At 53.8% G+C, this 115,343-nt stretch carries 101 protein-coding genes and 3 pseudogenes (1 of these 104 only partly in view); 30 read left to right on the top strand and 74 right to left on the bottom strand.

What is annotated here, in order from left to right; genetic code table 11:
* Window positions 1-86: 86 nt before the first annotated feature.
* The 10 genes from cysM to OGY19_RS03655 form a co-directional block, all read right to left on the bottom strand.
* Complete coding sequence (gene cysM / locus OGY19_RS03700) at window positions 87-998, bottom strand: cysteine synthase CysM (protein WP_115601696.1); 912 nt, start codon at window positions 996-998, stop codon at window positions 87-89.
* 119 nt (window positions 999-1,117) lie between these two features.
* A complete protein-coding gene (gene cysA, locus OGY19_RS03695) occupies window positions 1,118-2,215 on the bottom strand; it encodes a sulfate/thiosulfate ABC transporter ATP-binding protein CysA (RefSeq protein ID WP_115601695.1) in 1,098 nt (365 codons plus the stop codon).
* Entirely contained in the window at window positions 2,205-3,080 is an 876-nt protein-coding gene (cysW, locus tag OGY19_RS03690; protein WP_115601694.1) for a sulfate/thiosulfate ABC transporter permease CysW, read from the bottom strand. Before cysW ends, cysA begins: the two co-directional genes overlap by 11 nt.
* Window positions 3,080-3,913, bottom strand: coding sequence for a sulfate/thiosulfate ABC transporter permease CysT (cysT, locus tag OGY19_RS03685; RefSeq protein ID WP_003038061.1), 834 nt, complete (start codon window positions 3,911-3,913; stop codon window positions 3,080-3,082). Before cysT ends, cysW begins: the two co-directional genes overlap by 1 nt.
* Window positions 3,914-4,930, bottom strand: a complete 1,017-nt coding sequence (gene cysP, locus OGY19_RS03680; RefSeq protein ID WP_061068304.1) for a thiosulfate/sulfate ABC transporter substrate-binding protein CysP — start codon at window positions 4,928-4,930, stop codon at window positions 3,914-3,916.
* A 159-nt stretch (window positions 4,931-5,089) separates the two neighbouring features.
* Window positions 5,090-5,881: an SDR family oxidoreductase UcpA gene (ucpA, locus tag OGY19_RS03675; protein WP_048210976.1), complete on the bottom strand. Its 792-nt coding sequence runs from the start codon at window positions 5,879-5,881 to the stop codon at window positions 5,090-5,092.
* A 205-nt stretch (window positions 5,882-6,086) separates the two neighbouring features.
* Entirely contained in the window at window positions 6,087-6,986 is a 900-nt protein-coding gene (gene yfeX / locus OGY19_RS03670) for a porphyrinogen peroxidase (protein ID WP_286596231.1), read from the bottom strand.
* A 92-nt stretch (window positions 6,987-7,078) separates the two neighbouring features.
* Window positions 7,079-7,654: an RpoE-regulated lipoprotein gene (locus OGY19_RS03665; protein WP_061068305.1), complete on the bottom strand. Its 576-nt coding sequence runs from the start codon at window positions 7,652-7,654 to the stop codon at window positions 7,079-7,081.
* A 59-nt stretch (window positions 7,655-7,713) separates the two neighbouring features.
* Window positions 7,714-8,163 (bottom strand): DUF2919 domain-containing protein, encoded by a 450-nt coding sequence (locus tag OGY19_RS03660; protein ID WP_048210973.1) that lies wholly within the window; start codon window positions 8,161-8,163, stop codon window positions 7,714-7,716.
* Complete coding sequence (locus OGY19_RS03655) at window positions 8,150-8,575, bottom strand: GNAT family acetyltransferase (RefSeq protein WP_048210972.1); 426 nt, start codon at window positions 8,573-8,575, stop codon at window positions 8,150-8,152. The genes OGY19_RS03660 and OGY19_RS03655 overlap by 14 nt, the downstream gene beginning before the upstream one ends.
* Window positions 8,576-8,787: 212 nt before the next feature.
* Between OGY19_RS03655 and amiA the strand changes: the two genes are divergently transcribed.
* Together amiA and hemF are read left to right on the top strand one after the other, a co-directional pair.
* Window positions 8,788-9,657 carry an N-acetylmuramoyl-L-alanine amidase AmiA gene (amiA, locus tag OGY19_RS03650; RefSeq protein ID WP_005121924.1) on the top strand — a complete coding sequence of 290 codons (870 nt, stop codon included), beginning with the start codon at window positions 8,788-8,790 and terminating at the stop codon, window positions 9,655-9,657.
* A gap of 2 nt (window positions 9,658-9,659) precedes the next feature.
* Window positions 9,660-10,559, top strand: a complete 900-nt coding sequence (gene hemF / locus OGY19_RS03645; protein WP_115601693.1) for an oxygen-dependent coproporphyrinogen oxidase — start codon at window positions 9,660-9,662, stop codon at window positions 10,557-10,559.
* A 74-nt stretch (window positions 10,560-10,633) separates the two neighbouring features.
* Here the strand turns inward: hemF and eutR are convergent, their stop codons facing one another.
* The 18 genes from eutR to maeB all read right to left on the bottom strand — a co-directional run bounded on the left by eutR (window position 10,634) and on the right by maeB (window position 27,852).
* Window positions 10,634-11,686, bottom strand: coding sequence for an HTH-type transcriptional regulator EutR (eutR, locus tag OGY19_RS03640; protein ID WP_061068308.1), 1,053 nt, complete (start codon window positions 11,684-11,686; stop codon window positions 10,634-10,636).
* Between the two features lie 48 nt (window positions 11,687-11,734).
* Complete coding sequence (gene eutK, locus OGY19_RS03635; RefSeq protein ID WP_048210969.1) at window positions 11,735-12,265, bottom strand: ethanolamine utilization microcompartment protein EutK; 531 nt, start codon at window positions 12,263-12,265, stop codon at window positions 11,735-11,737.
* 11 nt (window positions 12,266-12,276) lie between these two features.
* A complete protein-coding gene (eutL, locus tag OGY19_RS03630) occupies window positions 12,277-12,936 on the bottom strand; it encodes an ethanolamine utilization microcompartment protein EutL (RefSeq protein ID WP_040233508.1) in 660 nt (219 codons plus the stop codon).
* Window positions 12,937-12,945: 9 nt separating this feature from the next.
* Window positions 12,946-13,842, bottom strand: coding sequence for an ethanolamine ammonia-lyase subunit EutC (eutC, locus tag OGY19_RS03625; protein WP_048210968.1), 897 nt, complete (start codon window positions 13,840-13,842; stop codon window positions 12,946-12,948).
* Between the two features lie 20 nt (window positions 13,843-13,862).
* The gene (eutB, locus tag OGY19_RS03620; protein WP_003038029.1) at window positions 13,863-15,224 is read right to left on the bottom strand and encodes an ethanolamine ammonia-lyase subunit alpha; all 1,362 of its coding nucleotides are present in this window, start codon (window positions 15,222-15,224) and stop codon (window positions 13,863-13,865) included.
* 11 nt (window positions 15,225-15,235) lie between these two features.
* A complete protein-coding gene (eutA, locus tag OGY19_RS03615) occupies window positions 15,236-16,639 on the bottom strand; it encodes an ethanolamine ammonia-lyase reactivating factor EutA (RefSeq protein ID WP_115601691.1) in 1,404 nt (467 codons plus the stop codon).
* Complete coding sequence (gene eutH, locus OGY19_RS03610) at window positions 16,636-17,868, bottom strand: ethanolamine utilization protein EutH (RefSeq protein WP_115601690.1); 1,233 nt, start codon at window positions 17,866-17,868, stop codon at window positions 16,636-16,638. Before eutH ends, eutA begins: the two co-directional genes overlap by 4 nt.
* A 27-nt stretch (window positions 17,869-17,895) precedes the next feature.
* On the bottom strand, window positions 17,896-19,083 hold the full coding sequence (gene eutG, locus OGY19_RS03605) for an ethanolamine utilization ethanol dehydrogenase EutG (protein ID WP_121584878.1): 1,188 nt from the start codon (window positions 19,081-19,083) through the stop codon (window positions 17,896-17,898).
* Entirely contained in the window at window positions 19,073-19,912 is an 840-nt protein-coding gene (gene eutJ / locus OGY19_RS03600) for an ethanolamine utilization protein EutJ (protein WP_115601688.1), read from the bottom strand. The genes eutG and eutJ overlap by 11 nt, the downstream gene beginning before the upstream one ends.
* A gap of 12 nt (window positions 19,913-19,924) precedes the next feature.
* Window positions 19,925-21,328 carry an aldehyde dehydrogenase family protein gene (locus tag OGY19_RS03595; RefSeq protein WP_115601687.1) on the bottom strand — a complete coding sequence of 468 codons (1,404 nt, stop codon included), beginning with the start codon at window positions 21,326-21,328 and terminating at the stop codon, window positions 19,925-19,927.
* Between the two features lie 11 nt (window positions 21,329-21,339).
* Entirely contained in the window at window positions 21,340-21,627 is a 288-nt protein-coding gene (gene eutN, locus OGY19_RS03590) for an ethanolamine utilization microcompartment protein EutN (RefSeq protein ID WP_005121909.1), read from the bottom strand.
* Between the two features lie 121 nt (window positions 21,628-21,748).
* A complete protein-coding gene (eutM, locus tag OGY19_RS03585; protein WP_005121908.1) occupies window positions 21,749-22,042 on the bottom strand; it encodes an ethanolamine utilization microcompartment protein EutM in 294 nt (97 codons plus the stop codon).
* A 41-nt stretch (window positions 22,043-22,083) separates the two neighbouring features.
* Complete coding sequence (gene pta / locus OGY19_RS03580; RefSeq protein ID WP_048210962.1) at window positions 22,084-23,100, bottom strand: phosphate acetyltransferase; 1,017 nt, start codon at window positions 23,098-23,100, stop codon at window positions 22,084-22,086.
* Window positions 23,097-23,900: an ethanolamine utilization cob(I)yrinic acid a,c-diamide adenosyltransferase EutT gene (gene eutT / locus OGY19_RS03575; RefSeq protein WP_115601686.1), complete on the bottom strand. Its 804-nt coding sequence runs from the start codon at window positions 23,898-23,900 to the stop codon at window positions 23,097-23,099. The genes pta and eutT overlap by 4 nt, the downstream gene beginning before the upstream one ends.
* Window positions 23,901-23,909: 9 nt before the next feature.
* Window positions 23,910-24,608, bottom strand: coding sequence for an ethanolamine utilization acetate kinase EutQ (gene eutQ, locus OGY19_RS03570; RefSeq protein ID WP_115601685.1), 699 nt, complete (start codon window positions 24,606-24,608; stop codon window positions 23,910-23,912).
* Window positions 24,586-25,065 carry an ethanolamine utilization acetate kinase EutP gene (gene eutP / locus OGY19_RS03565; RefSeq protein ID WP_048210959.1) on the bottom strand — a complete coding sequence of 160 codons (480 nt, stop codon included), beginning with the start codon at window positions 25,063-25,065 and terminating at the stop codon, window positions 24,586-24,588. The genes eutQ and eutP overlap by 23 nt, the downstream gene beginning before the upstream one ends.
* A 12-nt stretch (window positions 25,066-25,077) precedes the next feature.
* The gene (gene eutS, locus OGY19_RS03560; RefSeq protein ID WP_003037995.1) at window positions 25,078-25,413 is read right to left on the bottom strand and encodes an ethanolamine utilization microcompartment protein EutS; all 336 of its coding nucleotides are present in this window, start codon (window positions 25,411-25,413) and stop codon (window positions 25,078-25,080) included.
* 159 nt (window positions 25,414-25,572) lie between these two features.
* Window positions 25,573-27,852, bottom strand: a complete 2,280-nt coding sequence (maeB, locus tag OGY19_RS03555) for an NADP-dependent oxaloacetate-decarboxylating malate dehydrogenase (protein WP_115601684.1) — start codon at window positions 27,850-27,852, stop codon at window positions 25,573-25,575.
* A 279-nt stretch (window positions 27,853-28,131) separates the two neighbouring features.
* Between maeB and tkt the strand changes: the two genes are divergently transcribed.
* A complete protein-coding gene (gene tkt, locus OGY19_RS03550) occupies window positions 28,132-30,126 on the top strand; it encodes a transketolase (protein ID WP_115601683.1) in 1,995 nt (664 codons plus the stop codon).
* A gap of 82 nt (window positions 30,127-30,208) precedes the next feature.
* Here tkt and OGY19_RS03545 read toward each other — a convergent pair whose 3' ends face one another.
* From OGY19_RS03545 to aegA, 3 genes are all read right to left on the bottom strand, one after another.
* Window positions 30,209-31,252 carry a DUF1176 domain-containing protein gene (locus OGY19_RS03545; RefSeq protein ID WP_048212548.1) on the bottom strand — a complete coding sequence of 348 codons (1,044 nt, stop codon included), beginning with the start codon at window positions 31,250-31,252 and terminating at the stop codon, window positions 30,209-30,211.
* Between the two features lie 124 nt (window positions 31,253-31,376).
* Window positions 31,377-31,952 carry a GDP-mannose pyrophosphatase NudK gene (nudK, locus tag OGY19_RS03540; RefSeq protein WP_061068315.1) on the bottom strand — a complete coding sequence of 192 codons (576 nt, stop codon included), beginning with the start codon at window positions 31,950-31,952 and terminating at the stop codon, window positions 31,377-31,379.
* Between the two features lie 156 nt (window positions 31,953-32,108).
* Window positions 32,109-34,088 carry a formate-dependent uric acid utilization protein AegA gene (aegA, locus tag OGY19_RS03535; RefSeq protein ID WP_115601682.1) on the bottom strand — a complete coding sequence of 660 codons (1,980 nt, stop codon included), beginning with the start codon at window positions 34,086-34,088 and terminating at the stop codon, window positions 32,109-32,111.
* A 265-nt stretch (window positions 34,089-34,353) separates the two neighbouring features.
* Here aegA and narQ point away from each other — a divergent pair, with 265 nt between their 5' ends.
* Window positions 34,354-36,051, top strand: coding sequence for a nitrate/nitrite two-component system sensor histidine kinase NarQ (narQ, locus tag OGY19_RS03530; RefSeq protein ID WP_286596230.1), 1,698 nt, complete (start codon window positions 34,354-34,356; stop codon window positions 36,049-36,051).
* A 184-nt stretch (window positions 36,052-36,235) separates the two neighbouring features.
* Window positions 36,236-39,349, top strand: a complete 3,114-nt coding sequence (gene acrD, locus OGY19_RS03525) for a multidrug efflux RND transporter permease AcrD (RefSeq protein WP_286596229.1) — start codon at window positions 36,236-36,238, stop codon at window positions 39,347-39,349.
* Window positions 39,350-39,423: 74 nt separating this feature from the next.
* Here the strand turns inward: acrD and ypfM are convergent, their stop codons facing one another.
* A complete protein-coding gene (ypfM, locus tag OGY19_RS03520; RefSeq protein WP_001386977.1) occupies window positions 39,424-39,483 on the bottom strand; it encodes a protein YpfM in 60 nt (19 codons plus the stop codon).
* Between the two features lie 388 nt (window positions 39,484-39,871).
* Here ypfM and OGY19_RS03515 point away from each other — a divergent pair, with 388 nt between their 5' ends.
* The 3 genes from OGY19_RS03515 to OGY19_RS03505 are packed head-to-tail and all read left to right on the top strand — an operon-like array spanning window position 39,872 to window position 41,587.
* On the top strand, window positions 39,872-40,228 hold the full coding sequence (locus OGY19_RS03515; RefSeq protein ID WP_115601680.1) for an ArsC family reductase: 357 nt from the start codon (window positions 39,872-39,874) through the stop codon (window positions 40,226-40,228).
* A gap of 3 nt (window positions 40,229-40,231) precedes the next feature.
* On the top strand, window positions 40,232-41,359 hold the full coding sequence (gene dapE, locus OGY19_RS03510) for a succinyl-diaminopimelate desuccinylase (RefSeq protein ID WP_061068318.1): 1,128 nt from the start codon (window positions 40,232-40,234) through the stop codon (window positions 41,357-41,359).
* 27 nt (window positions 41,360-41,386) lie between these two features.
* Window positions 41,387-41,587, top strand: a complete 201-nt coding sequence (locus tag OGY19_RS03505) for a YpfN family protein (protein WP_003835080.1) — start codon at window positions 41,387-41,389, stop codon at window positions 41,585-41,587.
* A gap of 92 nt (window positions 41,588-41,679) precedes the next feature.
* On the opposite strand, the gene ypfH is transcribed toward OGY19_RS03505, so the two are convergent.
* The 6 genes from ypfH to dapA all read right to left on the bottom strand — a co-directional run bounded on the left by ypfH (window position 41,680) and on the right by dapA (window position 48,232).
* The gene (gene ypfH / locus OGY19_RS03500) at window positions 41,680-42,378 is read right to left on the bottom strand and encodes an esterase (RefSeq protein ID WP_048210950.1); all 699 of its coding nucleotides are present in this window, start codon (window positions 42,376-42,378) and stop codon (window positions 41,680-41,682) included.
* Window positions 42,379-42,451: 73 nt separating this feature from the next.
* Complete coding sequence (locus OGY19_RS03495) at window positions 42,452-44,467, bottom strand: tRNA(Met) cytidine acetyltransferase TmcA (protein ID WP_115601679.1); 2,016 nt, start codon at window positions 44,465-44,467, stop codon at window positions 42,452-42,454.
* Window positions 44,468-44,482: 15 nt separating this feature from the next.
* Complete coding sequence (gene ypfJ / locus OGY19_RS03490; RefSeq protein ID WP_048210948.1) at window positions 44,483-45,349, bottom strand: KPN_02809 family neutral zinc metallopeptidase; 867 nt, start codon at window positions 45,347-45,349, stop codon at window positions 44,483-44,485.
* A 128-nt stretch (window positions 45,350-45,477) separates the two neighbouring features.
* Window positions 45,478-46,191, bottom strand: coding sequence for a phosphoribosylaminoimidazolesuccinocarboxamide synthase (gene purC / locus OGY19_RS03485; RefSeq protein ID WP_003835086.1), 714 nt, complete (start codon window positions 46,189-46,191; stop codon window positions 45,478-45,480).
* Window positions 46,192-46,302: 111 nt separating this feature from the next.
* Window positions 46,303-47,337, bottom strand: a complete 1,035-nt coding sequence (bamC, locus tag OGY19_RS03480) for an outer membrane protein assembly factor BamC (RefSeq protein ID WP_048210947.1) — start codon at window positions 47,335-47,337, stop codon at window positions 46,303-46,305.
* 16 nt (window positions 47,338-47,353) lie between these two features.
* Window positions 47,354-48,232, bottom strand: a complete 879-nt coding sequence (gene dapA / locus OGY19_RS03475) for a 4-hydroxy-tetrahydrodipicolinate synthase (RefSeq protein WP_005121885.1) — start codon at window positions 48,230-48,232, stop codon at window positions 47,354-47,356.
* Window positions 48,233-48,377: 145 nt separating this feature from the next.
* Between dapA and OGY19_RS03470 the strand changes: the two genes are divergently transcribed.
* Together OGY19_RS03470 and bcp are read left to right on the top strand one after the other, a co-directional pair.
* Window positions 48,378-48,950, top strand: a complete 573-nt coding sequence (locus tag OGY19_RS03470) for a glycine cleavage system transcriptional repressor (RefSeq protein ID WP_197081302.1) — start codon at window positions 48,378-48,380, stop codon at window positions 48,948-48,950.
* Window positions 48,950-49,420 (top strand): thioredoxin-dependent thiol peroxidase, encoded by a 471-nt coding sequence (gene bcp / locus OGY19_RS03465; protein ID WP_048210945.1) that lies wholly within the window; start codon window positions 48,950-48,952, stop codon window positions 49,418-49,420. Before OGY19_RS03470 ends, bcp begins: the two co-directional genes overlap by 1 nt.
* A gap of 118 nt (window positions 49,421-49,538) precedes the next feature.
* Here bcp and iadA read toward each other — a convergent pair whose 3' ends face one another.
* The 3 genes and pseudogenes from iadA to OGY19_RS03450 form a co-directional block, all read right to left on the bottom strand.
* On the bottom strand, window positions 49,539-50,702 hold the full coding sequence (iadA, locus tag OGY19_RS03460; protein ID WP_115601678.1) for a beta-aspartyl-peptidase: 1,164 nt from the start codon (window positions 50,700-50,702) through the stop codon (window positions 49,539-49,541).
* Between the two features lie 11 nt (window positions 50,703-50,713).
* A pseudogene (locus tag OGY19_RS03455) lies at window positions 50,714-50,935 on the bottom strand (hypothetical protein); the annotation flags it as partial.
* 206 nt (window positions 50,936-51,141) lie between these two features.
* Window positions 51,142-52,206, bottom strand: coding sequence for an AI-2E family transporter (locus tag OGY19_RS03450; protein ID WP_005121878.1), 1,065 nt, complete (start codon window positions 52,204-52,206; stop codon window positions 51,142-51,144).
* A gap of 226 nt (window positions 52,207-52,432) precedes the next feature.
* On the opposite strand from OGY19_RS03450, the gene bepA reads away from it, so the two are divergent.
* Window positions 52,433-53,896: a beta-barrel assembly-enhancing protease gene (gene bepA / locus OGY19_RS03445; RefSeq protein ID WP_115601677.1), complete on the top strand. Its 1,464-nt coding sequence runs from the start codon at window positions 52,433-52,435 to the stop codon at window positions 53,894-53,896.
* 12 nt (window positions 53,897-53,908) lie between these two features.
* The gene (gene arsC / locus OGY19_RS03440) at window positions 53,909-54,268 is read left to right on the top strand and encodes an arsenate reductase (glutaredoxin) (protein ID WP_003037937.1); all 360 of its coding nucleotides are present in this window, start codon (window positions 53,909-53,911) and stop codon (window positions 54,266-54,268) included.
* 34 nt (window positions 54,269-54,302) lie between these two features.
* Here arsC and OGY19_RS03435 read toward each other — a convergent pair whose 3' ends face one another.
* From OGY19_RS03435 to OGY19_RS03420, 4 genes are all read right to left on the bottom strand, one after another.
* Complete coding sequence (locus tag OGY19_RS03435; protein WP_211924219.1) at window positions 54,303-55,004, bottom strand: DnaA inactivator Hda; 702 nt, start codon at window positions 55,002-55,004, stop codon at window positions 54,303-54,305.
* A gap of 95 nt (window positions 55,005-55,099) precedes the next feature.
* Window positions 55,100-56,389, bottom strand: coding sequence for a uracil permease (uraA, locus tag OGY19_RS03430; protein ID WP_003037932.1), 1,290 nt, complete (start codon window positions 56,387-56,389; stop codon window positions 55,100-55,102).
* 96 nt (window positions 56,390-56,485) lie between these two features.
* On the bottom strand, window positions 56,486-57,112 hold the full coding sequence (upp, locus tag OGY19_RS03425; protein WP_003037929.1) for a uracil phosphoribosyltransferase: 627 nt from the start codon (window positions 57,110-57,112) through the stop codon (window positions 56,486-56,488).
* A 183-nt stretch (window positions 57,113-57,295) separates the two neighbouring features.
* Window positions 57,296-58,726, bottom strand: a complete 1,431-nt coding sequence (locus OGY19_RS03420) for a 6-phospho-beta-glucosidase (RefSeq protein ID WP_115601676.1) — start codon at window positions 58,724-58,726, stop codon at window positions 57,296-57,298.
* Window positions 58,727-59,146: 420 nt separating this feature from the next.
* Between OGY19_RS03420 and purM the strand changes: the two genes are divergently transcribed.
* The 4 genes from purM (at window position 59,147) to ppx (ending at window position 64,649) form a co-directional block, all read left to right on the top strand.
* Entirely contained in the window at window positions 59,147-60,184 is a 1,038-nt protein-coding gene (gene purM / locus OGY19_RS03415; protein WP_003838485.1) for a phosphoribosylformylglycinamidine cyclo-ligase, read from the top strand.
* Complete coding sequence (purN, locus tag OGY19_RS03410) at window positions 60,181-60,822, top strand: phosphoribosylglycinamide formyltransferase (RefSeq protein ID WP_101741993.1); 642 nt, start codon at window positions 60,181-60,183, stop codon at window positions 60,820-60,822. The genes purM and purN overlap by 4 nt, the downstream gene beginning before the upstream one ends.
* 214 nt (window positions 60,823-61,036) lie before the next feature.
* Complete coding sequence (ppk1, locus tag OGY19_RS03405) at window positions 61,037-63,103, top strand: polyphosphate kinase 1 (RefSeq protein WP_048210939.1); 2,067 nt, start codon at window positions 61,037-61,039, stop codon at window positions 63,101-63,103.
* A gap of 4 nt (window positions 63,104-63,107) precedes the next feature.
* Window positions 63,108-64,649, top strand: coding sequence for an exopolyphosphatase (gene ppx, locus OGY19_RS03400; RefSeq protein WP_048210938.1), 1,542 nt, complete (start codon window positions 63,108-63,110; stop codon window positions 64,647-64,649).
* Here the strand turns inward: ppx and OGY19_RS03395 are convergent.
* Window positions 64,629-66,898, bottom strand: a pseudogene (locus OGY19_RS03395) (sensor domain-containing phosphodiesterase). The gene ppx and the pseudogene OGY19_RS03395 sit on opposite strands and share 21 nt — an antisense overlap.
* A gap of 366 nt (window positions 66,899-67,264) precedes the next feature.
* Here OGY19_RS03395 and OGY19_RS03390 point away from each other — a divergent pair.
* From OGY19_RS03390 to OGY19_RS03375, 4 genes and pseudogenes are all read left to right on the top strand, one after another.
* Window positions 67,265-67,468, top strand: coding sequence for a YfgG family protein (locus OGY19_RS03390; RefSeq protein WP_071887371.1), 204 nt, complete (start codon window positions 67,265-67,267; stop codon window positions 67,466-67,468).
* A 387-nt stretch (window positions 67,469-67,855) separates the two neighbouring features.
* Window positions 67,856-68,191: pseudogene (locus OGY19_RS03385) on the top strand (mechanosensitive ion channel protein MscS); the annotation flags it as partial.
* Between the two features lie 235 nt (window positions 68,192-68,426).
* Window positions 68,427-69,095, top strand: a complete 669-nt coding sequence (locus OGY19_RS03380) for a YaaW family protein (RefSeq protein ID WP_115601673.1) — start codon at window positions 68,427-68,429, stop codon at window positions 69,093-69,095.
* A gap of 33 nt (window positions 69,096-69,128) precedes the next feature.
* Window positions 69,129-70,283, top strand: a complete 1,155-nt coding sequence (locus OGY19_RS03375) for a hypothetical protein (protein WP_061068328.1) — start codon at window positions 69,129-69,131, stop codon at window positions 70,281-70,283.
* 950 nt (window positions 70,284-71,233) lie between these two features.
* On the opposite strand, the gene guaA is transcribed toward OGY19_RS03375, so the two are convergent.
* Entirely contained in the window at window positions 71,234-72,811 is a 1,578-nt protein-coding gene (guaA, locus tag OGY19_RS03370) for a glutamine-hydrolyzing GMP synthase (RefSeq protein WP_048224996.1), read from the bottom strand.
* 63 nt (window positions 72,812-72,874) lie between these two features.
* Window positions 72,875-74,341, bottom strand: coding sequence for an IMP dehydrogenase (gene guaB / locus OGY19_RS03365; RefSeq protein ID WP_048210934.1), 1,467 nt, complete (start codon window positions 74,339-74,341; stop codon window positions 72,875-72,877).
* Between the two features lie 160 nt (window positions 74,342-74,501).
* Here guaB and xseA point away from each other — a divergent pair, with 160 nt between their 5' ends.
* Window positions 74,502-75,875 (top strand): exodeoxyribonuclease VII large subunit, encoded by a 1,374-nt coding sequence (gene xseA / locus OGY19_RS03360; protein ID WP_115601671.1) that lies wholly within the window; start codon window positions 74,502-74,504, stop codon window positions 75,873-75,875.
* Here xseA and OGY19_RS03355 read toward each other — a convergent pair.
* The 13 genes from OGY19_RS03355 to OGY19_RS03295 form a co-directional block, all read right to left on the bottom strand.
* On the bottom strand, window positions 75,872-76,087 hold the full coding sequence (locus OGY19_RS03355; RefSeq protein ID WP_115601670.1) for a zinc ribbon domain-containing protein: 216 nt from the start codon (window positions 76,085-76,087) through the stop codon (window positions 75,872-75,874). The two genes, xseA and OGY19_RS03355, sit on opposite strands and share 4 nt — an antisense overlap.
* 52 nt (window positions 76,088-76,139) lie before the next feature.
* Entirely contained in the window at window positions 76,140-77,174 is a 1,035-nt protein-coding gene (locus OGY19_RS03350) for a Gfo/Idh/MocA family oxidoreductase (protein ID WP_286596228.1), read from the bottom strand.
* 63 nt (window positions 77,175-77,237) lie between these two features.
* Window positions 77,238-78,779: a peptide MFS transporter gene (locus OGY19_RS03345; protein ID WP_115601669.1), complete on the bottom strand. Its 1,542-nt coding sequence runs from the start codon at window positions 78,777-78,779 to the stop codon at window positions 77,238-77,240.
* Between the two features lie 289 nt (window positions 78,780-79,068).
* Window positions 79,069-80,541, bottom strand: a complete 1,473-nt coding sequence (gene der / locus OGY19_RS03340) for a ribosome biogenesis GTPase Der (RefSeq protein ID WP_048210929.1) — start codon at window positions 80,539-80,541, stop codon at window positions 79,069-79,071.
* A gap of 118 nt (window positions 80,542-80,659) precedes the next feature.
* The gene (gene bamB / locus OGY19_RS03335) at window positions 80,660-81,838 is read right to left on the bottom strand and encodes an outer membrane protein assembly factor BamB (RefSeq protein ID WP_048210928.1); all 1,179 of its coding nucleotides are present in this window, start codon (window positions 81,836-81,838) and stop codon (window positions 80,660-80,662) included.
* 10 nt (window positions 81,839-81,848) lie between these two features.
* Window positions 81,849-82,469 carry a YfgM family protein gene (locus tag OGY19_RS03330; RefSeq protein WP_005120429.1) on the bottom strand — a complete coding sequence of 207 codons (621 nt, stop codon included), beginning with the start codon at window positions 82,467-82,469 and terminating at the stop codon, window positions 81,849-81,851.
* 13 nt (window positions 82,470-82,482) lie between these two features.
* Window positions 82,483-83,757 carry a histidine--tRNA ligase gene (hisS, locus tag OGY19_RS03325; protein ID WP_061068334.1) on the bottom strand — a complete coding sequence of 425 codons (1,275 nt, stop codon included), beginning with the start codon at window positions 83,755-83,757 and terminating at the stop codon, window positions 82,483-82,485.
* A 110-nt stretch (window positions 83,758-83,867) separates the two neighbouring features.
* The gene (ispG, locus tag OGY19_RS03320; RefSeq protein ID WP_003037720.1) at window positions 83,868-84,986 is read right to left on the bottom strand and encodes a flavodoxin-dependent (E)-4-hydroxy-3-methylbut-2-enyl-diphosphate synthase; all 1,119 of its coding nucleotides are present in this window, start codon (window positions 84,984-84,986) and stop codon (window positions 83,868-83,870) included.
* Between the two features lie 26 nt (window positions 84,987-85,012).
* Window positions 85,013-85,990, bottom strand: coding sequence for a cytoskeleton protein RodZ (rodZ, locus tag OGY19_RS03315; RefSeq protein WP_115601667.1), 978 nt, complete (start codon window positions 85,988-85,990; stop codon window positions 85,013-85,015).
* A gap of 285 nt (window positions 85,991-86,275) precedes the next feature.
* Window positions 86,276-87,442: a dual-specificity RNA methyltransferase RlmN gene (gene rlmN, locus OGY19_RS03310; RefSeq protein WP_003037713.1), complete on the bottom strand. Its 1,167-nt coding sequence runs from the start codon at window positions 87,440-87,442 to the stop codon at window positions 86,276-86,278.
* A 290-nt stretch (window positions 87,443-87,732) separates the two neighbouring features.
* Window positions 87,733-88,164: a nucleoside-diphosphate kinase gene (gene ndk, locus OGY19_RS03305; protein ID WP_003037710.1), complete on the bottom strand. Its 432-nt coding sequence runs from the start codon at window positions 88,162-88,164 to the stop codon at window positions 87,733-87,735.
* 137 nt (window positions 88,165-88,301) lie between these two features.
* Window positions 88,302-90,614, bottom strand: a complete 2,313-nt coding sequence (gene pbpC, locus OGY19_RS03300; RefSeq protein ID WP_115601666.1) for a peptidoglycan glycosyltransferase PbpC — start codon at window positions 90,612-90,614, stop codon at window positions 88,302-88,304.
* Entirely contained in the window at window positions 90,615-95,546 is a 4,932-nt protein-coding gene (locus tag OGY19_RS03295; RefSeq protein WP_286596227.1) for an alpha-2-macroglobulin family protein, read from the bottom strand.
* Window positions 95,547-95,752: 206 nt separating this feature from the next.
* Between OGY19_RS03295 and sseA the strand changes: the two genes are divergently transcribed.
* Both sseA and timP read left to right on the top strand, forming a co-directional pair.
* Window positions 95,753-96,604: a 3-mercaptopyruvate sulfurtransferase gene (gene sseA / locus OGY19_RS03290; RefSeq protein WP_115601664.1), complete on the top strand. Its 852-nt coding sequence runs from the start codon at window positions 95,753-95,755 to the stop codon at window positions 96,602-96,604.
* Window positions 96,605-96,943: 339 nt separating this feature from the next.
* Complete coding sequence (gene timP, locus OGY19_RS03285) at window positions 96,944-97,072, top strand: small toxic inner membrane protein TimP (RefSeq protein WP_306308094.1); 129 nt, start codon at window positions 96,944-96,946, stop codon at window positions 97,070-97,072.
* 36 nt (window positions 97,073-97,108) lie between these two features.
* Here the strand turns inward: timP and sseB are convergent, their stop codons facing one another.
* From sseB to trmJ, 11 genes are all read right to left on the bottom strand, one after another.
* The gene (gene sseB, locus OGY19_RS03280) at window positions 97,109-97,885 is read right to left on the bottom strand and encodes an enhanced serine sensitivity protein SseB (protein ID WP_115601663.1); all 777 of its coding nucleotides are present in this window, start codon (window positions 97,883-97,885) and stop codon (window positions 97,109-97,111) included.
* 70 nt (window positions 97,886-97,955) lie between these two features.
* Window positions 97,956-99,239 (bottom strand): aminopeptidase PepB, encoded by a 1,284-nt coding sequence (pepB, locus tag OGY19_RS03275; RefSeq protein ID WP_061068340.1) that lies wholly within the window; start codon window positions 99,237-99,239, stop codon window positions 97,956-97,958.
* 61 nt (window positions 99,240-99,300) lie between these two features.
* Entirely contained in the window at window positions 99,301-99,501 is a 201-nt protein-coding gene (gene iscX, locus OGY19_RS03270) for a Fe-S cluster assembly protein IscX (RefSeq protein WP_003037694.1), read from the bottom strand.
* A gap of 11 nt (window positions 99,502-99,512) precedes the next feature.
* Window positions 99,513-99,848, bottom strand: a complete 336-nt coding sequence (gene fdx, locus OGY19_RS03265) for an ISC system 2Fe-2S type ferredoxin (protein ID WP_003037690.1) — start codon at window positions 99,846-99,848, stop codon at window positions 99,513-99,515.
* A 1-nt stretch (window position 99,849) separates the two neighbouring features.
* A complete protein-coding gene (gene hscA, locus OGY19_RS03260) occupies window positions 99,850-101,700 on the bottom strand; it encodes a Fe-S protein assembly chaperone HscA (RefSeq protein WP_115601662.1) in 1,851 nt (616 codons plus the stop codon).
* Between the two features lie 15 nt (window positions 101,701-101,715).
* Window positions 101,716-102,231, bottom strand: coding sequence for a co-chaperone HscB (hscB, locus tag OGY19_RS03255; protein WP_003838436.1), 516 nt, complete (start codon window positions 102,229-102,231; stop codon window positions 101,716-101,718).
* A gap of 108 nt (window positions 102,232-102,339) precedes the next feature.
* The gene (iscA, locus tag OGY19_RS03250) at window positions 102,340-102,663 is read right to left on the bottom strand and encodes an iron-sulfur cluster assembly protein IscA (protein ID WP_003037681.1); all 324 of its coding nucleotides are present in this window, start codon (window positions 102,661-102,663) and stop codon (window positions 102,340-102,342) included.
* A gap of 20 nt (window positions 102,664-102,683) precedes the next feature.
* The gene (gene iscU, locus OGY19_RS03245; protein WP_002913991.1) at window positions 102,684-103,070 is read right to left on the bottom strand and encodes a Fe-S cluster assembly scaffold IscU; all 387 of its coding nucleotides are present in this window, start codon (window positions 103,068-103,070) and stop codon (window positions 102,684-102,686) included.
* A gap of 25 nt (window positions 103,071-103,095) precedes the next feature.
* Window positions 103,096-104,310, bottom strand: a complete 1,215-nt coding sequence (gene iscS / locus OGY19_RS03240) for a cysteine desulfurase (protein WP_038642631.1) — start codon at window positions 104,308-104,310, stop codon at window positions 103,096-103,098.
* Between the two features lie 112 nt (window positions 104,311-104,422).
* On the bottom strand, window positions 104,423-104,914 hold the full coding sequence (iscR, locus tag OGY19_RS03235) for a Fe-S cluster assembly transcriptional regulator IscR (RefSeq protein ID WP_286596226.1): 492 nt from the start codon (window positions 104,912-104,914) through the stop codon (window positions 104,423-104,425).
* Between the two features lie 173 nt (window positions 104,915-105,087).
* On the bottom strand, window positions 105,088-105,819 hold the full coding sequence (gene trmJ / locus OGY19_RS03230; protein ID WP_003838431.1) for a tRNA (cytosine(32)/uridine(32)-2'-O)-methyltransferase TrmJ: 732 nt from the start codon (window positions 105,817-105,819) through the stop codon (window positions 105,088-105,090).
* Window positions 105,820-105,937: 118 nt separating this feature from the next.
* Between trmJ and suhB the strand changes: the two genes are divergently transcribed.
* The gene (suhB, locus tag OGY19_RS03225) at window positions 105,938-106,741 is read left to right on the top strand and encodes an inositol-1-monophosphatase (protein WP_003037670.1); all 804 of its coding nucleotides are present in this window, start codon (window positions 105,938-105,940) and stop codon (window positions 106,739-106,741) included.
* A gap of 104 nt (window positions 106,742-106,845) precedes the next feature.
* On the opposite strand, the gene OGY19_RS03220 is transcribed toward suhB, so the two are convergent.
* Together OGY19_RS03220 and OGY19_RS03215 are read right to left on the bottom strand one after the other, a co-directional pair.
* Complete coding sequence (locus OGY19_RS03220; RefSeq protein WP_115601661.1) at window positions 106,846-107,826, bottom strand: nickel/cobalt transporter; 981 nt, start codon at window positions 107,824-107,826, stop codon at window positions 106,846-106,848.
* A complete protein-coding gene (locus OGY19_RS03215) occupies window positions 107,817-108,455 on the bottom strand; it encodes a DUF1007 family protein (RefSeq protein WP_048210918.1) in 639 nt (212 codons plus the stop codon). The genes OGY19_RS03220 and OGY19_RS03215 overlap by 10 nt, the downstream gene beginning before the upstream one ends.
* Window positions 108,456-108,875: 420 nt before the next feature.
* On the opposite strand from OGY19_RS03215, the gene OGY19_RS03210 reads away from it, so the two are divergent.
* From OGY19_RS03210 to OGY19_RS03185, 6 genes are all read left to right on the top strand, one after another.
* Entirely contained in the window at window positions 108,876-109,859 is a 984-nt protein-coding gene (locus OGY19_RS03210; protein WP_032949791.1) for an autoinducer 2 ABC transporter substrate-binding protein, read from the top strand.
* A gap of 105 nt (window positions 109,860-109,964) precedes the next feature.
* On the top strand, window positions 109,965-111,473 hold the full coding sequence (locus OGY19_RS03205) for a sugar ABC transporter ATP-binding protein (RefSeq protein WP_286596225.1): 1,509 nt from the start codon (window positions 109,965-109,967) through the stop codon (window positions 111,471-111,473).
* Window positions 111,466-112,455 carry an ABC transporter permease gene (locus OGY19_RS03200; RefSeq protein ID WP_115601659.1) on the top strand — a complete coding sequence of 330 codons (990 nt, stop codon included), beginning with the start codon at window positions 111,466-111,468 and terminating at the stop codon, window positions 112,453-112,455. Before OGY19_RS03205 ends, OGY19_RS03200 begins: the two co-directional genes overlap by 8 nt.
* 1 nt (window position 112,456) lies before the next feature.
* On the top strand, window positions 112,457-113,410 hold the full coding sequence (locus OGY19_RS03195) for an ABC transporter permease (protein ID WP_061068342.1): 954 nt from the start codon (window positions 112,457-112,459) through the stop codon (window positions 113,408-113,410).
* A 17-nt stretch (window positions 113,411-113,427) separates the two neighbouring features.
* Window positions 113,428-115,065, top strand: a complete 1,638-nt coding sequence (locus tag OGY19_RS03190; RefSeq protein WP_003847100.1) for an FGGY-family carbohydrate kinase — start codon at window positions 113,428-113,430, stop codon at window positions 115,063-115,065.
* Window positions 115,062-115,343 carry the 5' end (the start) of a KpsF/GutQ family sugar-phosphate isomerase gene (locus tag OGY19_RS03185; RefSeq protein WP_115601658.1) on the top strand. 318 nt of this gene lie beyond the right edge of the window, so only the first 282 of its 600 coding nucleotides appear in the window; it begins with the start codon at window positions 115,062-115,064; the stop codon falls past the right edge of the window. The genes OGY19_RS03190 and OGY19_RS03185 overlap by 4 nt, the downstream gene beginning before the upstream one ends.

Here is a 115,343-nt window from a genome sequence, read left to right as displayed (position 1 = left end):
GCAGGCCGGATAAGACGCTTTACGTCGTCATCCGGCGATCGTGCCGTACGTTTGCCTGATGGCGCTATGCTTATCAGGCCTACAAACTAAATCCCTGATCCCTGGTTAAAGTGCTCTTCGCCAAACACGCCGGTCGAAAGGTAGCGATCGCCGCGATCGCAGATGATCGCCACCACCACAGATCCGGGTGTCGCACGCGCCACGCGTAACGCCCCCGCTACCGCGCCGCCAGAGCTAACACCGCAGAAAATGCCTTCACGAACAGCCAGTTCACGCATGGTGTTTTCTGCATCATTCTGATGAATATCCAGCACCTCATCCACCAGCGAGGCGTTAAAAATGCCCGGCATATACTCCGCAGGCCAACGACGAATCCCCGGAATACTGCTGCCCTCTTCCGGCTGCAGGCCAACGATGGTAACCGCTTTTTCCTGCTCGCGCAGAAAACGAGATACGCCGGTAATGGTGCCGGTCGTGCCCATGCTGGAGACAAAATGGGTAATACGACCCGACGTCTGCTGCCAGATTTCCGGTCCGGTGGTGGTGTAATGCGCGTACGGGTTATCCGGATTATTAAATTGGTCGAGAAGTTTACCTTCTCCGCGCTGCGCCATTTCCAGCGCTAAATCGCGCGCGCCTTCCATTCCCTGCTCTTTGGTCACCAGTATCAGTTCAGCCCCGTAAGCCCGCATCGCCGCACGGCGTTCCTGACTCATGTTGTCTGGCATCAGCAGCTTCATGTGATAGCCTTTCAGCGCGGCGATCATCGCCAGCGCAATCCCGGTATTACCGCTGGTTGCCTCGATCAACACATCACCAGGCTTAATTTCTCCACGTTTTTCCGCTTCGACAATCATCGACAGCGCGGCCCGGTCTTTCACCGAACCCGCGGGATTATTGCCTTCCAGCTTAACCCAAATTTCACTACCGTTATCCGGCGTCAGACGTTGTAATTTCACCAGAGGCGTATTGCCAATTGTTTGTTCTAATGTGTTCATGAGTGCTGTCCAATAAAAAGCCGGGTGGCGCTGCGCTTACCCGGCCTACAAAATCACGGCATATGCGGTAGGCCCGGTAAGCATAGCGCCACCGGGCGATAAACCTGCAAATTAACCTATCAGGCAGATTCCGCCAGAGCAAGTTCCTCTTCACGCGTTTCAATACGCTGGTCGCCATTATACAGACGCGCATTTTGCAGCCCGACAAACAGCCGTTCGCCGCGGCTTGGGGAATCATCGCCCTGCATGATGACCGTCAGCGGTTCGTTATACCACCCCAGCGGTTGCACAACTAATTGGGTGTAGTGACCTTTCGGGCTGGCTTCCAGTACCTGTACCGGCAACGGGGAATCCAGGCTGGTACGACGGCTCACATCCACTTCCCACGGACGCAGGAACAGGTCGACCGGCCCTTGATACGCTGGCGTATAACCCAGCGGCCAGCGGTGTGCGCCGACGTGGAATTGGCCGCCGCGAATCGTCCCCTGCAGACGGTTAACCTCACCCATAAACTCCAGCACAAAGCGGGTAGCCGGTTCACGCCAGACCTGGTCCGGCGCATCGGCTTGTTCAATATGTCCCTGGCTCATTACCACCACGCGGTCTGCGACTTCTGTCGCTTCTTCCTGATCGTGGGTCACAAACACGCTGGTGAACTTCAACTCTTCATGCAACTGACGCAGCCAGCGACGCAGCTCTTTACGCACCTGAGCATCGAGCGCGCCAAATGGCTCATCGAGCAGCAGGATCTGCGGCTCTACCGCCAGCGCACGCGCCAACGCCACACGCTGTTTTTGCCCACCAGAAAGCTGCGCCGGGAAGCGATCCGCCAGATGGGCAAGCTGCACCATCTCCAGCAATTTGGTGACTTTCGCTTTGATGGCCGCCGCATTCGGACGCTCACGCCGTGGCAAAACCGTCAGGCCAAAGGCGATATTGTCGAAAACGGTCATATGGCGAAACAGCGCATAGTGTTGAAAGACGAAGCCAACTTTACGGTCACGCGCATGTAAGCGACTGACATCGGTGCCATGAAAACGGATATGCCCGCTGGACTGATGCTCCAGCCCGGCAATAATTCGCAGCAGCGTGGTTTTGCCCGAGCCGGATGGCCCCAGCAGCGCGACCATCTGACCTGAAGGAATATCCAGCGAGATATCGTTCAGCACCTGGGTGCGACCAAAAGACTTCTTAATATTGGCAATCTCAATGCTCATGATTTTCCTCCTGCTGCGCGCGTTTCTCCTGGTTCTCCAGACGCCATTGCAACATGCTCTTCAAAAACAGGGTAATAATCGCCATCAGCGTTAACAGCGCTGCAGCGGTAAAGGAGCCGACCGTGTTGTAGTCCTGCTCCAGTAATTCAATTTGTAGCGGTAGCGATAGGGTTTCGCCGCGAATCGAGCCGGAAACCACCGACACCGCGCCAAACTCGCCAATCGCACGGGCGTTGGTCAGCACCACGCCGTACAGCAACGCCCAACGGATATTCGGCAGCGTAACGCGCCGGAACATCTGCCAGCCGGACGCGCCAAGCAGAACCGCCGCTTCATCTTCATTGCTTCCCTGGCTTAACATCACTGGCACCAGCTCACGCACCACAAACGGACAGGTGACGAATACCGTCACCAGCACCATCCCCGGCCAGGCAAACATAATTTGCAGGTTATGCTCATCCAGCCATCCACCCAGCGGACCGTTAGAGCCGTAAAACAGCAGATAAACCAGGCCGGCGACCACCGGCGAGACGGCAAACGGAATGTCCAGTAAGGTCAGCAACAGCTGGCGTCCTGGGAAGTTAAAGCGGGTCACCAGCCAGGCCAGCAATACGCCAAACACCAGGTTCACCGGTACTGCAATCAGCGCAATCAGCACCGTCAGCCAGATAGCGTGCAGCATGTCCGGGTCGGCCAGGTTCTGTAATACCGGCATTAATCCCTTGCTGAACGCCTGCACGAAGATGTAAATCATCGGCACCAGCAAAATAAATGCGGACACCAGCATGCCAGTGCCGATCAGAAACCATTTACCCCAGTTAATTCGGGGCGCCCCATAGTGTTTCAATTGGGTAATCTCTGCCATCAGTGACCTACCACGCGTCGACCAAAGCGACTCTGCAGGGTGTTAATCGAAAACAGCAGCAACAACGAAGCCCCAAGGATTACTGACGCAATCGCACTGGCGGCCGGGTAGTCAAACTCCTGCAAGCGAACGAAAATCATCAGCGAGGTGACTTCCGTTTTCCACGCGATATTCCCGGCGATAAAAATAACCGCGCCAAACTCACCGAGGCTTCGGGTAAACGAGAGCGCAACGCCCGCCACCAGCGCGGGAGACAACTCCGGCAGCACCACTTTACGAAAACTCTGCCAACGCGTAGCCCCCAGCGTTTCCGCCGCTTCTTCATACTCCGGACCTAACTCTTCCAGCACCGGCTGTACGGTACGTACCACAAACGGAATGCTGGTAAACGCCATCGCCACCGCGATACCAAGCCAGGTGTAGGTCACCTTGATATCCAGCTTCGCCAGCCACTCGCCGTAGAAGCCATTAACCGAAAACAGCGACGCCAGCGTCAGACCCGCTACCGCCGTAGGCAGCGCAAATGGCAGGTCCATCAGCGCATCCAGCAGCGTGCGGCCCGGAAAACGATAGCGGGTTAAGATCCACGCCATTAACAGACCAAACACGCCGTTAAAAATCGATGCCACAAACGCCGACAGCAGCGTGACTTTATAGGCCGCCACGACCTGCGGGTTAGTAATCACATCCCAGTATTGCGCCCAGCTCATCTGCGCCAGTTGCATCACCAGCGCGCTCAGCGGCAGAAGCAATATCAGGCACACAAACAGTAAGCTGGTGCCCAGGCTTAAGGTGAAGCCGGGCAGCACGCGTCGGGAAGAAACAGCAAACATTTACTTGCGCCCCGCCGCCAGCAGTTTGTCCAGCTCTCCACCGCTGACAAAGTGTGTTTTCATCACTTCAGGCCAGGAGCCGAACTTGTCTTCTACGCGGAACAATTCAGTCTGCGGGAATTTATCTTGCAGCTTGTCCATCACCTGGGGGTTATTCACACGGTAGTAATAGTCGGTGATGATGGTTTGCGCCTGCGGGCTGTACAGCCAGTTCAGATACGCTTTAGCCGCTTTCTCTGTCCCGTTGGCCTGCACATTCTTATCTACCCAGGCAACCGGGAACTCGGCAAGAATATTGGTTTTCGGAATAACAACCTCAAAACCCTGCGCTTCATACTGCTTGCGAATGTTATTCACTTCTGACTCGAAGCTGATCAATACGTCACCGAGCCCACGCTCGGCAAAAGTGGTGGTTGCGCCGCGGCCGCCGGTATCAAACACTTCGACGTTTTTCAGAAACTGGGTCATGAACTGTTCGGTTTTGGTTTTATCACCACCGTCAGCTTTATCCGCAGCACCCCACGCCGCCAGATAGGTATATCGCGCGTTACCGGAGGTTTTTGGATTCGGGAAAATCAGTTTCACATCAGAACGCACAAGGTCATTCCAGTCATGAATGTTTTTCGGGTTCCCCTTACGCACCAGGAAGCCCATGGTGGAATAGAATGGCGAACTGTTATTCGGCAGACGGCTTTGCCAGTCGGCGGGGATCAACTTGCCTTTGTCGTGCAGGATCTGTACATCGGTCACCTGGTTATAGGTCACCACATCGGCTTTCAGCCCCTGCAGAATCGCCAGCGCCTGTTTTGATGACCCGGCATGAGATTGTTTTATCGTCAGTTTGTCACCGCCGTTATCCTTCGCCCATTGCTGTTCAAACGGGGGATTAAGGGCGGCAAACAGCTCGCGAGACACATCGTATGAACTGTTCAACAGTTCTGTTGCCTGCGCCTGACCCACCAGCAACAGCAGCGCCGCCAGCGTCAGAGTTCTTTTTTTCAGTAAGTTAACGGCCATTGCGCACCCTTATAAATTTAATGACTTTCTTATGGTCATCATATTTATAACCGGCACTAAAGGAGTAACGGTTTTATATACCGTTTGATGATTTGAAAGTTGAAAAGAGAATAAGGGGAAACCCCTCCCCAGGTTCACCGGGGAGGAGACTGGCATCAATCAGATGCCGACGCTGACGCTTTCAGGCAGGGTGCTGCCGCCATCAATCACGTTTTGCGTGCCAGTTAAGTAGCTGGATTCATCCGACGCCAGGAACGCCGCCAGTTCACCCACTTCAAGCGGACAGGCCAGACGGCGCATCGGGATCGCTTTCGCCATGTCGACTAATACCGATTCAGGATCGTCCGGGTTAGACTGACGTGCAATATTTTCCGCCATTGGCGTACGAACGTAGCCCGGGCAAATGGCATTTACACGAATCCCCGATTGCGCGTACTCAACCGCCAGGGACTTGGTTAAGCCGATAATAGCGGCTTTCGACAACGCATACGCCGTTTCACCCGGGTCGGCCACCAGATCGCCAGTTACCGATGACATCATCACGATGCGCCCGTCTTTGCGCGCAATCATCTCCGGCAGAACGGCCTTCGTCACGTTCCAGACGCCTTTAATGTTGACATCAATGTGGAAGTCGCGATCTTCATCGCTCATTTCAAGGAAGTTGCCAAGGCGACATACGCCTGCATTGTTGACCAGAATGTCGATTTTGCCTTCAATTTTCTTCGCGCGTTTTACCGCTTCCGTAACCGACGCAAAATCTCTGACGTCTGCGTGAACCGCTGTGCAGCGATGCCCGCGCCCTGCCAGTTCATCCGCCAGCTTTTCAATCTCATCGGAGATATCCAGCAGGATTAAGTTCGCGCCATGGCGGGCAAATGTTCTGGCGATCCCCTCGCCAATACCCTGAGATGCGCCCGTAATCAATGCTGTTTTGCCCGTGAGTTTTCCCATTTCAATATTCTCCTTTTGAATATGAAGCCTTCACTTCATTCACGCAGAAGATACAGCATTAACAAATTCATGCTGAGGAATAGCTCACTAAATCAGGTTAATGTCAGGTAAAAAAAATCCCCGTCGGGGCGGGGATTTTCAATTTCATGACAGATAAGAACGCGGTAGGTCTGGTAAGCGTGAGCGCAACCAGGCAACACCGGGGTTACAGCGCCATCAGTCGATCCAGCGACGGTGCAAAGTAATAGCCACCGGTGACCGGTTTGGTGAAGCGCAGCATCGCGTCACGTTTACCGTCGGTATCACCAAACATGCTCAGCAGTTGCTGCTCAATATTGTGCAGACGCGCGCAGTACGCGCAGAAATAGAGACCATGCGTACCGCTGGCTGTACCGTATGGCAGGCTCTGACGCACAATTTTCAGCCCCTTGCCATCTTCTTTCAGATCCACACGGCTCAGGTGAGAGGTGACCGGGCGGTCGTCACCGTCGATCTCTTCGTTGGCTTCCTTGGTACGGCCAATCATCATTTCCTGGTCATGGATGCTCATGCGGTTAAGCTGCTTCAGGTTATGTTCCCAACGCTGCACGAATACATAGCTGCCACCGGCATCGACGCCATCTTTAATAACAGCGACTTCACGGCGCGTTTCTTCGCCTGCCGGGTTTTCAGTGCCATCAACAAAGCCGCTGAGGTCACGCTCTTCCACCCAGCGGAAACCGTGGATCTCTTCTTTAACCTCAATGCAATCGCCAAATGCTTCCATTGCCGCCTGCGCAACGGAGAAGTTCACGTCATGGCGCAGCGAGAGAATATGGATCAGTACGTCATACTGGGTCGCCGGAGCCAGACCTTTACCGTAGGGGATGAAGTCCTTCAGCTCTTCCGCGCCCACGCCGCCGCTCAGTGTGCGCCAGGTGTTGTTGCCAAAAGCGACTACCGCGCCCAGATGCGCATCCGGAAATTTCGCTTCAAAGGTCGCCAGCTTATCGGCAAACGTTTTGCTGGCCGTTCGCAGGGCCTCAACATCACCTTTTACATTGGCTTCAATCCAAATCGCCGCACGGCAATGTTCTGGCAAAATGCCACTCTGAACCTGAGACATTGTTCCTCCTGAAAAAAGCTGCCACGACATCGTGGCATTGCTGGGCGTTATTCTACCTGTTTTTTTAGTAAGTCGATTTGTTCAGACGCAAATTAACGCCGCCAGATAATTTTGCTTACTTTCCACTCTTGTAGCGTATCGTCAGACGGCATTATGCCTTCAGGGCCGCTCCAGTCACCGGAAAAAATATAGCTAATATGCTGACTTCCTTCGGCTTTACACTCAACGCCCGCGCTATCATCACCGGTTGCTTTCTGGCAATGACCAAAAGCTTTAGTGTAAAGGTCGCTAAACGGTGTACCGATTTCGACACCCGCGGCTGATGCGATGTCGCTGTCCAATACATCAATGCGATTGATCGTTCCCTGGTCGCCATTGATCACCATTGCCAGCTTGTCACCTTTCATTGCCTCAAAAAAGCGCACGACAGTGCCGTTATTGGTTTTCATGCCACTACGCAGGCGATAATCGCCATCCAGCGCATCAGCAATGGTCTTTTCATCCAATGTCGTCGCACCCGTGAGTTTTCCCACGCCTTGCTCAGTGACCTCGGTCGAAGAACCAAACCAGTTCCACGGATTAGCGGCGGACCAGTTCACCGATGAGAGGGTTGAACACCCGGTCAGCACAAGCGGTATCGCGCATAACGTCAAACGCAGTGATTTCATTTCACTTCCTTCCATATTTATCAACGCTGCTTTGAGTCCGGTTTCACTAAAAAGTGCCGTTATTCTTTCTCGGGGGAAAAACAGGCGCGCAAACGTTGATTGGTTAACAGCCAGACCAGCGCGACAATATCCGCCACCAGCAGCGCCAGACCAACGCCGTTGACCGGATCGCCCCCCAACCACAGCATCGGCTGCCAGCAGAGCAGCGCCAGTTGAGCCAGAATCAGTAATCCGCGCAGCCTGTGCCACAAAACGGGGAACGCAAAACGCCGCCCGCTGAGTAAAAACGCCAGCACGGCCGGAACACCGGGAAGTAACCCCAGCCAGAATGCGTCATGATCGGGATAAAACAGATTCAGCAACGTGTTGCCCTGCTCACGAGAAGAACCGGCAATCACAAACAAAACCCAGGTGCGTGCCTGCAACAACAGTACGCACCAGAAGAGAAAAGGCAGGCGCAGATGCCCATGACCGTCATAGTCGGCCGGATGAAACTCAGTACTCTTCATCTTCAATCAAACGCTTGCCCAGATGGAGTACATCGGTATGTTCATAGCCCAGACGCTCATACATACCCAGCACAACGTCATTATCGTCACGCACCATGATTTGAATCTTTGGACAACCGCGGGCAATGAGCTTTTTCTCCAGTCGGTTCAGCAGCGCATTAGCAATACCGCGCCCCCTGAACTCAGGATGCACGCCAAGGTAATAGGCGGAGCCACGATGACCGTCATAGCCCCCCATCACTGTGCCGACCACCTCGCCGTTCACTTCTGCGACCAGAAACAAGCTGACGTCATGATTGACCTTGCGTTCAATGTCCATTTCCGGGTCATTCCATGGACGCAGCAGATCACAGCGCTCCCAGAGGGTGATCACCTCTTCGAAATCTTCCTGGCGAAATACGCGTATTTCCATGGTATTAGTTTCCTTTTCAGGACGTTAAAAAGCGATTATGGCGCGAACCACTGATTTAGCCAATATCTGACGCGAAGCGACGGAAAAAATGGCATAATACGGAATTGTCACGTATTGAAATGAAAAGTAAAACAATTCTTATCCCGATCCGTCGCAACGGACAACGCGATACGATATAACGTTTAGAACCTTTTTTTTACAACTCAGGCCGTATGAGCACTTTTAAACCACTAAAAACACTCACATCGCGCCGCCAGGTGTTGAAAGCCGGGCTGGCCGCCCTGACGCTGTCAGGCATGTCGCAAGCCATCGCTAAAGAAGAAGCGCTTAAGACCAGCAATGGTCACAGCAAACCGAAAGCGAAAAAAGCCGGCGCTAAGCGCGTAGTTGTCCTCGATCCGGGTCACGGCGGGATTGATACCGGCGCCATTGGTCGCAACGGTTCAAAGGAGAAGCACGTGGTGCTGGCGATTGCCAAAAACGTGCGCTCGATTCTACGCAACCAGGGGATTGATGCACGCCTGACCCGCTCCGGCGATACGTTTATTCCACTGTACGATCGCGTCGAGATAGCCCATAAGCATGGCGCCGATCTGTTCATGTCGATTCACGCCGACGGTTTCACCAATCCGAGCGCCGCAGGTGCGTCGGTCTTTGCGCTGTCTAACCGCGGTGCCAGTAGCGCCATGGCGAAATATCTGTCCGACCGTGAAAACCGGGCCGATGAAGTCGCCGGGAAGAAAACCACCGATAAAGACCATTTGCTGCAGCAGGTATTGTTCGATCTGGTGCAAACCGACACCATTAAAAACAGCCTGACCTTAGGCTCGCATATTCTCAAGAAGATCAAGCCAGTACATCGTCTGCACAGTCGTAGCACGGAACAGGCCGCCTTCGTGGTGCTAAAATCACCGTCAATTCCGTCGGTACTGGTCGAAACCTCGTTCATTACCAACCCGGAAGAAGAGCGACTGCTGGGCACGACGGCGTTTCGTCAAAAAATCGCTACCGCTATCGCCAATGGCATCATTAGCTATTTCCACTGGTTTGATAACCAGAAAGCACACTCGAAGAAACGTTAATCATGAAGCCCGATGCACAGCGCGTAAAACAGTTCCTGCTTAGTCTGCAGGATAATATTTGCCAGCAGTTATCCGCCGTCGATGGCGCAGAGTTTATTGAAGATAACTGGCAGCGTGAAGCGGGCGGCGGCGGTCGTAGCCGGGTGCTGCGTAACGGTGGTATTTTCGAGCAAGCGGGCGTCAACTTCTCCCACGTCCACGGCGATGCAATGCCAGCATCGGCTACTGCACATCGCCCGGAGCTTGCCGGGCGCAGCTTTGAGGCGATGGGTGTCTCGCTGGTGGTGCATCCGCAGAATCCTTACATTCCGACCAGCCATGCCAACGTACGGTTTTTTATCGCGGAAAAACCGGGCGCCGACCCGGTGTGGTGGTTTGGCGGCGGCTTTGATTTAACGCCCTACTACGGCTTTGATGAGGATGCGATTCACTGGCACCGCACAGCGCGTGATCTGTGCCAGCCGTTCGGCAATGACGTTTATCCACGTTACAAGAAGTGGTGCGATGACTACTTCTTTCTCAAGCACCGTAACGAGCAGCGCGGCATCGGCGGACTGTTTTTCGATGATTTAAATACGCCAGATTTCGACCACTGCTTCGCCTTTATGCAGGCGGTCGGGCAAGGTTACACCGAAGCGTATCTGCCAATCGTCGAACGCCGCAAAGCGATGAGCTGGGGCGAGCGCGAGCGAAACTTCCAGCTTTATCGTCGCGGACGCTATGTGGAATTTAATCTGGTGTGGGATCGCGGCACGTTATTCGGTTTACAGACCGGCGGGCGCACGGAATCGATTTTGATGTCGATGCCGCCGCTGGTACGCTGGGAATATGACTGGCAGCCGGAAGCGAACAGCCCGGAAGCCGCCCTTAGCGAATTTATTCAGGTCCACGACTGGGTGTAATGGCCGGATAAGCAACGGCAAAACCCGTAGGCCGGATAAGACGTGTTAGCGTCGCATCCGGCACAATAATCTCATCACGCCCACTGACGCATGCGCTGATGCAGCGTCAGCGACGGTTTCTCCGCAAACAACTGCTGGTAATCGGTAGCAAACTGCCCTAAATGCCAGAATCCCCACTGCATCGCAGCGTCTTTCACCGTCGCACTTTGCGACCACGGGCTAATAAGCTCCCGGCGCACGGCATTCAGACGAATACGTTTTAACCAGGCATTCGGTCCGATACCGAGGATTGCGTGAAACGCGTTTTGCAGCGTGCGACGACTCACATGTAGCTGGTTGCACAAGTCGAGTACGGTCAGCGGCTCTGACATATTTTCCAGCACATATTCGCGCGCCCGCGACAGCAGGCGGCGATAGCTCTGATGGCTGATGCTTTCAGCGGTCATAATCGGCTGAGCGTCTTCCAGCATGGTGCCCATCGCCAGCAGCAGGTTATCACCCAACACTTTGCGCACCGCCGGCTGATGAAGGTTCTCAGGATTCTCGCTAAACGTCGCCAGCGCCTGTTGCACAAAGCCCCATAGCGCGGCTTTATGCTGTTCTTTTACCTCCAGCGCCGACTGGTTGCGCAGCATATGCAGCACCCTTTCCGGGTTATGCAGGAAGTTCGCCTGACGCGCAATGGTGTCTTCAGAGATAACGACCCCAAGAATGGTGTAATCATCGGGTGTGCTCAGCTCAAACTCCGTTCCGCCTGGGCGGGTCGCAATTTCAGCACTGCCAAGGCATTGCGTACCAATAAATCCCTGCTCGCCGCGGGTGGCCGGAATACCAAACCAGAACGAGTTCGGCCAGACCAGGCATGACTGGCGCAGCGCAAGACCGGTGTATTCACGGAACACCTGAATATCATCAAGCAGGATTTCCGTGAACTCGCCATGAAATTTTCCCGGATGCAGTTGATCGTAAATCTGCTGCCAGGCGGTAATCGTCAGGGCATGCTCATACACATCTGTTGTTCGCCGTTGGTGAACGTTGTCCACCTCGACCTTCGGCGTAAGTTTAACGTCTTCGGGTAATGCTTCATGATAAAGATGGTGCAGGTTTGCAGTACGGGTCTTTTTCATGATCTTTTAAGCCGGAAGCTTCAACGAAGCCCCCGGCCCTCCGACAGGTTAATTTTTTAAGCGATAGCGACTACTGCGTTTACGCAACGCTCCGTCAGAAAAGAGCTGTTCCAGCGCCTTTCTGGCTTCATCAAGTGACCAGCCAAAGTGCGCGGCCACTTCCCCTGCCGTCATTCCTTGACGGGTTGATGCCAACAACGCCAGGAGTTCATCAGAAGATTCAGATGTCACAGGCGTGTCCTGCGTCTTTTCCGCTTTGTCTTCTGGCATCATTTCTGGCTTCGGTGCGGGTTTCTTCGGCTGGCGCGTAAAACCGCCGATCAGCCACTGGGTGTCATCATCCGGCCGCCCTATCTCCTTGCGGCTGACAACACGTCCTGTACGCGCTGCAGCAGCGCTTCCGGCATCCAGCGCTGCACGACACGCGGCCAGATCGCCTTCCACCACCAGAGTCAGCCTGCCAGGATCCAGCACCTGGTGACTGAGCAGACGCACGTTCGCGGCTTTCAGCATGGCATCTGCCGCGTCTACGGCAGCCACCATGCCATCCACTTCCAGTAATCCCAGTGCATTGATCATCACAACCTCTCTTACGCGCGTTGTACCGGATTCCGGGCAATATCCAGAACAGCATCAGCGAAAGCATTACAGGCAGCTTTACAGGCAGCCTGGCTACCAGTTAAAAACGCCGCTGAGTAGTTGGTTTCTGACGGCGGCGGCACGTAGGTGACAATCTGTACATCGGCAGATTTGAGCGCAGCATCAATACCAAACGTTGCTTCCAGCGGCGGAGCCACCAGATACGCCATCGGATCGCCAAGTCGGCATCCTGCGGTCGCCGAGAGATACGAACCGGTACGCGAAACCACGTGCGCAAGGAAGGCGGTATCTTCTGCGTCATTGGCCCACTGGAACGCCGCGCCGCTTTCGATATTGGCGACCATCGCGTCCAGGCCGGCGCGAACTTCGGCCGGGTTAGGTCCACCGAGCATGATCAGCACTTCGCCCGAGGTTGGAGAGGGACTGTGCGCCGCGCCGGCATACAGCGAGCGGCCATAAACCACTTCCACCATCGCCTGTTTTGTCGCTTCGTCTGCAGCAATATACGCCACGTCATCAGAATCTGCTGTGATGAGTCCGAGACTACGTATATGTGGCGGTAATTTAAGTTCACGGGCAAAACCGTCATTTACCGAGGCAATCACGCGCATTGCGGTGACTGAAGGTCTAATCAAATCTAATGCTGGCATGATGCCTCCTTAACGGGTCATATTGATGCCGGATGCTTTTTGCTCCAGCATGCGCTTGGCCAAATCCACAATCACCGCCGCCGCTTCAACCGGTGGCGTACCGCCCTGGTGAATATTCGAGATACAGGTACGGTCAGCTTCAACGGTTGTCGCCACGCGTGGCGAATAGACGGCATAGCAAGAAAGACTTTCCGACTGGCCGAGGCCCGGACGTTCCCCAACCAGCAGGATCACCGCTTTCGCGCCGAGCAGTTCACCGATCTGATCTTCGATTTTCACACGGCCATAGCGAACAAAGAACGGTGTCCCGACTTTTAATCCGGCCTGTTTTAAGCCTGACAACAGCGGCGGCAGGATCTCTTCGTAGTTAGCGGTGATGGCGTCGGTAGACAGGCCATCAGAGATAATTACCTGCACATCCGGGTTCATTACACACTGTGATTTCAGCGCTTCAATGGCTTCTGCGCTCAGACGACGCCCCATGTCCGGGCGCGTCAGATACAGGTTTTTGTCGCTGATTTCTGAGCGTACTTCCAGCAAGCCTTGCGCTTTCACCCACTCTTCCGGGACTTCTTTCAACACTGTGTCTTTTGAACGCGAGTGGTCGGCCAGGAAGCGCAGCAGCGCCTGAGTGCGCGGGCGCGGACCGGCACGACCGGTACATACACGCGCGGCGGTGCTGCGGCGCAGCTCGGTCAGCACTTCGGCACGGTGCGGGTTCTCAACGCCAATCCACGCTTTCGCTTCGGCTGAACCTAAGTCCATCGCACAGCTTTCACCCGTTGGTGCGGCGCACTGCGTAGTGCTGCATTTCGCTTCTGGTGACGGCGCTTGAGCCTGCGGCTGTGACTCCCCCATTGACGCCATTACACTGCGTACAATTTCTTCAATCTGTTTTTGATCCATCGTATGTCATCTCCGCGTCATCAGAAGAACAGTGACGGATCGCCCGCCCGTTTGGTCAGGCGACCGTTTGCCATAATGCCCATGGTTTCCAGCCAGCGTTCAAACTCCGGCGACGGACGCAGGTTCAGCAACTGACGCACGGTCGCGGTGTCGTGGAAGGCGGTGGTCTGATAGTTGAGCATGATGTCGTCACCGAGCGGCATGCCCATGATGTAGTTGCAGCCAGCGGTGGCGAGCAGAATCATCAGGTTTTCGTTGAGGTTCTGGTCAGCATCAGCATGGTTGGTGTAACAGCAGTCGCAGCCCATTGAGATGCCGCTCAGCTTGCCCATGAAGTGATCTTCTAAGCCCGCGCGAATAATCTGACGGTCGTTGTAGAGATATTCCGGCCCGATAAAGCCCACCACGGTGTTCACCAGGAACGGATCGTAGTGACGCGCCAGCCCGTAGTTACGCGCTTCCATCGTCACCTGATCGGCACCAAAGTTAGCGCCAGCGGAGAGCGCAGACCCTTGCCCGGTTTCAAAGTACAGGCAGTTTTCCCCAGCGATACGGTTGAACTCAGCGCCCACTGCACGCGCCTCATCCAGCATCGCCAGCTCAACGCCAAACTCTTTTAAGCCTTTTTCGCTACCGCAGATACTCTGGAAAATCAGCCCGCCCGGCGCACCGCGACGAATTGCTTCAATCTGGGTGGTGACGTGCGCCAGTACGCAGCCCTGGGTCGGAATATTGAACTTGTCGATAACGCCGTACACGGTATCGAGCACGCGGCTTAAGTTTTCCACGTCATCCGTGACCGGGTTGACGCCAATTACCGCATCGCCCGCACCGAAGGACAGCCCTTCATAGATTTGCGCGGCAATACTCTGCACATCGTCACGGGTATCGTTCGGCTGCAAACGGCAGCTAAAGGTGCCCGGCAGACCGATGGTGGTGTTAGCCTTTTTGATCACCGGCATTTTCTTACCGCCGTAGATCAGGTCCGCGTTAGAGCAGATTTTTGCTACCGCAGCGACCACTTCCGACGTTAACCCTTTACGCGTAAACGCAATGTCATCAACAGAGGTTTCATCGCTCAGCACGTACTCGCGCAGCTCGCTGATACTCCAGTTTTTGATGCGGTTATAGGCCGTTTCGTTGACGTCATCCTGAATAAGACGCGTCACGCAGTCCTCTTCATAGGAAATCACCGGGTTGTTGCGGATATCCGCCACCGTCATTTCCGACAATACCTGCTTAGCCGCCACGCGCTCTTGCGAACTGGTTGCAGCCACGCCTGCCAGCACATCCCCCGAACGCAGTTCGTTGGCTTTTGCCAGCACCTCTTTAACATCCTTAAACTGATAAACATTGCCGAACAATGTGGTCTTTAGTTTCATAAGTCGTTCCCTCAGGAAGGAAATGCGAGTGATTTCACCGTCACCGGCACAACCGATCCGCCAAAAAGAGGCGTACCAATGTCGATATAGTCCCCCGCCCGGACAACCACCTCATCGATGACCGCCAGCGGGTGTTGCTGTAACTGTGGGCGTAACAGCATGCCCAGGGCCTTACCAAAATCCTGCTCGGCTACCACCAGCAGGGGATGCGGATTCGGATAGCGCGTGACAAAGGCCAGCAGCGCATCAATCACCGTTAACAGCGCGGCGTAGCGCACCGGCAGAGAACCGGGCAGCGCCAGCACGTAGGCGTCCGTTTGCGGGTCCAGATCGAGCTGCAGCAGCGCCTGCTGCCAGGCCGCCACCAGATCAGCCTCATCAACCGGAATCGCCACCGGCAGATTGCGCAGCGGAAGCGCCACACCCTCCAGCCAGATAGTGCTGCCTGAAAGCGACAGCGTATGCGCCCCGGCGCCAATCACCGTGGCGCGCACGGTTTGCGCCGGAAACTGCACGTTCATCTCACGCAGGCGCGGATGTTCATGTAGCGCCGTTGCTAACAGCGGCCCAATGTCGGAAAAACAGAACGGATCGGCAGGTTGGTTGCGGTAGCACTCGCCCACCCCGCCGGACAACGTAATCACTTCAGGCTTCACGCCAACAGGCAGCAGACCGGTTTGCATCAGCGCCTGCGCCAACGGTGAAAGCGTGCCGTCAATCACCTCCACAATCAGCGCCGCCATCCGTCGGGCCACCTGAACAAGCTGCGCCGCATTGAGGGTTCGGGCATCAGTGCCTGGACCAAATACGTCATCAACAATCATCTGCCCCGGCTGATGCGCATGTACTACGCGCCCCTGACCGTCCGTTTCCAGTAGCCGCCCGCCGACGTTCAGGCAGGCCGAGCCGCTGACTTTTCCCGCATCGAACAGGACGTAATTCGACGTACCGCCGCCGATGTCGATATTCAGTACGCGGCACAACTTCTGCTCGGACAGGGTTTGTGCCCCCGCACCGTGACCGGCAATCACCGATTCCAGATGCGGACCGGCGCTGGCAACCACGAAATCCCCCAGCGACTGGGAGAGCGCCATCACCGCCGGGCGCGCGTTGCGCGTTTTGGCACTTTCCCCGGTAATGATGATCGCGCCGGAATCGACGGTCTCTGGCGCAATCCCCGCCGCCTGATACTGGGCGAGGATCAGGGCTTTCAGTTCGGCCTCTTTCAACCCGCCCTGCTTATCAACGGGGGTAAAGAACACCGGGCTTTGCCAGCTAATTTCGCGTTTGATGAATTCGTAGCGCGGCACCTGCGACACTGCCGCACGGTTAACCAGCTCAAGGCGGGAGAAGATCACCTGAGTGGTGGTGGTGCCGATATCGATACCGACGCTGAGTAGCTGGCGAGTATTCACGATTGCGCCTCCGGATTGGTTTCTGCTGATGCCGGAACATCTTCGTCTTTCGGTACTAACAGCATAGCCACGCCAATCGCCGTCACGCCGCCGATCAGCTTGCCGACAATCATCGGGAAGATCATGGCGTTCATGTTGGCAGCGGCGAAGCCTAAGTGGTCACCCAGCGCGAAGGCCGCTGAGACCGCGAACGCGCAGTTGATCACTTTGCCGCGGGTATCCATGTTTTTCATCATGCCGAACATTGGGATGTTGTTGGCAAGCGTTGCCACCATACCCGCAGCCGCAATGTTATTGACTTTTAACAGGTTGCCGACGCTCATCAGCGGTTTTTCAAACCAGCGGGTCAGCAGCAGCACCATTGGGTAGGCACCCAGCAGCACACAGGAGATAGAACCGATAACTTCGATGGCGCGCATCACTTCACCCGGCTTGTCGCCTGGCGCCATGAAAATAGGATCAAGACCTGGGATCAGCTCCCAGCCGAGCAGGAACTTGATGACTGCCGCAGCCAGACCGAGGGTGATCAGCGCTACCAGGAACTTGGCGAAGATCTGGAAGCCGTTGATCATTTTTTCCGGGATGAATTTCAGTCCCAGCGCCACCAGCACGGCCACGATCAGCACCGGGATCATGTTCATCAGGATCAGCGCAAAGGTGAACTCCACCGGCTGACCGTTGATTTCCACGCCGGAGTACATCGCGACCAGACCACCCGCAATACAGCCAATCGGAATGGTGACGATACCAGCCAGCACGCCCAACGCCAGATAACGACGGTCAGACGGTTCAATAATTCCCAGCGCAACCGGAATGGAGAAGACCAGCGTCGGTCCCATCATCGCGCCAAGGATCAGGCCAGAGTACAACCATGCCGCCACGTCGCCGCCCGCCAGTTCTTTCGCCAGGAAGAAGCCGCCCATATCGCACGCCAGCAGCGTTCCGGCAAACATCGACGGGTTCGCGCCCAGCATTTCATACAGCGGAATAATCACCGGCCCGAGCACATGCGCCAGTACCGGCGCCAGCGCGGTCATACCGACCATCGCCAGGCCCAGCGCGCCCATTGCCATAAAGCCTTCTTCAAACTGACCGCCCGATCCCTCAATGCTCTTACCGAACTTACCGAGGAAGCGCGCCGAACCGCCGAACTGCGACAGGATCCTGTCCACGGCGGCAATCAGCATAAAGAACATCATGATGTACATGATGATTTCGTTAATTCCCATAGCCTTCACTCCCTGTCATATGTGTATTTATTGTGCCGCCGCATACAACGCGATAATTTCGGCCTGCGTGGCGGTGCGTGGGTTACTGCGAATACAAATATCCTCCAGCGCGGCGTGTGCCCATGCGCTGTAATGCTCGGGTTTTGCCCCAACGTCTGAGAGCCGTTTGGTCTGGCCCACTTCGGCGATCAGCTCGCTGACCGCGCTGATGGCGTCACGATCGTCTGATTTCTTATTGGTTAACGCCCTGCCGATATGGCTGAAGCGCTCACGACACACCATGCGGTTGAACCCCATTACCGTGGGTAGCAGCATGGCGTTAGCCTGTCCGTGTGGGATGTGCAGCGTCGCACCCGGCTGGTGCGCCATCGCATGGCACAGGCCCAGCCCCGCGCTGGAAAACGCCATTCCCGCCATGCAGGACGCCAGTAACATGCTTTCACGCGCCGCCAGATCGTGGCCGTAGCCCACCGCTTTCGGCAGCGATTTGCCGATCATCGCAATCGCGCCAATCGCCAGGCTGTCGGTAAACGGCGTCGCGTTCAGCGCGCTGTACGCTTCAACGGCATGGGTCAGCGCGTCAATGCCGGTCATTGCCGTCACGTGCGCCGGAACGCCTTCCGTTACCGCGGCATCCAGAATGGCGACGTCCGGCATCAGGGTTGCGTGGGCCAGCACTTTTTTGAGTCCGGTGGCGGCGTCGATAATCACCGTAACGTTGGTGGTTTCTGACCCGGTCCCGGCGGTGGTTGGCACGGCAATCAGCGGCAGACGCGGGCGCAGCACGCTGTGCTCGGTCATGTCAGCCAGCGTTTGCGTCGGGTTGGTCACCAGCAGCGCCACTGCTTTAGCGGCATCCAGTACCGAGCCGCCGCCAAAGGCCACCACGCCGTCACATTTTGATTCGCGCAGTTGCGCGACCGCCGCACAAACGTCAGTGATGCACGGTTCGCCTACCGGACATGGCCACAGCGTCATCGCCACGCCTTTCATCGCCAGGCTGCGTTCCAGTGCGGCGGTCATTCCCGCCTGATGCAGGAAGCTATCAACCATGATGAACATATGCGTCAGTCCGCGCGTTTGCGCTTCCTGTCCGCAGGTGCTGAGCGCTCCCAGTCCGCATAATGTGACCGGTGGAACGCTGAACGTTTTTACGCGTTGCAGATTCAGGGCATCGAATGCCTGAAAGAGCGCGGTCTGCAATTCAGCTTGCATAGATTCCTTCCGCTTTTACTTTTCCGCTATTGGCAATCGCCAGCGGGGTCATAAACAGACTGTGCTGCGGCAAATGCACCTGCAGCTCCGGGAAACGCTTACGAAAAAGCTCATCAACACCCGGCTGCATACAGGACCCACCAGCCAGCCATAAATCCGTTATCCCTTGTCCGGCAATATGATGGGCGACGATTTCCGCCATCTTTTCGTAAACCGGCTTAACCACCGGCCAGATTTCTTTGCCGTTGCTGCGTTTGAACTGCTCGGCTTCTTCCAGTTGAATACGACGGTTCCCGGCAAGCGTCAGAGAAATGTGGTGCCCACCGGTCGCTTCATCGGCGGAGTAAGTCACTTTGCCCTGTTTCACAATGGCGATACCGGTCGTACCACCGCCAATATCAACGACTCCGGCGTTATCAAGCGCCAGCAGATCCGCCACGGCGGTCGGTTCATCCAGCACATGACTAACTTCAAGTCCGGCGGACTCCAGCACGTTGATGGAGATACGCGGGTCAGTGCCCGGCGGGAATGAGGTAGCCGCATGAGTAAAGCGGCAACCCAGTTGTTGCTCGAGCGTATCGAGATGGCGACGAACAATGGTCACAGCACCGAAGAAATCCCAGACGATGCCATCGCGCACGACGTCAGCCCAGTCCAGACAAACCGCAACCGGCTGCCCTTCACTGTCGACAACCATCGACACTACATCACAGGTTCCCAAATCAACGCCCAGCCACAGCGGTGAATCGCTTACGGCAGGCGTCTGGTTACACAGCGATGCCGCTTTTTGCAGTCTGGGTGTGAGCCACTGTTGTTCGTCATGCGCCATCTCTTTCACTCCTTATACGATGCGAAACGCATCCACCAGCACACAGCGACGCAGGCGTACAAACGTGCGCGCACTGGTCACCCCTTCCCCGGTTGGCGTGGTAATGGTCATGGTCGTCCAGCCTTCGCCGCCAAGCCCAAGGCCGGCAATGCACGGTCCGTTCTTAACGAAGATGCTGGTATCAATGGCGTTAGCCATACGGTTCATGTTGTCGATGTTGCGTGAGTGCATCGCCGCCGTATGGTGGCAACCGCCTTCAAGCTTGACCGCCAGTTCAATGGCTTCATCGACGTTAGCGACCCGCACGACCGGCAGCACCGGCATCATCAGTTCGGTGACGGCAAACGGATGCGTCGCGGAGGTTTCGACGAACAACAAGCGGGTTTGCTCCGGAACATTCAGGCCGATCGCCGCGGCGATTTTTGCCGCATCGCGCCCGACCCAGTCACGGCTGACCGTGCCTTTACCGCGCTCATCGACATTTTTCAGCAGTACCGGTTGCAGCTGTTCAGCCTGGGCGGTCGTCAGTTTGACCGCGTGCTGGCCTTCCATCAGACGCATCAGCTCATCAGCAACGCTATCCACGACAATCAGCACTTTTTCATCGGCACAGATAATGTTGTTATCAAACGACGCGCCTTTGACGATGGACTGCGCGGCGCGGGTCAAATCGGCCGTTTCATCCACCACAACCGGCGGGTTACCGGCACCTGCGGCAATCAGACGCTTGTTGGTATGCTTACGCGCAGACTCCACCACCGCTTCACCACCGGTGACGACCAGCAGTCCGATGCCCGGGTACTTGAACAGACGCTGTGCGGTTTCGATATCCGGGTTAGCAACGGTAACCAGTAGGTTTGCGGGACCACCTGCGGCGACTACCGCCTGGTTAAGCAGGCCGATCGCGCGCTGAGAAACGCCTTTTGCTGCCGGATGCGGCGCAAAGACGACGCTGTTACCCGCGGCAATCAGGCTGATGGCGTTGTTAATGACGGTCGCCGCCGGGTTGGTGGACGGCGTTACCGAAGCCACCACGCCCCACGGTGCGTTTTCAATCAGCGTCAGGCCGTTATCGCCGGTCAATACCTGTGGAGACAGGCATTCCACGCCCGGGGTACCGCGAGCCTGCGCCACGTTTTTGGCAAATTTATCTTCAACGCGTCCCATGCCGGTTTCACTGACGGCAAATTCCGCTAATTCTCTGGCGTGTTTTTCGCCCGCTTCACGAATGGCGTGAATGGCCAGTTGGCGCATAGCGACGCTTTTCAGCCCCTGCTGGGCCAGTTTTGCTGCCGCCACTGCGTCATCCAGGGAGGCAAAGACGCCCATTTCTTGAACGGCACTGACGGGTTGACTGCTGTCTTTCATTTTCAGCAGCACCGCTTTCACGACCTGTTCAATATCCTGTTGATTCATGATTTTCTGCCTTATTTGTGAAATACCACTTTCCCACCTGCCACCACTTCATCGACGATGCCAATCACGCACAGATCGACAGGCGATGAGTCGTTATGGTGCGCCTGGCGGGCTGAGCTTCCACTGACCAGCAGCACCCACTCTCCGGTTCCCGCCCCGATGCTGTCTATCGCAACAGCGCACTGCCCGTCGGGATTTCCCTGGGCATCAATCATTTCCACCATCAGCAACTTGTCGTGCGCGAGCCCCTGATGGCGAACGGTACAAACAATTTGTCCTGTGACGATTGCCAGTTTCATACCCGCCTCCGTGGCATATTTCAGGTAAAACCTCCCCCTACCCTCCGCAGAAGGTAATGTGAAAAGGAGAGAGGGTGACGCCAGCTTTCTCTTAACGATCCAGTGGCGTCACATGGACGACTTACATATCGTTGCTGTCGCCTTTGAAGCTGATCGGGAACACTTCTTCCAGATCGCCATGCGGACGCGGGATAACGTGTACAGAAACCAGTTCACCGATACGCTGCGCGGCAGCAGCACCGGCATCCGTAGCCGCTTTGCAGGCTGCAACATCACCACGAACCATGGCAGTACACAGGCCGCCACCGATCTGCTTCACGCCAACCAGTTTCACGCGTGCCGCTTTAACCATCGCGTCAGAAGCCTCAATCAGTGCAACCAGGCCCCGGGTTTCAATCATTCCTAATGCTTCCATTGTGCTTTCCTCTTAATCAAAGGGGTCCAGAACGGGACCGTTCATTCAACCAGTGTTTGCGAGACGCTTTCACGGCTCACGTCAGTCTGGCGCGGCACAGCTGCCACCAACGCCAGTTCGATAATTTCCTGTACGCTACAGCCGCGAGAGAGGTCGTGGAGTGGTGCGGCAAGTCCCTGAATCAAGGGGCCAACGGCACGATACCCTCCCAAACGCTGGGCGATTTTATAACCAATATTGCCTGCCTCCAGCGATGGGAAAACCATCACATTGGCATTGCCCTTTAACGGACTGGCGGGCGCTTTTTGCGCGGCGACATCCGGCACAAAGGCAGCATCAAACTGCAGTTCCCCATCCACGGTAAGCTGTGGAGCGCGCTCACGAACGATCTCGGTCGCCTGCTGCACGTTAGCGACATTGGGATGACGAGCACTGCCGTTGCTGGAAAACGACAGCATGGCGACACGCGGTTCTTCACCGGTAATCGCTTTCCAGGTTTCAGCACTGGCGATGGCGATGTCCGCCAGCTGTGCAGCGGTGGGCTGCGGCACAACGCTACAATCTGCAAACCCTAATGACGGCCCGAGATACTGCGGCAGCATCAGGAAAATTGACGACAGCGTTTTGCAACCAGGTTGTAATCCAATAATGCGCAATCCTGCACGCAGCACATTTGCCGTTGACGACAGGTTGCCCGCAATACACACATCGGCTTTACCGGCGCTGACCATCGCGGCGGCAAACATCAGCGGATCGTTGAGCTTCTCTCGCGCATCCGGCGGCGTTTTTTCGCCCGCGCGGGCCAGCCAGCGCAGAGCAAACTCTTCACGCATCTGTACATTGCTTTGTGGATCAATAACCTGAATACCGTCCATGGCTACGCGATGGCTGAGCGCAAACTGACGCAGCGCAAACGGGCTGGCGACGAGAATGGGGCGTGCCAGACCATGCTGGTGCAGGTAATTGGCGGCTTTCAGCACCCGTACATCCAGCGCATCCGGGAACACCACCCGAGCCGGCGTTTGTTTGGCGAGTTGGCGAGCACGTTCAATGATCATGACTTATCCCCCAGTCGCTGTTGGATTTGGCTGACGCTTAGCGGATGCTTCGCTACGCTCAGAATCATCATCACGTAAACCGTGCTGGAAAGACGGTTGAGCGCCTGCAGAATGTCTGGCCGCATAACGTCAAAACTGCGGGTGATAAACACCTGAGCGGCCACCGTTTCCGTTTCGCGGACTTTGGTACGCAGCAGATTAAGCAACGCGCAATCACGTCCGTGGCTGGCTTCCGGCACCAGATGATCGTGGTCCAGGTAACGCAGCGGCTGGTGCGAGAGCCGGTGTAAATCTTCGTCGCTTAAGCCAACGATGGCCTGTGCGGCCAGCGGTTCGTCCACAGCATCAGCACGCATAATGTTGCCCAGGCGCGAGCGAATATCCGCCAGCCACGGCTGCCAGGGTTCCGCCAGTTCAATTTGCAACCACACGGCCAGACCAATGGTGCTGTCCAGCGCGGCGCGAAATCCAAGTCTGGGGTCACTTTTGGCGACCATTTTGTCCGCCGTCAGATGCGTCAGCGTGTCAGGTTTCTTCGCCACCGGTTGATGACACAGTTCACAGGTTGCCTGCGGATGTGTATCGCTGCTGGTCAAACCATGTACCGGCTGCGGCTGCTGTTCCTCGTCGTCAACAAACAAGCTTCCCTGCTCGTCGATATACTTAATGCGCAGACGACGGCTCTCCAGCAGCTCCCGGGCAGACGGCGTCAGGCGGGCATCAGCGGGGAGATGAATTTCAGCCCCTTCGCTGAGCGTATGATTCGCTCTGAGCCATGCTTCGGTAATGAAATCCTTCATACATCCGCCTTAGCAGGACTGCCAGTTCGCAGGCCAGGCCACATACAGGAACTTCACTGTTGATGGCGTACCAAATTCGATGCTGGAGCCTTTCGGGATAAACATCACGTCCCCGGCTTTGGCAATCATGGTTTCGCCTTCATGGCGAACGTGCAGCTCGCCTTCCAGAATCATGTCGATTTCGTCGTAGTTCAGCGTCCATGGGAAAAATGCGTTATCCCACTGCATAAACCCGGCGGCCATGCTGCTACCGTCCTGGTCAGTGACTAAGTCGGTTAAGCCGACGCAGTGCGGTTGCGCGCCATCAAAACGGCCAAACTTCACACTGCTGCCGTCGATAACTTTCACGCCGCCTTTACCGGTCACCGAGGCAAAGCTCGGCTGCATTCCGCCCTGCTCCAGCGACTGCTTTTCTTTCATCACTTTGTCCATCAGCTGCGCGACCAGGCTTTCGGTAAACTGTCCTTCCGGCAGTTGTGCAATGATGGTTTCACGAATACGCTGGCTTTCCGTTTTGCCGTCATCCACCGCAGCAGGTGCGGTGGCAGTTGGCGCGGATTCATCGCATTCAGTGATAGTGACGCCGAGCAGCGCCGCAACTTCGCGCGCCTCCGGGGTGATGATGCTGGCGCGCAGAACAACCGATACGTCCTGTTCGCCGCGTGCGTGGGCCGCACGAATATCGTTAGCTGTGATGAGTTTTTTCACCTGCCCTTTCCTCCTTTTGGCTGAGCTCAGTCAGATAATCCACCAGGTGCTGCACACTGCTTGGGTCGTGGCTATTGAGCTCAAAAATCGGCTCCTGAAACCCTAGCCCGCGAAGTAATTGTCGCGTTGCGGCGACATTGGCATCCGGCACATCCGTTTTGCTGATAACGGCGATTTGTCGTTTACTGGCGCCGATATCCAACAGCCCGGCAGGTAAGCGACTTTCTTTATCATTTGCCGCATGTATATAAATCAACGTATCGACATCCTGCAGCGTGGTAATTAAGGCGTGATACCAGCGCGGATGGCTAAAATATTCTCCTGGCGTATCGATATCGCCGTTTTCATTAAACTCCACGGCCTGTGTTTTTCTGGCGAGGGAATAATTCCCCTGTAGCGCATTAAAGAGCGTTGTTTTCCCCGCCCCCACCGTACCGACAAATGCAATACGTTTCATCGCCGCCTCGGATTAACTTTTTGTCAGGTTGCACAAAGTGAAATTTAATAATCGCCCCAGACCGCTTACCGTCTGTAATAACGCTTCTTCTACCGCGCCAACCGAGCCGTAGATCACCAGCGCGCCGCTGAATCTATCGAGAAAGCCGATGTGTACATCCGCCGCTTTCATGGCTAAGTCACCAGCAATCATTGCGGTTTCACCTGGCGTCAGCGTCATAATGCCGATAGCGCCCGCTTCGGGAACGCCGATCTTTTTCGCCAGTTCCTCACCGGGGTGCGCAATGAGATGCGCCAGCGTGACCTGTTTCCCCGGCACAAATTCCTGAATAATGCGTTCTTTTTCCATTGCTCACCGCCTCCGCTAAAACTGCCCCCATCGTGGCAATTTTTTGTCAGAGTAAATAACAAAATTCGGCAACCAGGTTTAAAAGGTGAAGTGGATCACTAAGAAAAGGGAAATAAAAAGGCGCGGGAGAAACCCGCGCCGGAATTAATTAAAGTGAAATTACAGCGGCTGAGTCTGTGCTTCAACGACCGCCAGCGCCACCATATTAACGATACGACGAACAGAGGCGATCGGTGTTAATACGTGAACCGGTTTCGCTACGCCCATCAGTACCGGGCCAACCGTTACGCCCTCGGAACTTGAAACTCGTAGTAAGTTGTAACTAATACGCGCGGCTTCCATATTCGGCATAACCAGAATATTGGCGGAGCCTTTCAGCGGGCTGTCCGGCATCCGGTCATTACGAATACTTTCCACCAGCGCGGCGTCACCGTGCATTTCACCGTCAATCATCAGTTCTGGCGCACGTGCCTTAATCAGCGCCAGCGCTTCGCGCATTTTGCTGGCCGACGGGCAGTTAGATGAGCCAAAGTTGGAATGCGACAGCAACGCCACCTTCGGTTCAATACCAAAGCGACGCACAGTCTCTGCCGCCATCACGGCGATTTCCGCCAGTTGCTCAGGCGTAGGATCGTCGTTGACGTAAGTATCGGCGATAAAAGTGTTACCACTTGGCAGCAGCAAGGCGTTCATCGCCCCGGCAGTATGCACGCCGTCACGATGACCAAACACCTCTTTCACCACGCTGAAGTGCTCATGGTAGTCGCCAATCGTACCGCAGATCATCGCATCCGCTTCGCCACGCTGCACCATGATTGCACCGATCACCGTAGTGTTGGCAATCACCGCACGCTGCGCCTGCTCCTGGGTGATCCCACGGCGCTTCATGATCTGATAATACTCACTCCAGTACTCTTTAAAGCGCGGATCGGATTCGTTGTTGACTATTTCAAAATCGACGCCCGCTTTGATCTGCAGCCCCAGTTTCTGGATACGCATTTCAATAACGCTCGGACGACCGATCAGGATTGGTTTTGCCAGCCCTAAAGTGATCAATTCCTGGGTAGCATGCAGTACGCGCGCTTCTTCCCCTTCCGTCAGCACCACACGCTTCGGCGCTTTGCGTGCCAGGGAGAAAATCGGCTTCATGAACAGGTTGGTTTTGTAGACGAATTCAGTCAGCTTATCGATGTAAGCGTCAAAGTCGGCAATCGGACGCGTTGCCACACCAGAGTCCATCGCCGCCTTCGCCACCGCAGGCGCTATTTTGACGATCAGGCGCGGGTCGAACGGTTTAGGAATAATGTATTCCGGGCCAAAGCTCAGGTCCTGATCGCCATAGGCAGAGGCCACAACTTCGCTCTGCTCGGCATGCGCCAGTTCCGCAATGGCATGTACCGCGGCCAGCTTCATCTCTTCGTTGATGGCGGTTGCACCGACGTCCAGCGCGCCGCGGAAGATGAACGGGAAGCACAGTACGTTATTAACCTGGTTCGGATAATCAGAGCGGCCGGTGCAGATGATGGCGTCGGGACGTACCTCTTTTGCCAGCGGCGGCAGAATTTCCGGTTCCGGGTTAGCGAGTGCAAGAATCATCGGCGCGCGCGCCATTTTCTTGACCATTTCCTGGGTCAGCACTTTCGGGCCGGAGCAACCGAGGAAAATGTCTGCGCCATCAATCACGTCGTCCAGCGTGCGCTTACCGTCATCCACCACCGCGTAGGCCGCTTTGGTTTCGGCCATATTCGGTTCACGATCTTTATAAATCACGCCTTTGGAGTCGCAGACCACAATGTTGTGTTTCTGCATGCCCAGCGCCACCAGCAGGTTCATACAGGCAATCGCCGCAGCACCTGCGCCAGACACCACCATGCGCACGTCGGAGATATTTTTCTCCACCACCCGCAGACCGTTAAGAATGGCGGCGGTACTGATGATTGCCGTGCCGTGCTGATCGTCGTGGAAGACCGGAATATTCATGCGCTCACGCAGCTTTTGCTCAATGTAGAAGCATTCCGGCGCTTTGATATCCTCGAGGTTGATACCGCCAAACGTCGGCTCAAGAGCCGCGACCACGTTGATAAATTTATCCGGGTCGAGTTCATCAACTTCGATGTCAAACACGTCAATCCCGGCGAATTTCTTAAACAGAACGCCTTTCCCTTCCATCACCGGCTTGCCAGCCAGCGCGCCAATGTTGCCCAGCCCCAGCACCGCCGTACCGTTGGAAATAACCGCAACCAGATTACCGCGCGCGGTGTATTTGTAGGCGGCCAGCGGGTCTTTTTCAATTTCCAGACACGGAGCTGCAACACCGGGTGAATAGGCCAGCGCAAGGTCACGTTGAGTGGCAAGCGGTTTGGTCGGAGAAACCTGAATTTTGCCTGGTACTGGAAATTCGTGGAAATCGAGGGCGCTTTGTTTTAACTGGTCATCCATCTTGTTGTTCCTTTCACGTATCGATCAAAAAAGTGTCGCAGGTAACCCTTCTATTGAGCCGCACATTATCACCTCTGTCAGCGGCGCAAACTTTGAAGGTCGCCAAACTCTCACTACTCAAAGAAAGAATTTGTTATCAATTTATAACAGCCATGTTACCTGCTTAAGCCAGCAATACCATGCCTGTCTGCTATGCTTTTTGCTGACAACGCCTGCAAATTCTCCAAAAGTGTGAATTAACACACGCTCTAACGCTTTACTTTTCAAGGAGTATTTCCTATGACCCGTAAAGAGCTTGCCAATGCCATTCGTGCGCTGAGTATGGATGCCGTCCAAAAAGCCAACTCAGGCCATCCCGGCGCACCGATGGGGATGGCAGATATCGCCGAAGTGCTGTGGAACGATTTTCTCCGCCATAATCCGAGCGATCCTCACTGGTACGATCGCGATCGGTTTATTTTGTCCAACGGCCACGCCTCAATGCTGCTTTACAGCCTGCTGCATCTTTCCGGCTATGACCTGCCGCTGGAAGAATTAAAGAACTTCCGCCAGTTGCATTCAAAAACGCCCGGCCACCCTGAGCTTGGCTACACACCGGGCGTGGAAACCACCACCGGGCCGCTGGGCCAGGGTTTAGCCAACGCTGTCGGAATGGCGATTGCTGAACGCACGCTGGCGGCGCAGTTTAACCAGCCGGACCATGAGATTGTCGACCACTTCACCTGGGTTTTTATGGGCGACGGTTGTCTGATGGAGGGGATTTCCCACGAAGTCTGTTCGCTGGCGGGCACGCTGGGACTGGGCAAACTCATCGGCTTCTACGATCACAACGGCATCTCAATTGATGGCGAAACCAAAGGCTGGTTTACCGACGATACCGCGAAACGCTTTGAAGCCTACCACTGGCATGTGATACACGATATTGACGGTCATGATCCTGAAGCGGTGAAAAAAGCGATTCAGGAAGCGCAAAGCGTTACCGACAAGCCGTCGCTGATTATCTGCCGCACGGTGATTGGTTTTGGATCACCGAATAAAGCCGGGAAAGAGGAAGCGCACGGTGCGCCGTTAGGTGAAGAAGAAGTGGCCCTGGCCCGACAGAAACTGGGCTGGCATCATCCAGCTTTTGAGATCCCGAAAGAGATTTATCGGGCGTGGGACGCGCGTGAGAAAGGCGAAAAAGCGCAACAGGACTGGAATGAGAAATTCGCGGCGTATCGACAAGCGCATCCGGAACTGGCGGCAGAGTTTACCCGCCGGATGAGCGGAGAACTGCCGGAAGCATGGGAAGAAACGACCCGGAAATATATTACCGACCTGCAGGCCAACCCGGCCAAAATCGCCACCCGTAAGGCCTCGCAAAATACCCTGAACACCTACGGACCGATACTACCCGAACTGCTTGGCGGCTCGGCGGATCTTGCGCCCAGCAACCTGACCATCTGGAAAGGCTCCACTTCTCTTAAAGAGGATCACGCAGGAAACTACATCCACTACGGCGTGCGTGAATTTGGCATGACCGCCATTGCCAACGGTATCGCGCACCACGGTGGCTTCGTACCGTACACCGCAACGTTCCTGATGTTTGTTGAATATGCCCGTAATGCCGCGCGCATGGCGGCGCTGATGAAAGCCCGACAAATTATGGTTTATACCCACGACTCAATTGGTCTGGGGGAAGACGGTCCCACGCATCAGGCCGTCGAACAGCTCGCCAGCCTGCGACTGACGCCGAATTTCAGCACCTGGCGACCGTGCGATCAGGTTGAAGCGGCAGTGGGTTGGAAGCTGGCAGTCGAGCGTCATAACGGCCCTACGGCGCTGATCCTCTCCAGGCAGAATCTGGCACAGGTTGAACGCACGCCTGAGCAGGTGCAGCAGATTGCCCGCGGCGGCTATGTGCTGAAGGATAGCGGCGGTAAGCCGGATGTCATCCTGATTGCCACAGGTTCAGAAATGGAAATTACATTGCTGGCGGCGGAAAAACTGACCGGTGAAGGCCGTAACGTACGGGTAGTTTCTCTGCCCTCAACTGATATCTTCGACGCCCAGGATGAGGCGTACCGGGAGTCGGTCCTGCCGGCAAACGTCAGCGCACGCGTGGCGATAGAAGCGGGTATTGCCGACTATTGGTACAAATATGTCGGCCTGAAAGGGGCTATTGTCGGCATGACCGGTTATGGGGAATCTGCCCCGGCAGACAAGCTGTTCCCGTTCTTCGGCTTTACGGTGGAGAACATCGTCGACAAAGCGCATAAGGTGCTGAACGCCTGATGGCGACGCTCACGCGTCTTATCAGGCCTACGACATCTATCACCATCAGGCCGTATAAGGCGCAGTCGCATCCGGCATTAAATTAACGCGTGATCCACAGCGTGGGCCAGGCATCTGGTCCATGCCAGTTATCACAGCTTGGCTCTTGTGCGTAACGCACCAAACGAAAGCGCTGGCCGTCAAACCGCCAGCGTGTCTGGATCCCGCAGTCCGATAAACCTCGCCCTTTGGCGAGAGTGACCAATTCGCGAGATTTCTCGTCAAACGTAGCGTTGGTCAGCTCCATGTCGGTACTGTCAGCATCGGTTTTAAATGGCAGGCTCAGACGTACAGCGCGAGAGGTAAACGGTGTGGTACGAGAAACGGTCCATGCCAGATCGATCGTGTTGTATGCCCCTGCTTCGCAGCCGATCATCAGCAGAGCTTTGTCGTCCGTTAAGGCGAAAACCCGCATCTCACGACGCATGGGATCGAGTGAACAGCGGATGCCATTGATCCGCCAGTTGCCATAATCCAACAGCTCATTACGCTCCTGTTGAGTGAGTGGCGTTGGCGTGGAATTAACCACCGCCACACCTTTCAGAGCGGGAGCTGGCGGAACGCTGAGCGGCGGCTCGTCACCTTTCTCAATCCAGGCGGTTTCGCTACCGACGCGCTTTTGTTGCGCATCAATAAACAACAATGCTGCTTTCAGCCCAGACAGAGAAAGCGTTTGCGTACCTTTTTGCAGGGTAATGGCTTTCGCATCCTGCACGGCTTGTAAAAATGTAGCGATGGTAGCCGGATCATCCGTCATCAAATGCCAGGGCGTAAGACGCCAGTGTTCACCGGCCAGTGGGAGTGGTGCGCCGTCCAGCAGCAAGCGCGGCGCAATATCTGCCTCTTTGACATCAGGAGAATCCATACCGCCAAGTTCAATACGCAACACGGCATCGGTATGTGCCCCGGCGCTGCGGCTCAGGGTCATCACCAGACCGTGATGATCTCCCGTATTTCGCGCAACGCAGAAGTTTTGGTTATTGCACGTCACCTGCCAGTCAGCAAACGCCTGTTGCGCAGGCGCCGCCCACAGCAAATGGGCCGGTAGCAGGCCGAGCAGGAACACGAAAATAATGCGATAGCGCATGGACGGTACAACTCCGAAATCAAAACACACAGCCCAGGCGGTATCTTCCTTGCGCGACTAATGAGGCTCAATAAGAATCGTCGGATTGGCCTGTATCTTTGTAAAGAAATATAAGCCCTGATCGCTAATCCATAAGATGCGACGATTGCAGGTAGTTCAGTAGCAGCACCGTTTTCCCGTCGCGAATCTCGCCCGTTTTGATCATCGACAGTGCCTGTTCAAAAGGCAATTCCAGTACTTCAATATCCTCATCTTCAATACCGCCACCCGCATTTGCGCGCTGACTGTCACTGTATTGCGCGATAAAAAAGTGGATTATCTCCGTCACGCCACCCGGCGACATATATAACTCAAAAAGTTTCCGTGCTTCGCCCACTTCATAGCCAGTCTCTTCAATGGCTTCTTTACGAATGCAAACTTCCGGCTCATCGTTGTCCAGCAACCCGGCGCAGGCTTCAATCAATTGTCCACTTTCATTGCCGTTAACCCAGGTCGCAATACGAAACTGACGGGTCAGCACGACGGTTTTTTTCTCCGGGTTATACAGCAAAACTGTGGCACCGTTACCGCGATCGTAAACCTCACGTTTGTGGCGAATGACCTCGCCATTGCTGCGGGTCAGGTCATAGGTGATATTGCGCAGGATGAAGTAGTTATCGGACAGGACTTTATCTTTGATGAGGGTGATTTTTTGCGACATACCGACTCCACGGTGAGAAGTGAGAAATAATACTACGCCGTGAAACCGGGTTTGTCCTGGAACTATGAATGCCTGATAAGCAAAGCGCCATCAGGCATTCATCCGGCACATTGCCGGATGGCAACGCTAACGCGTTTTATCCGGCCTGGACGCTGATTAGTGAGATTTGACTGATTTTACACCCAGCCAATCAATGATGCCTTGTGCGGCATGCCGCCCTTCCGCCATCGCTGTAACAACCAGATCCGCACCGCGAACCGCATCACCACCGGCAAAGATTTTCGGGTTGCTGGTTTGATAACGGTATGCGCTTTCAACATCGGCGGCAATACGTCCCCAGTTATCGACCTTCACACCCTGACTCTCGAGCCACGGCATGCCATGCGGGTGAAAACCAAACGCCATGATCACCGCATCTGCTGGCATGACAAACTCACTCCCGGCGATGGGAACCGGGCGACGACGCCCCTGCGCATCAGGCTCACCGAGCTGGGTTCGTAAGAAACGCACGCCGCTGACGCGACCGTCGGCATTCAGCACCAGCTCCACCGGCTGGACGTTAAACTCGAAATTGGCCCCCTCTTCACGCGCGTTCTTCACCTCTTTTTTCGAACCCGGCATGTTGGCTTCATCACGACGATAGGCGCAGGTCACCTGGCTTGCACCGTGACGCAGCGCGGTACGTACACAATCCATCGCCGTATCACCGCCGCCCAGCACGACCACGTTCAGCCCTGCGGTGTCGATAAACGGCTCTTCAGGCAACTCGTCCAGCCCCATCACCTGCTTGGTATTGGCAATCAGGAACGGCAGCGCGTCATACACGCCAGGCGCGTCTTCATTTGGCAGGTCCGCCTTCATGGAACGATAGGTTCCCACCCCCACGAACACGGCATCGTAATCCTCCAGCAACTTTTCAAGTGCGACGTCCTTACCCACTTCACAGTTAAGTTCGAAATGAATACCCATGGCGCTGAAGATTTCACGGCGACGCGTCAGCAGCGATTTGTCCAGTTTGAAGGCCGGAATGCCGAACGTCAGCAAACCGCCGATTTCGGGGTGGCGATCGTACACGGTAGCGCTGATACCGCTACGCGCCAGCACATCCGCGCAGGCCAGGCCCGCCGGACCTGCGCCGATGATGGCAACGCGTTTATCGACTTTCTGCACATGGCTTAAGTCGGGTCGCCATCCTTTGCTCAGCGCCCGATCGGAGATGTAACGCTCAATATTACCGATAGTCACCGCGCCATGCTCGTTACGCACGGTACAGGCTCCTTCGCAGAGTCGGTCCTGCGGGCACACGCGCCCGGTCACTTCGGGTAAGCAGTTGGTCTGGTGAGAAAGCTCAACCGCCGCATCGATATTCCCGGCTTTTACCAGTTCAATCCACTGCGGGATGTGGTTATGCAGCGGGCAGGTCCATTCGCAAATACTGTGGTCGCCGCATTTCAGGCAGCGGGACGCTTCCCGTTCAGCCTGCACTGTGCGAAACGGCAGATAGATCTCTTCAAAACTGGTTTTACGCGCCTCAATCGGCAGTTTATCAGGCTCGCCACGCGCAGGCGTCGCCTGCATTTGCTCACGTTTGGTGATGATATGTGGAACAAAATCGGTAGCGCTGGTATGCCATGGCTGGCTTTCCAGACTGGCGGTACGCAACCTGCGCGCTTTTGACAGACCGGTAAGCGAATTCTCCGTCACCAGTTGCAACGCCTGCGCCGGACAGTTCTCCACGCAAGCCGGGCCCTCTTCACGCCCATGACACAGGTCGCATTTGTGCGCCGTTGCTTTTACCTTTCCTTTAGCGACCGGAGTGAGTACGATCTGCATCGTACCAAAAGGACAGGCCACGACGCACGATTTGCAGCCAATACACTTTTGCGCATTTACCTGAACGCTGTCGTACTCATGACTAATGGCCCCATTCGGGCAACTTCTGGCGCAGGGGGCATCTTCACAGTGGTGGCAGGTGACTGCACTGCGTTGTTGCTGATGCTTGATGACAGTAATTCGGGGCTGAAAATGCCGTTGGCTCAGGACATGCTGCTCGCCGTTGTGGGCCATGACACAGGCGACCTCACAGGCGTGGCATCCCAGGCACTGTTGGCTATTGACCATAATAAAACGATTCATGGCTTCCTTCTTTTTTGGTTGCGAAAACCTTATTCTTTATATGACTGTTGTTATTAACCGACCCTGAAGAGGGCGGCAATGTTCATTTGCCCAGGAAGCACAACTATTTATCCAGAACCTGTGGCAGATCAATTTATTTCATCGAATATGAAATTGTGTTTCATTTAACAATCAGTTTCATGATTACTTTTTTTAACATTTATCAAATACGCTGAATCGTTCAGGTTGAGTCGGAGCGGGGCGTGAATTGTGTGAGGGTGCGCAAGTGACGGTAAAGCGTCCGGTCTCAGCCAGCCTGGCTAAGGCTTTTTTCTATATAGTGTTGCTGTCGATTCTCTCAACGGGTATTGCACTGCTTACGCTGACCAGCAGCTTGCGGGATGCTGAGGCCATCAACGTTGCGGGCTCATTGCGCATGCAAAGCTACCGTTTGGGTTACGATCTGCAAAGCCAAAGCCCACAGCTCAACGCTCACCGCCAGCTTTTCCAGCAGGCGTTAAACTCGCCCGCATTACAAAATCTGAACGCATGGTATGTCCCGCAAGCGGTAAAAAGCCGCTATGGCCGCCTGCATGCCAACTGGCTGGAAATGAACGCCCGTCTGATCGATGGCGATTTAAAATGGTACCAGGCCAATATCAATAGCTATGTCGATCAAATCGATCTCTTCGTGCTGGCACTTCAGCATTATGCCGAACGCAAGGTGATGTTGGTTTTTGGCATATCGCTGGCGGGGGGGATCGGCATCTTCACCCTCGTCTTCTTTACGCTACGGCGTATTCGCCAGCAGGTGGGGCGTCCGCTGAATAAGCTGGTGATGGCCAGCCAGCATATTGAACACGGTCGGTTTGATATCTCACCGCTGGATACACAACTCCCCAACGAACTGGGATTACTGGCAAAAACGTTTAGCCAGATGTCGAGTGAGTTGCATAAGCTGTACCGTTCACTGGAAGCCTCCGTCGCCGAGAAAACCCACGATCTCCACGAAGCCAATCGCCGCCTGGAAGTGTTATATCAATGTTCCCAGGCACTGAATACCAGCCAGATTGATGTGTACTGCTTCCGCCATATTTTACAGATTGTCCGCGAACATGACGCCGCGTATTTCCTGGAGCTCACCGTCGGTGATAACTGGCGAATCAGCGAAGGAACGGCAAGCCCTGAACTGCCAATGCAGATCCTGCCCGTCACGATGCAAGATACAGTTTACGGTGAACTGCACTGGCAAAGCCCGAATGTGAATGCTTCCACACCACTGCTCAACAGCGTATCAACTATGCTCGGGCGCGGGCTGTACTTCAACCAGGCGCAAAAGCATTTTCAGCAACTGCTGCTAATGGAAGAGCGAGCAACTATCGCCCGCGAGCTGCACGACTCGCTGGCGCAGGTGCTCTCTTATTTACGTATTCAGCTTACGCTACTGAAACGTGCTATTCCGCAGGATAACGTTCCGGCGCAAAGCATCATGGCGGACTTCTCCCAGGCGCTGAATGATGCTTATCGCCAATTGCGCGAACTGCTTACCACCTTCCGCCTGACCTTACAGCAGGCCGATTTGCCTTCTGCCCTGCATGAAATGCTGGAAACGTTGCAAAATCAAACATCGGCTAAACTGACTCTCGATTGTCGACTGCCAACACTGGCACTGGACGCGCAAATGCAGGTGCATCTGTTACAAATCGTCCGTGAAGCGGTGCTGAATGCCATTAAGCATGCCAATGCCAGCGAAATTGCTGTCAGCTGTGTTACCGCGCCGGATGGTAATCATACCGTTTATATCCGTGATAACGGTGTCGGTATCGGTGAGCCTCATGAGCCTACGGGGCACTACGGTCTGAATATCATGCGTGAGCGTGCAGAGAGACTCAGCGGTATGCTGACCTTCTCGCAACCTTCCGGCGGGGGAACGCTGGTGAGTATCAGTTTCCGTTCAGCTGAATCAGACAGTGAGCTAACGTAAAGAACCGCAAAGCGCCGTCGGGTCTGGATCCAGGCCTGATGGCGTTGGCACGAAAGGTATGCTGTAAACGGGCATGATAATTTACATTATCTTCTTTTTTTCTCCACGTTTGACCCGTACCTTGCCGCTAAAGTGAAGCAAGCCATACCCATAACGATACGCAGAAACACGAGGTCCTCTTTTAATGGCGAATTTTTTCATCGATCGCCCCATTTTTGCCTGGGTGTTAGCTATCCTGTTGTGCCTGACAGGAGCCCTGGCTATTTTTTCGCTGCCCGTTGAGCAATATCCCGACCTGGCACCGCCAAACGTGCGGGTCACCGCCAACTATCCTGGCGCATCGGCTCAGACTCTGGAAAACACCGTCACCCAGGTGATCGAGCAGAACATGACCGGTCTCGATAACCTGATGTATATGTCGTCGCAGAGCAGCGGGACAGGCCAGGCTACGGTGACGCTTAGCTTCGTTGCCGGAACCGATCCTGACGAGGCCGTCCAGCAGGTGCAAAACCAGCTGCAATCGGCAATGCGTAAGCTGCCGCAGGCGGTACAGGATCAGGGGGTCACGGTGCGTAAGACCGGGGACACCAATATTCTGACAATCGCCTTCGTCTCCACCGATGGCTCAATGGATAAGCAGGACATCGCCGACTACGTGGCGAGTAATATTCAGGACCCGCTTAGCCGTATTAACGGTGTAGGGGATATTGATGCTTACAGTTCACAGTACTCGATGCGTATCTGGCTCGACCCGGCCAAACTTAACAGCTTTCAGATGACCGCCAAAGATGTGACTGACGCTATTGAATCACAGAATGCGCAAATTGCGGTTGGGCAACTTGGCGGTACGCCTTCGGTGGACAAACAGGCGCTAAATGCGACGATCAACGCCCAGTCCCTGCTGCAAACGCCGGATGAATTCCGTGCAATTACGCTTCGCGTTAACCAGGACGGGTCTGAAGTTAAACTGGGCGACGTCGCCACGGTTGAAATGGGTGCGGAAAAGTACGACTACCTCAGCCGGTTTAATGGCAACCCGGCTTCCGGTCTGGGGGTTAAACTGGCCTCCGGCGCCAATGAAATGGCAACGGCAGAGCTGGTGCTTAACCGCCTTGACGAACTGTCACAGTATTTCCCGCACGGGCTGGAATACAAGGTCGCGTATGAAACCACCTCCTTTGTTAAAGCCTCAATTATCGACGTGGTGAAAACGCTGCTGGAAGCCATCGCGCTGGTATTCCTCGTGATGTATCTGTTTCTGCAAAACTTCCGCGCCACGCTTATCCCGACCATCGCCGTTCCCGTCGTCCTGATGGGCACCTTCTCCGTGCTTTATGGTTTTGGCTACAGCGTCAACACCTTAACAATGTTTGCAATGGTGCTGGCAATTGGCCTGCTGGTCGATGATGCCATCGTGGTGGTGGAAAACGTCGAGCGTATTATGAGTGAGGAAGGCCTCTCACCGCGTGAAGCGACGCGAAAATCGATGGGGCAAATCCAGGGAGCGCTGGTCGGTATCGCCATGGTGCTGTCGGCGGTGTTTATCCCGATGGCCTTCTTCGGTGGCACGACAGGGGCTATTTACCGCCAGTTCTCAATTACTATCGTCTCCGCAATGGTGCTGTCTGTTCTGGTGGCGATGATCCTGACCCCTGCCCTGTGCGCTACGCTACTTAAACCGCTGCATAAAGGTGAGCATCATGGTCAAACAGGCTTCTTCGGCTGGTTTAATCGGATGTTTAACCGCAACGCTGAGCGTTACGAAAAAGGCGTTGCGCGGATCCTGCATCGCAGCCTGCGCTGGATACTGATCTACGGACTGCTGCTTGGCGGCATGGTGTTCCTGTTCCTGCGCCTGCCAACGTCCTTCTTGCCGTTAGAAGACCGCGGGATGTTTACCACCTCGGTACAGTTGCCGAGCGGCTCCACGCAGCAGCAAACGTTGAAAGTGGTTGAGGAAGTGGAGAAGTATTACTTCACCCATGAGAAAGACAACATTATGTCCGTCTTCTCCACGGTCGGTTCCGGCCCTGGCGGGAACGGTCAAAACGTGGCGCGTATGTTTGTCCGCTTAAAAGACTGGGATGAGCGAGATACCACTACCGGTACCTCCTTTGCCATTATCGAGCGTGCAACCAAAGCCTTCAATAAGATTAAAGAAGCCCGCGTCTTCGCCAGTAGCCCTCCGGCTATCAGTGGCCTCGGAAGCTCTGCCGGTTTCGATATGGAGCTGCAGGATCACGCTGGTGCGGGACATGACGCGTTAATGGCCGCACGCGACAAATTAATTGAGCTTGCCGGGAACGACTCTTCACTGACCCGTGTTCGTCATAACGGCCTGGATGACAGTCCGCAACTGCAAATTGATATCGATCAGCGTAAAGCTCAGGCGCTGGGCGTTTCCATTGATGACATCAACGACACATTGCAAACGGCGTGGGGCTCCAGTTACGTAAACGACTTTATGGACAGGGGCCGCGTGAAGAAGGTTTACGTCCAGGCTGCGGCAAAATACCGCATGCTCCCGGACGATATAAACCTGTGGTACGTGCGCAACAATAGCGGCGGCATGGTGCCTTTCTCGGCCTTTGCCACATCGCGCTGGGAAACCGGTTCACCGCGTCTGGAACGCTATAACGGCTACTCCGCCGTCGAGATCGTCGGCGAAGCAGCCCCCGGCGTCAGCACTGGTACTGCGATGGACATCATGGAATCGCTGGTCCATCAGTTGCCGACCGGATTCGGCCTCGAATGGACAGCGATGTCTTATCAGGAACGGTTATCGGGATCTCAGGCTCCTGCCCTGTACGCTATTTCACTGTTGGTCGTGTTCCTGTGTCTGGCTGCGCTATACGAGAGCTGGTCGGTTCCCTTCTCCGTTATGCTGGTCGTACCGTTGGGTGTCATTGGCGCGCTGTTGGCGACCTGGATGCGTGGTCTGGAAAACGATGTGTACTTCCAGGTCGGGTTACTCACCGTTATCGGGCTTTCGGCAAAGAACGCGATATTGATTGTTGAATTCGCCAATGAGATGAACGAAAAAGGACACGATCTGCTCGATGCCACACTGCATGCCTGTCGCCAGCGCTTGCGTCCGATTCTGATGACGTCGCTGGCGTTTATCTTCGGGGTACTGCCGATGACAATCAGCAGTGGTGCTGGCTCCGGCGGCCAGCATGCGGTGGGGACTGGCGTAATGGGCGGGATGATTTCAGCCACGATCCTGGCGATTTACTTCGTGCCTCTGTTCTTTGTGCTGGTACGCAGACGCTTCCCGTTGAAACCACGCCCGGAATAATCGGGCACAAAAAAGGCGACTTACGATGAGTCGCCTTTTTCATCCTTTGCAGGATATGAATTTCTTCCAGAAAATTATTTACGAAGCATCACTTCGATAAAGTCTTTCCAGTTCCCCAGTTCACGTTCAATCATAACAACCTCTCTTATTATTATGAGCATTCTACGAAATCATCCTCATTAAAAGAAGATAATTTAACCGATGGTTGTGATTACATCCTCCAGTGCTTGGGGTCATGTCATCACTATGCGCTATACCCATAAATTTTATGTGACTCACTGCAATATTTTGAAATATTCACACATAATCTACGACTTTGACAATTTTGATGGAAAAACAGACTGATGCAAACAGGTTAATTCTGAAATACCGATCGACGTGAAATTTTGGAACTTTCAGGAATCATTATTCACCGTTGTTCAACAATGTTATATTTTTCTATAACGAATGAATGACAATATGTATTATCAGAAACGCGAGAATACAAGAATAAGTATTCAAAATACGTTAATAAGGATTCACATGATCACCCTCTACGGCATTAAGAATTGCGATACAATTAAAAAGGCCCGACGCTGGCTGGAAACGCAGGGTATTGACTACCGCTTCCATGATTATCGTGTCGACGGTCTGGACAACACGCTGTTACAGTCCTTTATCAACGAGTTAGGCTGGGAGGCGCTGCTCAATACGCGGGGAACCACCTGGCGCAAACTGGATGAAGCAACGCGTAATCAAATCACTAATGCCACTGCTGCCGCCTCATTGATGATTGAAATGCCTGCAATTATCAAACGCCCATTGCTCTGCGCGCCGGGTAAGCCTATGCTGCTTGGTTTCAGCGAATCCAGTTATACGCAGTTTTTTAATGAGGTGTAATCTATGTCGTGCCCGGTTATTGAGCTGACACAGCAGCTTATTCGCCGTCCATCTCTGAGCCCGGATGATGCCGGGTGCCAGGCGTTAATGATTGAACGCCTGCGTGCGGTAGGTTTTACCGTTGAGCGAATGGATTTTGGTGACACACAGAATTTTTGGGCATGGCGCGGAAAAGGTGAGACCCTGGCATTTGCCGGTCACACCGACGTAGTGCCCGCAGGCGATGTTGATCGGTGGATCAATCCGCCGTTTGAACCGACCATTCGCGACGGCATGCTGTTCGGACGCGGTGCGGCCGATATGAAAGGTTCGCTGGCGGCAATGGTCGTGGCCGCAGAGCGTTTTGTCGCACAGCATCCAGACCATCAGGGTCGTCTGGCGTTTTTGATAACCTCTGACGAAGAAGCCAGCGCTAAAAACGGCACCGTGAAGGTGGTTGAAACGCTGATGGCGCGTAATGAGCGGCTGGATTATTGCCTGGTCGGTGAGCCGTCCAGCACCGAAATCGTCGGTGACGTGGTGAAAAATGGACGTCGTGGTTCACTGACCTGCAACCTGACCATTCATGGCGTGCAGGGCCACGTAGCCTACCCACATCTGGCCGATAACCCGGTGCACCGGGCTGCGCCAATGCTCAATGAGCTGGTGGCGATTGAGTGGGATCAAGGCAATGAGTTCTTCCCGGCAACCAGCATGCAGATTGCCAATATTCAGGCGGGCACGGGCAGCAACAACGTTATCCCCGGCGAACTGTTTATCCAGTTCAACTTCCGTTTCAGCACCGAATTAAACGACGAAATGATTAAGTCGCGGGTATTGGAACTGTTGGACAAGCACCAACTGCGTTACACAGTAGACTGGTGGCTTTCCGGTCAACCGTTCCTGACCGAACGCGGTAAACTGGTGGATGCAGTGGTGAACGCCATTGAGCACTATAATGAGATTAAACCGCAGTTACTGACGACAGGCGGGACATCCGACGGGCGCTTTATTGCCCGCATGGGGGCACAGGTGGTGGAACTTGGGCCGGTCAATGCCACCATTCATAAAATAAATGAATGCGTCAATGCCGCCGACCTGCAGCTGCTTGCCCGTATGTATCAACGTATCATGGAACAACTCGTCGCCTGATGAGTGTTCCTGCAAGAGGAAATGAGCATGGACTGGCTGGCAAAATATTGGTGGATTTTAGTGCTGGTGTTTCTGGTGGGGGTACTGCTGAATGTGATCAAAGATCTTAAGCGTGTCGACCACAAGAAGTTTCTCGCCAATAAGCCGGAACTTCCCCCGCATCGTGATTTTAACGATAAATGGGACGATGACGACGATTGGCCGAATAAGGATCAGCCGAAGAAATAATTTGTAGGCCGGATAACACATATCACGTTGCTATCCGGCACTATCACTGACTGTCATGCCGGATGGCGGCTTCGCCTTATCCGGCCTACACGTTATATCATTTCAATCACATCATCATCGTGAGGCTTACCACCGCTCAGCGCTTCATCAAAGTAGTGCTTCGGTACGGTAAAGCGCAGATGATCAAGCGCGAACTGCATGCTGTGTTCATCAATGGCGTGCCCCAGATTTTCGACGATATCCAGAGTCACATCCCCACCTGCACGAATTAACGCTTCCTGCGCAGCAACCGCATGAGATAACTCAATCACCCGATCTTCACCGCCGTGAATCAAATGCACTGTGGTAGCGGTGGTAGCGGCTTCCGGCAAGGTGGCGTAACGACCATTAAAGGCAATGACCCGCGACGCCAGCCCTGGCTCGGCTTTGATGCTCTCAAGCGACATAATCGCCCCTTGCGAAAAGCCAATCAGCGCGGTGGCCTGAGGTGACACACCACTCTGTTTCTGCCAATAGCGAACGGTTTCGATAAACACCGGCATGATGGCATCAATACGCGCCTGACGGTTCTCTTCTGTTACACCCTGAACAGAAAACCATTGACGCCCACCGGCAGCGCTATAAGGCTCAGCGCCACCAATACTGACAATCAGCGCGTCCGGAAACAGTGGTGCAAACCAGGAACCAATTTCGCCCATGGCAACCGGGTTATCGCCGACGCCATGAAACAGCAACAGTAGCTGTTGAGCGGGTTTATCGGGACTTTGAACAACAAAATGGTCATGTTTCATGGCGATCTCCTTAACTGATGAGAATTATTCTACGCCGCTTAACCGCAATGACCATGCCAGGAAATTGAAGAAGTTAGTGAAAAAATTGCCATTGCATAATGCGATTACGTAACCGTTGCTGACGTTCGGTATCCAACTGCGCTAACGCCTGTGCCGCCTCCTCACGCTGAACCAGCAGCAATGCTTTGCGCCCCGAGACCTTCAGCCGCTTGCACAGTTCTGCGTCACTGCATTTTTCCTGTAAACGCCCACGCAGCGCCGGAAGAGGCTGTTCACAGTGCTGGAGAAGACGGCTTAAGCAACCGAGTGAGGTGAGTAACGGCCGATGCGCGAAGGCAAACCCTGCCAGCTCATCCCAGTCATCATCATTAAGCGTAGACTCTTTCAGTGGGACGACCGGGATACACTCATCATTCCATTGTGCGAGGATCGCCGCATCGCGACGCAATCGCTGATGCTCCCGCTCAGCCAGACGCTGCCCGGCATCACTGATGGGAAGCAACGCCATTGCCGTATAGCACCCGCTGCTGGCTTCACGATGATTCCCCATTCGCACCATGACAAAACCGCATCGCTGCCAAAAACGCCACAATTCGGCCGTATAACCAAAACTGACGGAAAGATAGTCACACTGCGAGGAATACTGATGGGCCTGCATAATCAGTTGCTGCCCGATACCTTCCCGCTGGCGAGCGGGATGAACCGCAATACGGCTAACCCGCCGGCCAACCAGCGTTGCGGCCAGAGGATCGCTGCCATGCGCCGCCAGTGACTGCGCAACCAGATTGCCTCTTGGCCGGCGATATCCTGCCCAAACGGCCTGGCTTAATTCTGCGGATAATCCCCCTTCATCGACCAACCAGACGGCTCCCGCGACCGAGCCCGCAGCCGAAGCATGCAGAAAATGCTGACCTGGTGCATCCATCATGCGTCGCAGGTCCAGCGGTGAGGTACGGTAATGCGCCCCGGAAAGCAGTTGGTAGACCGCCAGAGGCAGATGCGGATTGCGATGCCAGGCGGTCGACTCAAAGGCAGAGAAGTGGATATTGCCCTGAGGGGGATGCGAAAAGGTTTCGTCGTCGAACACCAGTGCCTCGCTGACGATTTTTTCCAGCGGGCACCCCAGAGCCCACCTGATGGGCTGCTGCAGTTCATAGCGCCGCAGATAGGGGAAGCGAGCGCAGAATTTCAACAAAAACCCTCTGCCAGTTCCTTCATAGCCCTGAACGGTGGTGGTTAACATTGTTCGGGGAAAACGCGCCACCAGTTGGTGTAGCAGCGGCGCGGGGATCGCGGCGGCTTCATCCACGATCAGCCAGTCTGCAGTTGCAGTACTGCTTAACAGCGCATCCGGGGCCATAAAGCAGTAGCGTTCCCCAGCAAATTGCGCCAGTACATCCGTTGCCGCTTTCGCCGGAGCGGTAACAATAGCCGTCCCCGTCATGCGCGAAATCAACTGTCCTGCCAGCGCAGATTTACCCCGGCCACGCGCGGCGGTCACCGCAACCACACCCGGAGGCATATCCAGCAAATGATGTAAAATCTTCGCCTGTTCCGGCAGGGGATCGCCGTTTGCCGCCTGCCAGTCTGCCCGTACAGGAAAGTGCGGATAGGATTTCGCCTGATGCTGTTGCCAGTGCAACGTTTCCCCTTCACGAGTCACGGCTCGCCTGAAGTGTTCAACAAAGTGCGGTGTTGGGATAGGTTCGGCGCAGTCGCTCCAGCGCAGGGAATCCATGTCCGGAGACGTTTGCCAGGCCTGCCAGGGTGGGGTCAGCAACACCAGCCAACTCCCGGCGCGGAGCGTGCCGCTGAGTGCGGCAAACGCCGCCGCGTCAAATCCCTGTCCGGCGTCGAAAACCGCATGACGAAACTCGCGCCCCAGTAACGTTTGCAGCGCCTGTGGTGTGCAACCTGGCTCTGCGGGGGCTGTTGCCCCTACCCACAGCCAGTCGCCGGGCAATGTTTTGCGTAGCGCTAACGCTTGCGCCTGGCACCAGTTTTCTTCGCCGCTGATGACCAGCAGACGACGGATTCCTTCTCTGGCCATGCGTTCAGTGAGCGCACTCAGTGCTGCATTGTCAGACATCCCTGCCTCAATATCTTAAATGCCTTTGCCAAAAGTATTACATTGTCCCGGATCGCCACTGTCAAAGCCGCGTTTAAACCAGGTGTAACGTTGCTGCGAGGTGCCGTGAGTAAAACTATCGGGCACAACGCGCCCTTGCCCCTGCTGTTGCAAACGATCATCACCAATGGCCTGAGCGGCGTTTAGCGCCTCTTCCAGATCGCCAGATTCAAGTACACCCTGCTGCTGCATACTGTGACCCCAGACACCGGCAAAGCAATCTGCCTGCAGCTCCATACGAACGGAAAGGCGATTCACTTCGGCCTGAGAGGCATTTTGCTGCATCTGACGAACTTTCGGTTCAATGCCCAGTAGTTTTTGCACATGGTGGCCTACTTCGTGCGCGATGACATAGCCCTGAGCAAAATCGCCATCAGCGCCCAGCTTGTTTTTCATGTCATCATAGAATGAGAGGTCGATATACACCGTACCATCCGCCGGGCAATAAAACGGCCCCATCACGGACTGGCCCGCACCGCAGCCGGTACGCGTCGCGCCACGATACATCACCAGCTTCGGCTGTTGGTAGGTCCGGCCCATTTTTTCAAACTGCTGCCCCCAGGTATCTTCGGTCGTTGCCAGTATCACCGAGGTGAATTTTGCCGCTTCATCATCATTTGGGCTAATGGAGTGTGATGATTGCTGTTGGGATACAGGTTGGCCGGTCATTAATCCGGTAAGATCCACGCCATAATAGCCCGCGACAAGCACCACAATCAGCAGGATGATGCCGCCTTTACCACTGGGCAAACGAAAACCCGGTCCGCCCATAGAAGGGCCGCCGCCGGCGCTGTTTCGTCTGTCTTCCACATTGTCACTTTCACGACGCCCTTGCCAGCGCATAATCACCTCAACTTTTTATTCATTATGATGATGATCGTAGGCGGTTCGGAACAGGATTACCATAAGAAACAGTAATCAAAATCGGCGGGATTGATGAGCCGGAGAGCGATCGCCGGCTCAGGGGGGCGTTAGTCTAACTTCACACCCAGACGATGCGCGACAGCTTCATAGGCTTCGATCAGGCCGCCCAGACTCTGGCGGAAGCGATCTTTGTCCATTTTATCCAGCGTTTCTTTGTCCCACAGACGGCTACCGTCCGGTGAGAATTCGTCGCCCAGCACGACTTCGCCTTTGTACAAGCCAAACTCAAGTTTGAAGTCGACCAGAATCAGACCAGCATCATCAAACATCTTTTTCAGCACGTCGTTGGCTTTGTAAGTCAGCTCTTTCATACGTGCCAGATTCTCTTTGCTCACCCAACCAAAAGTTTCGCAATAGGAATCGTTAATCATTGGATCGTGCATAGCATCGTTTTTCAGGAACAGATCAAACAACGGCGGATTCAGTTCAATACCTTCCTCAACGCCTAAACGCTTAACCAGTGAGCCTGCCGCGCGGTTACGTACCACACATTCAACCGGTACCATCTCCAGTTTTTTCACCAGACATTCAGTATCGGATAGCAGTCGCTCCATCTGGGTAGGAATGCCTGCTTCTTGCAGTTTGGTCATAATGAAATGGTTGAATTTGTTATTCACCATACCTTTACGGTCAAACTGTTCAATGCGCGCGCCATCCCCTGCTGACGTATCATTGCGGAATTCGAGCACCAACAGGTCCGGGTTTTCCGTGCTGTATACGGTCTTCGCTTTACCACGATACAACTCAGCTTGCTTTTGCATCTTTATTACTCCTGGGTGTGAATTAACGATAAATATTGCGTTTTTCTGCCGACGCACACGTTTGCGTATCATATCAGAAAAAAAGGGCTGGAGTTATCCAGCCCTTTATTTTTACTTACTGAACGCTGCCTGGAAGACGGCGACCAGCGCGTCGTTCTGGCTTTGCGTCAGGGTATGCCCCTTAGGATCGATAAACTGCAAACTACTGCGGTTGTCTAAATCACCGACCTGCAGTTTGTAGTCGCCGGATACCAGACCCGGATCGCTCGCGCCCAGCTCCTGCCAGTTACTGTCTGACAGTGGTTTGTAAGTCACAGCGATGCTGCCCTGAGAACGGGTGCTGTCGGTCACTTTCATCCCCACTTTTTCCAGCGCTGCCGGCAGACGCTGCCATACCACGTTGAACGGTCCACGTACCACCAGCATCGGTAAACCGGTGTCATCTGCAGCACTCTGAACGTCCATAGTCGCGGCAGAACGGTTCTGCGCGGCATTCGCGGCGTCGGTGGCGTTCTTATCCAGACCAGCAGAGATAACGTTCATCATCTCAGCGCTGTAACGCTGCATTGATGCCGCATCGGCTACCGGTTTACCTGCCTGCTCGAGGTTAATCAGTTTCACCGTCACCGCTTGCTGATAGCCCTGCGGTTTAACCGAGATTTGATAACGCCCACGGTACTGTTCGTCTTCATCCAGACGGTTCCAGTCAACCCAATCGGTAGTCAGCGTCTGGCTGGCATCATCACGTTTGGCGATGGTGTAGTTTTTAGACTGAACAACGCTCACGACCTGCGGCCACAGCGTGTTGCCACGACCATTTTCCACCAGCAATGTCGCTGTATCGCCCGCGATCTGAGTACGGGCGCCAGTAACTAATGCTAACGGCTGAGCCGGTGGGCGAATATCCAGCGCTTTACCCACGGCACCGCTGCCGTTGGTTACCGGGATGTTATAGTCGCCGGTCATAACCGGCAGAATCATCCCAGCTGGCGCGTGAAGCTCAGCAAGCGGTGCGGCCTCCAGATAGGATTCATCACCGCTCACCTGGCGCTTATAGCGCGAGTCAGAACTACAGGCCGCGAGCAACATAACAAGCGAAACACCCGCAACCTTGGCCAGGCGCGACTTTTGTACTGAGTAAGCCATCAAATCTCCCTAAACTTTACAGCAAACCGGCATGCTTAAGCGCCGCTTTGACGATATCACGAGCATTGTCCGTGATTGGCGTCATCGGCAAACGTAGCGTATCGGTCGCCACAAGTCCCAACTCCTTACATGCCCATTTCACTGGGATAGGATTGGGTTCGACAAATAGTTTGTTGTGTAACGGCATCAGACGTTGGTTGATCACCCGCGCCTCGGCAAAATGCCCTTCTGCCGCCAGTTTGCACATTTCGGCCATATCGCGTGCCGCAACGTTAGCCGTTACGGAAATCACGCCATGACCACCAAGCTGCATGAAGTCCAGTCCGGTCGCATCATCACCGCTAAGCAGAATAAAATCGTCTGAAACCAGCTCTTTGATCTGGTGAACACGACTTAAGTTCCCTGTGGCCTCTTTGATAGCGACAATATTTTTTACCTTCGCCAGGCGACCCACGGTTTCCGGCAGCATATCGCAGCCAGTACGGGACGGCACATTATACAGAATTTGCGGCAGGTCAGTATGTTCAGCGATGGCTTTGAAATGCTGGAACAAACCTTCCTGAGTTGGGCGGTTGTAGTAAGGCGTCACCGTCAGGCAGCCGACAACACCGCTGTCGTTAAAACGCTGCGTCAGACTAATGCCTTCTGCGGTCGCATTGGCGCCCGTTCCGGCAATAACCGGAATACGCCCATCGGCCAGCTCCAGCGTCATCATTACCACATCGCCATGTTCATCATGACTCAGGGTAGCGGACTCACCGGTGGTGCCAACCGAAACGATCGCCGAGGTGCCGCTGGCGACATGATAATCAATCAGTTTTTTCAGGCTCGACCGGCAGACTTTACCTTTCTCATCCATCGGCGTAATAAGCGCGACAATACTTCCCGTGAACATGGGCCATCCTCTGTGCAAACAAGTGTCTCAATGGTACGTTTGGTACGACAATAAAAGCAAGCGACCATAGCCCTTCTGATTGTTGTATGCATGTTTTTTTTATGCTTTCCTTATGATTACCTCACCGCTCAAAGGAAGAACAGGTTTGACATCGCCATCGCAACACTATCTGGTCATTACTGCGCTGGGTGCTGATCGCCCGGGAATTGTGAACACTATCACCCGTCATGTCAGCAGTTGTGGCTGTAATATCGAAGACAGCCGACTGGCCATGCTGGGTGACGAGTTTACGTTTATCATGCTGTTATCCGGAACCTGGAATGCCATCACCCTGATTGAATCAACCTTGCCGTTGAAAGGCGCAGAGCTGGATTTATTGATTGTGATGAAGCGTACGACCGCGCGTCCCCGTCCGGCGATGCCCGCCACGGTATGGGTACAGGTCGATGTCCCCGACTCGCCTCATTTGATTGAGCGCTTTACCGCCCTTTTTGACAGCCATCAAATGAATATTGCGGAACTGGTTTCGCGCACACAGCCGGCTGAAAACGGCAAGACTGCACAGTTGTTTATTCAAATTACCGCACATAGTCCTGCGTCACATGATTCGGCAAATATTGAGGATGCGTTTAAAGCACTCTGTACAGAACTCAATGCGCAAGGCAGTATTAACGTCGTCAATTACTCACAGCATGATGAACAGGATGGAGTTAAGTAATGAACCCACTGAAAGCCGGTGATATCGCACCGAAATTTAGCTTGCCGGATCAAGACGGAGAACAAGTAAATTTAACCGACTTCCAGGGACAGCGTGTTCTGGTTTATTTCTACCCGAAAGCCATGACGCCCGGCTGTACCGTACAGGCCTGTGGCTTGCGCGATAACATGGATCAGTTAAAAAAAGCCGGTGTTGAAGTGCTGGGGATAAGCACCGATAAACCAGAGAAGCTTTCCCGATTTGCGGAGAAAGAAGTGCTTAACTTCACGCTCCTGTCTGATGAAGATCATCAGGTTTGCGAGCAATTTGGCGTCTGGGGTGAAAAGTCATTTATGGGTAAGACCTACGATGGCATCCACCGCATTAGCTTCCTTATTGATGCCGAAGGCAAAATTGAACATGTGTTTGATGATTTCAAAACCAGCAATCACCACGACGTGGTACTGAACTGGCTGAAAGAGAACGCCTGATTTACGTTTTGCTGGAAAAAGCCTGATGGCGCTTCGCTTATCAGGCCTACGCAGCTTATTAATATTGCGAAACTTGTAGGCCGGGTAAGGCATAGCCGCCCCCCGGCATAAAGGTCGTTTATTCAAACGTTCCTTTTACACACGCTTGCTTCTCTTTCACCATGGCTTTCCCCTTTGCCCAAAGGTAATTCACTTCCAGCGCGTCGTTCAGCACCAGAATGTCCGCATCGCATCCCACCGCCAAACGCCCTTTATGCTCTAGTCCCAAAAATTCTGCGACCGTACGCGTCAGCGGACAGAGCGCCTGTTCCAGCGGTATGGCATGAACTTTCACCAACTGGCGCACCGTTTCCGCCAGTGATTCAAACCCCGCGACACCGATACCGGTGAGATTACCTAACTCATCAAATTCCGGCTGGCTGCCGTTGCCATCCGAGCTCAGGGTAATGCGCGACAGTGGCACGTTCTGGCGCAACGCTGTAGCAATCGCCATTGCCGGATCAACAGGCTCATCAATGCTGCTGGTGATATCGATATAACCGCCCTGGCGGGCATACTCCAGCGCCGCCTGGAACAGCGGTTCCGCACGATTAACATGCGTTGGCAACAGTTTGGTAATCGGGACATCACAGCACTCGAGGATGTTGTACAACGGCTCCAGCATGCGCGGGCTGTCACCCATGTGGAAAACGCTTACCCCCGGTTTGCGCCCTAACAATCCACCTACCCGCGACTGAGCCGCCATGTTCGCCAGCGCCGAGGTGTCCGGGGCGGAGGAACGATGGTCCGAAACCGCACATTTCACGCCAATGACTTTATCGATCAGCGCCACGTCGCGATCGATACTGCCGGTGATGGTCGGCGATGGCAGAGAATAGGCCCCGGTCAGCATCCATGCGCTGATGCCTTCAAACTCCAGCGCACGTGTTTTCGCCAGCAGCGATTCCGGGTGACGGGTGATGCCATCGGTACCCAGCAATCCCACCACCGAGGTGACGCCAGCTTCCACCAGTCGTGACAAGCGCACTTCCGGCGTGCGGGTATGTGGCCCTGCCTCTCCGCCACCGCCAATCAGATGGACGTGCTGATCGATAAAGCCGGGACAAACAATTGCCCCATCAAGGTTGATGCACTCACAACCGGGAAAATCTTCTGCTGCGATAGACGGGGCGATGGCGACAATTTTACCGCCAGAAATCAGAATATCCTGTCGGCCTAAATCTTCAGGTGCGTATACGTGTCCCTGCTGGAACAACGTCAAATTAAGAATGGAACAGTTCATAACCTTCCTTGTCAGGCAATTACCTGCATAACCCAAATAGAGAGCAGCGCATTAATGACGCATACCGCTATAATCTGCGGGTAGTAACGGGGATGGACCCCCGCAGTTCCCAGGCAGCGTCCCACATTTTGCACCGGATTGCCCATCAGGTAGATAGCCGGTAGCAATACAGTCGCATCATGTCCCGAAAGCGTACCAGCAACAACCAGACTGGCACAAACGCCGACGCCGCCCCATCCCACTTTTTGTTGCGCGTGTGTGTTGTGGCCCATTTAATTCTCCTGCTGGTCTTATTCCTTGCGTAACGAAAAAAACATCAGGAGGACCAAATTAAAGACAAACACGGAGAAAAACGATACCGGAGGAAATTACTCAGAAAGTGTGGATAGAAGTCAGATAAGTTCAGTTCCGACGGCGTTATGCCGTCGGAACTGACGGATTAGCGATCGTCAACCGTCTGACCATCCGGCCAGGCATGCACCACGGCTTTGATTAGCGTCGCCAGCGGAATGGCAAAGAAAACGCCCCAGAATCCCCACAGGCCGCCGAATATTACGACTGAGAGAATAATGACCAGCGGATGCAAATTTACGGCTTCGGAGAAGAGTACGGGAACCAGCAGATTGCCGTCCAGCGCCTGGATTATCAGGTACACGGCGAAACAGCTCCAGAACTCGGTACCGAGACCGAACTGGAATAACGCCACACCAACAACCGGAATCGTCACCACAAACGCGCCGATATACGGGATCAGCACAGAGAACCCCACCAGCACCGCCAGCAGCAGAGAGTAGTTAAGGCCAAACATCAGGAAACCCAGCCAGGTTGCAACACCGACCACCACCATCTCCAGTACTTTACCGCGGATATAGTTGGTGATTTGCTGGTTCATTTCTTTCCAGACCTGTCCTGCCAGTCCACGATTTCGCGGCAGCACCCGGCGCACAGCATTCAACATCTGGCTTTTATCCTTCACCAAAAAGAATACCATCAGTGGGACAAGCACCAGATAGACCGCCAGCGTCAACAACCCAACCAGAGAAGCCAGCGAATATTTCACCACTGAATCGCCCATGGTGAGCATCCGGGAACGCATATTTTCCGCCATCGCATCAATGATGCCCGCATCCATAAGCGCCGGATAACGTCGCGGTAAGGTGGCGGCAAAGTCAGACAACTTGTTGAGCATGCCAGGCATATCGCGTATCAGATAGATGCCTTGCTGCCATGCAACAGGCATTACCACAAACGCCATCAGCAGTAAAATACCGACAAACACCACCAGCACAATTGACGTCGCCCAGCGCCGCGAGCAACCGATATTTTCCAGCCGGGCGGTAGGCCATTCCAGCAGATAAGCCAGCACAATCGCGACCAGCAGCGGCGCCAACAGACCACTAAAGAAGAACAGGATGCCAAAACCGGCAACCAGAATAATCAGCAAGGCAATAGCCTCTGGGTCGCTAAAGCGGCGGCGATACCATTGCGTCAACATTTCGAGCATAAAACCTTCCCTGAACCTCAATAGCGGGATTGCGATCCCGAATTGTATCGAAATGTCACAAAAAAGACTTCGCTTTTTATGACTGATTACGCAAAGTGAAAAGACATTTTTCCTGGGTGTTCATCATCAGGTTTCACAGTTACACTCCCTAAGCTTGCGGAGTGTGAACGATACTTCACGGCATTGGTCAAATGGCTATCTCAAAAAAGAATACAGGACAGAGGTTATGTTCAGGCAGTTGAAAAAAAACCTGGTTGCTACCCTCATTGCCGCACTGACCATCGGTCAGGTCGCGCCCGCATTTGCAGACACCGCGGACACCCTGCCTGATATGGGAACCTCGGCAGGGAGTACGCTTTCCATAGGACAGGAAATGCAGATGGGCGATTATTACGTACGCCAGTTGCGCGGTAGTGCGCCATTAATTAACGATCCGCTGCTGACCCAATACATTAATTCTCTGGGTATGCGTCTGGTTTCGCACGCCGACTCGGTCAAAACGCCCTTCACCTTCTTTTTGATTAACAACGATGAAATCAACGCCTTTGCTTTCTTTGGCGGCAACGTTGTTTTGCACTCCGCGCTATTCCGCTATTCCGATAACGAAAGCCAACTGGCGTCGGTCATGGCGCACGAAATCTCCCACGTCACTCAGCGCCACCTGGCGCGCGCGATGGAAGATCAGAAACGTAGCGCACCGCTGACATGGGTTGGCGCATTAGGCTCGATTTTATTAGCAATGGCCAGCCCGCAGGCAGGGATGGCGGCGTTAACCGGTACGCTGGCGGGTACTCGTCAGGGGATGATTAGCTTTACGCAACAAAATGAACAGGAAGCAGACCGCATCGGTATTCAGGTACTGCAACGTTCGGGCTTTGATCCTCAGGCCATGCCAACGTTCCTCGAAAAACTGCTCGATCAGGCCCGTTACTCTTCGCGTCCGCCGGAAATTTTGCTGACTCACCCCCTGCCTGAAAGCCGTCTGGCGGATGCCCGTAACCGCGCCAACCAGATGCGTCCGGTGGTCGTCCAGTCGTCGGAAGATTTTTATCTGGCCAAGGCGCGAACCTTAGGCATGTACAATTCAGGCCGCAACCAGTTAACCAGCGATCTACTGGATAACTGGTCGAAAGGCAACGTACGTGAACAACGTGCAGCCCAGTATGGCCGGGCATTGCAGGCGATGGAAGCCAGCAAATATGACGAAGCACGTAAAGCGCTACAGCCGCTGCTGGCGGCGGATGCTAACAATGCCTGGTATCTCGACCTGGCAACGGATATTGATCTCGGCCAGAAGAAAACCAGTGATGCCATTAACCGCCTGAAAAACGCCCGCGACCTGCGTACCAACCCGGTACTGCAGCTTAACCTGGCGAATGCGTATTTACAGGGTGGACAAGCCAAAGAGGCGGCGACCATCCTGAATCGCTATACGTTTAACCATAAGGACGACCCTAACGGCTGGGATTTGTTAGCGCAAACGGAAGCCAATCTGAATAACCGCGATCAGGAGCTGGCGGCGCGCGCGGAAGGGTATGCCCTCGCCGGACGTCTGGATCAGGCGATTTCAATGCTCAGCAGCGCAAGCTCTCAGGTGAAACTGGGCAGCCAGCAGCAGGCCAGATACGATGCCCGTATCGACCAGCTACGCCAGCTGCAAGAGCGCTTTAAACCGTACACCAAGATGTAACAGGAAAGAAAAATGTCAGACGCGATTAAAATCTACCATAACCCACGCTGCTCCAAGAGCCGTGAAACGCTGGAATTACTGAAGTCCAACGGCGTGGACCCGGAAGTGGTGCTGTATCTGGAAACCCCGGCTGACGCCGCGACTCTGCGTGAACTTCTGCAGATGCTGGGTATGTCCAGCGCGCGTGAGCTGATGCGCCAGAAAGAAGATCTCTATAAGTCGCTTAACCTGGCGGACAAAAACCTGAGTGAAGATGCGCTGATTCAGGCAATGGTAGAAAACCCGAAACTGATGGAGCGCCCAATTGTGGTTGCCAAAGGCCAAGCGCGAATTGGACGTCCGCCGGAGCAGGTACTGGAAATCGTCGGTTAATCTTAAGACTGCCGCAGTTTTCCGGCTGCGGCGCTTACAGCTTCAGAATTTCTTTTACGAAGGGGATCGTCAGCTTTCGCTGGGCGGTGATCGATGCGTGATCAAGCTGATCCAGCGTCATAAACAGCGTACGCATTTCCCGATCCAGACGCTTAAGCAGGAAGCGTCCCACATCTTCCGGCAGTTCAAACCCACGTAGCCTGGCGCGTAATTGCAACGCCTGCAGTTTATCTTCATCAGAAAGCGGCTGTAGCTTGTAGATTTGTCCCCAGTCCAGACGCGAGGCGAGATCCGGCAATCCCAGATTTAGCTGTCTTGGCGGGCGATCGCCGGTGATCAGCAGGCGTGTTTTCCCCGACTCCAGGATACGGTTGTAGAGATCAAAGATCGCCATTTCCCACAGCGAATCACCGGCCACACATTCGATGTTGTCGATGCAGACCAGCGATAAATGCTCCATCCCGTCGAGCACCTCGGGGACGAACCAGGTGCGTTTGTCGAGCGGCACATAGCCTACCGCATCGCCGCGCGCGGACAGTTCCGCACAGGCTGCATGCAGCAAATGGCTACGGCCAGCGCCTTCACGCGACCAGAGATAAATATACCCGCTATGTTCCTGACGCAGCACGTTTTGCAGTGCAGCCAGTAAAGAGGAGTTATCCCCCGGCCAGAAACTTGCGAAAGTTTCGTCGTCAGGAAGATAAAGTGGCAAAGAGAGCTGTGCCGGTGTGTTCAGAGATACCTCAACCCAGGATTTCATAAAATCGCGTTGAGTTTAACACAGAAATGCGTCGCGATAGAACCGGGCAGCATCGCCGCCCGGTCAAAGGTTTACTGTTGCTCAGTGTCGGCATCTTTGGCGTCGAGCACCACTTCTTCCGGACGCAGCAGGCTGATAACTTTGAAAATCAGACTCAGACAGACACCCACAATGGTCGCCAGCGCCATGCCTTTCAGCTCAGCAGCACCGATGTGAACTTTCGCGCCGCTGACGCCGATGATCAAAATGACCGAGGTCAGGATCAGGTTCTGTGCTTTGTTGTAGTCAACTTTTGACTCGATCAGTACGCGAATACCGGAAGCGCCAATCACGCCGTACAGCAGCAGAGATACACCGCCCATGACCGGCAGTGGAATGATTTGGATCGCCGCAGCCAGTTTACCCACGCAGGAGAGCAGAATGGCGAAAATCGCCGCACCGCCAATAACCCAGGTACTGTAAACGCGGGTAATCGCCATGACACCGATGTTTTCGCCGTAGGTGGTGTTCGGCGTCGAACCGAAGAAGCCGGAGATCACCGTCGACAGGCCGTTAGCAAACATAGAACGATGCAGGCCAGGATCGCGAATCAGATCTTTTTTCACGATATTCGCCGTTACCACCAGGTGGCCGACGTGTTCAGCAATAACCACCAGCGCCGCAGGCAGAATGGTCAGAATAGCGACCCATTCAAAGCGCGGCGTGTAAAACGTTGGCAGAGCAAACCAGTGGGCCTGCGCTATCGGCGTAGTGTCCACGACGCCCATCACGAAGGAGAGCGCGTACCCGGCCAGCACCCCAATCAAAATCGGGATAATCGCCATAAAGCCACGGAACAGTACGGAACCAAATACCGTCACCGCCAGCGTCACCATTGAGATGATGATGGTTGTTGAGTCTGGCGCTTGTCCTTCCGCAGGCAGTAATCCCGCCATACCCGCAGCGACACCCGCCAGCTCCAGACCGATGACGGCAACGATTGCGCCCATCGCCGCAGGCGGGAACATCACATCCAGCCAGCCAGTACCGGCTTTCTTAACGATGAACGAAACCAGGCAGAACAGGATGCCACACATAATGAAACCGCCCAGCGCCACTTCATACCCTAGCGGCAGCAGCAGCAGAACCGGGGAAATGAACGCAAAGCTTGAACCGAGGTAAGCCGGAATTTTTCCTTTGCAAATAAAGAGATACAGTAACGTACCAATGCCGTTAAACAGCAGAACGGTAGCTGGGTTGATATGAAACAGGACTGGCACCAGTACCGTTGCGCCAAACATGGCGAACAGGTGCTGTAAACTAAGCGGGATTGTCTGTAAAAGCGGCGGTCTTTCACTCACCCCGATAGCACGGCGCGTCATAGTGTTTTCCTCTGAGTGTTGTTTGTTATTAGCGATTGGGTTGTTTTATTCAAAAAAAAGCCGACTCTTAAAGTCGGCTTCTTTTCACTTATTCGTTTACTTGGTACCAAAAATCTTATCGCCGGCATCGCCGAGCCCCGGAATAATGTATCCGTGCTCGTTCAGTCCCTGATCGATGGAGGCGGTGTACAGCTCGACATCCGGGTGTGCTTTTTCCAGCGCCGCGATACCTTCCGGCGCCGCAACCAGCACCAGGACTTTAATGCTGCTGCAGCCTGCTTTTTTCAGCAGGTCGATGGTCGCGATAACGGAACCACCGGTTGCCAGCATCGGGTCAACGATCAGCGCCATACGCTCATCGATGTTAGAAACCAGCTTCTGGAAGTACGGAACCGGCTCCAGCGTCTCTTCATTACGGTACATCCCCACCACGCTGATACGCGCGCTCGGAACGTTTTCCAGTACGCCTTCCATCATGCCCAGGCCCGCACGCAGGATTGGCACAACGGTGATTTTTTTACCTTTGATTTGGTCAACTTCAACCGGACCGTTCCAGCCTTCGATGGTCACCTTTTCGGTTTCCAGACCAGCGGTTGCTTCATAAGTCAGCAGGCTGCCAACTTCCGAGGCGAGTTCACGAAAGCGTTTAGTGCTGATGTCGTTTTCACGCATCAGTCCCAGCTTGTGTTTGACGAGTGGGTGTTTGACTTCCACGATCTTCATACTCTTCTCCTTTCCTCAGACGAGTGGCAACCACAAAAAAAATCGCCGGATTATACCGCTTTTCGTCTCTGGCGCAACACTGCATACGCTTGACATGGATCAACCAAAATCGTTTGCGTCTGGATGATGAGTATAAAACAAGCCCCGCTTTGAGTGCGGAGCTTATTATCAACATCATGAATTTTATAGATTTTCAGCATTGTTCTGGATGACGTTTCTATACCAGGAAAAAGATTTCTTCGGCGAGCGTGCTAATGTCCCACTCCCGTCATTATTTTTATCAACATAGATAAAGCCGTAGCGTTTTTTCATCTCCCCCGTCCCGGCCGAGACTAAATCAATACAGCCCCACGGGGTATAGCCCATCAGATCCACGCCATCTTCCACCACCGCTTTTTTCATTTCGCGGATATGCGCGGCCATATAGTCAATACGATAGGAATCATCCACCGAGCCGTCAGCCTGCTGCACGTCAATCGCGCCAAAGCCGTTTTCTACAATAAACAGCGGCAACTGATAATGATCCCAGAACCAGTTCAGCGAATAGCGCAGGCCAACCGGATCAATCTGCCAGCCCCAGTCCGATTTCTGCACATACGGGTTGGAAACCAGGCTTTTCGACTCGTCGTAATCCAGCTGTGGGTTGTCCGCCGTTGCCTGGGTCGCGAAAGACATATAATAGCTAAAGCCGATGTAATCAACGCAGCCCTCGGTCAGCGCCTGACGGTCTTCCTCGGTGATATCCAGTTCAAAGCCACGACGGGTAAAGTAATTGAGAAGATGCTGCGGGTATTTGCCGCGCACATGGACGTCAGTAAACCAGTAACGCCGGTGCATAGCGTTCATCGCCATCATCATGTCGTTCGGCGCACAGGTCAGCGGATAAATTGGGCACATCGCAATCATGCAGCCAATTTGCAGCGTCGGGTTAATTTCACGCGCGACCTTTACCGCCAGCGCGCTGGCCACCAGCTCGTAGTGCGCCGCCTGATACATGACCGGCTCGCGGTCTTCGCCGGACTGGTATTTCAGGCCAGAGTTTGTAAAGGGCGCAAAGTCTTCGTGATAATTTGCCTGATTGTTAATCTCATTAAACGTCATCCAGTACTTCACTTTGTGCTGGTAACGAGTGAAAACCACCCGGGCAAAACGGACAAAGAAATCGATAAGTTTACGGTTGCGCCAGCCGCCATATTCCGTCACCAGATGGTAGGGCATCTCGAAGTGCGACAACGTAATCACCGGTTCAATGCCATATTTCAGACATTCGTCAAACAGGTCATCATAGAACTGCAGGCCAGCTTCATTAGGTTGCGCTTCATCACCTAAAGGGAAAATCCGCGTCCAGGCAATAGAAGTGCGAAAGCATTTAAACCCCATTTCGGCAAACAGCTTGATGTCGTCTTTATAGCGATGATAAAAATCGATGGCATCGTGGTTAGGGTAGTTTTTACCGGCAATCACACCGTCAGTAATTTCACGCGCCACACCATGCGCCCCCGCCGTCATGACATCGGCAACGCTAATGCCTTTACCGCCCTCCTGCCAGCCACCTTCCAGTTGATGAGCGGCGACAGCGCCACCCCACATGAAATCTGCTTTAAATCCTGACATCCCCTTCCCCTATCGTGATGAGTCTGCGCAAAACGCTCTATACCCGTCATACTTCAAGCTGCATGTGCGTTGGCTTTTCTCGCTCACTCCAGTCACGTACTTATGTACGCTCCTGGAGATTCGCTGCGTCGCCGCCTTCCTGCAACTCGAATTATTTAGGGTATAAATGAGGCCTGCGACAGAAAACTGAAACCGGTTTCAGTATGATACTGTGCATTCGGCTGGCAGGTTTCAAGCACAAGACTGTACCCGGTTTCATTTTCGTGGCGCAGTTCAAACAAATAGATAAATGATTGTAAAATGCTGAAAAAACCAGCAGATAAAACTTGATGCAGAGCAGGCTCGCAAACGTTTGCTTTCCCTGTTAGAATTGCGCCGAATTTAACTTTTACTGCAAGTAAACATGTGGGGAAGCAGGCAGTGACCGATAAAACCTCTCTTAGCTACAAAGATGCCGGTGTTGATATTGATGCAGGTAATGCTCTGGTTGATCGAATCAAAGGCGTAGTAAAGAAAACGCGTCGTCCGGAAGTTATGGGTGGTCTGGGTGGCTTCGGTGCGCTGTGCGCATTGCCGCAAAAATATCGTGAACCGGTACTGGTTTCCGGCACTGATGGTGTTGGTACAAAACTGCGTCTGGCGATGGATCTGAAACGCCACGACACTATCGGCATTGACCTCGTCGCAATGTGCGTCAACGACCTCGTGGTTCAGGGCGCTGAGCCGCTGTTCTTCCTCGACTACTATGCAACCGGCAAACTGGATGTGGACACCGCAGCCAGCGTCATTAACGGGATTGCCGAAGGCTGCCTGCAGTCTGGCTGTGCGCTGGTCGGTGGGGAAACAGCTGAAATGCCGGGGATGTACCACGGCGAAGATTACGACGTGGCAGGTTTCTGCGTTGGCGTCGTCGAAAAATCAGAGATTATCGACGGTTCAAAAGTGGCCGACGGTGACGTACTGATTGCGCTCGGCTCCAGCGGTCCGCACTCTAACGGCTACTCTCTGGTGCGTAAAATTGTAGAAGTCAGCGGTTGTGACCCAGAAACCACCGAGCTTGAAGGCAAGTCGCTGGCCGATCACTTGCTGGCTCCGACCCGCATTTACGTAAAATCCATTCTGGAACTGATCGAGAAGGTTGATGTGCACGCCATTGCGCACCTGACCGGCGGCGGCTTCTGGGAAAATATTCCACGCGTTCTGCCAGACAACACGCAGGCCGTGATCGACGAGTCTTCATGGCAGTGGCCAGCCGTCTTCAACTGGCTGCAAACGGCAGGTAACGTCAGCCAGCATGAGATGTATCGCACCTTTAACTGCGGCGTAGGTATGGTTATCGCCCTGCCAGCTCCGGAAGTGGACAAAGCCCTGGCTTTGCTCAATGAGAAAGGTGAAAACGCATGGAAAATCGGTATCATCAAAGCTTCTGATTCCGAACAGCGTGTGGTCATTGAATGAAAAACATTGTGGTGCTCATTTCCGGTAACGGAAGCAATTTGCAGGCGATAATTGACGCCTGCGAACAGAAAAAAATCAATGGCACCATACGTGCAGTATTCAGTAACAAGGCCGATGCGTTCGGCCTTGAACGCGCACGCGAAGCGAATATTCCAGCGTACTCGCTGGAAGCCGCCCAGTTTGCCAGTCGCGAAGCCTTCGACCGCCAACTGATGCAAGAAATTGACGCCTGGGCGCCGGATGTCGTGGTGCTGGCCGGTTATATGCGCATCCTCAGCCCGGCGTTTGTCGCGCACTATTCTGAACGATTGCTGAATATCCACCCGTCTTTATTGCCAAAATATCCCGGCCTGCATACGCACCGCCAGGTACTGGAAAACGGCGATGAAGAGCATGGTACCTCCGTCCACTTCGTCACTGATGAACTGGACGGCGGACCGGTTATTCTCCAGGCCAAGGTTCCGGTATTTGAAGGCGATAGCGAAGATGACGTCACGGCGCGGGTTCAGGCCCAGGAACATACCATTTACCCGTTGGTGGTAAGCTGGTTTACCGATGGCCGTCTGAAGATGCGTGATAACGCTGCATGGCTGGATGGCGTTCGTCTGCCGCCACAAGGCTACGCCGCCGACGAATAATAAAATCCAACCTGTAAGCCGAATATCACCATCCGGCTTACAGGCATAAATACCTTTTCCGGTTAACATCTCCGGTATTCATCTACGCTCCCCCTTTCTCTTTGCTATCAGACGGTTTATTGTCATATTTTTCTGGCACAGTTGGACATCTGAGAGCAATGCTCGCCATAATTAACCGGTAGTGTCCCGTGAATGAAACGGAGTAAAAGTGGTAATGGGTCAGGAAAAGCTATACATCGAGAAAGAACTCAGCTGGTTAGCGTTCAACGAACGCGTACTCCAGGAAGCTGCTGATAAGTCAAACCCGTTGATCGAACGGATGCGTTTCTTAGGCATCTATTCCAACAACCTCGACGAATTTTACAAGGTGCGTTTTGCTGAACTGAAGCGCCGAATCATTATTAGCGAAGAACAGGGTTCAAACTCTCACTCCCGCCATCTGTTAGGCAAAATCCAGGCTCGGGTATTAAAAGCCGATCAGGAATTTGACGGCCTGTACAACGAGCTGCTGCTGGAGATGGCGCGCAACCAGATTTTCCTCATCAACGAACGTCAGCTATCAGCCAATCAACAGAGCTGGTTACGCCACTACTTCAAGCAATATCTGCGTCAGCACATTACGCCGATCCTGATTAACCGCGAGACGGATTTAGTCCAGTTTCTGAAAGATGACTACACCTATCTGGCGGTGGAAATTATCCGCGGCGATACAATCCGCTACGCGTTGCTGGAAATCCCTTCTGACAAGGTTCCCCGTTTTGTGAATCTGCCGCCGGAAACCCCGCGTCGCCGCAAACCGATGATCCTGCTGGACAACATCTTACGTTACTGCCTTGACGACATTTTCAAAGGTTTCTTTGATTACGATGCGCTGAACGCCTATTCGATGAAAATGACCCGTGATGCCGAATACGATTTGGTGCACGAGATGGAATCGAGCCTGATGGAACTGATGTCATCCAGCCTGAAACAACGTCTGACCGCAGAGCCTGTACGTTTTGTTTATCAGCGCGATATGCCCAATGCGCTGGTTGAAGTACTGCGTGAAAAGCTGACGATCTCTCGCTACGACTCCATTGTCCCCGGCGGGCGTTATCATAACTTCAAAGACTTTATTAACTTTCCCAACGTTGGCAAAGCTAACCTGGTGAACAAACCCCTGCCGCGTCTGCGCCATATCTGGTTCGATAAAGAGAAGTTTCGTAACGGCTTTGATGCCGTACGTGAACGCGATGTGTTGCTTTATTATCCGTATCACACCTTTGAACACGTTCTTGAACTGCTGCGCCAGGCCTCATTCGACCCGAGTGTGCTGGCGATAAAAATCAACATTTACCGTGTGGCAAAAGATTCGCGCATCATCGACTCGATGATCCATGCTGCGCATAACGGTAAAAAAGTGACCGTGGTGGTGGAACTGCAGGCGCGCTTTGATGAAGAAGCCAACATTCATTGGGCCAAGCGTTTGACCGAAGCGGGCGTTCACGTCATCTTCTCCGCACCAGGACTGAAAATTCACGCCAAGTTGTTCCTGATTTCGCGTAAAGAAGGCGATGAGGTCGTGCGCTATGCACATATCGGCACCGGGAACTTCAACGAAAAAACAGCGCGCCTGTATACCGACTACTCGTTGCTGACCGCCGATTCACGCATTACCAACGAAGTCCGTCGGGTGTTTAACTTCATCGAAAACCCGTATCGCCCGGTAACGTTCGATTATCTGCTGGTTTCCCCGCAGAACTCACGGCGCCTGCTGTACAGCATGATCGACAAAGAGATCGCTAATGCACAGCAAGGGTTGCCTTCTGGCATTACCCTGAAGCTGAATAATCTGGTCGATAAAGGGCTGGTTGACCGCCTGTATGCGGCTTCATGTTCAGGTGTCCCCGTTAATTTATTGATCCGCGGTATGTGCTCACTGATCCCGAATCTGGAAGGCATCAGTGACAATATTCGCGTCATCAGCATTGTTGACCGCTATCTCGAACATGACCGGGTCTATATCTTCGAGAACGGGGGCGATAAGCAGGTGTATCTCTCCTCTGCTGACTGGATGACCAGGAACATCGATTATCGAATTGAAGTTGCCACACCGCTTCTTGACCCACGCCTTAAGCAGCGCGTGCTGGATATTATCGATATCCTGTTCAGCGACACGGTGAAAGCCCGCTTTATTGATAAAGAACTGAGTAATCGCTACGTACCGCGCGGAAACCGCCGTAAGGTTCAGTCACAATTAGCGATTTACGACTACATCAAATCACTCGAGCAACCTGACTAACTCTATGCCAATACACGACAAGTCTCCACGACCGCAGGAATTTGCTGCGGTCGACCTTGGTTCAAACAGTTTCCATATGGTCATTGCCCGCGTGGTTGATGGCGCAATGCAAATTATCGGGCGACTGAAACAACGCGTACATCTGGCGGACGGCCTTGGCGCGGATAACAAGCTAAGCGAAGAAGCGATGGAACGCGGATTAAGCTGCCTGTCGCTGTTCGCCGAACGTCTGCAAGGCTTTCCCCCGTCAAGCGTATGCATCGTGGGAACCCATACTTTGCGTCAGGCGCTGAATGCGCCAGATTTTCTCAAGCGAGCGGAAAAAGTCATCCCCTACCCGATTGAGATTATTTCCGGTAACGAAGAAGCCCGACTGATTTTTATGGGCGTGGAGCACACCCAGCCGGAAAAAGGTCGCAAGCTGGTTATTGATATCGGCGGCGGCTCAACAGAACTGGTGATCGGCGAAGATTTCGAGCCTAAACTGGTCGAAAGTCGCCGTATGGGTTGCGTCAGTTTTGCCCAGATGTACTTTCCGGGTGGTGCGATCAGCCGGGAAAACTTCCAGCGCGCCCGTATGGCGGCAGCGCAAAAGCTGGAAACGCTCACCTGGCAATTTCGAATCCAGGGCTGGAACGTTGCACTGGGAGCTTCAGGCACCATCAAAGCAGCCCATGAAGTGCTGCTGGAAATGGGTGAGAAAGATGGTTTTATCACCCCTGAACGTCTGGACAAGCTGACAACAGAAGTCCTGAAGCATACGTCATTTGAGGCACTCAGCATGCCGGGGCTGTCAGAAGAACGAAAGGCGGTTTTTGTTCCCGGTCTGGCAATACTGTGCGGTGTTTTTGATGCCCTCGCTATTCGTGAACTCCGGCTTTCCGATGGCGCGCTGCGTGAAGGTGTACTGTATGAGATGGAAGGCCGTTTTCGCCACCAGGACGTTCGTAGTCGTACCGCCAGCAGCCTGGCAAACCAGTACAACATCGACAGCGAACAGGCCCGGCGCGTGCTGGAAACGACCATGCAAATGTACGACCAGTGGCATACACAACAGCCCAAACTGGCCAATCCTCAACTGGAAGCGTTACTGCGCTGGGCAGCGATGCTGCATGAGGTTGGGCTGAACATCAACCACAGCGGACTGCATCGCCACTCGGCTTATATTCTGCAAAACAGCGACCTGCCAGGTTTCAACCAGGAGCAACAGCTGATGATGGCGACCCTGGTTCGCTATCATCGTAAAGCGGTTAAGCTGGATGATTTACCCCGCTTTACGCTGTTCAAGAAAAAGCAGTTCCTGCCGCTAATTCAGCTGTTGCGACTTGGGGTATTGCTCAACAACCAGCGCCAGGCAACCACTACGCCGCCGACGCTCACGTTGATTACCGACGATAACCACTGGACGCTACGCTTCCCGCACGACTGGTTTAGCCAGAACGCGCTGGTGCTGCTCGATCTGGAAAAAGAGCAGCAATACTGGGAAGCCGTCACAGGCTGGTGCCTTAAAATTGAGGAAGAAAACTCACCCGATATCGCTGCGTGAGTGATCGACAGGTGCCAGCGTGACTGGCACCTGTTCTTCCAGAGTTTTATGCAGCGGTCGCGGCTCACCAATCAGATAGCCCTGCAAATAATCAATCCCCAGAGAAATCACCGCACTGCGTATTTCTTCGCTTTCAACATACTCCGCGACCACCAACATTTTTTTCATCCGCGCCAGGTGACAAATCGAGGCCACGATTTGGTAGTCGAGACTATTTGAGATAATGCTACGGATAAAGCTTCCGTCAATCTTCAGGATGTCGGCACTCACATTTTTCAACCGTGCATAGCTGGCATAGCCGGTACCAAAATCATCGATTGCAATCTGACAACCCAATGATTGCAGCTGCAGTAACGTTGCCTGTGCCTGTTCCGCATTGGTTAAGGCGTTGCTTTCCGTGACTTCAAAAATCAACTGCCACGCTTCAACCTTGTACTTAACCAGTAGCTGGTTGATGTCATGCGGAAGTCGGGCGCGACATATCGACGTGGGTGACAAGTTAATGGCAAACCGATGAGCGGGCATTTTCTCCCGATTCTGCACCATAAATTTCAGCGTATTTTCAATGACCCACAGATCAATGCTGGATGACAAGCCAAACTCATGGGCTACCGGTAAGAAATTATCAGGAGCAATCGTTTCACCTTCATCGCCCTGAAGACGCAGCAGGATTTCATGATAAACATCGCCGCGTACGCCAGAAATCGGCTGTGCCATCAGGAAGAAGCGATCATGCTCCAGTGCCTGCTGCAAACGATTCATCATTGCCACTTTATCTTTCAGATCCCGCTGCAGGTGCATTACGCCACGTCGCAGCAAACTCTCCGGCATATTGGTTGCCAGCGAGAGCTCGGCGATGGTGCTTAACTCCCCCAGTAACAGATAAATGTGGTTAACGGGTGAGCGAACATAGCAAAAACTGATCCCAACCTGCGGTTGCAGGGGCATGCCATCCCAGACAAAACGGAATTGCCTGATATGTTTGTCCAGCGCTTCAATACGCTGCTGATGTGACTCAGTATTAAAACGCAGTATTAAATCATTACCAGATAATTGAAAAACATATTCATCTTGTTCCAGCAACGGCGCTATCCAATGTGAGAGTTTTTGCTTGTACTGGATACGCAACATAATACCGTAGTTTTTCACCAACAGTTCCATGCCCGGTATACGCAGAAAACAAAGCACTGACCATGGCGCTTTTTTCAGCGTTCGGTTCAATGCCCGCAGGTTTGGCAAATGCACCATCGGATCAAAATATGCCAGACGATGTGTGCGTCGGGTGACAAATCGCTGACGCGTTGCCAGCACGGCAATGTAATTTACGATGAAAGAAAAAACGAGGTAACTCGAAGAGGTAATTGCAAGTTGTGTATCGTAACCCGAATACCAGGGCATATAGCGCTGATAATAATGAATGGCAGTTATCAACACGACTGTCCATATCATTGAAATAAATCGGTAACCGTAACGCATTGCGCCCCATAACATGACGGGCAGTAACAGAGATAAGGTATAATTTGTGCTGAATATCGAACTCTGTTCATTTAACGGCATACACAACAGAGCCATCAATAAAGTCAATATTATCAACCAGACAGCAAACTCTGTTCGCGTTACTTTGGTGTCAAATTGCTGCTTTAATTGCGAAAAATAGCCCCGTATATGCAGCGGGTTTCGAATGGTTCGGATGATAAAATAGCATAGAGGTATACCAACAAGGTTCCCTACCAGCATAGCCTGGTAGTTGATCAACGTTCCGGTATTAAAGGGCATGACGCCCACCATACCTGATTTGCTCTCGTATACGCCAACAAACGCAGCGAACTGGAAGAGAATCAGGAATAGCGTTGCCGGACAGAAAACCTGCCAAAATATTCGCTGAAACATCAGATGGGAGTCGCCGTGCGCCACGTTGTTTCTCCGGGGAGCAAAACTTTATATCCGCCCCAACTAAGCACCACTGTAACTATAAAGTGCGTAATAATTGACAGCGTTTCAAATAACCCAACCTGCGGATATTTGTACCAACCGATAGCAATGATTATTCCTGGCAGTGCCGCCCAACTAAAAAACAACATCAGGCTAATCATCAGCGCTAAAGGCAGGTAAAAAAGGATGACTGTACCGGTACTAATATGTGCGTAGGTATTGGCAGTGCTCAATAACGGCAACAGTAAAGATGGTAAGATGAGGGGCAGCGCCCACCATTTATCTCTAATATTTATATAGTTTTTATTGAGTTTCATAGATGCTCAGTAGAATCCCTCACATCATGTAGGGGTATTTTCTGTGAAGGGCATTCAGACAGGCATCCCACCTGACTTTAAAACTATGATGTAATACACATCACAATGACTCATCAATTTTAGTTACGGATAACCAACGGGGTTTGATATATGTCAAAAAAAATATCCCCCATTAATCAATTATTACCTTTTTCTTTATTTATGATCGTTTATTCATTATTAATGCAAATAATAATATTAATTTCCATAACATAAGTGGATAAAACCGTTGATGCAATTTTACATAACGAAGAATTGACCATTCCCTCTTAGTGTGCCTTAATGTAAGTATCGCCCACTGGTTGGGTACACTTTAAGGAACCTTTTGTGAGCCAGGTTACCAGCCTACGCAAACGACACCGATTTAACAGTCGCATGATCCGGATCGTACTGCTTATCAGCTTCATCTTCTTCTTCGGACGCTTCGTCTACTCTGCTATCGGTGCGTGGCACCACCACCAGGACAAGAAAGAATCCCAGCAGACCACCTTGCCGCAACAGACTTCTCCTGCTCAAACTGACGAACGCTGAACGCTCGTATCTGTGATCCCCTGTCTTAAGATTCCTTACCGGATGGCTAATCGCCTGACATTTAACCATCCGGTAAGGGATTTGAGCGATGAAACAAGACGCTGTCTTACCCACCACACGCACTGAGTTATCGGATAAAAGACCGTGTTTTTCGCACAAATGCACAATCTTTTAATCCCACTTCACCGCACCATTTGCGCTCATTTTTACGTTCTTGTTTACTGGACATAAAAAAGACAAATACAGTTCAAACAGACGCTAATTAATATCGCCAGCATATATCACTGACGTATACATCAATGTTTTGCATGAGAATTAAATACTTATTTGAATCGTTACCATTTTTGAACACAAACAGGATAATACTATGAGTAGTTTTTCATTTTTCCCCAAAAATTCATTATCGCCATCATTGGCATAGGCTACCAGAGTCGGATTGCGGAAGTGAAACGCGTCATTACGCATATCATCGAGCAGGATGAACGCGTTGATCGGAGTCGCGGTATGACCGTGCATCTGGGCGAACTTGCCGCCTCATCGCTTAACTTCTATGTTCGCGTTTGGGTGCGTAACGGCGAATACTGGAATACCTATTACGATCTGCTGGAAAACATCAAAGAAGCGATGGATGCCAACCATATCGACTTGCCCTATCCGCAGATGGATAGCCGTGCTCAAAACGCCCCATCACAATCACAGCCTCACCTGCAGATTGTCGATTAAAATATTTATTCCATCTGCTGGGCCGCATTAGCGTTGACTAATCGCTTAAACACCCATCCTTAGATAAAATTTAAAAATTAAATGCTAAAAAAGAAACCGTAAATATCATCATCGTTACATGTTTCCATGTCTCACATTACAGGCTACAAAAAACAACCTCCTCCCCTCCCCAACATATCTGTACAATACTCTCTATCGTTTTCTATGCTTTATTCATGATGAAGGAATCCATAAAATGGAACAACCGGTCAAATGTGACCCACATATCCTGTCGTTACTGAAAAAAACCTCCCTCAATCACATTGACTATCTGGTCGACGTTCTGACAGACAACGGTAAAGGCCGGGTAGCATTATCATCGTCCGTTAAGGACTTACTACTCGAAGAGAAGGCAGAACGGGACTACAGCGAGCGTGGGCTGCGGCATCTGCTACATGAATTGCAGGAATATGGCGGACACTCGCTCGTTAATATTTTCCGCAGTGAGCCATTGCCTTATTCTGAGTTATTAACCGATGTTCATAAAAAGCTCAATGGCAAAGACAGCAAGAAAAAAAATAACGCCACAAAAGAACGGGAAATCGTCCTAAGTTTGTTTGGTGATGACTGGCAGTCATTAGCCGATCATGAACGTTGGGAGCGCTGCACAGAAACGAAAGTTATCTCCGGTTTTTTCAAGATGCAGGATAATCTGCGCATAAACGATAAAGGGGTTGTTATCGGCCTGTCAGCTGCGGCAAGCGTAGCGGCATTTACCGCGCTCCGCTTACATCCCGTCACTGCTATCGTCAGTACGGTCAGCCTTGCTAACCAAACGCTTGGGGAGGCATACCGGGTGACAATTCCGTTCATTGCTCATATCGCGATGCTCAACATGCTTCACTCGCCCAAAATAGCGCAGTAAAAATACCGTAACTAATCGAGCAGAATTCACCCTATGTCAACTTTAGCGAATAACAATCAGATACCTGAGCAAGAAGCGGCCTTCGAAGTGGACATCGTCGACGCGCAAAATAATGCCCTGGTGAAAATACACAGCCAGCCTGGATACTGGCAAGATCTTGCGCAACAGGACTCACAGACGGAACTGGATCCCAGCAGCATTTCACTCTTTAATCACTGGCTCAGTAGCGTCCCCACCGTCGCCACTGCCATTGCAGGTAACGCGACACAATTAATGACCTGTTCTTTCGAATACAGCCAACTGGTACAGGCGAAAGATGGCAGCGGAGCAATCGGTGCGGTACTTAATCCAGACACCAACAAAATTGGCGCACAAGCCCGATTTCACGAAGCTGAAAATCTGAAGTCGCTGGTCAATGCCAGCCTGGTTTTTAATATCGCGTCACAACTTCTGGCCCAAAAACATCTTGCCGATATTAATGAGAGACTGCGGATCATCGAACAAAAGATCGATTCGATTAAAGGCCATCTTGAACAATCGCGCCTCGCGAATATCCAGACTTTCCATGAACATCTCAATATTATTGGTTTATTACTGAGCCGTAATGAAATTATCACCAAAGAGTCACTACTGAACCTCGCCAAAAGCGCGCAGGAAGTGCGCTCGCAGGTTAAGCATCTTGAAAAGGATATCACTCAGGCATATCGAGAAATTGAACAATTTGAACCGACCAGTTGGTTTGGATCTGACGATCTCCGGGAAGCGCTCAAACTGAAAATCAGCAATGTTGAACGGTTGCAGCGTGAGTATCTGACGGGTATGCAATGTTTGTTAGTTGCTAATCTCATCCTGTTCATCAAGCATGACGGCAACCAAGAGTTTGTCCTGACAAGCGAATTATATTTAAAAGAACTGAATGCCAGCAACGGCATATTTCAGCAATGGGAAAAAATAAAACGTAAAGTCGCCCATCATCTAAGCAAGATGAAGCCATTATTTGAACGAACAAGCAGCACCCAGGCAAATGCCTTACAGGTAGAACGCAAGCTAAATCAAACGGATAGCCTACTTAATACTGATAACGTTTTACTTACACAACTCGGCGAACGCATCCAGGCAGCCCAATCACCGCAGGTATTGTTAGAGATTGTGGATAATAAGGTGCTGAGAGGTCGCTTTTTGCGTTAGCATACCGACGCTAACTAAACGTCAAGAATTGGCTATACAATACGAGATGTCGCGGCTGGAGCAGCGGCATCTCGCCAACCAAGAGGATGAAGGCGTGCTGGCGGTGATATCCACAAGTTATTGATATTTGGCAATCCCATTCTAATGGCGATCAACTTGAAACATACGCTATAAATTCTGCAAGAATATATCCAGTTTTAGTAATAACGATCCTTATTCAACTTTTAATCCTATCCCATTCCTTAACCGTGAATATTTTGCCCAAAATGGTTTTATTAACTGAAGAGAAACATTGTTTCCCGGCGAAAGACTATTGTGGATTTCAGCAAAAGATAGTTCAACATCGGATTCATATGCAATATTTGGAGCGCAAGACCTTGTTCAAATAATAAGCAGAGCATGGACTCCCAGAAGTAATCAATATGGATATTCATTATTATTAAATGATTTTCTTTATGACTCGACTTGGGATGCTGCACGAACGGCTATCAATAAAACTTTATCTTTATCTTTCCCAAGAACATGGGCACTACGCACTAACAGAGGGGCAGAATGGGAAGCATTGGGAATGCCAACTCATACCTCCTGAATTTTGGCTACCTCAGCTTAAACTTAGGCGTTGATGAAACAGAAAGCGCAAACATTTCAACAAGATTCCCTTAACCCTTTTTGCTCATGCGCGAGGCACTTTTCTGCCCAGCCTGATGGATCCCCAGCCTCATGCAATAAAATGCAGACCATTCGTCGCATATTATTGAAGGTAAAATTTGTGAAAGTTTCCGCATTTCTGATCAGATTTTACCATCACGTTTCTTCGCAGCAAGCGAGGTCCGGTGGGCGATACGGCCACATAGAAAATTAATGAATACACATAAATAAAAACCCTCTGTAAAAACAGAGGGTTGATTGCATTTTTACCTGTTCATGAAAACTCAGAAAGGGTTATCGGCTTATTCCCACTCAATCGTCGCTGGCGGCTTACCGCTGATGTCATACACCACGCGGGAGATACCGTTAACTTCGTTGATGATGCGGTTGGAAACGCGGCCTAAGAAGTCATACGGCAGGTGCGCCCAATGTGCGGTCATAAAGTCGATGGTTTCTACTGCTCGCAGGGAAACAACCCAGTCGTACTTACGGCCATCGCCCATGACACCAACGGAACGTACCGGCAGGAATACGGTGAACGCCTGGCTTACCTTGTTGTACAGATCAGCTTTGTGCAGTTCTTCAATGAAGATAGCATCCGCGCGACGCAGCAGGTCGCAGTACTCTTTCTTCACTTCGCCCAGCACACGTACGCCCAGCCCCGGTCCCGGGAACGGGTGACGGTACAGCATGTCGTACGGCAGGCCCAGCTCCAGACCAATCTTACGCACTTCGTCTTTGAACAGCTCACGCAGCGGTTCAACCAGCCCCATCTTCATCTCTTTCGGCAGGCCGCCGACGTTATGGTGAGATTTGATGACGTGCGCTTTACCGGTAGCGGAAGCGGCCGATTCGATCACGTCAGGGTAGATGGTGCCCTGTGCCAGCCACTTAACGTCTTCCAGCTTCAGCGCTTCTTCGTCGAACACTTCAACGAATACGCGGCCGATGATCTTACGTTTCGCTTCAGGATCGTTCTCGCCTTTCAGCGCGTCGAGGAAACGCTGTTCGCCTTCAACGTGAACGATGTTCAGGCCGAAATGGTCACCAAACATATCCATTACCTGCTGGGCTTCGTTCAGGCGCAGCAGACCGTTGTCGACGAACACGCAGGTCAGGTTTTTTCCGATTGCACGGTGCAGCAGCATCGCAGTCACAGAGGAGTCAACGCCACCGGACAGACCGAGGATAACTTTATCATTGCCAACCTGCTCACGAATGCGGGCAACGGCGTCATCGATAATTTTTGCCGGCGTCCACAGCGCTTCACACTGGCAGATGTCGCGCACAAAACGCTCCAGCATGCGCATGCCCTGACGGGTGTGGGTCACTTCCGGGTGGAATTGCACGCCGTAGAAGCGTTTTTCTTCGTGCGCCATGATAGCAAACGGGCAGCTGTCGGTGCTGGCAACGGTCACGAAACCTTCCGGAATGGCGGTCACTTTGTCGCCGTGGCTCATCCACACATCCAGCAACGGTTTGCCGTCTGCGGTCAGGGAGTCTTCAATACCGCGGACAAGCGCGCTGTCGGTCTGAACTTCAACCTGCGCATAGCCGAATTCACGTTCGTTAGAACCTTCAACATGACCACCGAGCTGCATTGCCATGGTCTGCATGCCGTAGCACACGCCGAACACCGGCACGCCGGCATTGAACACGTACTCTGGCGCACGCGGGCTGTTTGCTTCGGTGGTACTTTCCGGACCACCGGAAAGAATAATACCGCTTGGGTTGAATTCGCGAATTTGTGCTTCCGTAACATCCCATGCCCACAGTTCACAGTAGACGCCCAGCTCACGTACGCGGCGTGCGACCAGCTGAGTGTACTGCGATCCGAAATCGAGGATGAGAATGCGATGTTTATGAATATTGTCTGTCATTGACGCTAATTCCGAGGCAAGTGAAACAAATTCGCCCGGCACAGAGCCGGGCGCGGAAACTTATCAGGAGCCCATGCGGTAGTTAGGGGACTCTTTGGTGATGGTCACATCGTGAACGTGACTTTCCTGAATACCCGCACCGCTGATACGGACAAATTCAGCCTGAGTACGCAGCGCGTCGATAGTACCACAGCCGGTCAGCCCCATACAGGAGCGCAGCCCGCCCATCTGCTGGTGAATGATCTCTTTCAGGCGACCTTTATACGCCACGCGGCCTTCGATACCTTCCGGGACCAGTTTGTCGGCGGCGTTATCGCTCTGGAAGTAACGGTCGGAGGAGCCTTTGGACATCGCGCCCAGAGAGCCCATACCGCGGTATGATTTGTAAGAACGGCCCTGGTACAGTTCGATTTCACCCGGGGATTCTTCGGTACCCGCCAGCATGGAGCCAACCATGACTGCAGCAGCACCTGCAGCAATCGCTTTCGCGATGTCGCCGGAGAAACGAATACCACCATCGGCGATAACCGGAATACCGGTGCCTTCCAGCGCTGCAACCGCGTCAGAAACAGCGGTGATCTGCGGTACACCTACGCCAGTTACGATACGAGTCGTACAGATGGAGCCTGGGCCGATACCGACTTTCACCGCGCTGCAGCCGGCTTCCGCCAGTGCGCGAGCACCAGCGCCAGTTGCCACGTTACCACCGATGATCTGCAGATCAGGATATTTAGCGCGAGTTTCACGAATACGCTGCAGTACGCCTTCAGAGTGACCGTGAGAGGAGTCAATCAGCAGTACGTCAACGCCCGCGGCAACCAGCGCATCAACGCGCTCTTCGTTACCTGCACCCGCACCGACAGCAGCGCCAACGCGCAGACGACCATGCTCGTCTTTACAGGCGTTAGGTTTACGTTCCGCTTTCTGGAAATCTTTAACCGTGATCATGCCGAGCAGGTGGAAGCTGTCATCAACAACCAGCGCTTTCTCAACGCGTTTTTCGTGCATTTTGGCAAACACGACATCGCGCGCTTCGCCTTCGCGAACGGTCACCAGACGCTCTTTCGGCGTCATGTAAACGCTCACTGGCTGGCTGAGATCGGTCACAAAACGTACGTCACGACCGGTGATGATGCCGACCAGTTCGTTATCTTCAGTCACAACCGGGTAGCCTGCAAAACCGTTACGCTCGGTCAGTTCTTTCACTTCGCGCAGCGTGGTGGTTGGCAGAACGGTCTGCGGGTCGGTCACCACGCCAGATTCGTGTTTTTTCACACGTTTAACTTCTTCGGCCTGGCGCTCGATGGACATGTTTTTGTGGATAAAACCGATGCCGCCTTCCTGGGCCAGGGCAATTGCCAGGCGCGCTTCCGTCACGGTGTCCATTGCCGCGGAGAGCATAGGAATGTTCAGGCGAATGGTTTTCGTCAACTGGGTGCTAAGATCAGCAGTATTCGGCAGAACGGTAGAATGAGCGGGAACGAGGAGGACGTCGTCAAACGTCAGGGCTTCTTTTGCGATACGTAGCATGGGCAATATCTCACCTGGGAGGTTATTAAATATTGCCGCGGCATTATACAGAGCGTAACCGATTGCATCCACACTTTTTTGCAAAAAAACCTTGCGCTCCTCTGTGAGCATGTTACTTTCGACTGAATAACCTGCTGATTTAGAATTTGATCCCGCTCACATGTTATCCTCTCAGACCACCTCAATTTTTACCGTAAGCCGCCTGAATCAGACGGTTCGTTTGCTGCTTGAGCAAGAAATGGGGCAAGTGTGGATCAGCGGTGAAATCTCCAATTTCACTCAGCCGTCCTCGGGTCATTGGTACTTCACGCTCAAAGATGACACCGCTCAGGTTCGCTGCGCGATGTTTCGCAACAGCAACCGCCGGGTAACGTTCCGCCCACAGCACGGGCAGCAGGTACTGGTACGCGCCAACATTACATTGTATGAGCCGCGTGGGGACTACCAGATAATCGTCGAGAGCATGCAGCCAGCTGGCGAAGGGTTGTTGCAGCAGAAATACGAGCAACTGAAGGCGAAGCTCCAGGCCGAAGGCCTCTTTGACCAACAGTTCAAACAGCCGCTCCCCTCACCTGCGCACTGCGTTGGGGTCATCACCTCGAAAACCGGCGCCGCGCTGCATGATATTCTCCACGTGCTGAAGCGTCGTGACCCTTCCCTGCCCGTGATTATCTACCCAACCGCCGTCCAGGGCGACGATGCGCCGGGACAGATTGTGCGCGCCATTGCGCTGGCGAACGCGCGGGGCGAGTGTGATGTATTAATCGTCGGGCGCGGCGGCGGCTCGCTGGAAGATTTATGGAGCTTTAACGACGAACGGGTAGCGCGGGCGATCTTTGCCAGCCGGATTCCAGTCGTCAGCGCCGTCGGCCATGAAACCGATGTGACCATCGCTGACTTCGTCGGCGATCTGCGCGCGCCAACGCCATCTGCGGCGGCCGAAATTGTCAGCCGCAACCAGCTTGAACTGCTGCGTCAAATTCAGCAGGGTCAGCAACGTCTGGAAATGGCGATGGATTACTATCTCGCCAACCGAACTCGCCGATTTACCCTGCTTAATCACCGCTTGCAACAGCAGCACCCTCAATTGCGTCTGGCCCGTCAGCAGACCGTGCTGGAACGACTGCGTCAGAGAATGAACACCGCTCTTGAGAATAAGATTAAACAGGCAAATCAGCGTCAACAGCGCATGCTGCAGCGTCTGAATCAGCAAACCCCGCAGCCGCGTATTCACCGCGCGCAAACACGTATTCAGCAACTGGAATACCGACTGGCGGAAAATATTCGCTCGCGCGTCAGCCAGCAACGCGAGCGTTTCGGCAATGCGGTCACGCATCTGGAAGCCGTCAGCCCACTGGCAACGCTGGCGCGCGGTTATAGCGTCACTACCGCGACAGACGGCAAAGTGCTGAAGCAAACCAAACAAGTGAAGGCCGGTGATGTGCTCACCACCCGACTGTCAGATGGCTGGGTAGAGAGCGAAGTGAAAGGCGTAACGGCGGCAAAGAAAACGCGTAAAAAAAAGCCGGATTAAACCGGCGCAAACTCCACGCGTTTTTTCGAGATAAGGCCATGACCGGTCTGACAGAAATAATCCACTGCGCCGCAGGCTTTTAACACTTGCAGTGGCAGATGGCACTCCGGACAGCGCGCTTCTAACGGAATAACTTTTTTGCAGTTTTCACAGTGCGCCACACCGTTTTGCTGTTCCAGTTCTGCGTGACATTCCGGGCAGTTCATTGACATGGTGACTCCTATAAAGGGCGTTCAGCTCTGCGCTAATTTTACCACGATACGCTTAGTGTGGGCCACGCAGCTGTTGCTGCAAGGTGAGTAATCGTTCAACCTCCTCCAGTCTGCGCTGCGTTGTGCGCCTCACCTCCTGTGGGTTGCGTTCAAACAGACTTTGCGCCCCCAGAATATGTTCCGCCAGACAATGGGCATAAATCGTGCCAGGAAGCTTCCAGCGACGCACAGCATCACCGTCAATCACTTCCAGTACATCTTCTGTACCGCGCCGGTCATGGCTGATAATACGACCATCGCTCAGATACAGACGCAAACATTTTTGCCCACCAGTTGGACCCGCGTACTTATTCAGCCAGATATCCAGCGGAATGCCGCTAATCTGCCCCTGAAGATGAGCTTCACCCTCTGCCGTGGTCAGGTCACTCTGGGGGATATCACGCCCCAGACGGTCTTTAGCACTCACTAACCGCAGCACCATCTCATTATTCCCTCCCAGATACCGTACCGTTTCCCGCAGCATTGCTAACACGTGCGTACCGATATCCAGAATCACGCCATCCGGGTGGCGAAGTTCACGCGTGTCCGGTTCACCGGTGGCAAAGTTAAGCGCTATCGGCTCCCCTGCGGTGTTAAACCCGCTTGGCTCCTGCAAGAAACCTTCGATTTTCACAATCTCGGCAAAAGTGCTGACCAACCCTCGCTTCACCGTTTCGATGCGCGCCATCCAGTGGTCTAGCGCCAGCACGCGATCAGCAACGCCGGGTTGAACCAGCAGCATTTTCAGTTTTTCAATTTGGGAAAGCGTGGCGACAATAGGTTTTTCAACCACGATACGTGCAATGGGAGAGGCCAGGGCCTGTTCAAGCACCTCAAGATGATGTAGGGATGCGGTCGTGATAAACAAAGTATCCAGAGGCTGAGTAAGCAGCTCTTCGAGCGACGTACAACGCGTCACGCCTGCTGGCTGTTTTGTGGGTTGAACGTCAAATCCCACGCAGCGTAGTGAATCACCGAACATGTTACGTAATGCAGGCAAGTATGCCGTTTCAACGACTGCGCCAAGTCCAACAAACCCAAACAGCATGTTCTTACCTCGAAAATTAAATGGCCGGGACATAACGTCTGCCCCGGCACAATCGAAGTGTTATCAGGCGCTGGTCACCGGTTTAGTTTGTGTATTCTCCAGCATGCGACGAATCGGAACAATGAGGACGATCAGTACTGCAGCGCAGATCAGCAGCGCAATCGAACAGCGCGCGAAGAGATCCGGCAGCATATCCAGTTGGTCAGCCTTCACATGGCCACCAATCAGACCCGCGGCCAGGTTACCCAGCGCACTGGCGCAGAACCACAGACCCATCATCTGTCCACGCATTCTTTCCGGCGCCAGCAGCGTCATGGTTGCCAGACCAATCGGGCTCAGACACAGTTCGCCAAGCGTCAGCATCAGAATACTACCCACCAGCCAGAATGGCGAAACGCCTGCACCACCATTATTCAGCACGTTTTGCGCTGCCAGCATCATCAGGCCAAAACCCGCTGCGGCACACAGAATACCGATAACGAACTTGGTGATACTGCTCGGGCGAATGTTCATGCTGGCAAGCTTCGGCCATGCCCAGCTAAAGACTGGGGCCAGCAGGATGATAAACAGCGCGTTAATCGACTGGAACCACACTGCCGGGATTTCAAAATCGCCGATCATACGATTAGTGTAGTCGTTAGCGAACAGGTTAAACGACGTTGGTTTTTGCTCAAATGCCGACCAGAAGAAGGCCGCGGAAACCAGCAGAATAAAGCAGACCAACAGTCTGGCGCGCTCTTTACGGTTCAGCCCCGCAAAGACAAACAGGTAGATGAAGTAGAGGGCTACGGATGCCGCAATCACATACACCAGCACGCTGGCTACCGCGACCGGGTTAATCACAATCACGCCCTGCGCAATCAGGGTAACAACAATTGCTACACCAACTGCCAGCGCCAGCAGCCACGTGCCCACACCGTTACGCTTCACAACCGGGCTGTTCCAGGTAGAGTCCAGCCCGACTTCGCTGTCGTAGCGTTTCATCGCCGGAACAGCAAATACGCGGAAGATAATTAACGCGACCAACATCCCGATGCCACCGATTCCAAAACCCCAATGCCAGCCATGAGATTTAATCAGCCACCCGGAGATCAACGGCGCGATGAAGGAGCCCATGTTGATGCCCATATAGAACAGCGAGAAACCGCCATCACGACGCGCATCGCCTTTTTTATACAGCGTGCCGACCATCACCGAGATACAGGTCTTGAACAGACCAGAGCCGAGCACGATAAACATCAGGCCGATAAAGAACAGGTTGTCACCCATGATGGCCGAGAGCGCAATCGACAGGTGACCAAGCGCAATCAGGATGGAGCCATACCATACCGCCTTTTGTTGGCCGAGCCAGTTATCCGCCAGCCAGCCACCCGGCAACGCGGCAAGATACATCGTACCGGCAAAGATACCGACAATCGCCGAGGCATTTTCACGCGCCAGCCCCATACCGCCGTCATAAACGGTAGCCGCCATAAACAGGATCAGTAACGGACGAATGCCATAAAACGAAAAACGCTCCCACATCTCAGTAAAGAACAATGAGCCGAGCGGATAAGGATGACCGAAGAAAGTTCGGCTTTCTTTTTGATTAACAGAGGATTGCATAATTCTCCCGAAAAGATATGTCGTGTGCTTGTAAACACCGTGATGTACGCCGGCCAGTTACGTAGCTGGTCGATTTTTTACATACGGCGAAGAGTTATTTAACCATTTGATAACCTGACAGTAGTTTTGTCTAGTACCAACCGGGTGACTTTAAGATGAAAATTCGACAATTGTCTACTTTCTTAGATTTAAACTTGGTAAAAAGCGAATAGTCATTGACAGCAAACAGACAGGTACAGGAGAAAAAAAAGCCCGCGATTTACGCGGGCCTCTATCGCCATCAGCAAGGTTACTTGCTTTTTTTGATGTGCTTAATCAAACGCTTACGCTTACGCATCTGCGTTGGCGTCAGTGTATTACGTTTGTTGGCAAACGGGTTTTCCCCTTCCTTGAACTGAATACGGATTGGTGTACCCATGACTTCCAGTGATTTGCGGAAGTAGTTCATCAGATAGCGCTTGTATGAATCCGGCAGGTCTTTCACCTGGTTACCGTGGATCACCACAATCGGCGGGTTATAACCACCGGCGTGTGCGTACTTAAGCTTCACACGGCGACCACGCACCAGCGGCGGCTGATGATCTTCTACTGCCATGGTCATGATGCGAGTCAGCATCGCGGTGCTGACGCGACGGGTTGAGCTGTCATACGCTTCGCGCACGGATTCGAACAGGTTACCTACACCGCTGCCGTGCAGCGCGGAGATAAAGTGAACACGGGCAAAGTCGATAAAGCCCAGACGGAAGTCCAGTGTCTCTTTTACCTGTTCTTTCACTTCCTGCGTCAGGCCATCCCACTTGTTGACGACGATAACAAGTGAGCGCCCACTATTGAGGATAAAGCCCAACAGCGAGAGGTCCTGATCGGAGATCCCTTCGCGAGCGTCAATCACCAGCATCACCACGTTGGCATCTTCAATTGCCTGCAACGTTTTGATTACGGAGAATTTTTCTACCGCTTCGGTAATTTTACCGCGCTTACGTACACCCGCAGTGTCAATCAGCACATATTCGCGCTCATCACGCTGCATTGGGATATAAATACTGTCACGCGTGGTCCCCGGCATGTCGTAAACCACCACGCGGTCTTCGCCAAGAATACGGTTAGTCAGTGTAGACTTACCTACGTTCGGACGCCCGACAATCGCCAGTTTGATCGGCAGATCCTGCGGATTGAAGTCGTCTTCAGGCTCTTCTTCGCCGTTTTCCTCGGCTTCCAGTTTCGCCCAGTATTCCGCATCTTCATCCACTTCTTCCTGCGGTGCGATATCATCCATCCACGGCAGCAGAACATGCTCCAGCAGGCTGAGGACGCCGCGACCATGGGACGCCGCGATGGGGTAAATTTCGCCCAGCCCCAGTGAATAGAAATCGACAACAGCCTGATCCGGATCGAGTCCGTCAGTTTTGTTGGCAACAAGGAAGGTTGGTTTCTGGCGCGCACGCAGATGCTTGGCAATGGCTTCATCTGCCGGCATCAGGCCAGCACGCGCATCCACCATAAACAGCACAACGTCCGCTTCTTCGATAGCCAGCAACGACTGCTCAGCCATTCGGGTTTCAACACCGTCTTCGGTGCCATCAATACCACCAGTATCAATGCAGATAAACTCGCGGCCTTCAATTTCCGCACGACCGTACTTACGGTCACGAGTCAGACCCGGGAAATCCGCAACCAGCGCATCTCGGGTGCGAGTTAGACGGTTAAATAACGTGGATTTGCCAACGTTAGGGCGCCCGACAAGCGCGACCACAGGTACCATGTTTAAAGCCTCATTTAAAAAATCATCAGACAACGGACGCTATTTTTGCGCCATTGTTAAAAACAGTAAAACGGCCCCTGCACCAGGAGCCGTTTTTCAAAGCGAGCGGCCAGGACGATTAACGCGTAATGGAGTACAGCGTACCGTCTTTCGCCTGGATCAGCAGTTTACCATCAGCAGCGACCGGCTCGGTCAGGAAACCTGAGCTATCGACTTTCTGCTGAGCGACAAAGCGACCATCTTCAACGTTAATCCAGTGCAGGTAGCCTTCGCTATCGCCTACGACCAGGTTACCGTTATACAGAGCCGGAGACGTCAGCAGACGGTGCAGCAGATCGCTTTGCGTCCACAGCGTCACGCCGCCGTCGGTGGTCAGCGCCAGCACACGGTCATTCTGATCAACCAGATAGATACGATTACCATCGACGATGAAATCATTCACCGAGCCGAGCTCACGTTTCCACATGATCTGGCCACTGCGCAGATCCAGCGCCGTCAGGTTACCATTATAAGCCAGTGCGTAAACTACGCCATTGACGATAACCGGCGTGGTATCGACATCACTCAGACGATCGATTTCGGTTGGGCCAGTGGCCTGAGAGATACGCTGCTGCCAAATCATCTGGCCCTGCTGCATCAGTACGGCACTTACGCGACCATTATCGCCACCCACAATAGCTGCGCCAAAGGCGGTCGCTGGAGCAGATTCGCCGCGCAGTGACAGAGAAGGCATATCGAGGTTAACGGTCCATTTGATGGCGCCATCAGCTTCGTTCAAGGCCTGCAACTGGCCGTTGCTGGTGTGGATTAACACCATGCCATCGCTCACCACCGGGCGAGACAGCGCTTCCCCGGCAACTTTCGTCTGCCATGCGGTTGTGCCGTCGCTGGTGTTCAGCGCATAAACCTGTGCTTTTTCGCTGCCAATATAAACATGGCCGCCGGACACGGTGACTCCGCCAGAAAGCTGAGCAGATGCACGGGAGAACCAGCCGTCTTTCTCACCCAGATTAACAGACCAGACTTCTTTGCCGTCGTCTGCGTTCAGCGCTTTCACCACACCGGCGCGAGAGGCAGCATAGACCACGTTATCCGCCAGTGCAGGATGAAGGTTGGAGTAGAAATCACCAATACCGTTGCCTACAGAAGTGCTCCAGGCAGTAGACGGAGTAAACTGGTTTTCAACCACCGGTAACGGGGACATCTTAACGACATCTTCTTCGCCACTAAACAGTGAACAGCCGCTCAATAGGGTAACGGAAAGCAGCCCTGGCAGAAGTAATTTACGCAATTGCATCGGGTCCCTCTCAGATGGACAAATTATTGATTTTCATCTGCATCATTTCGCTCAGAGCAGGAGAGGCATCGCTTTTCACACCCGCTTCCCATGCGCTACGCGCACCTTGTTTGTCGCCTTTGCTCAGCAACGCTTCACCACGCAGATCGGCCACAATTGCCGCCCACCCTTCACCTTTAATGGTATCGAGTGTTTTCAGCGCGGTATCAGCCTGCTTAAGCTGAACCTGAACACGAGCAAGACGCAGATTAAGCACCGCTTTGAGATTCTCATCGCTGGTGGCAGCCAGGCCTTGTTGTAACTGGGCCGCGGCTTTCTCTAGTTCGTTTTGGTCAACAAACTGCTGTGCCAGTTCCATTGACGCTAATGCGCCGTAAGTATTTTTGTTCTCTGCGGCAAATTTCTCTGCGGCAGGAATGCTATCAGGCTTACCTGCGCTAACCGCAGTCACCGTATTTTGATACGCCAGAGAAGCAGAGCGTGCGGACTCCGTCTGATGACTGGTCCAGTAACGCCAGCCGACCAGCGCGCCAACCCCTAAAATTACCCCAACAACCAGCGCTTTGCCGTTTTCAGCAAAGAAGCGTTTTACCGCATCAACCTGGTCGTGTTCGTTCTCGTAAATTTCCACGCTGTCCTTCTCCTTAGCCCAGTAGAGTGCGCAAATGCGTGGCAACGCTATCCTGCGCTACTGCCGTTTGCTCACCAGAGCGCAAATCCTTCACTACAACGGTACCGTCAGCCACTTCGGACTCACCCAGTACCAGTGCAACGCGGGCGCCCCACTTATCGGCGCGGGCAAACTGTTTCTTAAAGTTGCCGCCGCCGTGGTTTGTCATCAGTTTCACACCAGGAACTTCATCGCGCAGACGTTCTGCAAGCCGCATTGCCGCCGACTGCGTGTCTGCCCCCGAAGCGACCAAGTATATATCGACAACAGGATCGGCGTTAAATTCCGGATTAACTGCCTGAACTAACAAAACAAGTCGTTCCAGGCCCATGGCAAAGCCTACGGCCGGCGTTGCGCGGCCGCCAAGTTGCTCTACCAGACCGTCATAACGGCCACCTGCACAGACGGTACCCTGTGAGCCCAGGCTGGTAGTGACCCACTCAAATACGGTGCGGTTGTAGTAATCAAGACCACGAACCAGACGCTGATTGACGGTGTAGGCAATACCTGCGGACTCCAGCAGTTTGCACAAGCCCGCAAAATGCTCGCGCGAGTCGTCATCCAGATAGTCGCCCAGCGCAGGCGCGTCGTTCAACAGCGCCTGTACTTCCGGGTTTTTGGAGTCGAGCACGCGCAGCGGGTTGGTGTACATGCGCCGCTTACAGTCTTCGTCCAGTTTATCTTTATACTGTTCCAGATAAGCGACCAGCGCATCACGGTAGTTCGCACGGGCTTCAAGCGACCCAATGGAGTTCAGCTCAAGGCTGACATGCTGAGAAATCCCCAACGCACGCCACCAGCGGGCGGTCAGCAGAATGAGTTCAGCATCGATGTCCGGGCCTTGCAGGCCAAACACTTCGCAACCCAACTGATGGAATTGACGATAGCGTCCTTTTTGCGGACGTTCGTGGCGGAACATCGGCCCGATATACCACAGACGCTGTTCCTGATTGTACAGGAGACCATGTTCGATGCCGGCGCGTACGCAGCCCGCAGTGCCTTCAGGGCGCAGGGTCAGGCTATCGCCATTGCGGTCCTCAAAGGTATACATCTCTTTTTCAACGACGTCGGTGACTTCACCGATCGCGCGTTTGAATAACGGGGTCTGCTCTACAATCGGCAAGCGGATTTCACTGTAACCGTAGCTGCCGAGCACGTTTTTAAGAGTGCCTTCAATGCGCTGCCAGATGGCGGTTTCGCCAGGCAGATAATCGTTCATGCCGCGAATGGCTTGAATGTTTTTTGCCACGTTTATTCTCTTTATGGATATAAAAATGAACCCTCAGCGCTAACCCGGATAATACGGGCGCCATGCGGGTTCAATCATACACGGGAAGCACGCCGCTTCCCATCACGTTATTATTTTTCAAGCTGCTGCACGTCAATGCGTCGCGCTTCGTCGAGGATACTCGCTTTGGCGCGAATACGGGCTTCGAGCTGCGTGATCATGTCGTCGTTATCGAGTCGGTCCTTACGCACGCCGTCTTCATACAGGCCGCTTTTCTTGTTACCGCCCGTCACGCCCAGCGTAGAAACCAGCGCTTCACCAGGGCCGTTTACTACGCAGCCGATGATCGAAACGTCCATTGGCGTAATGATATCTTCCAGGCGTTGCTCCAGCGCGTTAACCGTACCGATAACGTCAAACTCCTGACGCGAACAGGTTGGGCAAGCGATGAAGTTGATCCCGCGCGCGCGAATGCGCAGCGATTTCAGGATATCGAAACCAACTTTGATCTCTTCCACCGGATCGGCCGCCAGAGAAACACGCAGCGTATCGCCGATCCCTTCAGATAACAGCAGGCCAAGGCCGATCGCGGACTTCACCGAACCACTACGCAGGCCACCAGCTTCGGTGATCCCCAGATGCAGCGGTTGATCGATCTGTTTCGCCAGCAGGCGATAGGATTCTACGGCAAGGAAAACGTCAGACGCTTTAACACTAACTTTGAATTGATCGAAGTTCAGACGATCGAGGTGATCCACGTGGCGCATAGCGGATTCCAGCAGCGCCTGCGGCGTCGGTTCACCGTATTTTTCCTGCAGATCTTTTTCCAGCGATCCGGCGTTGACGCCGATACGGATAGGAATATTTTTATCACGAGCGCAATCCACCACCATGCGAATACGCTCTTCACTGCCGATATTACCTGGGTTAATACGCAGGCAATCAACGCCGTATTCCGCCACCTTCAGCGCGATACGATAGTCGAAGTGAATATCGGCAACCAGCGGGACGTTAACCTGCTGTTTGATAAGCTTGAACGCTTCTGCGGCATCCATTGTCGGTACAGAGACACGAACAATGTCTGCGCCTACGCGTTCCAGCGCTTTAATCTGATTAACCGTCGCTTCCACATCCGTGGTACGCGTATTGGTCATCGACTGTACGGCGATGGGCGCGCCATCGCCGATCGGCACGTTCCCAACGTAAATGCGTGTCGATTTTCTACGTTGAATTGGAGCCTGGTTATGCATTAAAAAATCTCCCGCATTGCCGTCTGTTACTGAGCCGGTGATTGTTCGGCATTAACGGTCAGACGCGCAACCTGGTTAGTTCTGATAAAACGACTCAGATCGACAGGTTTACCCTGGAACTGAATCTGCACTGCCGCCGGAGCGCCAATTTTCAGTTTATATGGCGCCTGACCGACCAGATTCAGATTGCCATCTTTACGCTGCATGCCGCTGAACAGTTTTTTACCGGTTGCGTCGGTCACTTCCAGCCAGCAATCAGCGGTGAAATTCATCACCAGCGCGTTAGGATCGCCAGCCGGTGTAGTGACGCCAGCCTGGTCAGTCGGCAGCGGTGCCGCTGTCGCCGGTGCAGTGGGTGTGGTCGCTGCAGTATCAACATTGGCCTGAGACGGAGCCACAACGGCGTTTTGATCTGCGCCAGGAGCCGGAGTCGCTGCGGTATCCGGCGTTTGAGCGGCATCATCCGGAGCCGGTGTACTGTCCTGGCTTGCAGAGGCGCTGGTATCCAGCGGCACACTCTGTGCGTTATCTTTACCAGCATTCAGCTCAGCAGTGGATTGATCGGCCATGGTGGTGATCTCTTCCTGCTGCGCTTTATGGTTCTGCCACCACCAGGCACCGGTCAGTCCGACAACGACAAACAGTACCAGCCAGGTAAAGGTCATTAGCCAGCCGTCGCGTTTCTTACGACGCTTACCGAGCGAAAAACTTTGCATCGGTGCGACGTTGGCAGGACGAATCGGAGCCTGTTTTTCCAGCCCTGGCAACAGTTCTTCTTCAGGAATATGCACCAGACGCGCATAAGAACGGATATACCCGCGCAGGAATGTTGAAGCGAGATCGGCTGGTGCCTTATCTTCTTCAATATCGCGTACCGTGGAAACCTTCAGGCAGAGTCGTTCCGCGACCACCTGTTGGCTGAATCCGAGTTGTTCACGGGCATTGCGCAGACGAACGCCGGTGGAGAGTGCTTCATTTTTGTCGTGCGTGGCTTCAGTATTCATTCGCTACAGCTGCGTAATATTTGGGTTCTGATGCCGGCGAGCCACAATGCTCACCCACACCGCGAAACATCTGGTCAGTTAACCTTTGTCAGACAGTATAAAACCGTCAGACCATCAATGACAAAACAGCGTAAACCTGAGGGCTAAACGCTTGTTGCGCCGTTACATACTGCCTTAAAGTCGACAAAAACGCACCGTTATTATTGACCTGACGACAACAACAAAGAACCTCATCTGGTTTACGTTGCACTACGGTACATTAATTATACCGTAGTGCACTCAACATCAAACGGTCTTGATGTCGATAGCATCACCCTGCATACGCTTACGCAGAGTACGCTTGGTACGGTCAATAACGTCGCCCGCCAGCTGACCGCAGGCTGCATCGATGTCATCGCCTCGTGTTTTACGCACGATGGTGGTGAAACCATAGCTCATCAACACTTTGGAGAAACGATCGATACGGCTGTTGGAACTGCGGCCATACGGCGCGCCCGGGAACGGGTTCCACGGGATCAGGTTGATCTTACACGGCGTATCTTTCAGCAGCTCGGCCAACTGATGCGCGTGTTCAGTGCCGTCATTGATGTGATCTAACATCACATATTCAATGGTTACACGACCCTGATTCGCATTGGATTTCTCCAGATAACGGCGCACAGCCCCGAGGAACGTTTCGATATTGTACTTTTTGTTGATAGGTACAATTTCGTCACGAATTTCATCATTTGGCGCATGCAAAGAAATCGCCAGCGCGACGTCGATCATATCGCCCAGTTTATCCAGCGCAGGGACAACGCCCGAAGTGGACAGCGTAACGCGACGCTTGGACAGCCCAAAACCAAAGTCGTCCAGCATGATTTCCATCGCCGGAACGACGTTGGTCAGGTTAAGCAGCGGCTCGCCCATCCCCATCATCACCACGTTGGTGATAGGACGCACGCCCGTTGCTTTCACCGCGCCGACGATTTTCGCCGCACGCCAGACCTGACCAATGATCTCCGACACTCGCAGGTTACGGTTAAAGCCCTGCTGCGCCGTAGAGCAGAATTTACACTCTAATGCGCAACCGACCTGTGAAGAAACACACAGGGTGGCGCGATCGTCTTCCGGGATATACACGGTTTCTACGCGCTGATCGCCAACCGCGATGGCCCATTTGATCGTACCGTCAGAGGAGCGCTGCTCTTCCACCACTTCCGGGGCGCGAATTTCAGCCACTTCTTTCAGCTTGTTACGCAGCACCTTATTGATGTCAGTCATGTCATCAAAGTTGTCGCTGCAATAGTGGTACATCCACTTCATGACCTGATCGGCACGAAACGGTTTTTCGCCCATCTCTTTGAAGAATTCGCGCATTTGCTGACGGTTCAGATCCAGCAGGTTAATTTTTCCATTTTTATTTGGAACCGCAGGAATGACGACTTCAGAGGTGTTAACTAATTCAGACATAATTTTTTCCGGCCTCGTTGTTACACGTTGTGGCCCGTGGAGGGTTAAAAAGAAACGCCCCGGCAAGCGATCTGCTCTTCCGGGGCGTTGCATTGTACAAAGTCTGGCGCAGGGATGCCACGTTTGCACGAAGCATTAGCGAAAATAATATGTAAATCGCTAATTCATCTCCAAAGGATTTCGCGTCGCAGGAAGGCGGCAAGTTCGAGCATCCCCGGGAGCATAGAAAACTATGTGACCGGGGTAAACGAATGCAGCCAACGCATCTGCAACGTGAAAGACGCGGGAGATTAGCGAGTACGAGGGCAAACCTCGCCTTCCCCAAAGAAATAGGCGATTTCACGCGCCGCAGATTCAACGGAGTCAGAACCATGGGTGCCGTTCTCAGTAAAACTGTCAGCGTAATCTGCGCGCAGCGTACCTGCCAGCGCATTTGCCGGGTTGGTTGCACCCAGCAGATCGCGGTGGCGCTGTACGGCATTTTCGCTTTCCAGCACAGAAACAACGATCGGACCAGAGGTCATGAATTCAACCAGACCGTCAAAGAACGGCTTGCCATCATGCTCGGCGTAGAAGCCGCGTGCCTGCTCAACGGTCAGGTGCAGCATTTTAGTGCCGACAATTTTGAACCCTGCTGCTTCAAAGCGCGCAAAGATGCTCCCAATAACGTTTTTTGCCACCGCGTTTGGTTTGATGATGGAAAAAGTACGTTCAATAGCCATGATTACCTCTGAAAAAGATGTTTTGTTGTGGTTTACCTGGCGCGGATTATAAAGAGCATCCCGGCAATTGACTATTGACGAAGATAACATTTCTTTAAAATAAGATGAATTTTAGCAACAAACAGTGACCAACTGGTCTACTGCAACGAAAATCTCACCGCCGCCACCTGTCCGGCGTCATCCATCACCAGCAGTTGATAATCCCCTTTAGTCGCCAGCCGTAGCGTAAGACGACGTCCGCGTTCATCCAGCCTTTCACCGTTAAGAAACCACCAGCGTTCACCGCTCCCACCGCTGGTTTGCACCGGCAATGAGGCTTGAGCAGAACCGGGTAAACGTCTCACAATCGCGCCATCGCGAACGCCTGTCAACTGCAACGGCAGGGAAGCATCCTGTCCCAGCGGCGGACACGTGACAGAAACCGGCGGTAGCCTTGCCCCACGGCGCTCTGACTCCGGTAACCATGGCTCCAGCGGCAAAGGCCAGACGATTAACGTTTGCTCGTGCGCCTGGGGGCAATCCGCCGCCACACGCTTGCCTTCATCATCCAGCCAGACAGGAAAACGAATTCCATTAACCCCTTCCTGCTCGGGCAATAATAACGTTGGCGGCTGACTGCCATCCAGTAACCAGGTTGCCAGACGGCGACGGCAGTTGCTGTCACTGGGGGCAAGAGATTGCCCGCCCGGCCAGCACACCACACCGCGACTCACGGATTCAGGGCGTGGATCTTCCGGCTGATTTGTCCCGCGAGAGAGCAAAAGATTGTTGACCTGATTGAGCAACGGCACGGCGCTGGCAAAACCAAACTGTCCCACCACCGGCGTACCGTCTGGCCTGCCGGTCCAGATGCCAATCACATAACGGGCGTTAACACCAATCGCCCACGCATCGCGATAGCCATAGCTGGTTCCCGTTTTCCACGCCAACGGCACCACGCGGCTCAGCGCGTTATCCGGCAGCGGTTGCGCTTCGTCAGCCATAATGCGGCGAATAATCCACGCCGCGCCGGCCGACATCAACGGACGTTCCAGCAGTGGATCGTCTGGCTGCAGACGCAGTTTTCCCGCTTTCCCCTGGCGGGCAAAGGCGCTGTACGCCGCCGCCATATCCTCAAGCCTTGCCCCCGCACCGCCCAAAATCAGCGACAGATTCGGTGCGGCCCCTGCGGGAAGATACAGCGGTAAGCCGACGTTACGTAACGATGCGGCAAAACGCTTCGGGCCATAGACTTCGAGTACCTGCACGGCGGGTAAATTCAGCGAGCGCACCAGCGCTTCGCTCATGCTCACCGGGCCATGAAAACCGCTGTCAAAATTCCCTGGTCGATAATCCCCGGTTCGACGCGGTACATCCTGCAACAATGAAGCCGGATGAATGAGTCCGTCATCCAGCGCGAGACCATAAACAAACGGCTTTAGCACCGAGCCCGGCGAACGGATCGCATTCACCATATCCACATGACCAAAACGGGAGTCGTCATTCATATCTACCGAGCCGACCCAGCCACGCACGCTCATATCGGTGTGATCGACCACAATCATCGCCAGCGAACTGCGCGCAGGTAAGCGCCCTTTCCAGTTTTGCGCCAGCTCTTCCAGTTGACGCTGCAATCCGGCATCAAGGGTAGTCACGATTTTATCGCTTCGGCTTTTTCCCAGCATCATGCGCGAGAATAACGGTGCTAACTGCGGCATTTGCCGGGGCGCCAGCCAGACCGGTTCTTCACGCGACTCCTGCACCTGTCTGGCAGGCCAAATGCCCTGGGTCGCCATACGTTCGAGCACTTTATTACGCGCCGCTTCAGCGCGGTCCGGCCAGCGATCCGGGCGCAGGCGGCTCGGTGCCTGCGGCAGCACGGCCAGCAGCGCGGCATCGGAATAACTCAATTGCGCGGGTGATTTACCAAGATAAGCCCAGCTTGCCGCCCCCACGCCCTGCAGCGTACCGCCGAACGGCGCACGGTTGAGATACAGTGTCAGGATGTCGCGTTTGGAGAGATGCCATTCCAGCTGCAATGCGCGCCAGAGCTGGCGAAACTTGCCGCCGAAGGTTCGCGGATGGGGATCGAGTAATCGTGCGACCTGCATGGTGAGCGTACTGCCGCCCGAAACCACACGCCCAGAGGAGAGGTCTTGCCATGCCGCGCGCAGTACTGAAAAAGGATTAACACCAGGATGTTTCCAGAACCAGCGGTCTTCGTAGTTAATTAACGCCTCAAGGTAGCGGGGCGACACCTCATCAATCGTTACCGGATACCGCCAGATACCATCCGCATCGGCGAAGCGCCAGAGCGGCGTACCATCATAGGCCACCACGACACGCGCCGGATCGACTTCGTGAAGCGGCAGCGGCCAGATTTTATCTGCCACCCAAACCGCCGCCGCAAGCAGTAGTGCAACGGCTGCCAGCCAGAGCCAGCAGCCGCGTTTACCCAACCCGCGCATCATTTACGGTCTGACAATCAACAGTCCCTCTGTCGCACCGGTCGCGCGCCACTGCGGAACGTACATGGACTCCACCTGCGGCACAGGAACCTGATAGGTCCCCGGCGTTACCGCCCGCGCCAGATACACCAGCGTCACCGGCTGTCCTTCGTTGACCGCCACTGCGGCGACAAAGCGATCGTCACGGAACTCAACGTGCTGGATATCCGCCTGCTGCATCTGATTGAGCAGATTCGCCACTTCGCTGCCGCTGTCCTGCAGGCTGGCGCTGCCGTTGGCCAGATTCTGGTTTTCCAGTTCCAGGCCCGCTGGCAGTAAGTCGACCACCAACGCATCCGGTACGTTCTGGCTGGCTTTCACCTCCAGCCAGACCAGCACCAGTTCGCCGCTGCGCAGAGAATCCAGCGATTTGCTGTTCCCGTCGAGCCCCAGGATCTGACGCTCAATATGCAGAACGTTGCTGACAGGCGTTGGCGAGGTTTGCGGGTAACCGCTCACATCCAGACGCAGCCACAGCGGCAGATTACCGGTATTGGTCACGCTCAGCGTAGACAGCGCGTCGGCATCCAGATTACGTGTCTGTGATTTCTCTGCGGCTAACGGTTGTTCAGAGAATGACGTTTGCGCCTGCCACGAGCCAGGCAAGTCCTGTAACGTACGCGCGGCAAGGAACAGCGCATTATTTTCCTGAGTAGAGAGCCAGCGCTGTCCAAAGGCCTGTTCTGACAAGGTGTTCAGCAGCGTATTCTGTACTTCAGGTTTAAGTTTGTTTTCTTCCAGCAAGGCCAGCATCAGCGCGTTGTCGCGCAACTGACTGCCGTAATCCGCCATCCACTGCTGCGCATCGCGGCGTGGCGTATTCAACGCCAGCGTTAACGCTTGTTCACTGCGGTTAGCATCGCCCATGTTTTTCAGCGCGATCCCCAGTTGTAACAGCGGTAAACCAGAGGCTGCTTGCGCACGACGCTCCCAGATCTCACGCAATGCGCCGAGCGGAGCTTTTTGCTGATGCGCCAGAACCAACGCGGCGTAAGCCTGGACGGCAAAGCGGCTCGCGGATGCGTCGTCGGTATAGCGAATCGACATCATGCCCGGATCCTGCAAATAGCGCAGTAGCCGCTCGTTGCCCCGGTTAATCACCTCTACCGGGACACTGTAGCCCTGTTCATTTGCCCGGACGAGGAAATCCATGACATACGCGGTCAGCCAGTACTCTTCCGACCCGTTTTTATCCCACAGCGCGAAACCGCCGTTATCACGCTGCATCTGCACTAAACGGGAAATCCCAATATCGACTGCCGCGCGACGTTTTTCATCGCTGTCGCCTACAATACCTAACGCCTTCAATTGCGCAGCGTTGGTGTATAAGGATGGGAACAACCCGCTCGCCGTTTGCTCCAGACAACCGTAGGGGTAAGCTTTCAGTTCGCGGATATAGCGCGCCAGATTTAGCGGCGGCTTACCGCTGAACAGCAGTTGCCCCTGCATCGTCACAGGGGAGAAATTGGTCAGTTCTTCGCCCGGAAGCTGCCAGGTTGCGCCCGGCTGAAGTGCGACACCGTTATTAACGGTTTGCGCCGGGAACGCCGGACGCACGCCAATCTTCCACTGTTTATGCTGAACAGGCAGCGTTTCACCCGGTAAAGTCAGACCGCTAATCTGCGCCTGAATTTCGCCATCGCCAAACCCCTCCCGCGCGCGCACCGGAATAAACAGCGTAGTCCTTACGCCTGGCGCCAGATTTACCGGCGCGGGATCTTGCCCCATCAGCTCCAGTAAACCATTGGCCGCGAGCTTAATATTCAGCGTTTGCGGTTTGTCAGTCAGGTTAGTCACGTCCAGCGTCAGGCGCGAGGTATCGCCTCCCGCCAGAAAACGCGGCATATTCAGTTCAGCAATTACTGGCGCGGCAACAATCACCTTGCTTTCGCTGCTGCCAAAGTCATCCGCCGTCCAGGCTTGCGCCATCACCCGCAGCTCGCCGTTAAAATCACCGATAGGTAACGTCACCGTACCTTCGCCCTGCTCATTAAGCGTGACCGGCAGCGCCTGTTGCGCCACGATATTGACGTGATTAACCGGTGGCTTACCACCGCGTTTTAATTCATCGCCATCACCACCAAAACGCAGCGCCGCCAGGCGTCCTTGCCCTTCGATCACCTGGCCGTAAATATCATAAATATCCGCGCCATAGCGTTTTTGCCCGAAAAACGCCTGCCACGGATCCGGCGTGGCGTAATCGGTAATATTCAGCACTCCGCTGTCAACGGCAGAGACCAGCACGTTAACCTGTTTTGGTACGTCGCCATTTTTGACGCTGGCTTTAATCTTGACGGTCAACGGCTGGTTTGGACGTATTTTCGCCGGGTTTTCCAGCGCCAGCGCCAGACGACGGTTTTCGTCACCTAACGGCAAATGCAGTAAACCGACCGCACGTTTTGGCGTTGCCGAACGGGACTTGTCGCCAGGACGAACCACCAGCGCACTAAGATACAAATCGTGGCGATTCCAGGTTTTATCGATTGGGATGGAGATATCGAGACCATCCGCCGGTACGTCTATTTCTTGCCACCACAGCGGGCCTTCGCTGGATTCCACCATCGCATAACCTTTGCCAGCAGCGGGAGCGGCAACGTGCAGCTTCATGGTATCACCGGGACGATAGCTGGGTTTGTCCAGTTTCAGCGTCACGCGATCGGGACGCACAGCCCCACTGCCGTCGCTATTATCCTGCCAGCTATAACCGGCCCAGAAGCGTACGCTGCTCACCGCATCATTAGGGGCTTTCACTTCCAGACGATAGGCGCCCCACTCAACCGGGAAGCTGACTTTACCGGTTTCATCGGCCTTAAGATCCAGAGTCTGCTCACCTTCAACCAGATCCTTTTGATCGAACTGTGATTGCCAGCCCTCGCCTTCAGACCAGTTCCAGTAATAATCTCGTCGCTCGCGGATCAAACGCACCTGCAAACCGGACACCGCTTTTTTCTCGCCTTGCGCATCGGCATACACAATGTCGAAAGCGGCGTTGCTGTTTTCATCAACGATAGGCTGATTCACGGTGGTATCGGTGCGGTAGTCATAAACGGCTTTCGCCGCAAACTGCGGACGAATGCCCGGCAGCGTATCTGCAGGCCAGATGGCTTGTTCAACCCGACGCGTCACCGGACGACCGCCCGACTCCAGCAGGCTGGCTTGCAGAATGACCTGTAACGGGGAATGCGTCTCCTGCCACTGGCTGTTGGCGGTCACTTCGCCGCGACCGTGGTCATCCAGCGTGAGCTGAACTTCATCGAGGCTGCGGGAAAGGTTTTCTTCGGCGATATTCCCAAACTGGAAGCCCGGTAACGCCTGTACCGCATCCCGCAATGGACGCAGGTAAAGCTGGCCTTGCAGCGCATTGCCGTTGGCGGGCGCGCCGTACAGGTAGTAGCCCACCACCGAGAACTTCACTTCATCAGTTGGCGCCACCGGCATCTTACTAGCGGCGAGGTTAAGCGCCATCCGCTCCGGCATAAAATCTTCGACGTGGAAATCCCACATCCGCGACTGGTTGTCGCCAGTATTGGCACGAATATGCCACATGCCGGTTGGCGCGCTGCTGTCCAGCGGCCAGCTAAAACTGTACAGGCCGTTTTCCGGTTGGCTAACTACCGAGCGTAATACCTGTCCGTCGGGTTTCACGACTTCCAGCTTCACCGGTTGGTCGGGCAATGTTTTGCCGTCGCTGTCACGCAGTAATCCGTTGAGGATCACCGTTTCGCCAGGACGGTAGAGGTCACGAGGACCGAACATAAAGAACTGTTTGCTGTATCCCGGTGCACCGGCAATATCAAATTCAGCCAGATCCAACGCCGGGAGCTTCAGGTCCAGCAGCGTGGTTTGCCCATCTTTGCGGGCCAACAATAAGGCGGCATCTTTATCCGTCTCGAGCTTCACGTGTCCCTGCGCATCGCTGGTCGCCTGCGCCAGCGTCTGCCCTTTCTCATTGAGTAAGGTGACCTCAATACCCTGCTGCGCAGCGCCATTTTCCAGACTCTGCGTAAAGACATCCAACTGGTTATGATAACGGTGCGCAGACACGCCAATATCGCTGAGCGTGAACAGCGTGGCGGCATTGCTATAGTTGTACTGCCCGGCCTGGTTCATCACCGCAATGTAAACGCCCGCCTGCTGTAGCGGCTTAATATCGCTAAGCGGCAGCAGCAGTTTCTCGCGGGTATTGCGCGCAGGATTAAGGTCAAAGCGCCCGGTATAAACCAGTTCCGCCATTTTCAACAGATTGTCTGACTCCCAGTTTGACAGCGAATTACGATATTCCCACTGGCTGACAAATGCACCGAGCGACTCGGGCTTCACGCGAAAGAAGTTCACATCCACGCTGTTGACGTTAAGGGCCATCACTGGCAGCCCTTCAATCACTTTTCCCGGCAGCAGCGAGCCGCGACTGGCGAAGCCTACGCTTGGCTGGACGTCGCGGGTGGTAATATTTTTTTCATAGTCGATAGCGAACGTCGCTTTATTCAGCGCCAGCAAATCACGCTCAATGGTCACCACCAGTTCGCGGTTGGGTTCGAGATGGCGTAAGCGTAGCTCTTTCAGGTTTGGCGCCAACTCCCAGGCCCCATCCACTTTGCCGCTTTTTTTATCGACAACGTGCAGTACGCGAGAAAAATCTTGTTCAGGATCGAGAGGAATAGAAAAAGTCAGCACCAGCGTCGCCGCACCATCCAACTGGACTTCTGAGGCATCCAGCAGCGTCAACGGCTTGCCCTGGCTTTGCTGCATCAGCTTTTGTAATTGCGCCGGATCTTTTACCGGTGTGGTCTGTGGGGCGGGCGTATCATTTTTTGCCGTCGTCGACGGCTTATCGTTATTATCGCACCCCGCCAGCGCCAACATCAGCATACAGGCCACTACGCGTAAATGTTTCATTTTTCATCCCTGGCCTGAGTGGCCCGTTAGCAACGTAGAACAACTATTATGCGTCAGATTTCAACAGGTGGAAGTCAGTAATAAGATGTTGTTGTCTGAATTTTCGTGATTAATGTGGGTCCACCTGACAAATCAGCCTCTTTTACTTGTCGCTTTGCACCAAACATCCGACAATTTGCCGAAACCTGGTAAAAATGGAGATGCCTATGACTACCGCCTTCTTTGTCGCTGCCGACTGGCTTGTCGAACATATTGACGACCCGGAAATACAAATTCTTGATGCCCGGATGGCACCTCCAGGCCAGGAAGATCGCGATGTTGGCGAGGAGTATCGCGCCGGCCATATTCCTGGTGCGGTCTTTTTTGATATCGAAGCGCTCTCCGACCATACTTCTGCGTTACCGCATATGCTGCCACGTCCGGAGGCTTTCGCCGTCGCCATGCGCGAGCTGGGCGTACATCAGGATAAACACCTGGTCATCTACGACGATGGCAATCTGTTTTCCGCCCCGCGTGCCTGGTGGATGCTGCGCACATTTGGCGTCGAAAATGTCTCCATTTTGGCAGGCGGTTTTGCGAGCTGGCAGCGTGATGAGCTCCCCTTGCAGACAGGAAATGTTGACTTGCCCGAAGGTGAATTTGACGCCGTGTTTACGCCAGAGGCCGTCGTGCGGGTGACCGATGTCCTGCTGGCCAGCCATGAAAAAACCGCACAGATTGTCGATGCGCGCCCGGCTGCGCGTTTTAACGCAGAAGTTGACGAACCCCGACCAGGCCTCAAGCGCGGCCATGTTCCCGGTGCGCTGAACGTACCGTGGACAGAGTTGGTTCGTGACGGCGAACTGAAAACCACCGATGAGCTGGATGCTATTTTCTTCAGCCACGGCGTGAGCTTTGACAGACCGATAATCGCCAGTTGCGGATCCGGCGTAACGGCGGCCGTGGTGGTGCTGGCGCTTGCGACGCTGGGCGTTTCTAACGTCGCATTGTATGACGGCGCATGGAGCGAGTGGGGTGCTCGCAACGATTTACCGGTAGAACCATCTGAGGCTAAATAAAACCTGATTTATTCATCTTTTTCGTCCACAAAAAAACCGCTCAAATGAGCGGTTTTTTTGTGCTGGTCCGGTTCGCGGCCTTTCCAGCAGGCTGTGTTGCCATAGCAACGCAGGCACACCTCAGGAGCTAAATATTCCGGTTTAAGAGAATAAAAGTCAAGTTAATTAACAGGGAAACTATTCAACATTTAATGTATTATTCTGAGCGGCCCTTTCCGCTGTCTCGCAAACGGGCACTGGCTTTAGGGAAGGTCATTGTATGGCCGTATACGCAGGCGCACCTCAGTGCTTGCTATCACGGCATGATCGCCAGTGGTGCTGTCGTGATGCGGTCTTCGCATGGACCGCGCAATGAAAATACGGTACTTCTGTATCGTGCTTGTTGTATCTGGCGCGTTGTGTCTTCACGGGGACCAGAGTTACTCAGGTAATTTTGCACGCGTGACGCTCAGCGCCCAGGGCAAGTAAGCCAGGTAGCCGCCCTACGGGGCGGCTTTCCTTTACTCAGATAATCCTGTTCTGTTTGAAATCCCTCAGGAAGCCGCCCCAGCGGCGCTCGTAGAAAGGCGCGATGTGTTCGGTAATAAAGTGGCTGACCCCTTTCTCACCTTTCACCACCTGGCAGATATCAATCGGTTCATCACCCGGTAACGTATCCGTTGCAACACTCCCCGTGGCATGAATAATCTCTTCAATATCGCCATCGGCTTCAATGCCAATCAGCAGGTTGGGTTGGGCATCCGGACTTTCTTTGATCGAGCAGAGAAACGCGCGTTTTACCGGCTTAATGGTTTTAAACAGCGTAGTCAGCGAGTCAATCATCTGCGCCGGAGGTTCAGCGACTTCAGAGAGGATCAGCGATTCACCGCCTTCCAGTACTTCCTGAGTGCTGAGCGGATTCCCCTCTTCCCCCATCAGCAGGCTGATTTCACGCGGCATAAATTCTTTGCCGGTCGGCAGTTTCGCGTTGAGAAACAGCGTTTCGCCGAGCGTCATTTCAAACAATGTACGCACTGGCATGACGACAAATGCCAGCTCATCTTCAACCGCCTGCTGCAGAGCTTCCAGGGAGGTGAAGAACGGGATCACGGTGGTGCCGTCTTCTTTTTCCCAGTGCTGAAGATCGAGGGCGCTGTCTTCAACCACCGCCTCGCCTTCTGCGGCAGTACCCGGCACCCAGACGGTAGACTCCAGTAAAGTACGGAAAAATGCCGGACGATGCGCAGGCTCTGTCGCCGCTTGCTCCAGCAGGGTTTCTAATTCGTTTTTTGTTTCAGACATAAGAACCACAAATTGGATGAGTACGTGTAGGCCGAATGCGCGAAACGCTATCCGGCCATACAGTCATAAATTACGCGGTCAGCAGGTTGGCAATCGTGCGCACACCCAGACCGGTTGCGCCCGCAGACCACTGCTCAACCGGCGCTTTGCGATAGGTTGCAGAGCAGTCGATGTGCAGCCAGCCCTGCTGATAGTTTTCCACGAAATGGGACAGGAAGCCCGCCGCAGTGCTGGCACCCGCCGGATAAGCCGCGCTGCCGGTATTATTCAGCTCGGCAAAGTTAGACGGCAGCTGGCTACGGTGGAACTCTGCCAGCGGCAGACGCCAGAACGGCTCGTTTTCTTGCGCCGCACTTGCCAGCAGACGGGTAGCCAGTTGGTCATCAAAGCTAAACAGCGCGTGGTAATCGTTGCCCAGTGCCGTTTTCGCCGCGCCAGTCAACGTGGCAGCATCAATGATCAATTCTGGTTTTTGCGCGCTGGCGTCAATCAGGCCATCGGCCAGTACCAGACGTCCTTCGGCATCGGTATTCATCACTTCAACTTTTTTACCGTTGCGATAGTGAATAATATCACCGAGCTTAAAGGCGTTGCCGCTGATCAGGTTATCCGCGCAGCACAGATACAGCTTAACGCGCTTGTTCAGACCACGGGTGATGGCGAACGCCAGCGCGCCGGTCACCGTGGCCGCACCGCCCATATCAGACTTCATCGAGTCCATAAATGCGCTTTGCTTGATGCTGTATCCGCCGGAATCAAAGGTAATTCCCTTGCCAACCAGACAGGCATAAACCGGCGCTTCTTTATCGCCAGTTGGATTGTAATCCAGCGCCAGCAGTACCGGAGGACGTTCAGAGCCACGACCTACGGTATGCAATCCCATGTAGTTCTGCTCGCGCAGATCTTCGCCTTTAGTGATCCGGTAAGAGACGTTATCGCAGGCAACAGAGCACAGCAGGTCTACTGCGCGTTGCGCCAGCTGTTCCGGGCCCAGCTCTTCTGCCGGGGCGTTAATGGTATCGCGCACCCAGTCAATAATTTTCAGGCGGTTATCCAGCTCTTTGCGCTGCGCCTCATCCAGAGCGGCCCACTCAACTTTGCGGGTGCCTTTTGGTCCTTTGTAGCCCTGCCAGAACGCCCAGCTACGTTCGGTATCCCAGCCTTCACCGTCCAGTTGGACATGTTTAATACCCAGGCCGTCAATTTTACGGGCGGCGCGCTGGATAAGGCCGAGGTCATCTTTCCCGTTCAGGTGCAGGGTAATACCGTCATTATTAATGCTGTATGTCGCCTTTTCACCCCAGCGGGCATCGGCGGGTTGCGTGGAAAGCGTAATTTTCATGGCTTCTGTCATTTTATTTATCCTTATTTTCGCGCATACAGGAAAACGGGCCGCCCGTGGGCAGCCCGTTGACTTATTCGGCTTCGTCCAGCCAGACCAGCAAAATGGCCTCAAGGATTTTTTCGTTCGATGCCTGTGGATCATCATCGAACTCTTCCAGGTCACAGATCCACTGGTGCAGATCGGTGAAACGAACGGTCTTGGGGTCGAGATCGGGGAACGCGTCGTACAGCGCTTCGCCGATTTCACGGCTATCGGTCCACTTCAGTCCCATACTACCCTCTGTTAATGCTCACGTGCATGATTGATTGTGTAACGTGGGATTTCGACCACTAAATCGTCCTCGGTGACACGTGCCTGACAGCTTAAACGGCTCTCCGGCTCCAGTCCCCAGGCTTTATCCAGCATGTCGTCTTCTTCTTCTGTGCTTTCCGGCAAAGAATCAAAACCTTCACGTACGATGCAGTGGCAGGTTGTGCAGGCACAGGATTTTTCACAGGCGTGTTCAATCTCGATACCGTTACGCAGGGCAACATCAAGAATGGTTTCGCCGGTCTCAGCTTCCAGAACTGCGCCATCGGGACAGAGATCCTGATGAGGCAAAATAACAATCTTTGGCATATTAAACCTCGTCCACGGAATGGCCTTTCAGCGCGCTACGGACGGATTTGTCCATGCGGCGAGCAGCGAATTCCTGGGTTTGTTTGTCTACGTTTTTAATGGCTTGTTCTATCGCGTCAACATCGTCACCCTGTGCAACCTCGCTCAAGTGCGCGGCGGCGGTGTCGATAGCCTGACGTTCTGCGGCGCTTAACAGCGCGGCATCAGCGTTCAGCGCACCGGATAAACTTTCCAGTACGCGTGCCGCTTCGACTTTCTGTTCTGCAAGCCAACGGGCTTTAACGTCCTGCTCGGCAAAACTCATCGAATCCTGAATCATGGAGGCGATTTCACTGTCGGTCAGACCGTAGGACGGTTTAACCTGAATTGAGGACTCAACGCCGGTAGATTTTTCCATGGCGGTGACGCTCAGCAGACCATCGGCGTCCACCTGGAAGGTCACGCGGATGTGTGCGCCGCCAGCTGGCAATGCCGGGATGCCGCGCAGCGCAAAACGCGCCAGTGAACGGCAGTCCTGCACCAGCTCACGCTCGCCTTGCATCACGTGAATGGACATCGCGGTTTGGCCATCTTTAAAGGTGGTGAAATCCTGCGCGCGCGCCACCGGGATAGTGGTGTTACGTGGGATCACTTTCTCCACCAGACCGCCCATAGTTTCAAGACCGAGCGACAGCGGGATAACGTCCAACAGCAGCATTTCGCTGTCTGGTTTGTTCCCGACCAGAATATCCGCCTGAATTGCCGCACCAATGGCGACCACTTTGTCCGGGTCGATAGAAGTCAGCGGCGTACGGCCAAAAAATTCACCGACGCGTTCACGCACCAATGGCACGCGCGTTGAACCACCGACCATCACCACTTCCAGCACATCTTGCGGCTCCACGCCCGCATCTTTCAGCGCGCGACGGCAGGCCAGCAGCGTACGCTTGACCAGTGCGGAAATGAGTTCATTAAAGATTTCACGGGTTATTTCACCCTGCCATCCCGCCACATTAACCGTCACAGAATCGGCATCGCTGAGCGCGATTTTCGCGGCAATAGCGGCATCCAGCAGTTCGCGCTGTACGCGGTTATCGCTGCGATCGGCCACGCCCGCCTGCTCGCGAATGTAATCCGCCAGCAGATGGTCAAAGTCGTCGCCGCCGAGCGCGGAATCACCGCCGGTCGCCAGCACTTCGAATACGCCGCGACTCAGGCGCAGAATAGAAATATCAAAAGTACCGCCGCCAAGGTCGTAGACGGCGATCACACCTTCCTGACCGGAGTCCAGACCATAGGCAATCGCTGCTGCGGTCGGTTCGTTCAGCAGACGTAATACGTGCAGGCCCGCCAGACGCGCGGCGTCTTTGGTCCCCTGACGCTGTGCATCGTCAAAGTAAGCCGGAACGGTGATCACCACGCCGTCCAGTTCGCCGGACAGTGATTCGGTTGCCCGCGCGGCCAGCGCTTTCAGAATATCCGCGGAGACGCGCACCGGATTAAGCAATCCGGCAGCGGTTTCAATCATCGGCAAGCCGTTTTCGCTTGCCTGGAACGTATATGGCAGATGCGGGTAACGCGCCTGGATATCTGCCAGAGAGCGGCCCATCATGCGTTTTACCGAACTGACGGTGTTTGCCGTATCCAGCGCGGCATTGGCGCGGGCATCGTAACCAACAGAGTAGCCCTGCTGCTGATAGTGAACCACTGACGGCAACAGGTGGCGACCTTCATGGTCTGCCAGCGTTTCGGCCTGGCCGCTGCGTACGGTCGCAACCAGGGAGTTGGTGGTGCCTAAATCGATACCTACCGCCAGACGACGCTGGTGCGGCGCGGCGCTCAGACCAGGCTCACTAATTTGTAATAAGGCCATTTTCGCTTCCGGAAATTAAAAATCGAGCAGTTTTTCTTCGAGTTGTTCTGCACTGCTTCGCAGTTTATCGAGAAAACGCAGCTTACGCACGGTATCTGCCGCTGCGTCCCACGTCTCGCTATCCAGCTGTTCCACCATCAGTTGATGACGAACGTTATACATTTCGCTGACGCGTTGCATAAACGCATCTAAACGTTGACTGTCTTTTGCCTGTTCAATTTCGTCCAGCTCTTCGCGCAGCTCCAGCTGTTCCATCAGAAACGCGGTATCGCGCACCGTATGCTGCTCGCTGCGGATATCAAAGCCGTGTAAAGACAATAAGTATTCAGCGCGCATCAAAGGATGACGCAGCGTTTGCCAGGCCTGGTTGATAGTGGCGGACTGCGAAACCGCAGCAAGTTGTTCCGCCTGGGAACCGCTGGCGAATTTATCAGGATGATACTGACGTTGTAGATCCTGAAAACGTAGGCTCAGCGCCTGAGTATCGAGCTGATAACGGGCCGGTAAGCCAAAGAGGGTGAAGTAGTCCATAACATTCTCAGGGCATCGATTCTCTGTTGTTCGATGAGGCAAAACCAGAGAGTCAGGTAAAACAAACCCCACGCGCAGGCGACCACGGTGGGGTTATCAGTAAGCGCGTTACACGTGGAAGCTTTCGCCGCATCCACATTCGTCTTTCACGTTCGGGTTAGTAAACTTAAACCCTTCGTTCAGACCTTCTTTGACGAAGTCTAACTGCGTACCGTCGAGGAATTGCAGGCTCTTACCGTCGACCACAACTTTTACGCCTTTGTCTTCAAACACGGTATCTTCAGCCGCCGGCTCGTCAACAAATTCCAGTACATAGGCCATACCTGAGCAGCCGGAGGTTCTCACGCCCAGACGCAGACCAAACCCTTTACCGCGGTTTGCCAGGAAGGTATTTACACGCGCTGCTGCACTGTCGCTTAAGGTAATCGACATAATAAAACCTCAACTCTTAATTATTTTGCTTCACGTTTGCTTTTGTAATCCGCAATCGCGGCTTTAATCGCGTCTTCAGCCAGAATAGAGCAGTGAATTTTCACCGGTGGCAGTTCAAGCTCGTCGGCGATATCGGTGTTTTTAATCGCCTGTGCTTCGTCCAGAGATTTCCCTTTTACCCATTCGGTAACCAGAGAGCTGGAAGCAATAGCGGAACCGCAGCCGTAAGTCTTGAAACGCGCGTCTTCAATGATACCCTCATTGTTGACTTTGATCTGCAACTTCATCACGTCGCCACAGGCTGGTGCACCCACCATGCCGCTGCCCACGTTCTCGTCGCTGTTGTCAAAAGAACCCACGTTACGTGGATTCTCGTAATGATCGATTACTTTTTCGCTGTAAGCCATGATGAATTCTCCTTATCGATACCGATTAGTGATGTGACCATTCAATGCTGTTCAGATCCACGCCCTGTTTGAACATTTCCCACAGTGGAGAAAGGTCACGCAGGCGGCCGATGGAGTTGCGAACCAGATTGATGGCGTAGTCAATCTCTTCTTCGGTAGTGAAACGACCTAAAGAGAAACGAATTGAGCTGTGTGCCAGCTCGTCGGTCATCCCCAGCGCGCGCAGCACGTAGGATGGCTCCAGGCTTGCAGAAGTACATGCAGAACCGGAGGATACAGCCAGATCTTTCAGCGCCATAATCAGCGACTCGCCTTCAACAAAGTTGAAGCTGACGTTGAGAATGTTCGGTGCGCCCTGCTCGAGGTCACCGTTGAGGTACACCTCTTCCATATCTTTCACGCCGTTCCACAGACGGTTACGCAGACTGCGCAGGCGCGCCATCTCGGTTTCCATCTCTTCTTTAGCGATACGGTATGCTTCACCCATGCCGACGATCTGGTGCACAGGCAGCGTACCGGAACGCATGCCGCGCTCGTGACCGCCGCCGTGCATCTGCGCTTCAATACGAATACGCGGTTTACGACGCACGTACAGCGCACCGATACCTTTCGGACCATAGATTTTGTGGCCGGAGAAGGACATCAGGTCAACTTTCAGTTGGCTCAGATCGATAGGCAGTTTGCCCACGCTCTGGGTCGCATCAACGTGATAGATGATGCCGCGTGCGCGGCACATTTCGCCGATAGTCGCGATATCCTGCACCACGCCGATTTCGTTATTCACGTGCATGATGGACACGAGGATGGTGTCGTCACGCATTGCCGCTTCAAGTTCTTTCAGGTCGATAATGCCGTTACGCTGCGGGGCGAGGTAGGTGACTTCGAACCCTTCGCGCTCCAGCTGACGACAGGTGTCCAGCACGGCTTTGTGTTCGGTTTTGCTGGTGATGATGTGCTTGCCTTTTTTCTGATAAAAGTTGGCTGCACCTTTAATCGCCAGGTTATCGGATTCCGTCGCACCGGAGGTAAAGACGATTTCACGCGGGTCAGCGCCCACAAGATCGGCAATCTGGTTACGGGCGATATCTACCGCCTCTTCAGCATGCCAGCCGAAACGGTGTGAACGAGACGCTGGGTTACCAAAGTTTCCGTCCAGGGTCAGACACTGCATCATTTTCTCGGCAACACGCGGGTCCACCGGCGTGGTTGCGGAGTAGTCGAGATAGATCGGTAATTTCATTGCTCTATAAACTCCGTACATCGCTTCAATGCAAGGAATCAGGCAACCGGCTGGATGTACGACCGTGTTAACGGGGTGTGTAACACCCCGGCCTGATTCTAAAATACTTTTATTATGCGCGTAACTTAACGTCGATCGCGTCTTGAGCACGATTAGTGCGTGGAGCGTCATGGGTATGCTGGCGACCAGACACATCCAAGACTTCCAGATTATTCACCAGTTCGCCCAACGTAATGTTGTTGAGGAAACCGGTCAGACGATCGCTCAGATCGCGCCACAGCGCGTGGGTCAGGCATTTATCGCCGCCCTGACAACCGCCTTTGCCCTGGCAACGGGTCGCATCTACAGACTCGTCAACAGCGCTAATAACTTCACCTACTGCGATGCTGCCGGCATCTTTACCCAGCAGATACCCGCCGCCTGGTCCACGTACGCTGGAAACCAGACCGTTTTTACGCAAACGGGAAAACAGCTGCTCCAGATATGACAGGGAAATTCCCTGACGTTCAGAAATATCAGCCAACGGTACCGGGCCCGTTTCGGAGTTGAGCGCAACGTCCAACATTGCGGTCACGGCATAACGCCCTTTTGATGTCAGTCTCATGTCTTACTTAGCCTCAAACTCGCCCCTGCCCGGGGTTTTTTATTGTAAAATGGGGGTATTGCATAGCAGGGGCAAGTCTGACATTCCCGACTAAATCAGTCAACTATTTACTTGACTAATTTAGTCAGGTATTTAACCTTCAGTGCCATTTTTACTTGCCGGAGGCGTTACGTTTACTTGCCTTTATTCTGTTGCTCAATTGAAGCTAAAATTCCGCGCAAAATGTTCAGCTCCTGGCTCTCAGGACGCGCACGCGTAAACAGACGGCGCAGCTTATTCATCACCTGTCCCGGATGCCCTTCGCGGATAAACCCGGTCGACAGCAGCGTTTGTTCCAGATGACCGTAAAAACGCTCTAAATCATCGACCAGCGGGTACTCAGCTTCTTCGTATTCTGCGGTCTTCTCGCTTTCCTGCGTCGCCAGCCAGGCCATGCGCACTTCATAAGAGATGACCTGCACCGCCATCGCCAGGTTCAGCGAACTGTATTCCGGGTTCGCTGCAATAGCGACGTGGTAATGGCACTTCTGCAGTTCTTCATTCGTCAGACCAACGCGTTCACGACCAAACACCAGCGCCACCGGCGAATTCGTCGCTTCAGAGACGCTTTTTAAACCGCATTCACGCGGATCCAGCATTGGCCACGGCAGCGTACGAGAGCGCGCGCTGGTGCCTACTACCAGGCTGCAACCTGCCAGCGCTTCATCGAGAGTATCGACGATCTGCGCGCTGCCGATCACATCACTGGCACCTGCCGCCAGAGCGATAGCCTGAGAGTCCGGTTTAACCAGTGGATTTACCAGCCACAGATTGGTTAAACCCATGGTTTTCATTGCGCGGGCTACAGAGCCCATGTTGCCAGTGTGAGAGGTTTCCACCAGCACGATTCGAATATTTTGCAGCATTGTATTTCTTCGGCTAAAGATTATTCGGGCATATTATCATAAAACGAAGACATATTCCGAACTCGCTGCTATACTCTGCGCCGTTTTCCCGTTCTTTAACATCCAGTGAGAGAGACCGATGCATCCGATGCTGACCATCGCCGTGCGCGCAGCGCGCAAGGCGGGTAATGTAATTGCCAAACACTACGAAACCCCAGACTCTGTAGAAACCAGCCAGAAAGGCAGCAATGATTTCGTGACTAACGTCGATAAAGCCGCCGAAGCGATTATTATCGAAACTATTCGCAAATCTTACCCACAGCACACCATCATCACCGAAGAAAGCGGTGAGCACGCAGGTGAAGATCAGGATGTTCAATGGGTTATCGATCCACTGGATGGCACTACCAACTTCGTAAAACGTCTGCCGCACTTCGCGGTATCTATCGCAGTACGCATTAAAGGCCGTACTGAAGTCGCCGTTGTTTACGATCCAATGCGTAACGAACTGTTCACCGCAACCCGCGGCCAGGGCGCACAGCTGAACGGCTATCGCCTGCGTGGCAGCACCGCCCGCGATCTGGACGGCACCATCATCGCCACCGGTTTCCCGTTCAAAGCGAAGCAACACGCCGCTTCTTACATGAAAATTCTTGGCAAAATGTTTACCGAGTGCGCTGACTTCCGCCGCACAGGTTCTGCTGCGCTGGATCTGGCTTACGTTGCCGCTGCGCGCGTTGACGGTTACTTCGAAATCGGTCTGAAACCATGGGATTTCGCAGCAGGTGAGCTGATTGCGCGTGAAGCTGGCGCACTGGTTTGCGACTTCACCGGTGGTCATAACTATCTGGCGACCGGCAACATCGTTGCAGGTAACCCGCGCGTTGTTAAAGCCATGCTGGCGAACATGCGTGATGAACTGAGCGACGCGCTGAAACGCTAATCGTTTGATGCCGGATGGCGGCTAGCGCCTTATCCGGCCTACCAGGGGCATTCCCCGTAGGCCTGATAAGCGAGGCGCCATCAGGCATTCATCCTACAACAGTGCTAAAACGGTCTTATCCCCCGCCCCACCGGCACCGCGCTCATCCACATCACTACCGCAGCAGCAATCAGCACCGCACCACCGGCTAACGCCAGCGTCGTCCAGCCAATCTGTCGCCACAGCACCGGGGCTTTGTGTCCGCTAATTCTCACCGCCAGCGAGCGAAAACTGTGTACCAGCAGAGCCAGTGACGTAATTGTTAAAGAGGTTCCTGCCGCCATCGCCAGCGCCGACGCCATACCCCAGCTAAAGACGCCAACGACTTTACTGAACAGCAGCACCATAATTGCGCCAGAGCAGGGACGCATGCCCATAGAGAAAATAATCATCAACCGGGCGCGCCAGTCATCGCCGCTTTGCAGTTGTTCCGGGTTGGGCAAATGCTGATGCCCGCAGCCGCAGCCCTCGTGATGCACATGGTGCGGCGTAAAGGCGGTGAATTTCGGGCGCATCAGCAGCTGGCGCAATGTCTTTAGCGCACGGACACACAATAAAACGCCCAACACGCCAACCAGCGCATAACTTCCTTTCTCCAGCCAGAAGCTGCTCATATGCAGCTGTCGGGCAGGCAGTTGCAGTACCGTGAGCACCACAACCACCAGCCCTATTGCCACCAGCCCCTGTAATAGGGAAGACGCCAGCGTCAGCCCGATGCTCGACTTGAGTTTCGACGGATGCGTCGCAAGCCAGGTCGTGATGACGATTTTGCCGTGCCCCGGCCCCAATGCGTGCAATACCCCATATATAAAGCTAAACAACAGCAGAGATCCGCCCGCACGTGTGGGGTTCGCGGCAACCGCTTTCAGCAACCCGCTCATCTGCTGGTTAACGTCGCGCTGCCAGACGACACTTTGCATCATTACCTGAGGCCAGGCCTGCCACAACCACAGCCCCCCGCCTGTTGCCAGCAACAAAAAGACCGCCAGTGGCCATAGCGTGAGCCAACGGCGTCTGGCTGCGCGTTGTTGATAAACTACTGACATTGCAGCGTCACCGTCTGTGCAAACTGTTTACCCAACTCCATATCCTCCGGCGGTGCGTCTTCTTTATCCAGAGACTGCGCAAAACTCAGCATGTGTTCATTCGGCGTCGGCGTATGCATTGAAATATGGCATTGCTGGCTTATGGTCTGCGAAAGCCGGGCGTCGCTGTCTTTGTCATAGCTCATATCGACGTAGTAGGTCGGATCGAAGGTTGAAATAGTATATTTTTGACCGCTCAGTGGTTGAGCTTCGGCCAGCGGCAGAACGAACGTCAGCACCGCCTGGTGTTCTTCACGCTCCATGCCATATTCCGTCGGTCTGTTTTTAAACTTTACCTTTTTCCCATCGTGCCATACTTCGGTGAAATAGTGCTGCCCGAGAACGTTGGCCATCACTTCCGCCGCCAGTTTTTTCCAAATTTCATCGCCAGGTTTAGCATTCCCCGCGTCGTAAAGCAGATCCGCCGACGTGATTTCATCCATCGTCCAGCGCATTTTTAGCGCGACGAACCGATCATTTTCGCTCACAACTTCGGTTTTCAGATGAATAAAGCTGTGGGGATGCGCACCTGTGCCAAAAGACAGGACAGCGAGAAACAACGTCATAATGATACGTTTAACGCCTTGCATGAGTTCTCCACGTTAAAAATCAACACCGCCACAAATAATGATGCCGTATTTGGCGCAAGTGTGCCGAGGATACCATTGAACGAAAAAATGTTGAGCACCCTTTTCCGGTATCGATTCAGTTCTCAATTTCGATAATTTCTTCTTCGGGAAATTCCACCCAAGCACCTTTTCGGCGTCAAATCTTAAGTCAAATGATAATAGGATGTTAATTAATAGTTTCATTTTAATGTTTTATTAACAATTAATTTGAACGCTTGAATCTAAAAACATGTAAATTTAACTAATTGTTAACTATTTTATTTCCATAAATTCACAATAATGGGTGTACATCACATTCTCCAAACTTATGATTCATTCCCTCTTCCATTCGTTGTTAACTTCACGCCGTGACATGTCCTGCCCTCTACGAAAGGTACAACTATGAAATTCAAACTCGCATTACTCAGTGCAACCCTGGTTTCTGCATGCATGTTGTCCGGCACGTCCTTTGCGGCGGAAAAATATGAAATTGCTGTGGTTGCCAAAGTCACCGGTATTCCCTGGTTTAACCGCATGGAAACCGGTGTTAACGAAGCAGCAAAAAAACTGGATGTGAACGCTTACCAGACCGGTCCGTCTACGCCGGACCCGGCACAGCAGGTCAAAGTGATTGAGGATCTGATCGCCAAAAACGTCAACGCAATCATCGTGGTACCAAACGATGCCAAGGTTCTTGAGCCGGTACTGAAAAAAGCGCGCGAGAAAGGCATTGTGGTCCTGACGCACGAATCCCCGGACGAGCAAATCGGTCAGTGGGATATCGAAACCATCGACAGTGAAAAATACGCGCAGGCCAACGTTGATGAGCTAGCAAAAAACATGGGCGGCAAAGGGGGTTACGCCATTTATGTCGGCTCGCTGACGGTCCCACTGCATAACGCGTGGGCGGATTATGCAATCAAGTACCAGAAAGAAAAATATCCGGAAATGTTCGAGGTCACTTCACGTCTGCCGGTTGCGGAAAGCATCGATAAATCCTACGCCACCACGCTGGATCTGATGAAAACCTATCCGCAGATGAAGGGGATTATCGGTTTCGGCTCACTGGGTCCAATTGGTGCGGGTCAGGCTGTGCAGAAAAAACGCGCCAAAGATAAGATCGCCGTTGTCGGGATCGCCATGCCAGCACAGGCTGCGCCTTACCTGATGCGCGGTGATATCAAAAAAGCGCTGCTGTGGGATCCAAAAGATGCGGGCTATGCGCTGGTAACGGTTGCCGATCAGCTGTTGCAGGGCAAAGAAGTCAATGCAGACCTGAGTATCGACGGTTTAGGGAAAGCCGATATCGACACGGAGAAGAAAGTGATCCGCTTTAACAAGATCCTCGAAGTCACCAAAGACAACGCACAATCACTCGGTTTCTAAGGCTTTTGCCAACACCAGGGAAACCATAACGCCGACCGTCTGGTCGGCGCTATCAACCAAACTTAACACTCAGCGTCCGTCAGGGCGCTCGCAGGGGTATTGTCCATGACAGACACCACCGCATTTATCACTCTTGAGAATATCAGCAAACAATTCCCGGGCGTGCTGGCGCTGGATAACGTGAATCTGACGCTGAGAAAAGGCGAAGTTCACTGTCTGGCGGGTCAAAACGGCTGTGGTAAAAGCACCATTATTAAAGTGATCTCCGGGGTTTATCACCCGGAAAAAGGCGCGCAGATTTTACTCGATGGCAAACTGTTCCATCACCTGACGCCGCAGCTCTCTTCCCATTATGGCATTCAGGTTATCTACCAGGACCTGTCGTTGTTCCCCAACTTTAGCGTCGCAGAAAATATCGCGGTCAACCGCTATCTGCCGGGCGGTGATATCTGGGTACGTCGTGGTGCTATGAAACAGCAGGCGCTGGCCGCCATGAAGCGTATCGGGGTGAATATCGATCCCGATAAAAAAGTAGAAAAACTCTCGATTGCCGACCGACAGCTGGTCGCCATTTGCCGGGCGATTGCCGCCGATGCGCGTCTGGTGATTATGGATGAACCCACCGCCTCGCTGACCCGTCAGGAGGTCAATGGCCTGCTGAAGGTGGTTAACGAACTGAAAGCGGCCGGCATTTGCGTGGTGTTTGTCAGCCATCGTCTGGATGAAGTGATGGAAGTGGCAGACCGCATCAGCGTGATGCGCGACGGCAAACTGGTGGGCACATATCCTGCCAGCGAACTGGACAGCCACGAGCTGGCTTTCCTGATGACCGGACAACGCTTCCATTACAGTCCGTTGCCGGAGAAATCATTCAACGCTCGAGCCCCCCTGCTGGAGCTGCGCAACCTAAGCCGCAGAGGCAAATACCAGAACATCAATCTGTCGCTGCATGGCGGCGAGATTGTCTCCATTGTCGGCCTGCTGGGCGCCGGGCGTACCGAGCTTTGTCTGAGCCTGTTCGGCATGACGCACCCGGAAAGCGGCGAGATGCGTATTAACGGTCAGCCGGTTACTCTGCGCAATAACCATGACGCCATCAAACACGGGATCGGCTACGTCTCAGAAGATCGCCTGACGCAGGGGCTGATCATGGAGCAGTCGATTTACGACAACACCATCGTCACGGTGTTTGATCAACTGCACACCGGTAGCGGCTTGCTCGATCACCATAAAGCGCAAAAGCTGGTCGCCGATTTAATCCGCGAACTGAATATCAAAGTGTCCGATCCGAACCTGCCGGTCAAAACGCTTTCCGGCGGCAATGCCCAGCGCATCGCCATTGCCAAATGGGTGGCGACGAATCCCCGCATTCTGATCCTCGACTCGCCTACCGTAGGCGTGGATATCGCCAACAAAGAGGGCATTTACCAGATAGCCCGCGATTTAGCGGAACAAGGTATGGCGGTGCTGATGATTTGCGATGAAATCCCGGAAGCGTATTACAACAGCCACCGCGTGCTGGTGATGCGTCGCGGCAGGCTGGTGGCGGAATTTAATCCTCATCACTGCCGTGAAGAGGAGATTGCTGAAGTGGTCGAGGTAATCAATGAATAAGATGCATCTGTCCCGTTTAATCGGGCAACATGAATTCTGGCTGGGCCTGCTGGTCGTGGCGCTGGCGGTTGGGCTGAGCATCAGCACCGACGAGTTCTTGTCTTTGGGGAACCTGACGGATGTGGCCACCAGCTACGCGATTCTCGGCATCCTTGCCTGTGGGCTGTTTGTGGTGCTGATTTCCGGCGGGATCGATATCTCATTTCCGGCGATGACCGCGATTGCCCAGTATGCGATGGCCAGTTGGGTGATCGGCCACGGCGGCAACTTCGCACTGGCATTAACCATTGCGATTGCAGTGGGCCTGCTGCTTGGACTGATTAATGGCTTCCTGGTCTACTGGCTGCGCGTTCCGGCAATCATCATTACCATCGCCACGCTGAACGTCTACTACGGCCTTCTGGTTTACGCCACCAAAGGCACCTGGCTGTACGGTTTCCCTGACTGGTTTATGAACGGCATTAACTGGTTCTCCTTCACCGCGGCAGATGGCTACGACTACGGCCTGACCCTGCCCCTGCTGTGCCTGGCGGCGGTGATCGTCTTTACCGCAGTGCTGATGAACTATACCCGTCTTGGCCGTCAGGTTTACGCCATGGGCGGCAACCGCGACGCGGCCTCACGCCTGGGGCTGAATCTGCTGAAGCTGCATTTCTACGTGTATGGCTATATGGGCATTCTGGCAGGTGTTGCGGCCGTGGTTCAGGCGCAAATCACCCAGTCAGTTGCACCCAATTCGCTGCTCGGCTTTGAGCTGACGGTGCTGGCGGCGGTCGTACTCGGCGGAACCAGCATGAGCGGCGGGCGCGGTACGTTGACCGGAACCCTGCTCGGCGTTGTCTTGCTCGCCTTCTTACAAAATGGTCTGACGCTGCTCAGCGTCTCCTCTTACTGGCACACCGTATTCAGCGGCGCCATTATCCTGGTCAGCATCAGTGCCACGGCCTGGAACGAAAAACGCAAACTGGCAAGGGAGCTTTGAGATGAAAACAATCGCCAGATTTTTACCCGGTGATGCCATCATTCGTCTGCAATGCGTCATTATTGTGGTCGTCGCCCTGGTCTTCTCAGCCCTGCTTGGCAGCCGTTTTTTCAGCGTCGCTAACTTCCAGTCGATAGGCTCACAGTTACCGATCCTCGGCATGCTGGCCCTCGGAATGGGTATGACCATGCTGACCGGCGGCATTAACCTGTCAATTATTGCCGGGGCGAACGCCTGCTCGCTGGTAATGGCAGCGATTATCGTTACCCATCCGGATAACCCGCTGTTTCTGGTGCTGGCGCTGCTGGCAGGCGCAGCCGTGGCGGTGGCTATCGGTACGCTCAACGGCGCGCTGATTGCCTGGGTCGGCGTCTCACCGATTCTCGCCACCCTCGGCACGATGACACTTATCTCCGGGCTGAATATTCTGCTCTCCAACGGGACGGTGATTTCGGGTTTCCCGACCGCCATTCAGTACCTTGGCAACGCCACAATTGTGGGTATTCCGGTGGCGCTGTTGCTCTTTTTCCTGGTGGCAATCCTGCTATGGGTACTGCTGGAGCACACCACGCTGGGGCGCAGTCTTTATCTCGTCGGCTCCAATGAACAGGCTACCCGCTACAGCGGCGTGAATACCGTACGGGTACAAATTTCCGTGTACGTGATTTCAGCCCTGCTCGGCTGGGTCGCCGCCATTCTGATGATGGCGAAATTTAACTCGGCAAAAGCCGGATACGGTGAGTCCTACCTGCTGGTCACCATCCTTGCCTCCGTACTCGGTGGCATCAATCCGGATGGCGGCTTCGGACGCATTATCGGCCTGGTACTGGCGCTGATTGTGCTGCAAATGCTGGAAAGCGGCCTTAACTTGCTGGGGGTCAGCAGCTATCTGACGATGGCGCTGTGGGGCGCGGTGCTGATCCTCTTTATCGCATTACAGAATCGTAAAGCCTGATTTCAGGAGAAAAAATTATGGCAAGTTACTTTATTGGTGTGGATGTCGGAACCGGAAGCGCCCGTGCTGGCGTGTTTGATCTCAACGGCAGAATGGTCGGCCAGGCCAGTCGGGCCATCGAGATTTACCGCCCGCAGGCCGATTTTGTTGAGCAGTCTTCCGATAACATCTGGCAGGCAGTGTGTAACGCGGTTCGCGATGCGATTAACCAGTCAGATATCAATCCTATCCAGGTGAAAGGTCTGGGTTTTGACGCCACCTGTTCACTGGTGGTGCTGGATAAAGAAGGTAAACCGCTGACCATCAGTCCGTCCGGGCGCAGCGAACAGAACATCATTGTGTGGATGGATCACCGCGCCATTACCCAGGCCGAACGCATCAACGCCCTGCACCACCGGGTGCTGGACTACGTTGGCGGCATTATCTCACCGGAAATGCAAACGCCAAAGCTGCTGTGGCTGAAGCAACATATGCCTAACACCTGGGCCAATGCGGGATACTACTTTGACCTGCCCGATTTCCTGACCTGGCGCGCAACGGGCGATGACACGCGCTCATTGTGCTCGACGGTGTGTAAATGGACTTATATGGGCCATGAAGACAAGTGGGATGCCAGCTATTTCCGCCAGATTGGGCTGGAAGACTTGCTGGAACATGATGCCGCCAAAATTGGTCGCTACGTGAAAACCATGGGCGAACCGCTCGGTCATGGTCTTTCTGCACGCGCCGCCAGCGAAATGGGGCTGATTCCGGGGACCGCTGTCAGCGTCTCGATCATCGATGCCCACGCCGGCACGCTCGGCACGCTCGGCGCGAGCGGTGTTTCCGGCGAGGTGGCGGATTTCGATCGCCGCGTCGCGCTGATTGGCGGCACCTCTACCGGACACATGGCGATTTCCAAAGAGCCGCGTTTTATCGGCGGCGTTTGGGGTCCTTACTACTCAGCAGTGCTGCCAGAATACTGGCTTAACGAAGGTGGACAGTCGGCAACCGGGGCGTTAATCGACCACGTTATTCAGTCGCATCCTTGTTACGAAACCTTGTTGACCCAGGCGAAATCTCAAGGGCAGACCATTTATGAAGTGCTGAATGCGCTGCTGCGTAAAATGGCCGGTGAGCCGGAAGATATCGCATTTTTAACCCGTGACATGCACATCCTGCCCTATTTCCACGGCAACCGTTCACCGCGCGCCAACCCAACGCTCACAGGCGCTATCACCGGACTGAAGCTGTCGCGCACGCCGGAAGATATGGCGCTACAGTACCTCGCGACCATCCAGGCCATTGCGCTGGGAACCCGTCATATCATTGAAACGATGAATCAAAGCGGCTACACCATCGATACCATTATGGCCAGCGGCGGCGGGACGAAAAACCCGATCTTCGTTCAGGAGCATGCCAACGCCACCGGCTGTGCGATGCTGCTGCCTGAAGAGAGCGAAGCCATGCTGCTGGGCGGCGCCATGATGGGGACTATCGCCGCAGGCGTGTTCGATACCTTCCCGGAAGCAATGTCAGCGATGAGCCGGATTGGTAAAACGGTTACCCCGCAGACTAATCGCATTAAGCAGTATTACGATCGCAAATATCGGGTATTCCACGAGATGTATCAGGATCATATGAAATACCGCCAGTTGATGCAGGAGGACGCATGAGTAACTCCTGGTCTCAGGCCACCGACGTATTCCAGCTCTATAGCGATGCCCTGGCGGGTCTGGGGCAGCATCTGACTGAACCTGTCTGGCAGTCGCTAATGGCGGAGCTGCGCGGTTGTCAGGGCAAAGTCGTCGTCACCGGCGTCGGTACCTCTGGCATTGCAGCGCGTAAAGTCGCGCATATGCTGGCCTGCGTGGAACGTCCGGCGATTTACCTCAACGCGACGGACGCAGCGCATGGCGATCTCGGTTTTTTACGCGCCGACGACCTGGTGATT

The organism is Citrobacter sp. Cy070 (genome assembly GCF_030332245.1).
GTDB classification, from domain to species: Bacteria; Pseudomonadota; Gammaproteobacteria; order Enterobacterales; family Enterobacteriaceae; genus Citrobacter; species Citrobacter youngae.
Note: the sequence above shows the minus strand (reverse complement) of the source record. Positions and strands in the feature narration are given on the sequence as shown.

What these genes read in the sequence shown, in the direction of transcription:
- eutT (WP_115601686.1), bottom strand. Translation starts at nt 23,900, where the DNA reads ATGAAGGATTTCATTACCGAAGCATGGCTCAGAGCGAATCATACGCTC.
- purC (WP_003835086.1), bottom strand. Translation starts at nt 46,191, where the DNA reads ATGCAAAAGCAAGCTGAGTTGTATCGTGGTAAAGCGAAGACCGTATAC.
- rlmN (WP_003037713.1), bottom strand. Translation starts at nt 87,442, where the DNA reads ATGTCTGAATTAGTTAACACCTCTGAAGTCGTCATTCCTGCGGTTCCA.
- iscS (WP_038642631.1), bottom strand. Translation starts at nt 104,310, where the DNA reads ATGAAATTACCGATCTATCTCGACTACTCCGCAACCACGCCGGTGGAC.
- OGY19_RS03660 (WP_048210973.1), bottom strand. Translation starts at nt 8,163, where the DNA reads ATGAAGAGTACTGAGTTTCATCCGGCCGACTATGACGGTCATGGGCAT.
- OGY19_RS03375 (WP_061068328.1), top strand. Translation starts at nt 69,129, where the DNA reads ATGTCAACTTTAGCGAATAACAATCAGATACCTGAGCAAGAAGCGGCC.
- bepA (WP_115601677.1), top strand. Translation starts at nt 52,433, where the DNA reads ATGTTCAGGCAGTTGAAAAAAAACCTGGTTGCTACCCTCATTGCCGCA.
- ndk (WP_003037710.1), bottom strand. Translation starts at nt 88,164, where the DNA reads ATGGCTATTGAACGTACTTTTTCCATCATCAAACCAAACGCGGTGGCA.
- OGY19_RS03420 (WP_115601676.1), bottom strand. Translation starts at nt 58,726, where the DNA reads ATGTCAGGATTTAAAGCAGATTTCATGTGGGGTGGCGCTGTCGCCGCT.
- dapE (WP_061068318.1), top strand. Translation starts at nt 40,232, where the DNA reads ATGTCGTGCCCGGTTATTGAGCTGACACAGCAGCTTATTCGCCGTCCA.
- cysM (WP_115601696.1), bottom strand. Translation starts at nt 998, where the DNA reads ATGAACACATTAGAACAAACAATTGGCAATACGCCTCTGGTGAAATTA.
- arsC (WP_003037937.1), top strand. Translation starts at nt 53,909, where the DNA reads ATGTCAGACGCGATTAAAATCTACCATAACCCACGCTGCTCCAAGAGC.
- hscA (WP_115601662.1), bottom strand. Translation starts at nt 101,700, where the DNA reads ATGGCCTTATTACAAATTAGTGAGCCTGGTCTGAGCGCCGCGCCGCAC.
- fdx (WP_003037690.1), bottom strand. Translation starts at nt 99,848, where the DNA reads ATGCCAAAGATTGTTATTTTGCCTCATCAGGATCTCTGTCCCGATGGC.
- OGY19_RS03450 (WP_005121878.1), bottom strand. Translation starts at nt 52,206, where the DNA reads ATGCTCGAAATGTTGACGCAATGGTATCGCCGCCGCTTTAGCGACCCA.
- xseA (WP_115601671.1), top strand. Translation starts at nt 74,502, where the DNA reads ATGTTATCCTCTCAGACCACCTCAATTTTTACCGTAAGCCGCCTGAAT.
- cysA (WP_115601695.1), bottom strand. Translation starts at nt 2,215, where the DNA reads ATGAGCATTGAGATTGCCAATATTAAGAAGTCTTTTGGTCGCACCCAG.
- OGY19_RS03195 (WP_061068342.1), top strand. Translation starts at nt 112,457, where the DNA reads ATGAAAACAATCGCCAGATTTTTACCCGGTGATGCCATCATTCGTCTG.
- eutH (WP_115601690.1), bottom strand. Translation starts at nt 17,868, where the DNA reads ATGGGAATTAACGAAATCATCATGTACATCATGATGTTCTTTATGCTG.
- OGY19_RS03595 (WP_115601687.1), bottom strand. Translation starts at nt 21,328, where the DNA reads ATGAATCAACAGGATATTGAACAGGTCGTGAAAGCGGTGCTGCTGAAA.
- iscA (WP_003037681.1), bottom strand. Translation starts at nt 102,663, where the DNA reads ATGTCGATTACCTTAAGCGACAGTGCAGCAGCGCGTGTAAATACCTTC.
- OGY19_RS03350 (WP_286596228.1), bottom strand. Translation starts at nt 77,174, where the DNA reads ATGCTGTTTGGGTTTGTTGGACTTGGCGCAGTCGTTGAAACGGCATAC.
- OGY19_RS03505 (WP_003835080.1), top strand. Translation starts at nt 41,387, where the DNA reads ATGGACTGGCTGGCAAAATATTGGTGGATTTTAGTGCTGGTGTTTCTG.
- OGY19_RS03215 (WP_048210918.1), bottom strand. Translation starts at nt 108,455, where the DNA reads ATGCAAGGCGTTAAACGTATCATTATGACGTTGTTTCTCGCTGTCCTG.
- OGY19_RS03380 (WP_115601673.1), top strand. Translation starts at nt 68,427, where the DNA reads ATGGAACAACCGGTCAAATGTGACCCACATATCCTGTCGTTACTGAAA.
- eutK (WP_048210969.1), bottom strand. Translation starts at nt 12,265, where the DNA reads ATGATCAATGCACTGGGATTACTGGAAGTGGATGGCATGGTGGCTGCC.
- ypfJ (WP_048210948.1), bottom strand. Translation starts at nt 45,349, where the DNA reads ATGCGCTGGCAAGGGCGTCGTGAAAGTGACAATGTGGAAGACAGACGA.
- ppk1 (WP_048210939.1), top strand. Translation starts at nt 61,037, where the DNA reads ATGGGTCAGGAAAAGCTATACATCGAGAAAGAACTCAGCTGGTTAGCG.
- iscU (WP_002913991.1), bottom strand. Translation starts at nt 103,070, where the DNA reads ATGGCTTACAGCGAAAAAGTAATCGATCATTACGAGAATCCACGTAAC.
- OGY19_RS03495 (WP_115601679.1), bottom strand. Translation starts at nt 44,467, where the DNA reads ATGTCTGACAATGCAGCACTGAGTGCGCTCACTGAACGCATGGCCAGA.
- eutS (WP_003037995.1), bottom strand. Translation starts at nt 25,413, where the DNA reads ATGGAAAAAGAACGCATTATTCAGGAATTTGTGCCGGGGAAACAGGTC.
- OGY19_RS03295 (WP_286596227.1), bottom strand. Translation starts at nt 95,546, where the DNA reads ATGAAACATTTACGCGTAGTGGCCTGTATGCTGATGTTGGCGCTGGCG.
- hscB (WP_003838436.1), bottom strand. Translation starts at nt 102,231, where the DNA reads ATGGACTACTTCACCCTCTTTGGCTTACCGGCCCGTTATCAGCTCGAT.
- OGY19_RS03515 (WP_115601680.1), top strand. Translation starts at nt 39,872, where the DNA reads ATGATCACCCTCTACGGCATTAAGAATTGCGATACAATTAAAAAGGCC.
- ucpA (WP_048210976.1), bottom strand. Translation starts at nt 5,881, where the DNA reads ATGGGAAAACTCACGGGCAAAACAGCATTGATTACGGGCGCATCTCAG.
- eutN (WP_005121909.1), bottom strand. Translation starts at nt 21,627, where the DNA reads ATGAAACTGGCAATCGTCACAGGACAAATTGTTTGTACCGTTCGCCAT.
- acrD (WP_286596229.1), top strand. Translation starts at nt 36,236, where the DNA reads ATGGCGAATTTTTTCATCGATCGCCCCATTTTTGCCTGGGTGTTAGCT.
- maeB (WP_115601684.1), bottom strand. Translation starts at nt 27,852, where the DNA reads ATGGATGACCAGTTAAAACAAAGCGCCCTCGATTTCCACGAATTTCCA.
- OGY19_RS03655 (WP_048210972.1), bottom strand. Translation starts at nt 8,575, where the DNA reads ATGGAAATACGCGTATTTCGCCAGGAAGATTTCGAAGAGGTGATCACC.
- iadA (WP_115601678.1), bottom strand. Translation starts at nt 50,702, where the DNA reads ATGAACTGTTCCATTCTTAATTTGACGTTGTTCCAGCAGGGACACGTA.
- sseA (WP_115601664.1), top strand. Translation starts at nt 95,753, where the DNA reads ATGACTACCGCCTTCTTTGTCGCTGCCGACTGGCTTGTCGAACATATT.
- OGY19_RS03355 (WP_115601670.1), bottom strand. Translation starts at nt 76,087, where the DNA reads ATGTCAATGAACTGCCCGGAATGTCACGCAGAACTGGAACAGCAAAAC.
- eutB (WP_003038029.1), bottom strand. Translation starts at nt 15,224, where the DNA reads ATGAAACTAAAGACCACATTGTTCGGCAATGTTTATCAGTTTAAGGAT.
- suhB (WP_003037670.1), top strand. Translation starts at nt 105,938, where the DNA reads ATGCATCCGATGCTGACCATCGCCGTGCGCGCAGCGCGCAAGGCGGGT.
- rodZ (WP_115601667.1), bottom strand. Translation starts at nt 85,990, where the DNA reads ATGAATACTGAAGCCACGCACGACAAAAATGAAGCACTCTCCACCGGC.
- OGY19_RS03210 (WP_032949791.1), top strand. Translation starts at nt 108,876, where the DNA reads ATGAAATTCAAACTCGCATTACTCAGTGCAACCCTGGTTTCTGCATGC.
- hemF (WP_115601693.1), top strand. Translation starts at nt 9,660, where the DNA reads ATGAAGCCCGATGCACAGCGCGTAAAACAGTTCCTGCTTAGTCTGCAG.
- der (WP_048210929.1), bottom strand. Translation starts at nt 80,541, where the DNA reads ATGGTACCTGTGGTCGCGCTTGTCGGGCGCCCTAACGTTGGCAAATCC.
- eutG (WP_121584878.1), bottom strand. Translation starts at nt 19,083, where the DNA reads ATGCAAGCTGAATTGCAGACCGCGCTCTTTCAGGCATTCGATGCCCTG.
- amiA (WP_005121924.1), top strand. Translation starts at nt 8,788, where the DNA reads ATGAGCACTTTTAAACCACTAAAAACACTCACATCGCGCCGCCAGGTG.
- eutM (WP_005121908.1), bottom strand. Translation starts at nt 22,042, where the DNA reads ATGGAAGCATTAGGAATGATTGAAACCCGGGGCCTGGTTGCACTGATT.
- iscR (WP_286596226.1), bottom strand. Translation starts at nt 104,914, where the DNA reads ATGAGACTGACATCAAAAGGGCGTTATGCCGTGACCGCAATGTTGGAC.
- trmJ (WP_003838431.1), bottom strand. Translation starts at nt 105,819, where the DNA reads ATGCTGCAAAATATTCGAATCGTGCTGGTGGAAACCTCTCACACTGGC.
- uraA (WP_003037932.1), bottom strand. Translation starts at nt 56,389, where the DNA reads ATGACGCGCCGTGCTATCGGGGTGAGTGAAAGACCGCCGCTTTTACAG.
- timP (WP_306308094.1), top strand. Translation starts at nt 96,944, where the DNA reads ATGGACCGCGCAATGAAAATACGGTACTTCTGTATCGTGCTTGTTGTA.
- dapA (WP_005121885.1), bottom strand. Translation starts at nt 48,232, where the DNA reads ATGTTCACGGGAAGTATTGTCGCGCTTATTACGCCGATGGATGAGAAA.
- OGY19_RS03220 (WP_115601661.1), bottom strand. Translation starts at nt 107,826, where the DNA reads ATGTCAGTAGTTTATCAACAACGCGCAGCCAGACGCCGTTGGCTCACG.
- cysW (WP_115601694.1), bottom strand. Translation starts at nt 3,080, where the DNA reads ATGGCAGAGATTACCCAATTGAAACACTATGGGGCGCCCCGAATTAAC.
- cysT (WP_003038061.1), bottom strand. Translation starts at nt 3,913, where the DNA reads ATGTTTGCTGTTTCTTCCCGACGCGTGCTGCCCGGCTTCACCTTAAGC.
- yfeX (WP_286596231.1), bottom strand. Translation starts at nt 6,986, where the DNA reads ATGTCTCAGGTTCAGAGTGGCATTTTGCCAGAACATTGCCGTGCGGCG.
- cysP (WP_061068304.1), bottom strand. Translation starts at nt 4,930, where the DNA reads ATGGCCGTTAACTTACTGAAAAAAAGAACTCTGACGCTGGCGGCGCTG.
- OGY19_RS03545 (WP_048212548.1), bottom strand. Translation starts at nt 31,252, where the DNA reads ATGCGCTATCGCATTATTTTCGTGTTCCTGCTCGGCCTGCTACCGGCC.
- eutJ (WP_115601688.1), bottom strand. Translation starts at nt 19,912, where the DNA reads ATGGCGCATGACGAACAACAGTGGCTCACACCCAGACTGCAAAAAGCG.
- eutL (WP_040233508.1), bottom strand. Translation starts at nt 12,936, where the DNA reads ATGCCAGCATTAGATTTGATTAGACCTTCAGTCACCGCAATGCGCGTG.
- bcp (WP_048210945.1), top strand. Translation starts at nt 48,950, where the DNA reads ATGAACCCACTGAAAGCCGGTGATATCGCACCGAAATTTAGCTTGCCG.
- tkt (WP_115601683.1), top strand. Translation starts at nt 28,132, where the DNA reads ATGACCCGTAAAGAGCTTGCCAATGCCATTCGTGCGCTGAGTATGGAT.
- OGY19_RS03190 (WP_003847100.1), top strand. Translation starts at nt 113,428, where the DNA reads ATGGCAAGTTACTTTATTGGTGTGGATGTCGGAACCGGAAGCGCCCGT.
- pepB (WP_061068340.1), bottom strand. Translation starts at nt 99,239, where the DNA reads ATGACAGAAGCCATGAAAATTACGCTTTCCACGCAACCCGCCGATGCC.
- ypfH (WP_048210950.1), bottom strand. Translation starts at nt 42,378, where the DNA reads ATGAAACATGACCATTTTGTTGTTCAAAGTCCCGATAAACCCGCTCAA.
- OGY19_RS03205 (WP_286596225.1), top strand. Translation starts at nt 109,965, where the DNA reads ATGACAGACACCACCGCATTTATCACTCTTGAGAATATCAGCAAACAA.
- pbpC (WP_115601666.1), bottom strand. Translation starts at nt 90,614, where the DNA reads ATGATGCGCGGGTTGGGTAAACGCGGCTGCTGGCTCTGGCTGGCAGCC.
- guaA (WP_048224996.1), bottom strand. Translation starts at nt 72,811, where the DNA reads ATGACAGACAATATTCATAAACATCGCATTCTCATCCTCGATTTCGGA.
- aegA (WP_115601682.1), bottom strand. Translation starts at nt 34,088, where the DNA reads ATGAATCGTTTTATTATGGTCAATAGCCAACAGTGCCTGGGATGCCAC.
- nudK (WP_061068315.1), bottom strand. Translation starts at nt 31,952, where the DNA reads ATGTCGCAAAAAATCACCCTCATCAAAGATAAAGTCCTGTCCGATAAC.
- bamC (WP_048210947.1), bottom strand. Translation starts at nt 47,337, where the DNA reads ATGGCTTACTCAGTACAAAAGTCGCGCCTGGCCAAGGTTGCGGGTGTT.
- pta (WP_048210962.1), bottom strand. Translation starts at nt 23,100, where the DNA reads ATGATCATTGAACGTGCTCGCCAACTCGCCAAACAAACGCCGGCTCGG.
- bamB (WP_048210928.1), bottom strand. Translation starts at nt 81,838, where the DNA reads ATGCAATTGCGTAAATTACTTCTGCCAGGGCTGCTTTCCGTTACCCTA.
- iscX (WP_003037694.1), bottom strand. Translation starts at nt 99,501, where the DNA reads ATGGGACTGAAGTGGACCGATAGCCGTGAAATCGGCGAAGCGCTGTAC.
- OGY19_RS03200 (WP_115601659.1), top strand. Translation starts at nt 111,466, where the DNA reads ATGAATAAGATGCATCTGTCCCGTTTAATCGGGCAACATGAATTCTGG.
- eutP (WP_048210959.1), bottom strand. Translation starts at nt 25,065, where the DNA reads ATGAAACGTATTGCATTTGTCGGTACGGTGGGGGCGGGGAAAACAACG.
- OGY19_RS03665 (WP_061068305.1), bottom strand. Translation starts at nt 7,654, where the DNA reads ATGAAATCACTGCGTTTGACGTTATGCGCGATACCGCTTGTGCTGACC.
- ispG (WP_003037720.1), bottom strand. Translation starts at nt 84,986, where the DNA reads ATGCATAACCAGGCTCCAATTCAACGTAGAAAATCGACACGCATTTAC.
- upp (WP_003037929.1), bottom strand. Translation starts at nt 57,112, where the DNA reads ATGAAGATCGTGGAAGTCAAACACCCACTCGTCAAACACAAGCTGGGA.
- guaB (WP_048210934.1), bottom strand. Translation starts at nt 74,341, where the DNA reads ATGCTACGTATCGCAAAAGAAGCCCTGACGTTTGACGACGTCCTCCTC.
- OGY19_RS03345 (WP_115601669.1), bottom strand. Translation starts at nt 78,779, where the DNA reads ATGCAATCCTCTGTTAATCAAAAAGAAAGCCGAACTTTCTTCGGTCAT.
- purN (WP_101741993.1), top strand. Translation starts at nt 60,181, where the DNA reads ATGAAAAACATTGTGGTGCTCATTTCCGGTAACGGAAGCAATTTGCAG.
- eutR (WP_061068308.1), bottom strand. Translation starts at nt 11,686, where the DNA reads ATGAAAAAGACCCGTACTGCAAACCTGCACCATCTTTATCATGAAGCA.
- sseB (WP_115601663.1), bottom strand. Translation starts at nt 97,885, where the DNA reads ATGTCTGAAACAAAAAACGAATTAGAAACCCTGCTGGAGCAAGCGGCG.
- ppx (WP_048210938.1), top strand. Translation starts at nt 63,108, where the DNA reads ATGCCAATACACGACAAGTCTCCACGACCGCAGGAATTTGCTGCGGTC.
- eutC (WP_048210968.1), bottom strand. Translation starts at nt 13,842, where the DNA reads ATGGATCAAAAACAGATTGAAGAAATTGTACGCAGTGTAATGGCGTCA.